Below are 114814 nucleotides of genomic sequence, written 5' to 3'. Positions count from 1 at the left end.
TGCTCGCGAAGAACTGCGTAAGCAAGTTGCTATCCTGGCTGTTGCTGGCGCCGAGAAGATCATCGAACGTTCCGTGGATGAAGCTGCTAACAGCGACATCGTGGACAAACTTGTCGCTGAACTGTAAGGAGGGAGGGGCTGATGTCTGAATTTGTTACTGTAGCTCGCCCCTACGCCAAAGCAGCTTTTGACTTTGCCGTCGAACACAACAGTGTAGAGCGCTGGCAGGACATGCTGGCGTTTACCGCTGAAGTGACGAAAAACGAACAAATGGCAGAGCTTCTGTCTGGCGCGATGGCGCCGGAAACGCTCGCTAAGTCGTTTATCGCCGTCTGTGGTGAGCAACTGGACGAAAACGGTCAGAACCTGATTAAGGTTATGGCTGAGAATGGTCGTCTGCGAGTGCTCCCGGATGTTCTTGAGCAGTTTATTCATTTACGTGCCGCCAGCGAGGCGGTTGCTGAAGTCGAAGTGACTTCCGCGACAGCACTGAGTGAAGAACAGCTTGCGAAAATCAGCGCAGCGATGGAAAAACGTCTGTCACGCAAAGTGAAGCTGAATTGCAATATCGATAAGTCTGTAATGGCAGGCATTATCATCCGCTCGGGTGATATGGTCATTGATGGCAGCGTACGCGGCCGTCTTGAACGCCTTGCAGACGTCTTGCAGTCTTAAGGGGACTGGAGCATGCAACTGAATTCCACCGAAATCAGCGAACTGATCAAGCAGCGCATTGCTCAGTTCAGTGTTGTGAGTGAAGCTCACAACGAAGGTACTATTGTTTCTGTAAGTGACGGTGTTATCCGCATCCACGGCCTGGCCGATTGTATGCAGGGTGAAATGATCTCCCTGCCGGGTAACCGTTACGCTATCGCACTGAACCTGGAGCGCGACTCCGTTGGTGCAGTCGTTATGGGTCCGTATGCTGACCTTGCCGAAGGCATGAAAGTTAAGTGTACGGGTCGTATCCTGGAAGTTCCGGTTGGCCGTGGCCTGCTGGGTCGTGTGGTTAACACCCTGGGTGCGCCAATCGACGGTAAAGGTGCGCTGGATAACGACGGCTTCTCCGCTGTTGAAGCTATCGCGCCGGGCGTTATCGAACGTCAGTCCGTTGATCAGCCAGTACAGACTGGTTATAAGTCCGTTGATGCCATGATCCCAATCGGTCGTGGTCAGCGTGAACTGATCATCGGTGACCGTCAGACCGGTAAAACTGCGCTGGCAATCGATGCCATCATCAACCAGCGTGATTCCGGTATCAAATGTGTCTACGTTGCTATCGGCCAGAAAGCGTCCACTATTTCTAACGTGGTACGTAAACTGGAAGAACACGGCGCGCTGGCTAACACCATCGTTGTTGTGGCAACCGCGTCTGAATCCGCTGCACTGCAATACCTGGCACCGTATGCCGGTTGCGCAATGGGCGAATACTTCCGTGACCGTGGTGAAGATGCACTGATCATTTATGATGACCTGTCTAAACAGGCTGTCGCTTACCGTCAGATCTCCCTGCTGCTCCGTCGTCCGCCAGGACGTGAAGCATTCCCGGGCGACGTATTCTATCTCCACTCCCGTCTGCTGGAGCGTGCTGCGCGTGTTAACGCCGAATACGTTGAAGCCTTCACCAAAGGTGAAGTGAAAGGGAAAACCGGTTCTCTGACCGCGCTGCCGATTATCGAAACTCAGGCAGGTGACGTTTCTGCGTTCGTTCCGACTAACGTAATCTCCATTACCGATGGTCAGATCTTCCTGGAAACCAACCTGTTTAACGCCGGTATTCGTCCTGCGGTTAACCCGGGTATCTCCGTATCCCGTGTAGGTGGTTCAGCGCAGACCAAGATCATGAAAAAACTGTCCGGTGGTATCCGTACCGCACTGGCGCAGTATCGTGAACTGGCGGCGTTCTCCCAGTTTGCATCCGACCTTGACGATGCAACCCGTAAGCAGCTTGACCACGGTCAGAAAGTGACCGAACTGCTGAAACAGAAACAGTATGCGCCGATGTCTGTTGCGCAGCAGTCTCTGGTTCTGTTCGCAGCAGAACGTGGTTACCTGGCAGATGTTGAATTGTCGAAAATCGGTAGCTTCGAAGCCGCTCTGCTGGCTTACGTCGACCGTGATCACGCTCCACTGATGCAAGAGATCAACCAGTCCGGTGGCTATAACGACGAAATCGAAGGCAAGCTGAAAGGCATCCTCGATTCCTTCAAAGCAACCCAATCCTGGTAACGTCTGGTGGCCTGCCTTAAGGCAGGCCGCAAGGCATTGAGGAGAAGCTCATGGCCGGCGCAAAAGAGATACGTAGTAAGATCGCAAGCGTCCAGAACACGCAGAAGATCACTAAAGCGATGGAAATGGTCGCCGCTTCCAAAATGCGTAAATCGCAGGAACGTATGGCGGCCAGCCGTCCTTATGCAGAAACCATGCGCAAAGTGATTGGTCACCTTGCAAACGGTAATCTGGAATATAAGCACCCGTACCTGGAAGAACGCGACGTTAAACGCGTGGGCTACCTGGTGGTGTCGACAGACCGTGGTCTGTGTGGTGGCTTGAACATTAACCTGTTCAAAAAAATTCTGGCGGAAATGAAAGGTTGGTCTGATAAAGGCGTTCAGTGCGATATCGCAATGATCGGCTCTAAAGGCGTCTCTTTCTTCAATTCCGTTGGCGGCAACATCGTCGCGCAGGTCACTGGCATGGGGGATAACCCTTCCCTGTCCGAACTGATCGGCCCGGTAAAAGTGATGTTGCAGGCTTACGATGAAGGCCGTCTGGACAAGCTTTATATTGTAAACAACAAATTTATCAACACCATGTCTCAGGTTCCTACCATCACTCAGCTGCTGCCGCTGCCTGCGTCAGAAGATGAGGATCTGAAGCGTAAATCCTGGGATTACCTGTATGAACCTGATCCGAAAGCGTTGCTGGATACCCTCCTGCGCCGCTACGTAGAGTCTCAGGTTTATCAAGGTGTTGTAGAAAACCTGGCCAGCGAGCAGGCCGCACGTATGGTGGCGATGAAAGCCGCGACCGACAATGGCGGCAGCCTGATTAAAGAGCTGCAGTTGGTATACAACAAAGCTCGTCAGGCCAGCATTACTCAGGAACTCACCGAGATCGTCGGTGGTGCATCCGCGGTATAACCAGGTTAATTCGTAGAGGATTCAAGATGGCTACTGGAAAAATTGTCCAGGTAATCGGCGCCGTAGTTGACGTCGAATTCCCTCAGGATGCCGTACCGCGCGTGTACGAAGCTCTTGAGGTACAGAATGGTAATGAAGTGCTGGTGCTGGAAGTTCAGCAGCAGCTCGGCGGCGGTATCGTGCGTACCATCGCAATGGGTTCTTCTGACGGCCTGCGCCGTGGTCTGGATGTAAAAGACCTCGAGCACCCGATCGAAGTCCCGGTAGGTAAAGCAACACTGGGTCGTATCATGAACGTACTGGGTCAACCGGTCGACATGAAAGGCGACATCGGTGAAGAAGAGCGTTGGGCTATCCACCGCGCAGCACCGTCCTATGAAGAGCTGTCAAACTCTCAGGAACTGCTGGAAACCGGTATCAAAGTAATCGACCTGATGTGTCCGTTCGCGAAGGGCGGTAAAGTCGGTCTGTTCGGTGGTGCGGGTGTAGGTAAAACCGTAAACATGATGGAGCTTATTCGTAACATCGCGATCGAGCACTCCGGTTACTCTGTGTTTGCGGGCGTAGGTGAACGTACTCGTGAGGGTAACGACTTCTACCACGAAATGACCGAATCCAACGTTATCGATAAAGTATCCCTGGTGTATGGCCAGATGAACGAGCCGCCGGGAAACCGTCTGCGCGTTGCTCTGACCGGCCTGACCATGGCTGAGAAATTCCGTGACGAAGGCCGTGACGTACTGCTGTTCGTCGATAACATCTATCGTTATACCCTGGCCGGTACGGAAGTATCCGCACTGCTGGGCCGTATGCCTTCAGCGGTAGGTTATCAGCCGACCCTGGCGGAAGAGATGGGTGTTCTTCAGGAACGTATCACCTCCACCAAAACCGGTTCTATCACCTCCGTACAGGCGGTATACGTACCTGCGGATGACTTGACTGACCCATCCCCAGCCACCACCTTTGCGCACTTAGACGCAACCGTGGTACTGAGCCGTCAGATCGCGTCTCTGGGTATCTACCCGGCCGTTGACCCGCTGGACTCCACCAGCCGTCAGCTGGACCCGCTGGTTGTTGGTCAGGAACACTACGACACTGCGCGTGGCGTTCAGTCCATCCTGCAGCGTTATCAGGAACTGAAAGACATCATCGCCATCCTGGGTATGGATGAACTGTCTGAAGAAGATAAACTGGTGGTAGCACGCGCACGTAAAATTCAGCGTTTCCTGTCCCAGCCGTTCTTCGTAGCGGAAGTATTCACCGGTTCTCCGGGCAAATACGTTTCCCTGAAAGACACCATCCGTGGCTTTAAAGGCATCATGGACGGCGAATACGATCACCTGCCAGAGCAGGCGTTCTACATGGTCGGTTCCATCGACGAAGCCGTGGAAAAAGCCAAAAAACTTTAACGCCTTAATCGGAGGGTGATATGGCAATGACTTACCACCTGGACGTCGTCAGCGCAGAGCAACAAATGTTCTCTGGTCTGGTCGAGAAAATCCAGGTAACGGGTAGCGAAGGTGAACTGGGTATTTACCCGGGTCACGCCCCGCTGCTCACCGCCATTAAGCCTGGTATGATCCGCATCGTGAAACAGCACGGTCATGAGGAGTTTATCTACCTGTCTGGCGGCATTCTTGAAGTGCAGCCTGGTAGCACGACCGTTCTGGCTGATACCGCCATTCGTGGCCAGGATCTCGACGAAGCGCGAGCCCTGGAAGCGAAACGCAAAGCGGAAGAGCACATCAAGAGCTCTCACGGCGACGTGGATTACGCTCAGGCGTCTGCGGAACTGGCCAAAGCGATCGCGCAGCTGCGCGTTATCGAGCTGACCAAGAAAGCGATGTAACACCGGCTTGAAAAGTCAAAAGCCAGTCTGGTTTCCAGGCTGGCTTTTTTTATGGTTGATACTCTTTATATACAAAATATTTATTAATATTCAAAAAGTTATCCAATTACGCTAACGCTAATTGTCTCCCTCTTTACGCAGTGTTATTTTGTTCGGAATGTAACTATTACAGCCGTAACTATATGAGGGATCATTAGCATGTCATTTAAACCGTTATTTGAAGGGCCGCAATCTGCTCGTCAGACTGACCGCGCCACGTTTATCCGTCAAACCTACATTCACCTTGCCGTTTCGGTGCTGGGCTTTATTTTGCTGAGTGCGGTATTTATGAATCAGGGCGTGGGCAAGATGATGCTGGCAAAACTGGCGGCGGGCGGCCGGTATGGCTGGCTGGTGGTACTGGGGGCATTTATGCTGGTGAGCATGCTGGCAACGCGTATGGCCGATAACGTGGAGTCCAATAATACTCAGCAGATTGGCCTTGGGATCTACGTGCTCGCCGAAGCGTTAATCTTCGCGCCGTTGCTCACCATGGCCAGATACATCAATCCGGATATCATCCCATCCGCTGCGATTACCACGTTGCTGCTGGTGTGTGGCCTGACTTTTACCGCGTTCACCACGCGTAAAGACTTCTCTTTTATGCGCTCTTTTTTGAATATGGCGGGCTTTATCGCGTTGGGGGCGATTGTGGCAAGCGTGCTGCTCGGGTTCTCGCTCGGGATTTGGTTTAGCGCCGCGATGGTGCTGCTGTGTGCTGGATTTATTCTGTACGATACCTCTAACATCATTCATCACTATCCAACTAACCGCCCCGCTGGCGCGGCGCTGCATCTGTTCGCGTCGATCGCCACGATGTTCTGGTATGTCCTGCGTCTGTTTATGTCGCGTAACTGAGATTGTGCGGTAAATCTTGCTTAGCAGGTTTTACCGTGCTGTTTCAATTTGACTGAAACTGAAAAGCGGTTTTGATATTTTGTGATGAACATCACAAAAAATGTTGATCGATTAAAAAATGAGGCGTAGACTTCTTTTTGTGAGTTGAGTCACAAAATTATTATCCTACAAAGGTGCCATCATGAAACTGATCAACAAAATCATCGCTCTTTTCAGCTCTATGAATATCTCTTTCGGTACTATCAACCACTAAGGTTGCATGGCTGAAAGCCTCGTTTGCTGTGTTTCGTTTTGCGCTGTACCGCTAACTAAAACCACAACACATGCGGTGTGAACGAGAACCAAACGAAGAAGGTCGCCTGATGGCGACCTTTTTGTTTATGAGCGGCATTAGTTTTTCGTTAGAAAATCCCCGGTCTTAAAGCTGCCATCCGCGTTACGCTCCAGCGGTTGTGGCAGGTCCAGCGAGAGATACTCCTTGCTGTTTATGCTTTTCCCATCAGCAATAAAGATGTTACTGGCATCAATATTCCCCACCACCGCGTCATCATATTTTCCGGGTGTCGTCCGCAGCGACAGGTTATCACTGAAGATACCCTGCGTTGACGCATCGCCGTAAGGGCTCGGGCGGAAAATGTAGTTGAAACGCTGATTGTCGACGGCAACGTTGTTCACCACCACTAGCTTACCCGGGTTAAAGTTATCGGTGAAACCATCAAGGTGGTTGCCAATGGCAATACTGTTGCGGATCTCATGCGCGACGGGCTGTCCTTCTCCACCTAACTTAAAGCCGTTACTGGTGTTGTTACGGGCGATGGAGTTCTCAATGACCACCACCCCATTGGCACCGTCTTCGATTTTGTTGAACAGATCGTAGCCGTCATCAATGTTGTCGTGTGAATAACATCCTTCCAGCCGGTTGCCTTCCCCCACGCGCATCTTCACCGCAAAGCCGTCGGCATTGATCTTGCCGGGATCTTCATTGCTAAACGATTCCGAATTCACGACCCGGTTGTAGCTGGCCCACAGTGGGCGACCCAGTTTATCCGGCGAGGAGATCTGAATCCCGGTATCGTCGTTATGATAGGCCACAACGTTCTCGATAAGATTATGGCTGCCCTGAATACGCAAACTCTTATCAGTAATATCGATACCGTTGAGATGCCAGTAGTTGGCGTCCAGCAACATACCGTGGATCACCGCTTTGCCGTTAGCCGTCAGCGTTTTTGGCTTATCCTTCAGGCCGCTGACGCTGAGGGGAATATCCGTTTTCGGGTAGCTTCCCGCAGCAAGAATAATTGTTCCGCCTGGCGGCAGCAGACTTATGGCCGTATTGAGATCCAACGGCGATGCTTGCGTACCTTTTCCCTCTGCTTTTCCATCAGGAGAAACATGCAACGTGTTGCCCGTGATGGTCGTGACGAGCTGCACGTCCATGCTCTGGGTTACCGGCTTGCCATTTACAGGCGTCCAGCTAATCTGGAAATTATTGTTCTCCTGAAGCTGAGTGGGCAGGGTAAACATCTCGCCGGCCTTCACCGCTTTATCAAGCCCGATCACCACTTCGTTGTGACGCACGGTAAAGTTTCCGTCACCGTTGGCGCGTGCCTGGAGGATGTAATCCTTGCTCAGACTCTTCTCTGCGGAAGCAATCTGCACCACCGGCGGCCAGCTTTTCGCCACAAAAGGCGCGGATGCCACGGTTTGCGCTGGAGACGTGGTGAGTGACGCATCGCGAACGGTGATTTTGGCATTGCGCGAGGCAAAGAATCCGACATAGTAATGTTGCTTATCCTGCACTGAAATAAGATCGGCTCGCGGCAGTTTTTCGCTGACCCACTCTTCGCTGCCCGCAGGCGCCCAGGCAGTAATGAAGCCTTCGTTGGTACGCTCAAGCTTCAGGCGGAAGGTCGGCGTCTTTTGCAGATCAACTTCTTCTTTGTAGCTCACCTTATTTATCGTTGACCCGGCATTACCCCACGGTTGTGTGATGCCTTCTCGCGCGATGGCCTGTAGCTTCACACGGTGAGCATCTTTTTTGTCCTGCGTCATGATGGCATTCATCACCATGTTGGCCGCAGCCGGGAACTCCTCGTAGCCCTCTTTCAGCGGCTCCTGACGCGGAGTGCCAATTACATCGCGTACCAGTAAACCCGCACCCTCCTGTGCCGCCGGTTTGGCGCCGTTTTCCGGGCCAAACTGATCGACGGTCACCGTGGCTTGCAGCATAAAGTTTTCATCTGCAGGGAGTTGGGTGTAGAAGAACGTCAGGCCATCATGCGAGTTAGCAATCTTTCCGCCACGGCTCTCAAGGGTAATCGGTTTGCTCAAATCCGCCGTGCTGTCCGGGCTGAGCGTTTTTCCCTCAATGGTGACGTTATTCACGCCAACCTTTTCCGGCAGGACGTTAGAGGAGAAATTGACATCGGTCGATTGCCCAAAGGCGACCGCTTTCCAGAGTGGTGTGTCTGCGGCCATTGCTGGTAGGGTGATAGCAGCGCTGCACAGAGTTAAAGCCAGAGGTAATTTGTTTTTCATATTATGTTCCTGAATGGTTTTCCGCTGCGATTATCACCAAAATGAAATACTGTTTCTTTTTCGTGTATCACAAAACTGCTCAAATAAAACACTGTTTTATTTCTATGCGATCTTTATTCAGGTGGCAAAAGAAGAGTCTAAGCAGTGGCATAGCGCGTAATTCGGCGTTCTGGCTAAACTTTTACAAGACAAAACGTTTTATGATGGTCGAAAATGGGCTCAGAAAGGCGCGTAACAACAGACGGTTGACCGTTTTAACAGCAGACCATTTCATGATGAAAAATATGTAGAAATTTCAAGGTGAAATGGGGTTTACTTCCTACTTAATTTACAGACAGGATGCATATGTCTAACAGTACAATGAGCGTCGTGATCCTTGCCGCTGGCAAAGGCACCCGCATGTATTCCGAACTTCCAAAAGTGCTGCACACCCTGGCAGGAAAGCCAATGGTGCAACACGTCATTGATGCTGCCAATAAATTAGGCGCAGCACAGGTTCATCTGGTGTATGGCCATGGCGGCGAGCTGCTCAAAAAGACACTCACCGACGGCAATCTGAACTGGGTGCTTCAGGCTGAACAACTGGGTACGGGCCATGCCATGCAGCAGGCCGCGCCGTTCTTTGCCGATGATGAAGACATCATGATGCTGTATGGCGATGTACCGCTGATTTCCATCGAGACGCTGCAACGCCTGCGCGATGCGAAACCGCAGGGCGGCATTGGCCTGCTGACCGTCAAGCTCGACGATCCTACTGGCTATGGCCGCATCACCCGTGAAAATGGCAAGGTGACCGGCATTGTTGAGCATAAAGATGCCAGCGATGAACAGCGTCAGATTCAGGAAATTAACACCGGCATTCTGATTGCCAGCGGCGCGGATATGAAACGCTGGTTGGCGAAGCTGAATAACAACAATGCGCAGGGCGAGTTCTATATCACCGACATCATCGCAATGGCTTATCAGGAAGGGCGTGAAATTGCCGCCGTGCATCCTGATCGCTTGAGCGAAGTTGAAGGCGTCAACAACCGTCTGCAACTCTCTCGCCTCGAACGTGTTTACCAGTCTGAGCAGGCCGAAAAGCTGCTGCTGGCTGGCGTAATGCTGCGCGACCCGGCGCGTTTTGATCTTCGTGGCACCCTGGTTCATGGGCGCGATGTAGAAATTGACGCTAACGTTATTCTGGAAGGCGACGTTACGCTTGGCAACCGCGTGAAAATCGGAGCGGGCTGCGTGATTAAAAACGCGGTGATTGGCGACGATTGCGAAATCAGCCCGTACAGCGTGGTGGAAGATGCGCGTCTTGACGCTGCCTGCACCATCGGCCCGTTCGCTCGTCTGCGTCCTGGCGCGGAACTGCTGGAAGGCGCGCACGTCGGCAACTTCGTTGAAATGAAAAAAGCGCGTCTGGGTAAAGGCTCGAAAGCCGGTCATCTGACCTACCTGGGCGATGCAGAAATTGGCGACAACGTAAATATCGGCGCGGGTACTATCACCTGTAACTACGATGGCGCGAATAAATTCAAAACCATCATCGGCAACGATGTGTTTGTCGGTTCCGACACGCAGCTGGTGGCGCCGGTTACCGTCGGCAATGGCGTTACTATCGCCGCAGGCACTACCGTAACGCGCAATGTTGCTGATAACGAACTGGTTTTAAGCCGTGTGCCGCAGGTCCATAAACAGGGCTGGCAGCGTCCGGTGAAGAAGAAGTAAGTTTCGTGGCGGGCTTGCCCGCCAACAAATTTGTAGGCCTGATAAGGCGAAGCCGCCATCAGGCAGACAGGGGATGAGGAGATAACATAATCTCCCGCCCAAAATGCAGTACTCAAAATAATAACCCCACTCTCTACAAAGGCTCGGGGCGCCCGAAAATACGGGCATACAGGTTGACCGACAACGACTGGCATATCGCCAAAATCGGAATTAAAAAACTATGTGTGGAATTGTAGGCGCAGTCGCGCAACGTGATGTAGCTGAGATCCTTCTCGAAGGTTTACGTCGTCTGGAATACCGTGGTTACGACTCCGCGGGGCTGGCGGTTGTTGATGAAAAGGGCAATATGACCCGTCTGCGTCGTCTGGGTAAAGTCCAGATGCTCTCTCAGGCGGCGGAAGAACACCCGCTTCACGGTGGCACCGGTATTGCTCACACCCGTTGGGCAACGCATGGCGAACCATCAGAAACCAACGCGCATCCGCATGTTTCTGAACACATTGTGGTGGTGCATAACGGCATCATCGAAAACCACGAACCGCTGCGCGAAATGTTGCAGGGCCGTGGCTATACCTTCGTGTCCGAAACGGATACCGAAGTGATCGCGCATCTGGTGCATTGGGAAATGGAGCAGGGCGGCACGCTGCGTGAAGCTGTGCTGCGTGCTATCCCGCAACTGCGTGGCGCATACGGCACCGTGATTATGGATACCCGTAACCCGGAAACCCTGTTGGCCGCGCGTTCGGGTAGCCCGCTGGTTATCGGCCTCGGCATGGGCGAAAACTTTATCGCCTCTGACCAGCTGGCGCTGCTGCCGGTTACTCGTCGTTTTATCTTCCTCGAAGAGGGCGATATTGCGGAAGTGACCCGCCGTTCTGTAACCGTGTTCGACAAATCTGGCGCAGAAGTAAAACGTCAGGATATCGAATCCAATCTTCAGTATGACGCTGGCGATAAAGGTATTTATCGCCACTACATGCAGAAAGAAATTTACGAGCAGCCGAACGCCATCAAAAACACCCTGACCGGCCGCATCAGCCACGGCCAGGTAGATTTAAGCGAACTGGGCCCCAACGCCGACGAATTGCTGTCTAAAGTGGAGCACATCCAGATTATCGCCTGTGGCACCTCCTATAACTCCGGGATGGTTTCTCGCTACTGGTTTGAATCGCTGGCGGGCGTACCGTGCGACGTGGAAATCGCGTCTGAATTCCGCTATCGCAAATCCGCAGTGCGTCGCAACAGCCTGATGATCACCCTGTCGCAGTCTGGTGAAACGGCAGATACCCTCGCGGGCCTGCGTCTGTCGAAAGAGCTGGGTTACCTGGGGTCTCTGGCTATTTGTAACGTGCCGGGCTCTTCGCTGGTACGTGAATCCGACCTGTCGATGATGACCAATGCCGGCACAGAAATCGGGGTAGCATCCACCAAAGCCTTCACCACGCAGTTAACGGTTCTGTTAATGCTGGTGGCGAAACTGGCAAGCCTGAAAGGTCTGGATGCATCCATCGAGCACGATATCGTTCACGGCCTGCAGGCCTTGCCGAGCCGTATCGAGCAGATGCTGTCGCAGGACAAACGTATTGAAGCGCTGGCAGAAGATTTCTCTGACAAGCATCACGCACTGTTCCTCGGCCGTGGCGATCAGTACCCGATCGCCCTGGAAGGCGCGCTGAAGCTGAAAGAGATCTCCTACATTCACGCGGAAGCTTACGCCGCAGGCGAGCTGAAACACGGCCCGCTGGCGCTGATTGACGCGGATATGCCGGTTATCGTCGTTGCGCCGAACAACGAACTGCTGGAAAAACTGAAATCCAACATTGAAGAAGTTCGCGCACGCGGCGGCCAGCTGTATGTCTTCGCCGACCAGGATGCCGCTTTCACCAACAGCGACAACATGCACATCATCGAGATGCCGCACGTTGAAGAGGTGATTGCGCCAATCTTCTACACCGTGCCGCTGCAACTGCTGGCGTACCACGTGGCGCTGATCAAAGGCACTGACGTTGACCAGCCTCGCAACCTGGCAAAATCGGTTACCGTAGAGTAATCACACAGGCTCCACCTCCGGGTGGAGCTTTTTTTGCGCCATTCCCCGCCTGAGATTTATGACAATCTGTCATTTTCAGCTACTGTTTCTGATGTCATAAAAAGAAAATATTGCTGAAATCTGCAATTTGCGAAAATTGATAACTAATTGAATATTATTCTTTTTATATCCTTATTTGCGGTAAGCTCTTCCTTGTCATAAAACTGTCATATTCCATACATATAACTGTCACCTGTTTGTCCTATTTTGCTCATCGTAGCCACTAAACAATGCTTTATGAATCCTTCCAGGAGACATTATGAAAGTTATGCGTACCACCGTCGCAACTGTTGTCGCCGCGACCTTATCGATGAGTGCTTTCTCTGCGTTTGCTGCAGCAAGCCTGACGGGTGCGGGTGCAACCTTCCCTGCGCCGGTGTATGCCAAATGGGCTGACACCTACCAGAAAGAGACCGGTAATAAGGTGAACTATCAGGGTATTGGTTCTTCTGGCGGCGTAAAACAAATTACCGCTAACACCGTGGATTTCGGCGCATCTGATGCCCCGCTGTCTGACGAAAAACTGGCGCAGGAAGGCCTGTTCCAGTTCCCGACCGTCATCGGCGGTGTGGTTCTGGCTGTAAACATTCCGGGTCTGAAATCTGGCGAACTGGTGCTGGATGGTAAAACTCTGGGTGACATCTACCTGGGTAAAATCAAGAAGTGGGATGACGAAGCCATCACCAAACTGAACCCAGGTGTGAAACTGCCTTCGCAGAATATCGCCGTCGTGCGTCGTGCGGATGGCTCTGGTACCTCCTTCGTCTTCACCAGCTACCTGGCGAAAGTGAACGAAGAGTGGAAATCCAAAGTCGGAGCGGGCTCTACCGTAAACTGGCCGACCGGCCTCGGCGGTAAAGGCAACGACGGTATCGCGGCGTTCGTACAGCGTCTGCCGGGTGCGATTGGTTATGTCGAATACGCTTATGCGAAACAGAATAACCTGGCCTACACCAAAATTGTTTCTGCCGACGGTAAGCCGGTAAGCCCGACCGAAGAGAGCTTCTCTAACGCCGCCAAAGGCGTTGACTGGAGCAAATCCTTCGCCCAGGACCTGACCAACCAGAAAGGTGACGATGTGTGGCCGATTACCTCCACCACCTTCATCCTGGTGCACAAAGAGCAGAAAAAACCGGAGCAGGGCGTAGAAGTGCTGAAGTTCTTCGACTGGGCTTACAAAAACGGCGCGAAACAAGCTAACGACCTGGATTACGCGTCACTGCCGGACAGCGTGGTTGAGCAGGTTCGTGCCGCATGGAAGACCAGCGTGAAAGACAGCAGCGGTAAAGCGCTGTACTAACAGGATATTTTGACGAAAATGGCGGGTAGCGCTGCGCTTGCCCGCCCTACGGTTCACACTGTAGGCCCGATAAGCGTTTGCGCCATCGGGCAACTTCGTAAAACGCGTTTAACGGAAAGAGTGATTTATGGCTGCAACCAAGCCTGCTTTTAACCCACCGGGTAAAAAGGGTGACATGATCTTCAGCGCGCTGGTAAAACTGGCTGCGCTGATTGTGCTATTGATGTTGGGCGGCATTATCGTGTCCCTGATCATCTCCTCCTGGCCGAGCATCGAAAAATTCGGCTTCTCATTCCTGTGGACCAAAGAGTGGGATGCGCCGAATGATATTTACGGTGCGCTGGTTCCCATCTACGGCACCCTCGTCACCTCGATTATCGCGCTGCTGATCGCCGTTCCGGTGAGTTTCGGCATCGCGCTGTTCCTGACGGAACTGGCTCCCAACTGGCTGCGTCGCCCGTTGGGTATCGCTATTGAACTGCTGGCGGCGATCCCGAGTATCGTTTACGGCATGTGGGGCCTGTTTATCTTTGCCCCGCTTTTTGCGACCTATTTCCAGGAGCCGGTTGGCAACGTTCTCTCCAACATCCCGTTTGTTGGCGCGCTGTTCTCCGGTCCGGCCTTTGGGATCGGGATTCTGGCGGCTGGCGTGATCCTCGCCATCATGATCATCCCGTACATTGCGGCGGTCATGCGCGATGTGTTTGAACAAACGCCGGTAATGATGAAAGAGTCGGCCTACGGCATCGGCTGCACTACCTGGGAAGTTATCTGGCGCATCGTCCTTCCGTTCACCAAAAACGGCGTCATCGGCGGCATCATGCTGGGGCTGGGTCGTGCGCTCGGTGAAACCATGGCGGTGACCTTTATTATCGGTAACACCTACCAACTCGACAGCGCCTCGCTGTACATGCCGGGCAACAGTATTACCTCGGCGCTGGCGAATGAATTCGCTGAAGCGGAATCTGGCCTGCACGTCGCGGCGCTGATGGAACTGGGCCTGATCCTGTTTGTGATTACCTTTATCGTACTGGCGGCATCTAAATTCATGGTGATGCGCCTGGCGAAAAACGAGGGGGCGCGTTAATGGCTACGCTCGAAATGCAAAACACGGCGGCCCTGGCGGAATCTCGCCGCAAAATGCAGGCGCGTCGCCGTCTGAAGAACCGTATCGCGCTGACGCTTTCGATGGCGACGATGGCGTTCGGTCTGTTCTGGCTGGTGTGGATTTTGATGTCCACCGTAACGCGCGGTATCGACGGGATGTCGCTGGCGCTGTTCACCGAAATGACGCCGCCGCCGAACACGGCGGGCGGTGGTCTGGCGAATGCCCTGGCGGGGAGCGGGTTGTTAATCCTGTGGGCGACCGTTTTTGGTACGCCGCTCGGCATCATGGCGGGCATCTACCTGGCAGAATATGGCCGTAAATCCTGGCTGGCGGAAGTCATTCGTTTTATCAACGATATCCTGCTTTCTGCACCGTCGATTGTGGTCGGTCTGTTTGTTTACACCATCGTGGTGGCGCAGATGCAGCACTTCTCCGGCTGGGCCGGGGTGATCGCGCTGGCGCTGTTACAGGTGCCAATCGTCATTCGTACCACGGAAAATATGCTCAAACTGGTGCCGGACAGCCTGCGTGAAGCGGCTTATGCGCTGGGTACGCCGAAGTGGAAGATGATCTCGGCGATTACGCTGAAGGCGTCCGTGTCGGGGATCATGACCGGTATTCTGCTGGCGATTGCCCGTATCGCGGGTGAGACCGCGCCGCTGCTGTTTACCGCGCTCTCGAACCAGTTCTGGAGCACCGACATGATGCAGCCGATCGCTAACCTGCCGGTCACCATCTTTAAATTTGCGATGAGCCCGTTTGCTGAGTGGCAGCAACTGGCCTGGGCTGGGGTGCTGATTATTACCCTGTGCGTACTGCTACTGAACATTCTGGCGCGCGTAGTTTTCGCGAAGAAGAAACACGGTTAACACTTTGCCGGATGGCGGCGTGAACGCCTTATCCGGCCTACGGTAAGCCTGATAAGCGAAGCGCTATCAGGCACGATGAGGAAGAGATTGAGATGAGTATGGTCAATACTGCCCCGGGTAAAATTCAGGTTCGTGATTTGAACTTCTACTACGGCAAATTCCATGCCCTGAAGAACATCAACCTGGATATCGCGAAAAACCAGGTGACGGCGTTTATCGGGCCGTCCGGCTGCGGGAAATCCACACTGCTGCGTACCTTCAATAAAATGTTCGCGCTCTACCCGGATCAGCGTGCGGAAGGGGAAATTCTGCTCGATGGCGATAACATCCTGACCAACACTCAGGATATCGCCCTGCTGCGTGCGAAAGTGGGTATGGTGTTCCAGAAGCCAACGCCGTTCCCGATGTCGATTTACGACAATATCGCCTTTGGCGTGCGCCTGTTTGAAAAGCTCTCGCGCACTGATATGGACGAGCGCGTGCAGTGGGCGTTGACCAAGGCCGCATTATGGAACGAAACCAAAGATAAACGGCATCAGAGCGGGTACTCTCTTTCTGGTGGTCAGCAGCAGCGTCTGTGCATCGCACGCGGTATCGCTATTCGCCCGGAAGTGCTGTTACTTGATGAACCTTGCTCCGCGCTGGACCCGATCTCCACCGGGCGTATTGAAGAGCTGATCACCGAACTGAAGCAGGATTACACCGTGGTGATTGTAACCCACAACATGCAGCAGGCTGCGCGTTGCTCGGATCACACGGCGTTTATGTACCTGGGCGAGCTGATTGAGTTCAGCGACACGGATGCACTGTTTACCCGCCCGGCGAAGAAACAGACTGAAGATTACATTACTGGCCGCTACGGTTGATTTGGAGTTAACCATGGACAACCTCAATCTTAATAAACACATTTCCGGCCAGTTCAATGCTGAGCTGGAAAGCATCCGCACCCAGGTGATGACCATGGGCGGCATGGTCGAACAGCAGCTCTCCGACGCCATTACCGCGATGCACAACCAGGACAGCGAACTGGCCAAACGCGTGGTGGAAGGTGACAAACAGGTCAACATGATGGAAGTCGCCATCGATGAAGCCTGTGTGCGCATTATCGCCAAACGCCAGCCGACGGCGAGCGACCTGCGTCTGGTGATGGCTATTATCAAAACTATCGCCGAGCTGGAACGTATTGGTGATGTTGCCGATAAAATCTGCCGCACCGCGCTGGAGAAGTTTTCTTCTCAGCACCAGCCGCTGCTGGTGAGCCTGGAATCGCTGGGCCGCCACACGGTGCAGATGCTGCATGACGTGCTGGACGCGTTTGCGCGTATGGATCTCGACGAAGCGGTGCGTATCTACCGCGAAGATAAGAAAGTCGACCAGGAATATGAAGGCATCGTGCGTCAGCTGATGACGTATATGATGGAAGATCCGCGAACTATCCCGAGCGTGTTAACGGCGCTGTTCTGCGCGCGCTCTATCGAGCGTATTGGTGACCGCTGCCAGAATATCTGCGAATACATCTTCTACTTCGTGAAAGGACAGGATTTCCGTCACGTGGGCGGCGATGAGCTTGATAAACTGCTGGCGGGGAAAGATCCGAAAGAGTAACGCTGAGCGTGCGTTGCATTTGACACTTTGCCCGATAATACACCTCTATCGGGCAAAAACGCTTTCACTCAGGATAAATCGGCCCATAGCCTCAATTTACCGCAGTGTAGACAACGGAACAGATAACCCTGGCAATCACCGTCATTGTGCAGGCATTTGGCCAGATCTGCGAAATTCACCCCAAAATTCTCGCAATCTTCTTCAATATTGGCAAATTCATCGAGACGATCTTTTATCTCATCCCAGCCAACGTAGCCGATAAATGCACAGAAATCGCCACAATGGGCTAGCCAGTATTCTTGCTGCCATCCATGATAACCTGGGGTGCGTTCAACCAACTCTTTCAGCATTTCATCAGGATAAGGAATTGTGACGCCTGTAAACTCGCCTTCTTCATCATACTGTGATTCAACACCGTCGATGCTGGCATCATCCTGAAAACAACCTGCAAACTTTTCTGCCGCAGCACCATTGGCAATGCACCAGGGGCAAAGGTATTCCATTTCGGCAGCACAATAAAATGGACCAGAGTAATAAACTGACGTCTCTTGTTTACAGCAATCGCACTCTACGGTTTTGTCCTGCTTAAGTGCGCCAGTTTCCAGCGGTTTTGGATGATATTTGAAGATAGGTAACGGTCTGATAGGTAGGGGCATAGAAACATCCTGTCTGCTATAGAGAGATTAGAAGATAAAGCATCCCGCTTAACTTTAAGAGTCTGTTTTCAGACATTGGCCCTGGCAAACTCCCTTCGCTTAAACAATTTTCACCAAATTATGTAGAGCAGCGAAGGGAGTATGACGTGTTACGCTATATCCCACCCGCGGGCCTTCCAGAGTGCCGGTAGCTGTGCCAAATCGGTAAACGTCGTCACTTTCGGATGGTTAATCGGCTTGTTATGCGGGTCGGCGCAGAAGTAGAACACCTCCATTCCCGCATCTATTCCCGACTGCGCGCCCGCAGAAGAGTCATCCACCAGGATGCAGTTCTCAACGTTGACGTTCATCGCCTTTGCCGCGTGGAACATCAGCGCCGGGTCCGGCTTCCAGCGCTGGATGTCGTAGCCGCTGAACAGTTTTTCCGGGAAATGGTGCAACATCTGAAGCTTGCCCAATGAGTGCTGCATTTTGCTGACCGGGCCGTTAGAGACCACGCACATCGGCACTTTCAAGGCATTCAGCAGCGTATCTGCCCCGGCGATAATCTCAAGTTCCGAGTCGAACAGGCGTGCGACCTCAGCGCGATAAACCGGTTCCAGATCTGCGCGGGCGAGATTCACCCCGTGCTCTGCGTTAATGATGTCGATGATCTCGTAGAGTTTCACGCCTTTGAAGCGTTTAAAGATCTCTTCCAGATCAAGCGTAATGCCAAACTCTTTGAACATTTGGACATACGCGCGAGAACAAATCACTTCGCTGTCGACCAGCGTGCCGTCACAGTCGAAAAATACTGCTTCAATCCCGGACATATCATTCCCTTAATAACAAGTTTAACGTTTTCGTACTGCTGAATTGAGAGACGCAATCGTTGCCGTATAAGCAAAACAGATGAAAAAAAGTATCTCGCAACCGCGCCTATTGTCGCATTTTGGTATAGGATAGCGACGAATTTTCCTTCCTTTCTGCGGAAATAGATGATGAGCCAACAACAAACTACCCAGACCTCCGGTCAGGGTATGCTGGAACGCGTGTTCAAACTGCGCGAACACGGCACAACGGCACGTACTGAAGTGATTGCCGGTTTCACCACTTTCCTGACGATGGTCTACATCGTTTTTGTAAACCCACAAATTCTTGGCGTGGCGGGCATGGACACCAGCGCGGTGTTTGTCACCACCTGCCTGATTGCTGCGCTGGGCAGCATCCTGATGGGCGTTTTCGCGAACCTGCCGGTGGCACTGGCCCCCGCGATGGGTCTGAACGCTTTCTTTGCCTTTGTCGTGGTTCAGGCAATGGGCCTGCCGTGGCAGGTTGGCATGGGCGCAATCTTCTGGGGCGCAATCGGCCTGCTGTTGCTGACTATCTTCCGCGTGCGTTACTGGATGATTGCCAATATCCCGGTTAGTCTGCGCGTGGGCATCACCAGCGGTATCGGCCTGTTCATCGGTATGATGGGCCTGAAAAACGCGGGTGTCATCGTGGCGAACTCCGAAACGTTGGTGGCGATTGGCAACCTGACGTCTCACAGCGTCCTGCTGGGTGTGCTGGGCTTCTTCATCATCGCCATTCTGGCCTCGCGTAACATTCATGCTGCCGTACTGGTCTCCATCGTGGTTACCACGCTGCTGGGCTGGATGCTGGGCGACGTGCATTACAACGGTATCGTTTCTGCGCCGCCAAGCGTCATGACGGTTGTCGGTCATGTTGACCTGGCGGGGTCGTTTAACCTGGGCCTGGCGGGCGTGATTTTCTCCTTCATGCTGGTGAACCTGTTCGACTCCTCCGGTACGCTGATTGGCGTAACTGATAAAGCTGGCCTGACTGACGAAAAAGGTAAATTCCCGCGCATGAAACAAGCGCTGTATGTGGATAGCGTTTCGTCCGTCGCCGGCTCCTTTATAGGTACCTCTTCCGTTACCGCGTACATCGAATCCTCTTCCGGTGTTTCCGTCGGTGGCCGTACCGGCCTGACAGCGGTCGTTGTGGGTCTGTTATTCCTGCTGGTAATCTTCCTTTCTCCGCTGGCCGGAATGGTTCCAGGCTATGCGGCTGCGGGTGCGTTGATTTACGTTGGCGTGCTGATGACCTCAAGCCTCGCGCGCGTGAAATGGGAAGACCTGACCGAATCCGTTCCGGCGTTCATTACCGCCGTGATGATGCCGTTCAGCTTCTCAATTACTGAAGGTATTGCGCTGGGTTTCATCTCTTACTGCGTGATGAAAATCGGTACCGGTCGTTTCCGCGACCTCAGCCCATGCGTGATTATCGTCGCGCTGCTGTTTGTGCTGAAGATCGTATTTATCGACGGGCATTAATGCCTTCACCGTAACCCTCTCCCTGTGGGAGAGGGCCGGGGTGAGGGGAAATTTTTTACGCCTTAACCCGCGAAATATACTCGCCAAACGCGGTCAACTGACCGGTCAAATGATCCAGCGTGCCCTGCTCAATCACTTCACCCAACTGCGGGTCAACCTTGTTCTGAATCACGCCACCCATAAACTCCGGCTTGTTCATCACCATCGCATCCAGGAAGACCAGAATCTGACGCAGGTGATACTGGCAGCGTGCGCCGCCAATCGCGCCCATAGAGCTGGTCTGAATCAGCACCGGCTTACCGGCCAGTGGCTGTTCCGGCAGGCGTGACAGCCAGTCGATGGCGTTTTTCAGGCCACCCGGCACCGAGTAGTTATATTCCGGCGTCACAATCACCACGCCATCTGCCTGACGAATCTGCTCCGCCAGCGCTAATACGCTTTGCGGAAAACCATCTTCCTGCTGAACGTCGGCGTCATACAGCGGGATATCGCCAATCGACGGCAGCGGAGAAACGTCCATTCCCGCCGGCGCAATTTTCGGCAGGGTGCGCGCAACCATACCGTTAAATGAACCTTTGCGCAGGCTTCCCAGTAACGTAACAACTTTCAACGCTTCGGACATGATTACTCCTGTTTATCCACTGGCCAACGACGGCCAGGCTAATTGAGTATAAGAGCCTTATCAGCCGACAGGCTGGTGAATCGCATCAGACGGGCATCTTCGGCATTCGCGCGTGTCTGTGCGTCGGGCAGGCTCTGCCAGCCGTACTTACCGTCATATTGCCAGATTTTGAGCTTCTCGATGGCGGGCGTCGCGGCGAGCGACCAGACCAGCACATCCTCCGCATCGCTCAGCGCTTCCAGCTGCGCCAGACGAGCCGATCGCAAACGCCCCGAGCCCGGTAATAACTGGAGCAGTTCAGGCTTATCTTCATGGATTTCACCGGTGAGTTTCAGAATACTGTGGCGCAGAGTCAGCAACTGAACTTGCGCTTCATTTGCGTCATTTTGATTTTTAATCCATAGCTTCTCGTTGCTGGTGAAGCCGTCACTTTCCGGATTCTGGGCACGGGAAAGTGAATAGGCAGAGCGCTGTAATTCAATATCGAGCCCGCATTGTCCTTCGGTAGTCAAGGCGACGCCGACAATGTTTCCGGCGTAGGCCAGCGAAAAATCGGGAAGGTTGGGGTCACGAAAAACCGGCCGGCCATCAGGTTGATTGATGATTTCTGGCAATTCGCTGATGCCGTAGAGCATGAACACCAGTTCGGCGAGCAGGGCGCGTGACGCCAGAAATCGTGTTCGTCGGTGTGATGGTAACTCGCGGGCCGCATTATGACAGGCTGTTGATAGCCTGACCGAGAGCATATGCCCGTCGTTCAGTATCCCTCTTGCAAAATGTATCGCCATTTTTCGCTCCGTGATTAATGGTCCGTTAATAAATTCCACCCTTATATTATCGGTGAAACGTATACGTTTTAATGCGGAAGCGCAGACATTGAAAGGGTCAGGACAGGACTTTTACAATTCCTTAGCCGTAACAGTTAAAGATCTCGCAAAAATGACATAAATAAGCAGGATCATTTAATATTCCGGTATAACGATTTGATGGTCTCCTTAAGCCAAACGATTTTGGGGTTATGGCTATTACGCTTGTGCCACAGAAGCGTAAAAGGCACCATCAACTTTTCTCGTTGACTCTCATCAAAGGGTAACGGGCGGGCAACCAATGGTAGATGATGCTGCTGATTGTAGTGCTGACAGTAGAGCGGCGCGGTAGCGATCAGCGAATGATCCGGTTGGGCGGCCATAAACAGCGATTGTTCAAACCCCGGCAGGCTCAGGGCAATAGTGCGTTCGCGTCCCAGTTCCTGTAACACGTTATCCAGCGCCCAGGTGTCGCTCTGTTCCCAGCAGATGCTAATGTGTGGATAACGCAGGAAGGTCTCCAGATTCCACTCTTCGCGCAGCGCCGGATGATCCTCGCGCAACCAGACCCAGGGAAGATCGGTAAACAGCACCTCGAAGTCGATAGACAGGGGCAGGGCGCTAAGCAGCTCTCGTGAGCGCGGGTGGGTTTCGCGACCGGTAAATCTGATATCGACCTCGCCACGCGTGATGGCATCCAGCGAGTCATAATCCCAGTTACGCACTTTTATCGATGCCTGCGGGTAACGCTGATAAATCTGCTGTGACAGCGCATTAAATTTCAGCATCATCAGCGGCGACTCCGCTGCCAGCTCAAATTTCAGCCCTTCCGGCGTCTCGTTATGTGGCTTATCAAGGATTTGCTTACCCATCTGCATCCAGTCCGCCAGGTCCTGCTCAATGCTCACCATCAGCGGCGTCGGCGTCAGCCCTAAAGGCGTGTTGATAAACAGCGGGTCGTCAAACCAGGCGCGCAGCTTGGCCAAAGACTTACTGACCGCCGACGGCGTCACACTCATTCGCTTCGCCGCTTTGGTCACGCTACGCTCCTGCGCCAGCAGTTGCAGGCATAACAGCAGGTTAAGATCGAGGCTGGTGATGGATTTCTTCATGGCGATGCGCGGTCCTGTTGGGCGTGACGGCGATAATCAGCAATAGACTCAGTATGCTACAGGCAATCAGAATCCCGATCAGCATATTCAGCGCATTGAGGCCGAGCACCGCCGCTAGCCAAATCCACAGTGACGACCCACAGACCTGAGCAATTCCCAGCACCGAACTGGCGACGCCCGCGCGCAGGGCGAACGGGCCGAGAGCCTGGCTCATCGCCACGCCAAAGCCGACCGAGAACCCTGCGCAAATCAGCGTAATGCCAAACAGCGTAACAGCATGGGTTGGCGCAAGGATGAGCACCACGCCCGCCGCCAGAAACAGGCACTGCGAGGCCATCATCAGCGTGCGCGGCTTGAAGATGCTCAGCGCAAACGGCGTTGAGAACGAGACTGCCATGCTAACGCCCGCCGTTAATGCCATGGTGGTGGCATACTCGCCGCGCGCAAAGCCCATCATCTCCATCAACAGTACCGGTGACGTATTCACAAAGGTGAGGATCACCGAGACGCTGAGCGTGGTGATGACCAGGCGGCTGAGGAAAAATCGGTCGAGCAGGGATTCGGCGGCTGGCGCAGAATGGGTGGTGGCATTTTGTAGTTTATCGGGCCGCGTCTCTTTCAGCACCAGCAGTGAGAGCAGGAACACCACTACGCCCATGGTTAACATGGTCCAGAACAGGCTCTGCCAGGGATAACTGAGCATAATCAGATGTCCCATCACGGGCGCCAGTACGGGCACAATACAGGTGATACCGTTCAGTAGCGACAGTACCTTTGCCCGTCGCTGGTCATCCAGGGTATCGCGCAGAATCGCAAAGGCGACGACGTAGCAGTTCCCGGCACCGAACCCCTGCACGAAACGCCCCAGCAGAAACAGTGAGCTCTCCTGCGCCAGCGCACACAGCGCGGAGGCCAGCACAAACACCACCGCGCCAAACAGCGCGACAGGCCGACGCCCTGAGCGATCGGCGACGCGTCCGGCAAACAGCATCGCGGTTGCCATTCCAGCCAGATAAACCGAGAAGGCAATATGCAGCTGCGCCTCGCTGGCGTTGAGATCGGTGGCAATACGCGGTAAACCCACCAGATACATATCGATACCCGCGGGATAAAGCAAAACAAGGGCGAAACTACACAGGAGATAACGGGCCATAGCGTCCTCACAATAAGCGTGGCGCTCAGGATACGGGGAGGGAGATTAGCTGGCGAGTTGCCATTTGGACAAGTGTGATTTCCTGTGGGGAAAACTCACATGGCGGGCAGTGGTGCTAAACGCCCGGTGGCGCTACGCTTGCCGGGCCTACAGGGGTTGTGGCCGAAAACACGGCACGGCCCCGTAGGCCGGATAAGGCGCAGCCGCCATCCGGCGATGGGCGCGAAAGTCTGACAAAAAGACGATACAGAAGCTGGAAAGTCGTGCTAACTCGTTAATCTATCAGCGATACATTGCCTTGAAAACTTGGCTATGGGCACATTCAAGGACACAAAAGCAGGATACTGCTTTGTTTTATGCGGTGCGTATAAAACAGCAAGAGACGACACCACGTTGGAAACTACTTCGGGTAGTTTTTAAGCACTTCATGTGAATATGAAATTAGTGATGCTGGGGGAAATGTCGTTGATACTTTTAAACTTTAGAGAGGTTACTCACAGAATAATCAAAAAAAAACGACATGTCTGGATCTCAAATTAAGCATGAGTATCATTAAGTTATCTCTGGAGGCTAATCGATAATAGTGAAAAACAAATGACAGTAAATAAAATATCTCTTGAATGGGCTATTGATTTTGTCAACCATCACTCTGATGGTGATCTTTTCCCTAAAAGCATAGAAATAGAGTCTATTGTGAATAACAAAGACGACTTTACGTCAATGATTGCTAACCATAACCTTAATGATTTTTTGCCTGGAAGTTGTAGGCGATTCATTGTGCCAAAAGATGAAGTGTCATATAGACAGGCAACTCAATTAGATCCACAAGATTCAATAATCCTTTCTGCATTAGTTTATGAATATGGAAATGAGATTGAAAAGTTAAGATTGTCAGATGACGTAGTGTTTAGTTATAGGTTTAGCCCTAATATTAATGATGGGTTGTATAGCAATAAAAAAGGATGGAATGATTTTTGGACAAAGGCTGAAGTTCTAGCAAGAAGTTCAACGCATATTTTATATTGCGATATAGCTGATTTCTACAATCAAATCTATCATCACACCGTTGAAAACCAGTTAATCTCTGCTGGGTGGCCAAATCAAGCCATTAAGTGGTTAATATCGCTATTGGAATCGACCACAGCTGGAGTTTCACGAGGTGTTCCTGTAGGCCCACATCCAATTCATCTTATAGCTGAGGCCACATTAATACCAGTTGATAATAGCCTAAATAGTGCAGGTTATAAATTCATTCGATATGCAGATGATATATTGATTTTCTGTAAGTCAGAGAAGAAAGCAAAATTCGCCTTATCAAATTTGGCAACTATTTTAGATCGGCAGCAAAGATTAACATTACAGCGGCACAAGACAAAAATATTAAAACCTGTTGAATTTTTCTCTATCTGTAGAGAGATGATTGAAGATCGCCCTATAAATAATCATGAAGCAAGTTTACTGAGTATAATCAAGAAATACTCTGGTGGTAATCCATATAAGACTATTTCATATGCAGAAATTTCTACAGATGATTGGTCTTTAATATCAAATATTGCTATAGAGGAAATAGTTAATGAATATATTAATTCTACGCCTGTTGATTATATAAGGTTACGCTGGTTTTATCGCCGGATTGCCCAGATTGGGCATCCTGGAGCGATAAATGTGTCTTTAGAAAATTTAGAGAAACTAGAACCATGTTTTGCTAATATATGTTTTTACTTAGGTTCAATACAAACAATAGCGCCAAAAGAATGGAAGAAGATTGGTACGAAACTTCTGAAGCTGTATAAACTACCAGAGGTGCAATCAAATGAATATTTCAGATTGCTAATTCTTAGTGTTTTTAGTAAGAATAGTTATATAAACCACTTCTCAAAATTACGTGAGCTTTATCAGAAATCTGACCCGTTCATTAGGAGAGAGATAATATTGGCAGCTAAGACCAATAGAGCATATGATTGGGTGAGGGAATTGAAAGAGCATTATCCCTCGATGGACCCATGGCAGCAAAGAGCAATGATATATGCTGTTTCAGGACTTGCAAAAGATGAGAAGAAGTACTTTCTCCAGCGAGTTACGGTGAAAAGGCCTTTTGAGATAGCTTTGTCTAAATGGTCAAAAAATATTTGATTCTATATCTCAACAGGCATGGTGTATGGCTGTTGAGATGCTTTTTATAGCTGATTTTATATTATTTTTCTATTCGTATCAGTCCTTTATCCCTTAGGCATTCAAGAACAATTAAACTATGCCTAAGTAATAATGCACTCCTTGCAGGGTCAAACCAAGTTCCATTAAATTTTCCCCCATGAAATAGATTGTTTCTAACACGCCCTATATGGCCAAATAAGGCTTGGACATTAATTTCATTATTATTGACATCTTTCCATACTATAACTCCATTTACAACCACTTGTGCTTTAGGTGGATTTTTTAAAATATAATCAGCAGATGCACTACTTTCGCCTAGTAAATCCATGAAATTTTTCCCTACAACTTTATTTGCATAACTATCCCAATCAACGATAATTTTATTTCTAATGGTTTGGAAAAAATTTTCTTTTTTCAAAAAATATTCATATTGAGCAAATAGTTTGAAGAATTTAAATGCAAAACTATCTAATTCAGCATCAGTGATGTCATTTTCTTTTAATTCTTCCATTATGGTCTCCGGAATCGTATGCGTATAATTTATTATCAGTGATTTTTCTGAGACGATTATATAGAGAATCAACAGTTAATATCTATAGTTTTTCTATTGATATTTCTTTATAGTGCAAGTGTTGCGGTAAAACCGCAACCGGAATTGGCGTTCCGAATTATCACGAGTGTCGGTAGCGATGTTTGCAGTGCTACTGGCGCGGCCTGCGCTCGCCCCTTCAATGGTGGCTCAGGCAGGGGCTTCGAAAGAAGCGCCGGGTCGTGATAACCGGTACGCCAACCCTGTCTGGGTCACCACCAGTGAGCCTGGCGTCTCCGGTGGTGGCGTTAACCTGCTTATCACGAAGCGGAGCGCTGCGTATGTGTCCTGTCCCTGAGTTTCCCATTGCACCAGCCTCCGCCGGAGGTATCTATGAAAATCACCGTAGAACAACCCTCAGCCAGAGAACTAGTCGATCGCTCGCGAGTCCTGGTGCATGTGATGCTCGAGCATCCTGACGATATCGGCCCGAATTATGCGTTGCTTCTCATCCTCGCCGATCAGCTACAACTGTTAAGGGATGCTTTTGAAGAGGATGAGGTCAGACGTCTTAGAGATGAAAAATTTCCAGTATAAACACGGCCCACAACATCCTTGAAGGGTGTTGTGGGACCTTCATCATTTAAGTTGTAATTTATTTATTGTTTCACAAAATATTTGATAAACGTTACTTACAGGACTTCCTGATATACTTGCCATTCTTCCAAGCCAATTTCCTTTAATTTCATCATTTACCTCTGGATGTAATATTTTTATTTCACGAGTATCTTTAAGTATATTAAAGAGTGCTATAATTATATTAGGGGTTTCATCTAAATTACGTTGAAGATTAAATTTATTTAAATTAAATAGTCCAAGTGTGGAACCAATATCGTAACTGCCATTAGCGATATTAATGGCTAAGTTTGTATTAAAGCAAAATATGTAAACAGCAATCAATTTAGCTAGCGCTTTACCATAAAGAATATTTCCAATTTGATTATTATCGATACGTTGTATTATCTTAATGTATCTAATGAATTTTTCAGTGTCACGCAATGATAAACGATTGCATTCGACTAAATAATTCATGTCTCTTATGAAATTTCTAATTATTTCTGTGAGATGGTTGTTCTCAGATGTTAATATTTTCCAATATATATGTGATGCCAGTATGTTTGAATCTTGTTCTGTCTTTGCTCTTTCTGGTAACTGATAGGTAAATTTAATGAATTTATCTAAATATTTTCTTGCATCTACACTTTTGCCATAAATGTGATTTATTGAAGCTACAAGTTGTTGAGTGTTTGTAACGAGTATGAAGTTAACATTAGGTACATCAAATATATGTTTTATACATTCAAGGATAGATACAGCGAAACTTGGTTTGCAGCGATCTAGTTCATCAATAAAAATATTTAAGTTTTCATCACTACTAATTGATATTAGTGCGTCTTTTAGCGTCTATATGTTCTTTTGTGATTCAATGTGATCGGTTAAAATCTTTTCTACAGTATTATCGATCGCTGTATTGCTAATTTCACTAATTGCACCTTGAAAATCCTCTGCAAGTTTATCTGCTTCTTGTTTTAGTACCCATGAAATTCCAGCTTTCATTGTTGTTTTAACTGCAAATTTTATATCCGGGATGGATTGCTTAATAAAATCCTTCCTCCTGTTATTTTCATCTGGAATTAATGATGCTATTGCTGATAGTATTGTTAATAATGGCGCGTCAGCATGATCTTCAGCAAACGCATTAATATAAACCACTTTTTTGTTATTGTGCTGCATTGAGTTTATGATTTTATGACAAAACTCTGTTTTACCCGTCCCCCACATCCCGTCGATAATCATAGGCGATATATCAATGTCTGAATCTAATAGTTTTATTAGATTTTCGGCAATTGGTTTTCGATTGAATTCATCACGATATTCAAAAGTTATTTCAGTGTTTTCCATTTTTAGCTCTCAAAAGCTATTAGTGTATACTTCTGATATCTAAAGACCTAAAAACTTATCTTCAAAAAATTAATAAGTGTGATAACTGAAATATTCATTCATTTGGTGAATTAGTTGTGGTTGATTCCCCCACCTACTTTTTCCTGGCTCCCCCATATTCTCTGAGGTGAATTCCATGAGCACAGCAATGGCGCGGGTTGAAAGGGCATCCCCCATCTTTCGCTGTTAAAGGTGAATAATGTGGGGGGAGTCGAGTACTTGGCAGTGTATCCCCCCACATATTCCGAGTTCTACCATCATTCCCCCGTATCCGGGAGCCGGATCTGTTCTCCATCGAGCACAATCAGTTGCTCGCGCAGCAGCTTCTCCAGCCAGCGCGAAAATTTCTTCTCGACGTTAATTCCCTTAGCCCGTAGATCGTCGCGCAAGAGCGCGCGGGTACAAGGCTTATTCTGGCTGATGCGTTGGTTAATACAGTGCCATAACGCCGTATGGTTGCGTGTGATATGAGGAACGCCGGGTGGTATGCCACTACTCAGTAAGTCATCGTCTGGTTGTCGGGGATCGTCGTTCAGCACCAGCGAGGTCACTGGTTCGCCATCGCTATCGGTATAGATAACGACTTCCTCAAGATCGAGGCGGTGACCTCCGGCATCTCCGCATCTTTCATCTTTGTACAACTCAGGGTGATAGCGTTGCAACGTCCCTCGCGCCTGACGTTAAACTCGGCATCCAGCGCGGCCTGAAAAGCACTTGAACCGCGTGCGCCCCGTTCCTGATCCTTACCCGAGTGATGAACTATCATCATCGCCGCGCGCGTATGATACCGAATGGTGTCGCAACCCTGGATAAATGCGCCCATATCCCGCGCGGTGTTTTCATCTGAGTTACCAAAACAGCGGGCCAGCGTATCGAGGATAATCAGCCGTACCGGCATTCCGGTCATGTTCTGAATGTCCTTTGCCGCCAGGATCACCTGCTCGATGCTTCCCGGAGCGGCTGGAAAGATCGGGCAGTCGACGCGAAACAGGTTATCGAGCGCCATCTCGTCATTAACGCTGAGTTCCCAGGCGCGGATCCGCCGCGATACACCGGTTCCTCCCTCTCCGGCGATAAACAGCACAGCCCCTTGATTGACTCGCCTTCCGCCCCATGACGTACCGCTGGCAATATGGCACGCCAGCGATACCGCCAGAAAGGATTTAAAAGAGCCGCCGGGGCCGTAAATACTGCACAGCGCCCCGGCGGGGATGAGTCCTTTAACCAGATAATCCTGACTGGTGTTAAACCCTTCCGAGCCCCGGCGCAGCGGAAGGGTGGTGGTGAGAGTACGGTCTGATGCTGTCATGGCTTACGACCTGAGATTTGCAGGAAGTTGCTGGTTGAACACAATCCGGGAAATGGATTCACCGTAGTGACGGTAAAATTCATCCCAGTCGCTCAATGTGGTGTCTGCAGGGAGAACCACACAGCCCTTCACTACTTCGGCAGCGGCGGTTGCATTCAGCAACCCGGTATTTTTTTCCTGACTGCAATCATTATCGCCAGCCAGGATAAGGTGGCATTCAGGCCACTGCGCCCGGAAAGCGATGGCCACATTTTTCAGGTTGTGCGCCGACAGGGCAGCAACGACCGGAAAATGATGGAGGCATGAGACTGCAAGCGCGGTTGCATATCCTTCGGTAATGATGATGCCTTCCGGTGGTTTGCTGTCCGGTACCCAGGGTTCCGGTCTACCGTTGCGGCTCGCCTGATGTACCGGGCAAAAACAATCCTTCAGATGGCTACCGGGCAGCAGGTACTTTTTCCCTCCAGGATGAATGAACTGCGCACCTGTCAGCTGCGCGCCTGTATTTCGAATTGGCAATACCAGCGTACCCGCCCCGAAATGCACGCCGCAGATTGTTCGGCTACTACGCTCAGTCAGAAGCCACTGGGCTCGTCGCCAGCCTCGCGTTGTCAGATACGGCGCTTCTCCGGATTCGCAATGACGAAGCAGTGTCTTAATACGCGATTCCATATTCAAAGCCTGTGATTTTTCCCTGGCTGGCGGAACCAGCGGTACAGGATCCATGTCCTGCACCATTCCGGCGGCCGCAACCAGTGCGCAACCGAAGAAGCGGGAAACCAGATCCAGTCCGTCACCTGCGCCGCACTGATTGCAGAACCATGTGCCGCGCCCCTCCAGATCATCCATCCTGAAGCGATCCTTACCCCCACAACAGGGACACGGGCCATGCCGATGATTTGGTGGAATGAAAATGCCAAGTTGTTCAAATATTTTCGGCCAGTTATTGCGTGCACGATCGGAGACGGCAGAAACGTAATAGCTCATGATTGCCTCCCATACACCTGCTGGATGTAGCGCCCTCGACCATCGCCATGACCAAGATCCATCGCAACCATCGCCCAGGCTTCCGTTATACTCAGCCCCAGTCCCTGGTAGTGCGCCATCGCCTCCTGCGCCCATGAATAGCGCAGACTGTGTGGTGCATAGGGGCCAGTCAGCCCTGCGCGAACTGCGCTGCCACGCCAGTAATTCATTGCGGCGCGCAGATCGGGTTTATTGAGCAAACGTCCCCCGCGTTGTGCCATAAGGGGTATTGCCCGCTTCAGGATGTTGCGTAGCCTTTCAGGTTCGAGCACCACCGTCTGACGGGAACGTGATCCTTTAGTGCCAAAAACCACCTGCAATCGGTTTTCTCCACGCTCTAACGCAGCGGCCCAGGTCTTCAGAGACTGGCAACACTGCACCGCTTCCTGTGAACGCAAACCCATTGCTCTGGCAAGCTCCAGCGTCAGAGCCAGCCCTTCATCTTTTTCATGAAAAGCAGACAGCGCCGACAACCAGCGTTCTGAGGTTAATGGCAGATGCGTTCCTGCCCGGCTGGCGTTGCCCAGCCCGAGCGCTTTATTGCTGATGCGCTCCGATTGGGTAAATTTTTGACGTCCAGACTGAACAAGGATGGTGCGCAGGGCGGCCATCTCGTTTTGTAGCGTGCGTGGCGTAATTCCTGCTTCCCTTCGTGCCATCACGTAGCTTTCGATATGTGACGATTTCAGATGCTGGAGATCCTGAATCTGGATATTCAGCTTGTGCAGATGCTGGCTTAAACGCCCGGCGATGCGGAGGCGATCATGGACTGTTTTAAAACTGCCGCCAGCCAGCAGGGCGAGTTTTTCCATGCGTTTTGTAAGTTTCGACATAGCTACTCTCCACTCAATTCTCCGACGCGCGGTTGGACACAGCGTGTTGTGCTGAACGATACCGGTGCGCCGGAGAATGCGCGGATGAGGTATGACGGGGTACGGTGATGCACGAATGCAGCCGCCTGCTTAGGCAGGTATATCCCCACAGGTAAAATAACCTGTCCTCCGGTATCGGTTCGGTAGTGCTGGTTTCTCCTCCTGGTAAGTGAATTTCTGACATCTGTTTGAGTGTCAGCCTGTTTATTGCAGTGAATTTGCAGGCAGTAGCTGGGTTGAAGCTGATCTGCGCGCTGGCGTCACTTTCACTCGCTTACGCTCTTAAAAGTGACGCCGTGTTTTGCAAATTCAGCAGGAAGTACGGACGCAAAGCCTTCGGCAATGCCGTCCGACTTCTCTACAGCGTTCTGTCTGTCGCTACGCTTGCAACAGGGTAGCGATAAAGGGTGTGGTCACCTGTATCGAGACAGGAGGTCAGTTTCAGACCACGCTTCGTTCCCTGGTTGACCGGGGGGCTGACCGCCAAAGGCGCTTCTTACAGGTCGTAGTTCGTCTTAGAACAGGAAGCTTTTAGGGGTACTGCTATGAGTTGGGGATAGGGTAGATCTGGGGGAGAGGGGAAGCCGTGAGAAACTGTTATTGGGATTTGAAAATTTTTTATCAACTAAATCAATAAGTAATGGTTTCGTGACCAAGCGGTATGACTCAAGCTTGAAGAAAATATGTTATCGCTAAGGACTATATTTCATAGGGGGAAATTCGGAGGGAGAGGTACAACCTTATTGTTAAGTATCAGTGATACATTCCGTGGATTTTTGTGCAATACCAATGTTTTTTTTGATGGAAAAGAAACATTCAATAACGGTTTTTTCCTTTGTATGCGAGTCTTGGGTGATGCTATATGAAACTATTAATGTTATTGGGGGATAAGTATTGATTATATTTTGTATATAAACGATATATTGTGATTTGATTTTTGATTAAAGAATTTATATTAATTTTGATGAAATCCTTATGAAAATGGTGTATAATATGAAAACTTTTTATAATGGGTGTGTCGAAATTGTGAGATAAAAAATGGCTAGTGCAAATCAGCTTAAGTTGCTAATAAAAAGTCATATTAATAAAGATGATAGAAAATTTCTGACTACTGTATTACAGATTGCTGCGCACGAAGCTAAAATTGGACATACTAACTTTGCTGATGAATTAAGATCATTAGTTGAGAAAGCAAAGCTTTCTGATATTGATGAAAATAATTATCCTAAAATATTTTCGTCAAGTACAGCTGTAATGACACACACCTCGACGGAACTTTTTACTGTTAGTCATCCGACCGTTTCTCTTAGAGATATAATTCTTTCAGAGTCAATTAGAAATAAAATAATTAGATTTTTAGATGAAAATAAAAATTCAATAAAAATTAGACAGCACGGTTTAATTCCAAGGAGACATGTAATGCTTTTTGGACCTCCGGGAACAGGAAAGACAATGACTGCTTCTGTTATTGCTCATGAGCTATCATTCCCTCTTTTCACTGTAAGAATGGATTCATTAATAACAAAATTTATGGGGGAAACCTCTGCTAAGCTAAGAAGTATATTTGATTATATCTCACAACATAGAGGCGTCTACCTTTTTGATGAGTTTGACACAATCGGATCTAAAAGGAGTATGATCAATGACGTAGGTGAGATAAGACGCGTTCTTAATACTTTTTTACAGCTTTTAGATGAGCATCGAACAGATAGTTTAATTATAACCGCGACGAATCATAAAGAGATTCTTGATAGTGCTCTTTATAGAAGGTTTGATGATGTTATTGAATATCAACTCCCTGTAGAACATAGTTTAGAAGAGCTGATTAGGAGTAAGTTTATTTCCTATGAGTTAAAACTAACCTCACTTAATGAGGTAGTTAAATCAGCGGAAGGTCTTAGCTATGCTGAGATTTCAAAAGCGTGTGATGATTCTATAAAACATGCAATTATTCACAATAAAAAGGTTGTATCTCAGGAATCATTAATGCATATGCTTGTGGAAAGAAAATCATTCCATTAATTATCCTACACATGGTGCCTTATGAAGGAACATATAAAGCTTTCGTTAAAACAGAAACTGTATGATTTTTCTCCTGTATTGCCAGTCCCTCGCAAGAAGATAAAGCCAGTTAATCGGAATGCACATTTTGCAAAAATACGAGAAGAGTTAGGTAATGCGCTAATAAAAGCAAACAATTCTCTATTGAATATACCCCAAATCCCATCATTTGAACCACCTAAAAACATAGTATTAACATTTAAAGAAAATAAAGATATTGATGAACGACTTGTGATCAAAAGTTTGGATTCACATGGTATGACGCTATTATCTGTAAATAAAATAGATGATAGATATATTGCAAATGTCTCTGTGCCTCAGGATAGAATAGAGAAATTACAAGAACTAGTAGAAGATTATGGAAATAAAACCCAAGGGAAATATAATACACCAAAAAATAAATCCCTGATTGAATCAATATCTGAAATTGATTATGGAGATATAAGTTCTTTATGGCTTTCTGAAAAGTCGTTACCTTTAAATAAAGATTTAATTATAAATACTGAGGTTTGGCTAGATATTTCAAGCATAGATGCAGATGTCTTAGAAGAGAAAATTCAAAACATTGCAACAACGTTAAACATAACTATAATGAATGGGCGGATTGTTTTCAGAGATAGATTGGTTAAGATTGTTTGTGCTTCTATAAATCAATTACAACTTCTGCAAACAATGCTCCAACAAATAGCAGAAATTAGACCAGCAAATACAGTTAGTGTTGATTTCCTTGATTTAAAACCGACACAGCAATTTAAATGGACTCAAAATATTACATATACGCTTTCTGATAGCCAGATTCCCGTATGTATTTTAGATACCGGTGTAACTTATACTCATCCCCTTTTACAGCAGTTCACGAATTCTAAATGTGTTATTTCTGCAGAGCCACATTGGAACCCCGATGATCAAAAAGGTCATGGTACGGGTATTGCTGGATTAGTTGTTCTTGGTGATCTAAAAAATACATTACAATCGTCTAATGTAGAAATAACAGCAAAAATCGAATCAGTTAAAATACTACCAGATGTAGGGTATAATGATCCTAAGCTTTATGGTTCTATAACTACAGATGCGGTTTATAGCATTGAGTCAATTGAACCGTCTAGCAATAGAATTTATACGATGGCTGTAACATCAGAATATAGTCTAAGAGGAATACCGAGTAGTTGGTCAGCAAAAATAGATGAGCTTTCTTCTGGTACACCTGACGATGAATCTAGGCGATTATTCGTTATTTCAGCTGGTAATATGGAACCGCAATATATATCTGACTACCCTAATTCAAACATAACATCCTCAATTGAAGATCCTGCCAACTCTTACAATGCACTTACTATTGGATATTGGGCTAGTGAGAATAATATTCGTACTCCTGGATATGTACCTGTTGCCAAACTCACAGATTTAGGGCCCACAACTACAACATCTCTACGATGGTTAAGAAATTCACCAATAAAACCGGATGTAATTTTTGAAGGCGGTAATTATGGTTTTGATACAACCTATAATTTCCCTGCAGACTTAGAGGAACTTAGTCTTACAACAACGTCCAATCAAAGTAATTCTGGAATTTATTTTACAAAATTTGCAGAGACAAGTGCAGCGACAGCATTAGCTTCAGGGTTTATATCTAAAATATGGAGTAAGTACCCTAACTATTGGCCTGAAACAATTCGTGCATTGATTGTTCATAGTGCAGAGTGGCCACAGGAGATTTATAATAGATTTTCGCCTTATAAAAACAAACAAGATGTTGAAAATCTATTAAGAGCTGCAGGCTATGGTTACCCAAATTTGGTAAAAGCTATTTCAAGTGGTAATAAATCTGTTAATATGATTGTTGAGGATCAGCTACAGCCATATACTGAAGATGGGAAACTTAATAAAATGGCACTCTATACATTACCATGGCCAGAAGATGTATTACTTCAGTTGGCTAGTGAGGATGTAAAGTTGAGGGTAACATTGTCATATTTTATTGAGCCAAACCCAGGGGAAAGAGGATGGCAGAATAAATATAAATATAGCTCATATGGATTGAGGTTTGATTTCAATAGTGCTGGTGAGGATTCTCAAGAGTTTGTATATCGGATAAATAAAAAATATAGAGATGAGATAGATGATGTTGATTCAGGAAATAGTGATTCAAACCAATGGTTTTTAGGGCAAAAATTACGGAGTAAAGGTTCAATTCACAGTGATGTTTGGTCTGGGACTGCTGCAGAACTCGCAGATAAAAAATATATTGCAATATTCCCTGTTAGCGGGTGGTGGAAAGAGTTAAAAAAAGAGAAGCGGCAATCTAGTATTGCTAGGTTTTCCTTGTTAATTTCAATTGAGACACCCTCAAATAATATTGAGATACAGAATAGAATTGAGCAACTGATATCAATTGATACAAGTGTAATTAATTCAATAGAAATTTAAATCCCGAAACCAATCCCTTATCAAAGTATAAGGGATTGGTTTTAAAAATATTCATGTGAGCAATTTTCATGATGAGTTTTTTTGTATTCCAATTTATCTATTTATCTATTTATCTATTTATCTATTTATCTATTTATCTATTTATCTCATAAGCCTTCCCAAACTTCCCGATAACCACCTTCCGCCCCTCCTCAATCTGAGCATCAACAAAGTCCGCCCAGGACTGAAGCATCTCACAGCGTTGATTCAGGTACTCCGCACGGTTGTAGACACCGCGAACGCCGCCAATCTTATGCGACAGGCATTTATCTACCCAGTCGGAGTTGTAGCCTTGCTCATGTAGCAATGTGCTGGCAGTACGCCGGAAGCCATGAATAACAAAATCCCTGACGTTCAGATCCAGTGTACGCACCGCACAGTTCGGCGTTGTTTTGGAGATCGGGCGTCGGTGGTCGTTTCGGCTGGGGAAGACGTATGGAGAATCTCCGGCCAGAAATTTTAACTCTTCGAACATCGCCAGCGCCTGCTTTGACAGCGGAACAATATGCGGGTTATCCATCTTCATTCTTTCGCCGGGGATACGCCATTCCAGCGCGTTGAAGTTAACTTCGCTCCATGTCGCTTCAATCATCTCCGATTTACGCACCATGCAGATGATCAGCAGGTGCAGAGCCAGTTTGTGGCGTCGGTTCATATTAGAGGTGTAGATCCCCCGTAACAGGATGCCGATCTCTTCTGCTGTTAGCGCCACGTCACGGCTTGTTGCTTGTGCGATATAACGAGCCTCGATAGCGGCTGCCGGGTTGTTGAATATGATTCCCCTGGAAATCGCATAGGCCAACATGCGTTTAAGCACATTTCGCGTTAGTAGCGCGACGTGATCCGAACCTCGTTGTTTGATGCGGTCGAGCACGACCTGAATGTGGGCAGTTGTGAGTTCTTCGAGTTCCAGCTTCCCGATGATGGGAATGATGTCCTTCTCGATAACGCGAGTGATGTTGCGCGGATCGCGGTTACTTTTTTCAACGATATCGGTCAGCCAGCGTTTGGCGAATGTTTTGACTGTCGTTGGGTCTTTCTGTTTAAGCTTTTCTTCCTGCTTTTTCTGCGCGGGATGGATGCCATGGGCAACCATTGAGCGGCACTTTTCACGCCAAAGCCGCGCTTCTGCAAGTGAGAAAGCAGGGTATTCGCCCAGCGTGATCTTTTGCGATTTGTTGTCAAAGCGGTAGCGGAAACGCCAGATTTTTCGTCCGGTGGGAAGAACTTCAATCACCAACCCGTCATGATCGGCAAGTTGCCAGGGGCGGTTTCTGGGAGCAAGTGTGCGTAGTTTGGTATCTGAAAGTGCCATATCTCACCTCTACAGTGTGTCCATGAGCATCCTTTCTAATAGATTGTTTAATATTGGATTATTAACGCCTTCTTTTTCACTGTGTCCATGAGAAGGCAGATTTGAGCATTTTTTATACCGTTTTTTGTGTCCATTTGATGTGATTTTTAGCTCAAAAAACAAACAATGGCACGCGAGGGATTTAACGATGGGCACAATTCAGGACACAAAAATCGCGGATGAATCCGCACGACTATGGACGAGTACGGAAAGTAAAAAACCGCATTAACAGGTAGTTAATGCGGGTTAGTGAACGTTCACGGACGAGGATGGACTAAAACTTATTTACCAATACAAAAACTCGAGAAAATCCGGCCCAGCAAATCATCGGAGGTGAATTCCCCGGTAATCTCACTCAGAGCTTGCTGGGCGAGGCGCAGCTCTTCAGCCAGCAGTTCACCCGCCCATGCGCCTAATAGCTGCGCCTTGCCCTGCTGGAGATGTTCTGCGGCCTGCTCCAGCGCCTGCAAGTGGCGACGACGCGCCAGGAAGCCGCCTTCCATATTGGTTTCAAAGCCCATACTCTGTTTGAGATGGTTGCGCAGCACTTCCACGCCATCGCCGGTACGCGCGGAGAGGCGAACCAGTGAGTGACCATTCACCTCGCTCAGTCCCTGCGGCTCGCCAGTGATATCCGCTTTGTTACGGACCACCGTTATTGGCAGATTTGCCGGCAGGCGAGCGATAAAGTCAGGCCAGATAGCCGCCGGGTCAACGGCGTCAGTGGTGGTGCCATCAACCATAAACAGCACACGGTCGGCCTGTTCAATCTCCTGCCAGGCGCGCTCAATACCGATGCGTTCCACTTCATCGCTGGCTTCACGCAGGCCCGCCGTATCGATGATATGTAGCGGCATGCCGTCGATGTGAATATGTTCACGCAGCACGTCGCGCGTGGTGCCTGCTATATCGGTAACAATAGCCGCCTCACGCCCTGCCAGCGCATTCAGCAGGCTCGATTTCCCGGCATTAGGGCGTCCGGCAATCACCACTTTCATCCCTTCACGCAGCAGGCTGCCCTGACGCGCTTCGGCACGCACGGCGTCGAGATCGGTCATCACATTGTTGAGCTGCGCTTCGATTTTACCGTCCGAGAGGAAATCAATTTCTTCGTCCGGGAAGTCGATGGCGGCTTCCACGTAGATGCGCAGGTGAGTGAGTGCTTCCACCAGGTGGTTTACGCGTGCAGAAAACGCCCCCTGTAACGAGTTCAGGGCTGAACGCGCCGCTTGCTCTGAACTGGCGTCAATCAGGTCAGCAATCGCTTCTGCCTGCGCTAAATCAAGCTTATCGTTCAGGAATGCACGCTCGGAGAATTCTCCCGGCTTTGCGATACGCACGCCCGGGATCGCCAGAATACGTTTGAGCAGCAGGTCCAGAATCACCGGGCCGCCGTGTCCCTGAAGTTCCAGCACGTCTTCACCGGTAAACGAGTTTGGTCCGGGGAACCACAGGGCGATGCCCTGATCCAGCGCGGTACCATCGACATCTTTGAACGGCAAATAGTCGGCGTAGCGAGGTTTAGGCAGTTTGCCCAGTACGGCTTCTGCTACTTCACGCGCTTTCAGGCCAGAGATGCGCAGAATACCCACCCCACCGCGTCCCGGAGGGGTGGCCTGGGCGATGATCGTGTCGTTATGGCTCATGATATGTCTCGTCCAATACAAATAAAAAAAGGCGGTCATGAGACCGCCCTATCATTATTGTTCCGATTGCCGGGTGGCGCTACGCTTACCCGGCCTACACCGAATCAGGAGCTTTTCTTTTCGCGGCTATGCAGGCCACGTTTCTCCAGACCACGGTAAATCAGCTGCTGCTGAATAATGGTCACCAGGTTGCTGACGATATAGTACAGCACCAGACCTGATGGGAACCACAGGAAGAACACGGTGAAGATGACCGGCATAAAGGTCATGATCTTCTGCTGCATCGGGTCGGTTACAGTGGTCGGCGACATCTTCTGAATGAAGAACATCGTCACGCCCATCAGAATCGGCAGGATGTAGTACGGGTCCTGTGCAGACAAGTCGTGGATCCAGAGTGCGAACGGCGCATGACGCAGTTCAACGGAGCCCATCAGCATGTAGTACAGCGCAAGGAAGATTGGCATCTGGATCAGCAGCGGGAAGCAACCGCCCAGTGGGTTAACTTTCTCTGCTTTGTACAGGGCCATCATTTCCTGGCTCTGACGCTGTTTGTCATCGCCCAGACGCTCACGCATTGCCTGAATCTTCGGCTGCAGCATACGCATCTTCGCCATGGAGGTGTACTGCGCTTTAGTCAGCGGGTACATGATGCCACGAACGATGAAGGTGATAACGATGATGGAGAAGCCCCAGTTACCCAGGAAGCTGTGGATCCATTTCAGCAGTTTGAACAGCGGCTGAGAGATGAACCACAACCAACCGTAATCAACGGTCAGATCCAGGTGCGGCGCAACGGCTGCCATTTTATCCTGAATTTCCGGGCCAACCCACAGGGTGCTGCCCAGGGTACCGGTTTGACCCGGTTGAACCAGAACAGGCTGAGATTTGTAGCCGATTGCTGCAACGCCATTACCGAGGTTAGCGGTATAGAAGTTGTTGGAGCCATCGTTACGCGGAACCCATGCCGTTGCAAAGTACTGTTGCAGCATCGCCACCCAACCGCCTTTAGAGCTGACGTTCAGGTTTTCGTTATCTGCAATGGTATCGAATTTGTATTTTTCATACTTCGCGTCAGGCGTGGAGTATGCAGCGCCTCGGAAGGTGTGCAGCGCAAAGTTGCTGCTGCCCGTATCGCGGTGAGTCGGCAGATTGATGGACTGCTTAAGCTGACCAAAGGTGGACAACTCTAACGGTTTCTCGCTGCTGTTCTGCACGCTATAGCCCACGTTCACCGCATACTCGCCCTTTTTCAGGGTGAAGGTTTTGGTGAAGGTGTTGCCCGCTTTATCGGTATAGGTCATCGGGATAACCAGTTCGTTCTGACCATTGGCCATCACGAAAGTATCGCTGGTGACGTTATACAGCGGACGATCGCCATTTGCCGGGTTATCCGGGCCATCACGACCGGTCAGGCCGCTTTGTGCCTGATAGATAAACTGCGGCGTCGTTTCCAGTAACTGGAACGGCTCAGAAGATTTGAGTTCTTTCGGGTAAGCCAACAGGAGTGCCTGCTCAACATCACCACCACGGGTGTTGATGGTCAGCTCGAGCACATCGGTTTTCACCGTAATCAGTTTCCCCTGGCCACTGGCCGGTACGCCCTGGTCGGCGGCGCTACCCGCTGCGGTGGTCGTAGTCTGCGTGGTCTGCTGCTGAGGTTGAGGATTTTTATCCTGCTCCCAAGCCTGCCAGATCATGAAAGACACGAACAACAAAGCGATGATGAGAAGATTGCGTTGCGAATCCATCGTTAGTGTTCTCTGGTATTAAAAGGTCCGGGGGGGACGGGGTCGTCTCCACCTGGGTGTAAAGGGTGGCATTTTAATACGCGTTTCACTGTCAACCAACTGCCTTTTATCACTCCAAACCTGCGCAATGCCTCAATTCCGTATTGTGAACAGGTAGGAGTGAAACGGCAATGCGGCCCGAGTAGCGGACTAATCAGGCGTTGATAGACCCGAATGAGGGCTATCAGGAGCCGTGAGCCAGGCGACAATGGCGGCGCCATAATTTTTCCAACGCTTCCGAAAGAGCACGGTTATCGAGGTCTGCAACCCCTTTCTTCGCCACCACCACGAAATCCATAGACGGGAGTTCATGTTGACGTAAACGGAAGCTTTCACGCGTCAGACGTTTAATCCGATTGCGTTCATGCGCACGCTTAACATTTTTCTTGGCGACTGTAAGACCGATACGGGGATGCCCCAGCGAATTTTGGCGGCCGAGGATGGTGATTTGCGGCGTGCCAGCCCGTTGTGGCTGCTGGAAGACGAATGTGAAATGAGTGGGAGTTAACAAACGTAACTCCCTGGGAAATGCGAGCTTAACCACTCAGGGGTTAGCTTTATTACTTGGAAACGGTCAGACGAGCGCGGCCTTTAGCACGACGACGTGCCAGAACCTGACGACCATTTTTAGTAGCCATACGAGCACGGAAGCCGTGAGAACGGTTGCGCTTCAGTACAGACGGTTGAAAAGTGCGTTTCATGGCGATTTCTACCTAAACTTGAATAAATTCAATGGCTTTATTGGATATCCGCCCGAAAATCGAACGATGGACACCGAAGCCATGGGTGATTAAAGAGGCCGGATTGTAATAATTGTACACTCCGGAGTCAATTCTCTTTCCTTATTTACCGCGCAATTTACCACGTTTTTTGTAGCGATTAGCACGGAAAATGAGCAACATCTGACGCCTGTAGGCACGTAGCATGCGCTGGGTCGGGGATTATACGGCCTGACCATCAAAGCGCAAGGATCATCCAGGATCTTTATTAGATCATTTAAGCAAAAATTTGTCGGTACTCATTAATTTTTCCAATATGCGGCGTAAATCGTCCCTCCTTCTCTTGCGGATCGTTTACACTTAGCCGGTCTCGATCCTTCCTGTGGATAAATCGGGAAGAATCTGTGAGAAACAGAAGATCTCTGGCTCAGTTTAGGCTATGATCCGCGGTCCTGATCGGATCCACGGATCCTGGTCAGGAAAACACACTGAACGCTTCCGGTGTTTCTGGTTGCGCTACTGCCCACGGGCAGCCGAGGTGTTTTGTGGAAAACCGCAAAGAGCGGTTCGCACGTCACCCTTGTGCATTGGGTCTTTTCGACGTGTGCCAATAATCACGAACTTTTTAATCTTATACACAGCACTATTCAGGCCGCATCTGCGGCTACTGAGTGAGTCCCCGACAGTTTATGTCAGGCCGGTTCATCAACAGCACCCTGACAGGGTCGCCTGAACGATGATGTGTATCGACTTTTTTTCGAGTGGAGTCCGCCGTGTCACTTTCGCTTTGGCAGCAGTGTCTTGCCCGATTGCAGGATGAGTTACCAGCCACAGAATTCAGCATGTGGATCCGCCCGTTGCAGGCGGAACTGAGCGATAACACGCTGGCCCTGTACGCGCCAAATCGTTTTGTGCTTGATTGGGTAAGAGATAAATACCTGAACAATATCAACGGGCTGCTGAATGATTTCTGCGGTTCTGACGCCCCACAACTGCGCTTTGAAGTGGGCACCAAACCGGTCACCCATACCCTCAAAGAGACGGCAAACGTCGCGATCCCAGCACAGGCTGCGCAGGTGCATACGCCACGTGCCGTGCCCGCACCGCGTCAGGGTTGGGATAACGTACCGGCCCCGGCTGAGCCTTCTTACCGCTCCAACGTCAACGTAAAACACACGTTCGATAACTTCGTTGAAGGTAAGTCGAACCAGCTGGCACGCGCGGCGGCGCGTCAGGTGGCGGACAACCCTGGCGGCGCGTATAACCCGCTGTTTTTATACGGCGGTACGGGCCTCGGTAAAACGCACTTATTACATGCGGTCGGTAACGGCATCATCGCGCGTAAACCGAATGCCAAAGTGGTGTACATGCACTCCGAGCGTTTTGTGCAGGACATGGTAAAAGCCCTGCAAAACAACGCCATTGAAGAGTTCAAACGCTACTATCGCTCTGTCGATGCGCTGCTTATCGATGACATCCAGTTCTTTGCCAATAAAGAACGATCCCAGGAAGAGTTTTTCCACACCTTTAACGCCCTGCTGGAAGGTAATCAGCAGATCATCCTGACGTCGGATCGCTATCCAAAAGAGATCAACGGCGTGGAAGATCGTCTGAAATCCCGCTTTGGTTGGGGCCTGACGGTGGCGATTGAGCCGCCGGAACTGGAAACCCGCGTGGCCATTCTGATGAAAAAAGCCGACGAGAACGACATTCGTCTGCCGGGTGAGGTGGCGTTCTTTATTGCCAAGCGTCTACGCTCTAACGTGCGTGAGCTGGAAGGGGCACTGAATCGCGTGATTGCCAACGCCAACTTTACGGGCCGGGCTATCACTATCGACTTCGTTCGCGAAGCGCTGCGCGATTTGCTCGCGCTGCAGGAAAAACTGGTCACTATCGACAATATTCAGAAGACGGTGGCCGAGTACTACAAGATTAAGGTGGCGGATTTGCTCTCCAAACGGCGTTCCCGTTCGGTGGCGCGTCCGCGTCAAATGGCGATGGCGCTGGCTAAAGAGCTGACCAACCACAGTCTGCCAGAAATTGGTGACGCATTTGGTGGTCGTGACCATACTACCGTGCTTCATGCCTGCCGCAAGATTGAGCAGTTGCGTGAAGAGAGCCACGATATCAAAGAAGATTTTTCAAATTTAATCAGAACATTATCGTCGTGACGCTATGAAATTTACCGTAGAACGTGAACATTTATTAAAACCGTTACAACAGGTGAGTGGCCCGTTAGGTGGCCGCCCGACGCTGCCTATTCTCGGAAACCTGTTGTTGCAGGTCGCTGACGGTACGCTGTCATTGACCGGTACCGATTTAGAAATGGAGATGGTCGCTCGCGTGGCGCTGGTACAGGCGCACGAACCCGGCGCGACCACCGTCCCGGCGCGTAAATTCTTCGATATCTGCCGTGGTCTGCCGGAAGGCGCCGAGATCGCCGTGCAGCTGGAAGGCGACCGCATGCTGGTCCGTTCTGGCCGTAGCCGCTTCTCGCTTTCCACATTGCCTGCCGCAGATTTCCCGAATCTGGACGACTGGCAGAGCGAGGTGGAATTCACCTTGCCACAGGCGACCATGAAACGTCTGATTGAAGCGACCCAGTTCTCGATGGCGCATCAGGACGTTCGCTATTACTTAAACGGCATGCTGTTCGAAACCGAAGGTGAAGAGCTGCGCACCGTGGCGACCGATGGTCACCGTCTGGCGGTATGCTCTATGCCGATCGGCGAATCGCTGCCGAACCATTCGGTGATCGTGCCGCGTAAAGGCGTAATTGAACTGATGCGTATGCTCGACGGTGGTGATAACCCACTGCGCGTACAAATTGGCAGTAATAACATCCGTGCGCATGTCGGCGATTTTATCTTCACTTCTAAGCTGGTAGATGGTCGTTTCCCGGATTATCGCCGCGTATTGCCGAAGAACCCGGACAAACATCTGGATGCTGGCTGCGATATTCTCAAGCAGGCGTTCGCACGTGCGGCCATTCTTTCCAACGAAAAATTCCGCGGCGTGCGTCTGTTTGTCAGCGAAAATCAGCTGAAAATCACCGCCAACAACCCGGAACAGGAAGAAGCGGAAGAGATTCTGGACGTCAACTATTCCGGCACCGAGATGGAAATTGGCTTTAACGTCAGTTACGTCCTCGACGTGCTGAATGCGCTGAAATGTGAAAACGTACGTATTTTGCTGACGGACTCTGTGTCCAGCGTTCAGATTGAAGATGCCGCATCACAGTCGGCTGCCTATGTTGTCATGCCAATGAGACTGTAATGTCGCTCACCCGCTTGTTGATCCGCGACTTTCGCAACATCGAAAGCGCGGATCTCGCCTTATCTCCCGGCTTTAACTTCCTGGTTGGCGCAAACGGCAGTGGCAAAACCAGCGTGCTGGAAGCCATCTATACGCTCGGCCATGGCCGGGCGTTTCGCAGTTTGCAGATTGGCCGCGTGATTCGCCATGAACAGGATGCGTTCGTGCTGCACGGACGTTTGCAGGGCGAAGAGCGCGAAACCACCATCGGCCTCACCAAAGATAAGCTGGGCGACAGCAAAGTACGCATCGACGGCACCGACGGTCACAAAGTTGCCGAACTGGCGCTGCTGATGCCGATGCAGCTCATCACGCCCGAGGGGTTTACTTTACTCAACGGCGGCCCCAAATACAGAAGAGCATTCCTCGATTGGGGATGCTTCCACAATGAAGCCGGGTTCTTTACCGCCTGGAGCAACCTCAAGCGCTTGCTGAAACAGCGCAACGCCGCGCTACGCCAGGTCAGCCGCTATGAACAGCTACGCCCCTGGGATAAAGAATTGATTCCCCTGGCGGAACAAATCAGCAGTTGGCGTGCCGAATACAGCACCGGTATCGCCGAGGATATGGCGGATACCTGCAAACAGTTTTTACCGGAGTTCTCCCTCACCTTCTCATTCCAGCGCGGCTGGGAAAAAGAGACGGATTATGCCGAGGTGCTGGAGCGGAACTTCGAGCGTGACAGAATGCTGACCTACACCGCGCACGGCCCGCATAAAGCGGACTTTCGCATACGCGCCGACGGCGCACCGGTGGAAGATACGCTGTCGCGCGGGCAGCTTAAGCTGCTGATGTGCGCACTGCGCCTGGCACAAGGCGAGTTTCTGACCCGCGAAAGCGGTCGGCGCTGCCTGTACCTGATAGATGATTTTGCCTCTGAACTTGATGACGCGCGTCGCGGGCTGCTGGCCAGCCGCTTAAAAGCGACGCAGTCACAGGTTTTTGTCAGCGCGATCAGCGCTGAACACGTTATAGACATGTCGGATGAAAATTCGAAGATGTTTACCGTGGAAAAGGGTAAAATAACGGATTAACCCAAGTTTAAATGAGCGAGAAACGTTGATGTCGAATTCTTATGACTCCTCCAGTATCAAAGTCCTGAAAGGGCTGGATGCGGTGCGTAAGCGCCCGGGTATGTATATCGGCGACACGGATGACGGCACCGGTCTGCACCACATGGTATTCGAGGTTGTGGATAACGCTATCGACGAAGCGCTCGCAGGGTACTGTAAAGACATCGTTGTCACCATCCATAGCGATAACTCCGTATCCGTACAGGATGATGGCCGTGGTATCCCAACCGGCATTCACCCGGAAGAGGGCGTGTCCGCCGCCGAAGTTATCATGACCGTACTGCACGCAGGCGGTAAATTCGATGATAACTCCTATAAAGTTTCCGGCGGTCTGCACGGCGTAGGCGTTTCCGTGGTTAACGCCCTGTCGCAGAAACTGGAACTGGTTATCCAGCGCGATAACAAAGTTCACCGTCAGATTTACGCGCACGGCGTACCAGAAGCACCCCTTGCTGTCACTGGTGAAACCGAAAAAACCGGGACAATGGTTCGCTTCTGGCCGAGCCTTGAAACCTTTACTAACGTCACCGAATTTGAGTATGACATCCTGGCGAAACGCCTGCGCGAATTGTCATTCCTCAACTCCGGCGTGTCTATTCGCCTGAAAGACAAGCGTGACGGCAAAGAAGACCACTTCCACTACGAAGGCGGCATCAAGGCGTTTGTTGAATATCTCAACAAAAATAAAACGCCAATTCACCCGAATATCTTCTATTTCTCCACTGAAAAAGACGGTATCGGCGTCGAAGTTGCGTTGCAGTGGAACGATGGCTTCCAGGAAAACATCTACTGCTTCACCAACAACATTCCGCAGCGCGACGGCGGTACGCACCTGGCTGGCTTCCGTGCGGCGATGACCCGTACCCTGAACGCCTACATGGACAAAGAAGGCTATAGCAAAAAAGCCAAAGTCAGCGCCACCGGTGACGATGCGCGTGAAGGCCTGATTGCGGTAGTCTCCGTGAAAGTGCCGGACCCGAAATTCTCTTCTCAGACCAAAGACAAACTGGTTTCTTCTGAGGTGAAATCGGCGGTGGAACAGCAGATGAACGAACTGCTGAGCGAATACCTGCTGGAAAATCCGTCCGACGCGAAAATCGTGGTTGGCAAAATTATCGATGCCGCGCGCGCGCGTGAAGCCGCACGTCGTGCTCGTGAAATGACCCGCCGTAAAGGCGCGCTCGACTTAGCAGGCCTGCCGGGCAAACTGGCTGACTGCCAGGAACGCGACCCGGCGCACTCCGAACTGTACCTTGTGGAAGGGGACTCTGCGGGCGGCTCTGCAAAACAGGGGCGTAACCGTAAGAACCAGGCGATCCTGCCGCTGAAAGGTAAAATCCTCAACGTTGAGAAGGCGCGCTTCGACAAGATGCTCTCTTCTCAGGAAGTCGCCACGCTGATTACCGCGCTGGGTTGCGGCATTGGTCGTGACGAGTACAACCCGGATAAACTGCGCTATCACAGCATCATCATCATGACCGATGCGGACGTCGATGGTTCGCACATCCGTACCCTGCTGCTGACCTTCTTCTACCGTCAGATGCCGGAAATTGTGGAACGTGGCCACGTCTACATCGCGCAGCCGCCGCTCTACAAAGTGAAGAAAGGCAAGCAGGAACAGTACATCAAAGATGATGAAGCGATGGATCAGTACCAGCTTACCATTGCGCTGGACGGTGCAACGCTGCATACCACTGAAGGCGCGCCAGCTCTGTCGGGTGAAGCGCTGGAAAAACTGGTTTCTGAATACAACGCCACGCAGAAAATGATTGGCCGTATGGAGCGTCGATTCCCGAAATCCATGCTCAAAGAACTGGTTTATCAGCCGACGCTGACCGAAGCTGATCTGTCTGATGAACAGACCGTCACCCGTTGGGTGAATGCGCTGGTTACCGAGCTGAACGAAAACGAACAGCACGGCAGCCTGTGGAAGTTTGATGTTCGCCATAACAGCGAACAGAACCACTTCGAACCGATCATTCGCGTGCGTACACACGGCGTTGATACTGATTATCCGCTGGATCACGAATTCGTGGTTGGGCCGGAATATCGCCGTATCTGCACGCTGGGCGAGAAACTGCGTGGTCTGGTGGAAGAAGATGCGTTTATCGAACGTGGTGAACGCCGTCAGCCGGTTGCCAGCTTCGAGCAGGCGCTGGAGTGGCTGGTGAAAGAATCCCGTCGTGGTCTGGCTATCCAGCGTTATAAAGGTCTGGGCGAGATGAACCCGGAACAGCTGTGGGAAACCACCATGGATCCGGAAAGCCGCCGCATGCTGCGCGTTACCGTGAAAGATGCGATTGCCGCCGACCAGCTGTTCACCACCCTGATGGGGGATGCCGTTGAACCGCGTCGCGCGTTTATCGAAGAGAACGCCCTGAAAGCGGCGAATATCGATATCTAAACCGTTGGCAAATGCCCGGTGGCGCTGCGCTTACCGGGCCTACAATGATCTATTGTAGGCCGGATAAGGCGTTTACGCCGCCATCCGGAAAAACAATACCAGCATGGAACGCCTGAATTTATTCAGGCGTTTTTTTTCGTCTACTGATGCAAGTTCGGAATCACAAACGGCAACGCCAGCAGTTGTAGCGGGGAGGTGACGATATCGACAGCGACGGATAGGGGGTAGAGCGCCTTGCTGTAAGCAGTACCCTTCTCTCTGATCTCCAGATTAAAGGGCTTATTAATACGCTCAATCTGGTCATTCGCATTTTTATCGATAAATACAGTTTTGTCATCACTTCCCTTGTTGAGAGTAGAAAAGTCGAAAGCGTCTTTGTTGTTCCTTACGTTGAAATCTGGATCCAACGCTCCCAGTTTTCTTAATTGCTCATCGTTAAGTGAGTTTGTGTCTAAACGTAAAGTAAATCCGTAATTATATTTATAATAAATAACGACAGGAGAATAGATTGAATTTATGAAGCGCTTATCAAAATCAGGCGTATCCATAAGTTTGGCCAGGCTACTTCGCATAGAAAAAAGATAATTCATTTTTTCCCCAGCCAGCATCCATTTGCCGCTCTTGTCATCTTTAGTAAAGCCGATAATCTTATCGGTTGTAACAACCTGCCCCTCTCTATGGACATCATCAACATGACTCTCAAGCATCATGGTGGTGCATCCGCCGAGCGACATAACTGCGGGTAAAATAAAGATAAAAAGCCGCTTTTTCATCGAACGATCCTTGTTCTTTTAGTTCATCTCTGGTTTAAAAAAACGCCACACCCTGCTTTTTCATCTGCTGGTGGAGCGCCTCAATGGCAATATCCGCCACCGCGCATTTCGCGTCCACTGCCAGTGCTGCGGCGATCCCGGCGGCCTGGCCCAAAGCAAAACAGGTAGGCATCACGCGTGCGGAAGAGAGCGCGACGTGGCTCGCCGACAGGGTACGTCCGGCAACCAGCAAGCTTTTGATGTTTTGTGGTACCAGGCAGCGATAGGGGATGTCGTAGCTATCAATTTTTCGCTCATGACAGACTTTTTCACCCTAGGGGCTATGAATATCAATTTCGTAATTGGTTTGCGCGACAACATCTTCAAAGCGACGCGCGTTGAGCAGATCATCTTCCGTAAGCGTGTACATTCCGCAGATGCGATGGCTTTCGCGAACGCCCGTTTCGGCGGCGATATGCGACAAAATGTAGTTTTCAAAGCCGTTACGCTGCAGATAATTGGTGACGGAGAAAACCTGTTTCAGCGCCTCAACTTCCGCACGGCTGCTATCGGCAATTAGCGCGCCGTTGCCTTTTACGCGAGTCATATTAACGATAAGCGTACCGTCGGGTTTCAGTTCCCATAGCAAACGGCGCCCTTGCGGTAAATCCTCTACATTTTCATAGTGATAACATCCATCAGGTAACGCTGCCTGTACCGGGCTGCCGGTATTCTGCATCTGGAACATCAGCGTCATCGGCTGTGTTAAACCATCTTCATCGCGCCCGGTTTCATAAGGGGCTCCAGCGGCGATGGCGACTTCCGCATTGCCGGTGCAATCAATCACTACGCGACCTTTCAGCGTTTTCACGCCTTCCCGTGTTTTCACGACCACCGCGTTCACCGTACCGTTCTCCACTACCGGTGCGATAAAATCGGTGTGATAAAGCAGCTGAATATTTTCCTGCTCAATCATCCTGTTCAGGTGGTAGCGTAGCAGCAGAGGGTTGAACTGAATTTTGAGTTTCTCTGGCTGCGTGTTTTGCAGCAAAAAATCGGGGCGAATGGCGGTAATAATTTCCCGATAAATCCCGGTCAGATTACCAATCGTCATAAAAATACTGACCGTACCAAGGGTAGCCATTCCCCCCGGTTGCCCGGAACGTTCAACCAGAATGGCACTCGCACCGCTGCGAGCTGCGGAAATTGCCGCGGCGACGCCCGCTGGCCCGGCGCCGACCACGATAACGTCCGCTTCAGCATAAAGAGGGGCTTCCAGCAAAATTTGCGTTGTTCCTGACATCTCTCTTCCTTACGCCGTTTCAACGACGCTATCAAAGGCATCGCGATATTCGCTCACGCGCATGCCAAAAATAATATGAAATTCATCCGGGGCAGGATGTGTCACGCCGAGCGCATCGGTGATGGTTTTCATTCCGTTCATATCGACCTGCTGTGGGGAAATAATTTTGATACGCAGACGGGAAATACAGTTGTTAATTTCCTTTATATTTCCTTTACCACCCAGTTTTTCCAGGATTTCTTTCGCGACATCATCAGTAGAAGCATTTTGTCGCAAGAGTTTTGATGATCGAATTTCCAGCTCTTTTACCGCATCGGTATCTTCTGTACCTTCACGGCCCGGTGTTGGGATATTGAATTTCTCGATATACCATTTAAAGGTGAAAAGGTAGATAAAGAACAGCGCAATACCGAGAAGCACAATCGGTATCCATGTCGATTTATGACCCTGTAATATACCGTTGAAGAGGATTTCAATTAATGTACTGCCGCCAAGATAAGACGTATTTGTTGCGTCGAGAATAGCGAAAGAGATCCCCTGCAGTGTGCAATCAATTAAAAATAACGGTGGGGCAAGGAACATATACATAAAAGTAAATGGCTCGACGACGCCAGCAAACATAGCCGCAACAGCGGCCGAGATAGCTACCGTTTTTACACGCTGGCGATCTTTCGCCGCCAGCCAGATACCGATAAGCGCGCCGGGAATACCAAACACTTTACCGGGTGTATCGCCCTGACCCAGCCATAACCGGGTAATTTGATGGATGTTCTCGCTAAAATCCGGCGTGGCAAGCGCCGCAACGGTAATGGCTTTTGTGCCAACGTACGTCTGTCCGCCAATCTCAAGCGTGCCACCGACCGGCGTGTAATGCACCAGTGAATACCAGACATGCTGTAGCCCGGTCGGCAACAGCAGTTTTTCAATAAACCCAAACATAAACGAACCGAATATTCCGGCCTTCGCCAGCGCTGAAGCTGCATAATATAGCCCGCCGCCAATCCACGGCCAGACGAACGGAATTAGCAAACCAATCACTAATCCGCTAAGACCTGCAAGAATAGGTGGGAGATGTCGACCCTGATAAAAACCGAAGATTAACGGTAGCTTACGCGAGCTGTTGTGATTCGTTATCGCCGCTGACAGCGCGCCAATCATAATACCGCCCAGAACGCCGGTATCCACGGTTTGGATGCCGAGCACGACGTTTTGCATTGCCTGGCGCATCGCCATGGTTTGCGATATCGCCAGTACGTTACTTTGTGCGTTTACGGCAACATCCGGTTTCATTAGCATTCCGGCGGCATTAAGCATTAATCCGGAAAAAACCAGCATGAAGATGTAGCCAATAAGTGCTGAAAGCGCTGCGGTCTCTTTCTTACCTTTTTCCGCCATTCCAATGGCGATAGAGAGGCAAAATATCAGCGGCATATAAGCAATAATCACCATTCCAGTTTGTGTCAGGAGGTTAGCGATAAACGCATTAACCGGTGATTGAAGCCAGGGTAGATCGGCAGCGAAGTGCGGGTTTTTAAGTACCGCACCTATTGATAATAATAATGCAAAGCAGCTCATTACCGCGACGGCAGGAATAAATGAGCGACCGAGCGCAGAGAAATAGTCCTGTAATTTCGCTCTCATGGAATCATCCGTTATTTGAATGGCTGATAATATCTTGATATCTTATAATTAACTTAATTAATATCTTTATTGTGAATGTGTTTTGATTGCTAATATTTATTAGTAAAGAGTATCAGCCGTAATAAAAAGAGTGAAAGGGAACGTTCCCTTATTTCGTTGGCGATCACAAAAATTCCCATAAATGTTTCATGGACAATAACCCAACACGCCTTCCACACTGACCTATACTTCTCTCATCATGTATTCACCACTAAAAGGAGTGGAAGATGGGGCTTTTTGATGAAGTTGTCGGCTCGTTTCTTAACGGCGACGCCGGGAAGTATCAGGCTATCCTGAACTGGGTGAACGAGCAGGGCGGCATTCAGGCATTGCTGCAAAAACTGCAAAACGGTGGGTTGGGTGACATTCTGTCCACGTGGATTAGCAATCAGCACAGCAACCAGCCGGTGAGTGGCGATCAGCTTGAATCGGCATTGGGCACGCCGGCGGTCTCCGATCTCGGCCAAAAACTGGGCATCGATACCGGTTCTGCGTCGAATCTGCTGGCGGAATATCTGCCGAAAGTCATTGATGCGCTTTCGCCGCAGGGCGAAGTTGACCCGCAGGCGCATAACGATTTACTCAGCGCAGGAATGGATCTGCTGAAAAGCGGCAAACTTTTCGGCTAACTTCGCAACAAAAGGGGAGCACGCCAGGCGCGTTGCATCCCCGTTTTAACCCGTCACGGCTGCTGTTTTTTGAGCGGAATCGCGTTAGCATGAGGAAGGACTCATCTAACCTGGGGTATTCATGGCTATCAAACTTATTGCAATCGACATGGACGGAACCTTGCTGTTGCCGGACCATACCATCTCTCCTGCTGTCAAAAAGGCGATCGCCGACGCGCGTGCGCGTGGGGTTTATGTCGTTCTGACTACGGGGCGTCCTTACGCAGGTGTGCATAGCTATCTGAAAGAACTGCACATGGAACAGCCGGGCGATTACTGCATCACCTACAACGGTGCGCTGGTGCAGAAAGCGGGTGATGGCAGCACGGTGGCGCAAACCGCACTGGGCTATGACGACTATCGCTATCTGGAACAGCTCGCGCGCGAAGTGGGCTCGCACTTCCACGCCCTCGATCGCAATACGCTTTATACCGCCAACCGCGACATCAGCTATTACACGGTGCATGAATCCTACGTTGCGACAATCCCGCTGGTCTTCTGCGAAGCCGATAAAATGGACCCGGCGACGCAGTTCCTGAAAGTGATGATGATTGATGAGCCTGCCATCCTGGATAAAGCGATTGCGAAAATTCCGGCGGAAGTGAAAGAGAAGTACACCGTGCTGAAAAGTGCGCCGTACTTCCTCGAAATCCTCGATAAACGCGTCAATAAAGGCACTGGCGTGAAATCACTGGCCGATGCGCTGGGCATTAAAGCGGAAGAGATTATGGCAATCGGCGATCAGGAAAACGACATCGCCATGATTGAATTCGCCGGTGTCGGCGTTGCGATGGATAACGCCATCCCGTCGGTGAAAGAGGCCGCGAACTTCGTCACTAAATCCAACCTTGAAGATGGCGTGGCCTACGCCATTGAAAAGTTTGCGCTGAATTAAGCACACACCCTACCTGATCCAAACCCGCATCCGATGCGGGTTTTTTTTATCTGATTTTCTCCATTCTTAACATTTTTCTTACGGATTGTCTTTTTTGTGATCTAAATTGTAGTACAACGAAGTGTTGTTGTACTACATTGAACGCATGCGATGACAAAAAACACTCGCTTTTGTAGTGCAAATGTGAGGAGAAAGTCAGCGATCGCGGTAAAGTAGAGCGGTACATCCAGAGCATAAGGACTCTCCATGACTCTCAACAAAACCGATCGCATCGTTATCACGCTGGGGAAACAAATCGTCAGCGGTAAGTACGTGCCGGGTTCGGCGCTTCCGGCAGAAGCGGAACTCTGCGAGGAGTTTGAAACCTCGCGCAACATCATTCGTGAAGTCTTCCGCTCGCTGATGGCTAAGCGGTTGATAGAAATGAAACGTTATCGTGGGGCATTCATTGCGCCGCGTAACCAGTGGAACTACCTCGACACCGAGGTGTTGCAGTGGGTGCTGGAAAACGACTACGACCCGCGGCTCATCAGTGCGATGAGTGAAGTGCGAAATCTGGTGGAACCCGCTATCGCGCGTTGGGCGGCTGAACGGGCAACGTCCAGCGATCTGGCGCTGATTGAATCGGCGCTGAACGATATGGTCGCGAATAACCAGGATCGTGATGCATTTAACGAAGCGGATATCCGCTATCACGAAGCGGTGCTGCAATCGGTACACAACCCGGTTTTACAACAGCTTAGCATCGCGATTAGCTCGCTACAGCGGGCAGTATTTGAACGTACCTGGATGGGAGATGAGGCCAACATGCCGCAAACCCTCCAGGAACATAAAGCGCTGTTTGATGCGATACGGCATCAGGACGGCAATGCGGCAGAGCAGGCGGCGCTCACCATGATTGCCAGCTCGACACGAAGGTTGAAGGAAATCACATGACATCTCGCTACATCGCAATTGACTGGGGATCGACCAATCTGCGCGCCTGGCTTTATCAGGGCGAGCAATGTCTGGAAAGCAGGCAATCTGAAGCAGGTGTCACGCGCCTGAACGGGAAATCTCCTGACGCGGTGTTAGCAGAGGTCACACAAAACTGGCGTGAAAGCGGAACGCCAGTGGTTATGGCTGGAATGGTGGGAAGCAATGTGGGCTGGAAGATGGCGCCCTATCTCCCCGTTCCTGCTTTTTTTTCAACAATTGGTGAGACGTTAACGTCCGTTGGCGACAATATCTGGATTATTCCCGGATTATGCGTTTCTCGCGACGATAACAAAAACGTGATGCGCGGAGAGGAGACACAACTACTCGGCGCACGCACGCTTTCGCCTTCCTCTCTTTATGTCATGCCCGGCACGCACTGCAAATGGGTAAAAGCCGATCGTACACAGGTTCACGATTTTCGCACCGTAATGACCGGAGAATTGCACCATTTGCTGTTGAATCACTCCCTGATTGGCGCGGGATTACCCCCGCAGGAGAGCGCTCCCGGCGCTTTTGCCGCCGGTCTTGAGCGTGGCCTTAACGCCCCTGCTGTTTTGCCGCAGCTTTTTGAAGTTCGCGCCTCGCACGTACTGGGAACGCTTCCCCGCGAGCAGGTGAGTGAATTTCTCTCTGGCCTGCTGATTGGCGCGGAAGTCGCCAGTATGCGCGACGACCTCACGTGTCAGCAGGTTATCACCATCGTTGCAGGCACTGCGCTGTCGTCGCGTTATCAGCAGGCATTTCACGCAGTGGGTCAGCAGACAAATGTTGTCAGCGGCGATACCGCATTTCAGGCAGGCATAAGGAGCATCGCTCATGCAGTGGCAAACTAAACTACCGCTTATCGCAATACTGCGCGGCATTACGCCGGATGAAGCACTCGAACACGTTGGTGCGGTGATTGACGCAGGATTTGACGCCGTCGAGATCCCGCTTAATTCCCCTGAATGGGAGAGAAGCATTCCGGCCGTTGTGGATGCGTATGGGCAAAAAGCGCTGATTGGCGCCGGAACGGTACTCAAACCTGAACAGGTTGATGTACTTGCCAGAATGGGTTGCAAGCTTATCGTCACCCCTAACATTCACACCGATGTTATCCGCCGCGCGGTGAGTCATGGCATGACGGTGTGTCCTGGCTGCGCGACAGCGACGGAAGCGTTTAGCGCCCTTGAAGCCGGCGCGCAGGCGCTGAAAGTTTTTCCCTCCTCGGCTTTCGGACCGGAATACATCAAAGCGTTGAAAGCGGTACTTCCGCCTGATGTCCCCGTTTTTGCTGTGGGGGGCGTGACGCCGGAGAATCTGACGCAGTGGATCCACGCGGGGTGTGCTGGCGCGGGGTTAGGAAGCGATCTCTATCGCGCCGGGCAATCCGTTGAGCGTACCGCGCAGCAGGCAGCAGCATTTGTTAAGGCATATCGAGAGGCAGTGAAATGAAAATTACCAAAATCACGACGTACCGTTTACCCCCGCGCTGGATGTTCCTCAAAATCGAAACTGATGAAGGCGTTGTGGGCTGGGGAGAACCGGTCATTGAAGGGCGTGCTCGCACGGTAGAAGCGGCGGTTCATGAACTGAGCGACTATCTGATTGGTCAGGACCCTTCACGCATCAACGACCTGTGGCAGGTGATGTACCGAGCGGGGTTTTATCGCGGCGGCCCGATTCTGATGAGCGCCATTGCCGGGATTGACCAGGCATTATGGGATATCAAAGGCAAGGTGTTGAATGCCCCGGTCTGGCAACTGATGGGTGGGCTGGTGCGGGACAAAATCAAAGCCTACAGTTGGGTGGGCGGCGATCGTCCGGCAGATGTGATCGACGGCATTAAAACCTTGCGCGAGATTGGTTTTGATACCTTCAAACTGAACGGTTGTGAAGAAATGGGGTTGATTGATAACTCCCGCGCAGTGGATGCGGCGGTGAATACGGTGGCACAAATTCGCGAAGCCTTTGGCAATCAGATCGAGTTTGGCCTCGATTTTCACGGTCGCGTGAGCGCGCCGATGGCGAAAGTGCTGATAAAAGAGCTGGAGCCTTATCGCCCGCTGTTTATTGAAGAGCCCGTGCTGGCCGAACAGGCGGAATATTATCCGAAACTGGCGGCGCAAACCCATATTCCCATCGCGGCGGGTGAGCGTATGTTCTCGCGCTTTGAGTTTAAACGTGTGCTGGAAGCGGGCGGTATTGCGATTCTACAGCCGGATCTCTCCCACGCTGGCGGTATCACCGAGTGCTACAAGATTGCCGGTATGGCGGAAGCGTATGATGTGGCACTGGCGCCGCACTGCCCGCTTGGTCCTATTGCGCTGGCGGCTTGTCTGCACATCGACTTTGTTTCTTATAATGCGGTGCTTCAGGAACAGAGTATGGGCATTCACTACAACAAGGGCGCAGAATTACTCGACTTTGTGAAGAACAAGGATGATTTCAACATGGATGGCGGTTTCTTTAAACCGTTGATGAAACCGGGGCTTGGCGTGGATATCGACGAAGCGAAGGTGATTGAATACAGCAAAAATGCGCCAGACTGGCGCAACCCGTTGTGGCGTCATGAGGATGGCAGCGTAGCGGAGTGGTAATTCACATTCCGTAGACCCATCTCCTTTTAAATATAAAAAAATACACACCCTCTGTAAATTACAGGGCATGGTGAGCGGCTTCGCTATGCCCAAAATCTGGAGACAGATTGCGATGGATATTTCAGTTACTGCTGCAAAACCCGGTCGTCGGCGTTATCTGACGCTGGTAATGATCTTTATTACAGTTGTGATTTGTTACGTTGACCGCGCCAACCTGGCGGTGGCTTCAGCGCATATTCAGGAAGAGTTTGGTATTACTAAAGCAGAAATGGGTTATGTTTTTTCGGCTTTCGCCTGGCTTTATACCTTGTGTCAGATACCTGGCGGTTGGTTTCTTGATCGCGTTGGTTCACGCCTGACTTACTTTATTGCAATATTCGGTTGGTCTGTCGCAACATTATTCCAGGGGTTTGCGACCGGGTTAATGTCGTTAATTGGTCTGCGTGCCATTACCGGTATTTTTGAAGCACCTGCGTTCCCGACGAATAACCGTATGGTGACCAGTTGGTTCCCGGAACACGAACGCGCCTCTGCCGTTGGATTTTATACTTCAGGGCAGTTTGTCGGGCTGGCGTTCCTGACGCCGTTGCTTATCTGGATTCAGGAGATGCTGAGCTGGCACTGGGTCTTTATTATCACGGGCGGCATCGGCATTATCTGGTCGCTGATTTGGTTTAAAGTTTATCAGCCGCCGCGCCTGACGAAGGGCCTTGGCAAAGCCGAACTGGACTATATCCGCGACGGCGGTGGTCTGGTCGATGGCGATGCGCCGGTGAAAAAGTCCGATCGCAAACCGCTCACCGGCGCCGACTGGAAGTTAGTGTTTCACCGTAAACTGGTGGGGGTATACCTGGGTCAATTTGCGGTTACTTCGACACTATGGTTTTTCCTGACCTGGTTCCCGAACTATTTAACGCAGGAAAAAGGTATCACGGCGCTGAAAGCGGGTTTCATGACTACCGTACCTTTCCTGGCTGCGTTTGTTGGCGTTCTGCTTTCCGGTTGGCTGGCCGATAGACTGGTGAAAAGAGGTTTCTCACTTGGTGCGGCGCGTAAAACGCCAATTATCTGTGGATTGCTGATCTCTACTTGCATCATGGGTGCTAACTACACCAACGATCCCGTATGGATTATGGCCCTGATGGCGCTCGCGTTCTTCGGAAATGGCTTTGCCTCTATTACCTGGTCACTGGTGTCATCACTGGCACCGATGCGCTTGATTGGCCTCACTGGTGGTGTATTTAACTTTGTTGGCGGTCTGGGAGGTATCACGGTTCCGCTGGTTATTGGCTATCTGGCGCAGGATTATGGCTTCGGTCCTGCGCTGGTCTACATCTCTGTGGTTGCGCTAATTGGTGCGCTCTCTTACATCCTGCTGGTGGGCGATGTAAAACGCGTCGGATAATCCTCTGAGTGATTTTGTGGAATATGCGCGATACCACTTTGCATAATCCACTTTCTCAAAGCCGGTGATGTTAAACACCGGCTTTTGATTATCTTGCTGTAGAGTTTGAACCGTAATTTTCGTGTGGCACACCAGTAGGCGCGATTAGCGTTATTTGGCTCATTTAGCAGCATGTTAGACAGGATTTCTGCACTATCCAGCGCATAACTGATCCCCTCCAGCGAACTGGCGCTAATAAATCCCGCCGCTTCGCCAATCAAAAACGCGTTCTCTTTTCCGCAGACAAAATCTCCCCAGTGCGAGGGAAACAGCACCGTGCATTTCTCGCTCTTAACTGGTTCGCCGAAATGAAATGCAAAATCTGTCATCTTTGCTTTCAACGCCTCAAAGCGTGCCTGACCATCTTTCATCGGATATGCGCCGCCAAAGATAAAATAGCCGTCTTTGCTGATGCTCCATGAGTAGCAATCTGTCACGGCGTTATCGAAAATACAGGAGTAAAACGGCACGGCGTGCGCTTCGGAGAACCACTGTTGAATGGCCACGTATTTGCGGATTTGGTGATCCGGGTACAGATGACGCCTCACCAGGGAGTTAGCGCCGTCGGCGCCGACCAGCCAGCGGGCTGTGATGTGTTGTTCCTCACCGTTAACCTGAAACAGAACGTGCCATAACTCCCCTTCACGCCATACCTTTCGGCACAGCGTCTCGTGATGAACGGTCACCACGTCTGGAATCAATGATTTCATCCATAAATCAAAGGCATGGCGATTAATATTGATATAGCTTCGCTGGTAATTGCGGGCCAGCCCGGCGGCAACATCGACCGTTTTAACGCTGAATATCTGTGGGTTGGCGATAACCTCAATGGGGAGGGTAATTCCGTCGCGAATAAACGCCCGTTGCGCATCTGGCGCTAACAGTCCGCCACAGGGTTTACTGAACCCTTCCGTGCCGCACTGACGTTTTTTATCCAGTGCGATGACACGCATTTTCCCTGCCAGTTTCCGCGCCAGCGCAGAGCCAGCAGGGCCGAGGCCGATAATCGCCACGTCAAAATGTTCCATCTTTTTGCTCGCCAAAGTTGAGATGGCGATACGCTAATGCCTGAAAGTGAACTCTGTGTGAAGTATGATGACGGAAATTGTCTTGCATCAGGACTGCACCATGAAACAGGTCACCTTCGCTTCTTGCCATCATCAGCTCACCAACATCAATACCTGGACGCCAGACAGTCAGTGGCTGGTGTTTGATGTGCGTCCTTCGGGGGCCTCATTTACCGGTGAGACTATCGAACGCGTGAATATTCATACCGGCGAGCTCGATGTTATTTACCGCGCTACCCAGGGTGCGCACGTCGGCGTGGTGACCGTTCATCCTCTGCATGAGAAATATGTGTTTATCCACGGCCCGGAGAATCCGGATGCCGCCTGGCAGTACGATTTTCACCATCGCCGTGGTGTGATTACTGAAAACAGTATGACCACCAATCTGGATGCGATGGATATCACTGCGCCTTACACGCCTGGCGCGCTGCGTGGCGGGAGCCACGTGCATGTGTTTAGCCCTAACGGTGAGAATGTCAGCTTTACCTATAACGACCACGTGATGCACGAATACAACCCGGCGCATGACCTGCGCAATGTTGGCGTTGCCGTCCCGTTTGGCCCGGTGAATGTCTCCGTTCAGCATCCGCGTGAATACAGCGGAAGCCACTGGTGTGTTCTTATCAGTAAAACCACGCCTGCGCCGCAGCCGGGTAGCGATGAGATCAATCGCGCCTATGAAGAGGGCTGGGTAGGGAATGAGAAGCTGGCGTTTATTGGCGACACGCTGTCGGTGAAGGGCGAGAAAGTCCCTGAGTTGTTCATTGTTGATTTGCCGCAAACTGAGCAGGGGTGGAAACAGCCGGGCGAAGCGCCGCTGGCCGGAACGGAAACCACGCTGCCTGCGCCGCCCGCAGGTGTGGTGCAGCGTCGCTTAACCTTCACGCATCAACGGGCGTATCCTGGGCTGGTGAATGTGCCACGTCATTGGGTGCGCAGCAACCCGCAGGGCACGGAAATCGCGGTACTGATGCGCGATGAACGCGGTGTGGTTCAGCTGTGGCTGATATCCCCGGAAGGTGGAGAGCCGCGCCAGCTTACCCATCTTGAGAGTGATATTCAGTCGGCGTTTAACTGGCATCCGTCAGGGAATGCATTGGGCTTTGTGCTGGAAAATAGAATTGCGATAGCCGATGTGGCAAGCGGAAACGTGCGCTTTTTGACAACCGATCACGGTAACCCGCCGTCTGCCGATGCCGTCGTTTTCTCACCCGATGGCAATGACATTGCCTGGATGGAAGAGACGGCGGGCTTCCGTCAGCTGTGGGTAACCGAAACCGGCCTCTGAATTACGGCGAAGGCATCGGCGCTGGCGGAATAACAGAGTTTGTCGCCAGTGTCTCCTGCTCGCTCTTTTCGACACGCGAACGCACGGAGTTATCGGTGCGGAACATGTCCCACGGCAGCAGCAGGGTATCCATCACCGCTGTGAATGGCATATCGAGCGCCACCAGCGATTTGGTGCCCCAGTTACTGTCATCATCGCCGAGCATGGTCGCGCTTGCCCGCGTACCCGGATACGTACCTTCTTTGCCACCCGTATGCGACATTACGCTTGAGCAGCCGCCTACTAACATCATCCCACTGAACAGAGCCAGCTTAAGCAAATTATTTTTTATCATGATTTAATCATCGTATCGGAGCCGGGAGGGCTCATCTGTACGGGTTATAGCCACCCGTAGCGAAAATGGATAGTCCTGGCTTCCCGCTCTGTGGCGGTTGTCGCACTTTAACCAAGAGTGCTCTACCCCAGTCTATGCCTTCAGCACGAAAGTGCAAAAAAAGTAAGACATATGCCCTTGAAAATCGTTCCTCAGAACACATTTTAAGAGTGTAGCCCAATGAGGAGCACGCCTGATGGGTGCTTCGGGTATCACCGCCTGTCCATGATGGAAGGCCGTAAAAATTCTCGCTGATTTCAGGAGCTATTGATTATGCGTAACTTTGATTTATCCCCGCTATACCGTTCTGCTATTGGTTTTGACCGCCTGTTCAATCTGTTAGAAAACAATCAAACCCAGAGTAACGGCGGCTACCCTCCGTACAACGTTGAGCTGGTAGACGAAAACCACTACCGCATTGCGATTGCCGTTGCCGGTTTTGCTGAAAGCGAGCTGGAAATCACCGCTCAGGACAACATGCTGGTGGTGAAAGGCGCTCATGCGGCTGAGCAGAAAGAGCGTACTTATCTCTATCAGGGGATCGCCGAGCGCAACTTTGAACGCAAGTTCCAGTTAGCGGAAAACATCCACGTGCGTGGCGCAAACCTGGTGAATGGCCTGCTCTATATCGAGCTTGAGCGCGTGATTCCTGAAGCGAATAAACCGCGCCGCATCGAAATCAACTAATTCAGTGAGCCGCTACGGCGGCTCAAATTACCCAGGCTTGCCGTCAGGGAGCCTAATGCGAATCGTCATGATTCGCAGGACTTCACTCGCTTCTTAGAAGGAGAATGTATTATGCGTAACTACGATTTATCCCCACTGCTGCGTCAATGGATCGGTTTTGACAAAATGGCGAACGCGTTGCAAAACGTCGGTGAAAGCCAGAGCTTCCCGCCCTATAACATCGAGAAAAGCGACGATAACCACTATCGCATTACCCTCGCGCTGGCTGGTTTCCGTCAGGAAGATCTGGATATTCAACTGGAAGGCACGCGCCTGACCGTGAAAGGCACGCCGCAGCCGCAGGAAAAAGAGACTAAATGGTTACATCAGGGTTTGGTCACCCAGGCGTTCAGCCTGAGCTTCACACTGGCTGAAAATATGGAAGTGTCAGGCGCAACCTTCACGAACGGCTTGTTGCATATCGATTTAACCCGCAACGTGCCGGAAGAGATTGCCCCGCAGCGTATCGCCATCAGCGAGCGTCCGGCGTTGAACAGCTAGCAATGTATTGAATTTGCATGATTTTGTAGGCCGAATAAGGCGTTTACGCCGCATCCGGCAACAACAACGCGCACTTTGTCAGCAATCTAAAGCCTCGTCTTAAGACGGGGCTTTTTTGTGCCTGCTAAAAATCCAAAGTAATTGTGCGCAAATCCCCATACAACCCACCGCATTTCTGCGAGAATCCACACTACAGGTAATGTTATTCACAGGGAAAATAGTATGAGTGATATAGCAATGACCGTCAGTGTGCTTGCTCTGGTAGCCGTCGTCGGCCTCTGGATAGGCAACGTCAAGATCCGCGGCATTGGCCTCGGTATTGGTGGCGTGCTGTTTGGCGGGATAATCGTAGGACACTTTGTCGAGATGGCAGGCGTCGAGCTTAGCGGCCCGATGCTCCATTTTATTCAGGAATTCGGCCTGATTCTCTTCGTCTACACCATCGGGATTCAGGTGGGGCCGGGATTCTTCGCCTCATTACGCGTCTCCGGGCTTCGGCTTAACCTCTTCGCCATTTTGATTGTGCTGCTGGGCGGCGTCGTCACCACGCTGCTGCATAAAATCTTCGATATCCCGCTGCCTGTTGTATTAGGGATATTCTCCGGCGCAGTCACCAACACGCCAGCCCTGGGCGCGGGTCAACAAATTCTGCGCGATCTTGGCGTGCCGTTTGATGTGGTCGATCAAATGGGTATGAGCTACGCGATGGCTTATCCTTTCGGCATCTGCGGTATCCTCCTCACCATGTGGCTGCTGCGCCTGTTCTTTCGCATTAATGTCGAGAAAGAAGCCCGACGTTTTGATAAACAAGCCGGTAACAATCACGAAAATCTGCAAACCATCAACATTTGCGTCGAAAACCCAAACCTGCATAGCATGGCGATTCAGGATGTCCCCATTCTGAACAGCGACAAAATTATCTGCTCGCGCCTGAAACGCGGCGATGTCCTGATGGTGCCATCGCCCGCCACGCTCATTGAGCAGGGTGATTTATTGCATCTGGTGGGGCGTCGATCTGACCTGCACGATGCCCAACTGGTGATCGGGAAAGAGGTTGAAACGTCGCTCTCCACGCGCGGTACCGACATGAAAGTCGAGCGCATCGTGGTCACCAACGAGAAGGTGCTCGGCAAGCGAATCCGCGATTTGCACTACAAACAGCGCTATGACGTGGTTATCTCTCGTCTCAATCGTGCGGGCGTAGAACTGGTCGCCAGCAGCCACGCGACACTGCAATTTGGTGACATCCTCAATCTGGTGGGGCGTCCGGCGGCAATCGATGCCGTGGCGGCTGAACTGGGCAACGCGCAGCAAAAACTGCAACAGGTTCAGATGCTACCGGTCTTTATTGGTATTGGGCTTGGCGTACTGTTGGGTTCTGTGCCGCTGTTTATCCCCGGTTTCCCGGTGGCGTTAAAACTGGGCCTCGCCGGTGGGCCGCTGATTATGGCGCTGATCCTCGGGCGTATCGGTAGCATCGGGAAGCTGTACTGGTTTATGCCGCCGAGCGCCAACCTGGCGCTACGTGAGCTGGGTATTGTGCTGTTTTTATCGGTGGTTGGCCTGAAATCGGGCGGCGATTTTGTTGAGACGCTGGTACACGGCGACGGTCTGAGCTGGATTGGCTACGGCATTTTCATTACCGCGATACCGCTTATTACCGTGGGTATTCTGGCGCGTATCTTTGCGCGCATGAACTACCTGACGTTGTGCGGCATGCTGGCTGGCTCGATGACCGACCCACCCGCGCTGGCCTTCGCCAACAACCTGCACGCCACTAGCGGCGCGGCTGCGCTCTCTTACGCCACCGTGTATCCACTGGTGATGTTCCTGCGCATCATCACTCCGCAGCTACTGGCGGTGCTATTCTGGGGAATGGGTTAACGGGCTATTATCGGTCTGGACGCGCCGCAAATGGTAGTCCACCTGATATTCACTGGCATTACGGAACATCACCGAATAATTGAGAAACTCGCCGCTGTCGCTGTAGGAAAGAGAGGTAATACGCAGCAGCGGCGTCTGTTCCGGCACGTTCATCGACTGCGCCAATTGCCTGTCTGCCAGCACGGGCGTCAGGCTTTCATAATTACCGCTGATGGTAATTCCGCACTCCTTCTCAATGTAATCAAACTTTGACCCTTCCAGATGCCCCAGCGAGAGCGTACGAAACAGTTTCACCGGCATGTAGCTGTCTTCCAGCATCAGCGGTTTACCGTCGACATACCGCACGCGGCGCGAGAAGTAAATCCGCTCATTAATCTGGATACGCAGTTGACTGGCGATGGCAGGCGGTGCAGGCATCACTTCAAACACCAGGACCTTGCTCACCACCTCTTTCCCCTGCTGGCGCAGCACTTCTGCCAGCCCGGTGAGGTTGGTGGTCTCATGATGCACATCTTTGCGCGCCACGTAGGTCCCGCTGCCGTGGCGGCGGATAACCAGCCCCCATGCAATCAGCATATCCACCGCTTTGCGAATGGTCATGCGTGCCACGCCAAATTCCTGGGCGAGAATTTTCTCGGCCGGAAGCGGGCTTCCCACGCTGTAATCGGAGGAGTTGAGCCGTAAACGCAGTTTGTCAGCGATAGATTTGTAGATCACCAGTAGACCTCTGTTTTAGGGTAAGCGGTAAGAATCGAGCCTCTGTTTCTAATTATTAATTCATATATATCATTAAGATAAACTGTGTTCTCTCGGTGAATCATTTCGCGCAAATTCATGTTGTCTATTTTTCTATGAAAAAGTAGACAACATCGGCGCAATTAAAACCATGAAAGGGATCACGAATCGAACCGGCACGGCATGTTGTCTGCCCGGCAAATTCCTATTCTCGAAGCAGGCTGATAGAGAAGATAAATAAAGCCACTCACCCTACAAGTTGTTAAATGAGGATTACCAAATGCTCAGTCAAATACAACGCTTTGGCGGCGCCATGTTTACCCCGGTATTGCTGTTTCCTTTTGCCGGGATCGTGGTGGGTATCGCCATTATGTTGCGTAACCCGATGTTTGTCGGCGAAGCGCTCACGGCTCACGATAATTTATTTGCTCAGATTGTTCATATTATTGAAGAAGGCGGCTGGACCGTATTTCGCAACATGCCGCTTATTTTCGCCGTTGGCTTACCGATTGGCCTGGCAAAGCAGGCGCAGGGCCGAGCCTGTCTGGCAGTGCTGGTGAGTTTCCTCACCTGGAACTACTTTATTAACGCGATGGGAATGACCTGGGGCCACTTTTTTGGCGTCGATTTTTCCGTCGATCCTACCGCCGGTAGTGGCCTGACGATGATCGCCGGAATAAAAACGCTCGACACCAGTATTATTGGCGCGATCGTTATTTCCGGTATCGTTACTGCGCTGCATAACCGCTATTTTGATAAACCTCTGCCGGTATTTCTCGGTATTTTCCAGGGAACATCGTTTGTGGTGATTGTCGCTTTCCTGGCGATGATCCCCTGCGCCTGGTTAACCCTGCTTGGCTGGCCCAAAGTGCAATTAGGCATTGAATCACTGCAGGCATTTTTACGCTCTGCCGGGGCGCTGGGGGTATGGGTTTATATCTTCCTTGAACGTATTTTGATTCCGACCGGTTTACACCACTTCGTCTATGGCCCGTTCATCTTTGGCCCGGCGGTGGTTGAAAGCGGCATTCAGGTTTACTGGGCGCAGCATTTACAGGAATTCAGCCAGAGCACCGAACCGCTGAAAGCACTGTTCCCGGAAGGCGGTTTCGCCCTGCACGGCAACTCGAAGGTCTTTGGCTCCGTTGGCATTGCGCTGGCGCTCTACTTCACCGCCGCGCCGGAAAACCGCGTCAAAGTCGCTGGTTTGCTGATTCCCGCCACGCTGACGGCGATGCTGGTTGGCATCACCGAACCGCTGGAGTTCACTTTCCTGTTTATCTCGCCTCTTCTGTTCGCCGTACACGCCGTGCTGGCCGCGACGATGGCGACGGTGATGTATATGTGCGGTGTCGTCGGCAACTTCGGCGGTGGCCTTTTGGATCAGTTCCTGCCGCAAAACTGGATACCGATGTTCCACAACCATGCGTCGATGATGTTTATCCAGATTAGCGTTGGCGTGTGCTTTACCGCGCTCTACTTCGTCATCTTCCGCACCCTGATTCTGCGCTTCAACCTGAAAACGCCGGGCCGCGAAGAAAGCGAAATCAAGCTCTACAGCAAAGCCGATTACCAGGCCGCACGCGGCAAAACCAGCGCCGCAGGTGCACCGGACACCAAACTGGGCCAGGCCGCCGGATTCCTGCAAGCGTTGGGCGGCGCGGCAAATATCGAAAGTATCAATAACTGCGCCACCCGACTGCGCATTGCCCTGAAAGACATGGCGCATACGCAAAGTGACGAGGTCTTTAAAGCGCTGGGCGCACACGGCGTCGTGCGCCGTGGCAACGGAATTCAGGTGATTGTCGGCCTGCATGTCCCCCAGGTTCGCGACCAGCTTGAAACCCTAATGAAAGAATCTTTCCCGACCGAACAATCCACCATGACGGAGGCAGTATCATGAAAAAATTCTCAGTTGTTATCGCAGGCGGCGGCAGCACATTTACTCCCGGTATCGTCCTGATGTTGCTGGCAAACCAGGATCGTTTCCCTCTGCGTTCACTGAAATTTTACGACAACGACGGGGCCCGTCAGGAAGTGATCGCCGAGGCCTGTAAAATCGTCCTCAAAGAGCAGGCACCGGATATCGAGTTCAGCTACACCACCGATCCGGAAACGGCTTTTACCGATGTCGATTTTGTGATGGCGCACATCCGCGTTGGCAAATATCCGATGCGTGAAAAAGATGAAAAAATCCCGCTTCGCCACGGCGTGCTCGGCCAGGAAACCTGCGGGCCTGGTGGGATTGCCTACGGTATGCGCTCTATCGGCGGTGTGCTGGAGCTGGTGGATTACATGGAAAAATATTCGCCGAACGCCTGGATGCTGAACTATTCCAATCCGGCGGCAATTGTGGCGGAAGCGACCCGTCGTCTGCGTCCTAACGCCAAAATTCTCAATATTTGTGATATGCCGATCGGTATTGAAGGGCGCATGGCGCAAATCGTGGGCCTGCAAGATCGCAAACAGATGCGCGTGCGTTACTACGGCCTGAACCACTTCGGCTGGTGGACCTCCATTGAGGATCTGCAAGGCAACGATTTGATGCCGAAATTACGTGAATATGTGGCAAAACACGGCTATGTTCCGCCCTCTAACGATCCGCATACGGAAGCTAGCTGGAACGATACCTTTGCCAAGGCGAAAGATGTGCAGGCCCTCGACCCGCAAACCCTGCCCAATACTTACCTGAAATATTACCTGTTCCCGGACTACGTGGTGGCCCACTCCAACCCGGAACGCACGCGCGCCAACGAAGTGATGGACCACCGCGAGAAACACGTCTTCAGCGCCTGCCGGGCAATTATTGAAGCGGGTAACTCCTCTGCGGGCGAGCTGGAAATCGATGAACACGCGTCTTACATCGTCGATCTGGCGGCGGCGATTGCCTTCAACACCCAGGAGCGCATGCTGTTAATTGTGCCGAACAATGGCGCTATTTCTAACTTTGACGCTGACGCGATGGTCGAAATTCCGTGCCTGGTGGGCCACAACGGGCCAGAGCCGCTGACCGTTGGCGAAATCCCGCACTTCCAGAAAGGGATGATGGGCCAGCAGGTGATGGTTGAAAAACTGGTCGTGGATGCCTGGGAAGAGCGCTCATACCAGAAATTGTGGCAGGCGATTACGCTGTCGAAAACCGTGCCGAGCGCATCAGTGGCGAAAGCGATTCTCGATGATTTGGTTGAGGCGAATAGGGAGTATTGGCCGGAATTGAATTAAAAGACTGAGCCGGCATCTGAGGGTGCCGGTTTTTCATCTTCGTGTGTTCTTTAATAGTTTTCTCCTTCCGGTCGGTTACACTCGGAACAACGACCTGGAGGATTGTTTATGAAAATTTCCCGCCTCGGAGAAGCCCCGGATTACCGTTTCTCGCTGGCGAATGAACGCACGTTTCTGGCGTGGATCCGTACATCGCTGGGCTTTCTGGCGGCAGGCGTCGGTCTTGATCAACTGGCGCCTGACTTCGCAACGCCGGTCATTCGTGAACTTCTGGCGTTATTACTGTGCCTGTTCGCGGGCGGGCTGGCGATTTACGGTTATCTGCGCTGGCTGCGTAATGAAAAAGCGATGCGGCTGAAGGAGGACCTGCCTTACACTCATAGCTTACTGATTATTAGTGTGATTTTAATGGTTGTTGCCGCCATTGTGATGGGCCTTGTGCTTTATGCCGGCTAACCGTAAAGCGCGCAGGGAGAGTGATCCAGGTCTGCAGCCTGAACGTACCTCGCTCGCCTGGTTTCGTACCCTACTTGGTTACGCAGCGCTGATGCTGCTGGCGATTAAACATAACTGGCATCAGGCCGGGATTTTGTTCTGGATCTCAATTGCGGTACTGGCAATAGCCGCACCGGTGCTTTGGCGATATACTCGAAATCGCATTTTAATGGACGTTACGCAAAATGATTTTGCGCAACCCCGCGTGGTGCGCGATAAGTTTTTTATCGCGCTTGCGGTTCTCTCACTGGCGTTGCTGTTTGCGGTAACGCATCTGCGTCAGGTGGGGTTATTGATAAAGGATTATCTATGACAGGCTGCCAGGTCATGGTCAAACCGGCCAGTTCTCGCTGTAATCTGCGCTGCAGATACTGCTTCTATATTGAAAAACCACAACAGAGCGTAATGGATGACGACACGCTTGAAGCGTTTATTCGTCAACATATTGATGCGCAGCCGGGCGATGAGGTGCTGTTTGCCTGGCAGGGTGGCGAGCCTACGCTCTGCGGGTTGGATTATTTTAAACGTGTTGTTGCGCTTCAGCGGCGCTACGCAAATGGCAAACGCATTGCCAATGCCTTCCAGACCAACGGGATTCTCCTTAACGAGGCATGGTGCCGGTTTTTCCACGAACATAACTGGCTGGTGGGCGTCTCTATCGATGGCCCCGCGCCGTTGCATGATGCATTACGTGTAAGCACTAGCGGCAAGCCTACCCATCATAAAGTTGTTGAAGCTATCCATCTTTTGACCGCCCATCGTGTTGAGTTCAACCTGCTGGTGGTCGTCAACAGTCTCAACAGCCAGCATCCGCAGGCGCTTTATCGTTACTTACGTAAACTCGGTACACCGTTTATCCAGTTCATCCCTCTGGTTGAGCGGGATGAAAACGGTAATTTAACGGCAGAATCGCTGACCGGGCAGCGTTGGGGCGAGTTTCTGACGCGCGTCTTTTCCGTCTGGGTAAGAGAAGATATTGGCCGCGTTTACGTACAACTCTTTGATTCTACGCTGGGCGTCTGGTCTGGCTATCCCGCGCAGATGTGTGCCCAAAGTGAGCGCTGTGGTCACGCCTTTGCGCTGGAGTCTAATGGCGATCTTTATCAGTGCGATCACTACGTTTATCCGGCGTATCGGCTGGGCAATATTCACGAGCAACCGCTTAAGGTGCTTAATGTACAACCGGAGGTCGCGGCTTTTGGCGCAAACAAACAGCGTGCGCTTACGGATGCTTGCCGACAATGCCCTGTGATACGCTTGTGTCAGGGTGATTGCCCAAAACACCGCCTGAATGCAGGCAAAAGCGCGTTATGCGAAGGCTATCGCCAGTTCTTCACCGATACGGCGCCACACATGAAAATTATGCGCGATCTGCTGAAGCACCACCGCTCGCCCGTTGAGCTGATGGTGATGCTTCAGCGAAGCTAGGGTTTAACGGCCTTTCGCCAGATACTGCGCCATCTCTTCTTCCGGCACCATGCCGCCGCCCGTCGCCCACACCAGGTGGGTGGCGTGGTTAAGCTGTTCGGCGCTGAAACCGTGCATCTGCTGATACGCGCTGGACGCGCAAACGCGCTGCGGCCCAGCCATACCCGCCAGCGCTGAAGGCTCAAGGCGGATATTTTCCTCCTGCGCCAGCCAGCCCAACATGTCGTACATCGTCTGATCGTCGAGCGTATAAAGCCCGTCGAGCAGACGTTCCATTGCGCGGCCCACAAAACCGGATGCGCGCCCCACTGCCAGCCCATCCGCCGCTGTCAGGTTATCAATGCCGATGTCCTGAACGGAAAGCGCATCGTGCAGGCCGGTGTACACGCCCAGCAGCATGCACGGCGAGTGAGTTGGCTCTGCAAAGAAGCAGTGAACGTTATCGCCAAAAGCCAGCTTCAGGCCAAAGGCCACGCCGCCAGGGCCGCCGCCCACGCCGCACGGCAGATAAACAAACAGCGGATGATCGGCATCGACCACGCGTCCCTGCTGGGCAAACTGCGCTTTCAGGCGCTGCCCGGCGACGGCATAGCCAAGGAATAAGGTGCGGGAGTTTTCATCGTCGATAAAGAAGCAGTTCGGGTCTGACTCCGCCGCTTTGCGCCCCTGTTCGACCGCCACGCCGTAATCTTCTTCATACTCGACCACCGTCACGCCGTGGCTGCGCAGCTTCGCTTTTTTCCAGGCGCGGGCGTCAGCGGACATATGTACGGTAACCTTAAACCCGATACAAGCGCTCATGATGCCAATCGACAAACCGAGATTGCCTGTGGAGCCCACCGCGATGCTGTACTGGCTGAAAAACTTTTTAAATTCAGGGGAAAGCAGCACGCTGTAGTCATCTTCGGTATTCAGCAGGCCCGCTTTCAGCGCCAGTTTCTCGGCGTGGGTCAGCACTTCATAGATGCCGCCACGGGCTTTAATCGAGCCGGAAATGGGCAGATGATTGTCTTTCTTGAGCAGAATTTCACCGCCCACTTTCTGACTGAACTGTTGTTCCAGGCGCTTTTGCATCGCAGGGATCGCCACCACGTCAGATTCAATTATCCCGCCGGTTGCGGCGGTTTCCGGAAACGCTTTTGCCAGGTACGGTGCGAAACGCGTCAGACGGTCGTGCGCGGCCTTAACGTCTTGTTCCGTCAGGCCAACATAGGGTAAACCTTCCGCAAGAGAAGTGGTGCCGGGGTTAAACCAGGTGGTCTCTTTGAGCGCGACCAGGTCGTCCACTAAAGGATATTGAGCGATGAGTTTTTGAATGTTTTCCATAGTACGTCTCTTTGCGCTTAGATGATAAAGGAAAGCAGGAATGTGCATGCCAGTGCAACGACGGAGGCAATAAATGTCGCCGTTGTATAGTATTTAAACGTCTCGTTCAGGGTTGCGCCGCAATACTGTTTCACCAGCCAGAAGAGGGAGTCGGTGACGATCGTGCAACCAATTGCGCCTGAACCAATAGCAATGGCGATGATCTCCGGGCTCACGTTCGGATAAAGCGGCAGCATTGGGGAGACAATCGCTGTTGCGCCCATCATCGCTACCGTGGCGGAACCGACTGCCGCATGCAGAATCAGCGCCACCAGCCACGCCAGCAGAATCGGGTGCATATGCATGTCGGAGAGGATAAGCGCCAGCGTATCTGCCAGGCCGCTGCCTTTCAGAATTGCGTTGAATGCACCGCCTGCACCGATAATCAGCAGAATGTTGGCGATGGAGCCGAACCCGTTCTCTGTGTGGGTCAGTAGCGTGCTCATGCCAATATGCTGACGCAGACCAAGGATGTAATAGGCCACGAATACGGCGATAAACATGGCGGTAATCGGGTTGCCGATAAATTCCAGCAGCGTATAGACCGTGGTGCCTTTTTCCATGTTCAATTCAGCGACGGTTTTCACCAGCATCAGGCCAATTGGCAGCAGAACGGTAAACAGTGTTGCGCCAAGTGACGGCAGCGTTTTTTCATCGCGTACTTCAAGGTCTGAAAACTCGGCCGGTACGGCCTTAAAGGGCAGACGATTGCCGAGGAATTTCAGGTACAGCGGGCCGCCGATAAGTGAGGCCATCAGCCCAACCAGTAGGCCGTAAACGATAACTGAACCTAAATCTGCCCCCAGTTTATTGGCGACAAACAGCGCAGCCGGGTGCGGTGGTACAACGCAGTGAACGGCCATTAATGCGGTACACAGCGGAATCGCCAGCTTTAACAATGACGTATTGGTTTTTTTTGCGATGGAAAACGCCAGTGGGATCAAGAGCACGACGCCCACTTCCACAAACAGCGTAATTCCACAAATCAGCCCCACCAGCACCATAATGACGTCGGCAGAGAGCCAGCGGCAGCGCTGAAGCGTCAGCCCAATCCGCTCCGCCGCGCCGGAGACTTCCATCATTTTGCCCAGAATGGTGCCAAGGCCAATAACGGCGGCCAGGAAGCCCAGCGTGCCGCCAATTCCGCTTTCCACGGCGTTCACCATTTCCAGCGGGCCCATGCCCATCATCGCGCCCACGAAAAAGCTGGCTAATAACAGCGCCAGAAACGGGTGGAATTTAAACTTCACGATGGTCAAAACGATCAACACGATGCTTATCAACAGCGTGCTTACAACCCATATTTGAGAGTGCATATCTCACCTTGCCCTGTGATTAACCTCCCCCTATTGGACAAAAAACGGGCATAGCCTGACAAACGATGTATTTGTCCTTTCACATGAGCCAGATTGAATCAAAATGGTGATTTACGTCGAATAACGAAGGTAAATTGCGAGATGATTCACTCTAATTCATCCTTGCGCTGATTTTTGCAGCATGTTTTTTTACACTGATAAGTACTATTTGGGTTGATGAGGCGGTTATGGATCCCCTGCGCGACGTGCGAAATCGGCTGCTGAATGGCTGGCAGTTATCGAAGCTCTACACCTTTGAAGTGGCGGCGAGGCATCAGTCCTTTGCGTTGGCGGCGGATGAACTCTCGCTGAGCCCCAGCGCCGTCAGCCATCGCATTAATCAGTTGGAAGAGGAGTTGGGTATCCAGCTGTTTGTCCGATCGCACCGTAAAGTTGAACTGACGCACGAAGGGAAGCGGGTGTTCTGGGCACTGAAATCGTCGCTGGAAGGAAATTCTGGACATCAAAAACCAGGAGCTTTCCGGCACGCTCACGGTTTATTCGCGGCCGTCCATTGCACAGTGCTGGCTGGTACCCGCGTTGGGTGATTTCACCCGTCGCTATCCATCGATTTCACTGACTATGCTAACCGGAAATGACAACGTTAATTTACAGCGGGCGGGCATCGACCTGGCGATTTACTTCGACGATGCGCCATCGGCACAGCTAACACACCATTTTTTGATGGATGAAGAAATTTTGCCGGTGTGCAGCCCCGACTATGCGCGGCGTTATGATCTGAATGGACGGCTGGTAAATCTTCCGCACTGTACATTGCTGCACGACAGGCAGGCGTGGAGCAACGACTCGGGCACCGATGAATGGCACAGTTGGGCGCAACATTTTGCGGTGAATCTGCCGACATCGTCGGGGATTGGTTTCGATCGTTCAGATTTAGCGGTGATTGCCGCGATGAATCATATCGGTGTGGCGATGGGGCGGAAGCGTTTAGTGCAAAAACGCCTCGACAGCGGGGAGCTGGTGGCTCCCTTCGGCGATATGGCGCTGAAATGTCATCAGCACTATTACGTCACCACGCTGCCTGGCCGTCAGTGGCCGAAAATCGAGGCGTTTATTGGCTGGTTGCAGGAGCAGGTGGCTTACACCGGCTGCTGATGATGATGAAAACGCGAAGCCAACGGCAGCCAGCACAGGAAAATCAGCAGGCCCATCAGCGTCATCAGCAGGCCAAGGCTGGCCTGGCCGGTTTGCGGCATCATGGCTGAAAGCCACGCCAGCACGCCGGAACCAATATTTTGCAAGCCGCCGACCAGCGCGCCAGCGGTACCGGCGAGGAACGGGAAGGGTTCCATCGCACCGCTGGTTGCCAACGGAAAGAGCATCCCCGCGCCGAAGAAGAAGAGAGCGGCGGGCACCAGCAGCGTCCAGACGGTCATCACGCCGAACAGGCCCGGTATCCACATCATCAGCCCGGCAACCAGGCAGCTCATCACCGACTGCCACATCAGCGTTGGGAAACGCTTATTCGGACGTCCGGCAAACCAGGCGCCAAAGAATGCCGCCGGGATCGGCAGAATAAACAGAATGCTTACCACCATACTGTTCAGGCCAAGCACCGCGCCCATCAGCACGCCAGAACAGGCTTCAAACACCGCAATGCCTGCCAGCCCACCAATCAGCATCAGCAGATAGCAGTTGAACGCGCTGCTGCCAAAAAGCGTTTTGTAGTTGCTGATAAGCCGCGTTTTCGGCGCTCCGACAGGGCGCGTTTCCGGCATCCAGCGCGCCATGCTGAAGGTGACAATCACGCACAGGGTCAGCAGGAAGCCGTAGCACGCACGCCAGCTCCAGGCGGTATCAAGCAGCCCGCCAATCAGCGGCGCGAGCAGTGGGCTCACCAGAATACCCATATTCAACAGGCTGTTAGCGTGGCGAAGCTGGCTGCCCTCGTACAGGTCACGTGGCAGGGTACGCGCCATTACGCCGCCCACGCCGGTGCCCATTCCCTGTAGCGCGCTGGCGGCAATCAGCACCGTCAGGTCGTGGGTGGACATGGCGATAATCGTCGCCAGCATAAAAATCGACATCCCAACCAGAATCACCGGACGGCGACCTACGCGATCAGAAAGCGGGCCATAGAAAAGTTGCGAAACGCCATAGGTCAGCAGATAGGCTGCCATGACGCTTTGCACCGCGCCCTCGCGAACGTTGAGATCGCGTGCCATATCAGCAATTGCAGGAATATATATGGTTTGCGCCATCTGTCCGACGGCTACCAGCAACACCAGCATCAATAAGATAGTGACGTTTCTTTGGCTTTTCATTTCTCTGATATTTTATAAAAAAGGAAAATATAAGAATAAGCTGCTGCTTATTACCCTAAATGCGGGTGGAATCTACCATATCAAGATGACAATTTAACCATCAGATATGTGAATGATTTGTAGCAACCAGGCAGGATTTATAGACGGTGACGGCAACTAATCTTGCCAGTCTCAGCGTGGCTCTGGAGTGTGATCGCGCAAACATTTTCACGCAGATGAATTTTTTTCCGTTGCCAGCGCCCACAACCTGTGTTTGTATAAATTCAATTGATGAATTGATAAACAGGTCCCTAATGACTCCTTCCATGATGACGTCGACCCTACTAAAAACCGCGCTACCAGCCGCGGTGGTCGTCGTGCGTGTGGTGGTGGTCGTCGGCAATGCGCCGTAGGGTCCGGAACAACACACGATTCCAAAACCCCGCCGGCGCAAACCGGGCGGGGTTTTTCGTTTAAGGACCCTCCCCGGAAAGTCGGCTCAGAATAAAAGGACTGGAGCATGGCAAGTTCGGGCACAACATCACAGACCAGACGCTTTACCGGCGCAGAACTGATTGTCCATTTACTGGAGCGTCAGGGGATTACTATGGTTACCGGCATTCCAGGCGGCACCGTATTGCCCCTGTACGATGCATTAAGCCAAAGCAAAAAAATTCGCCATATCCTGGCGCGTCACGAGCAGGGTGCCGGGTTTATTGCGCAGGGCATGGCGCGTACGGCGGGGAAACCGGCGGTATGCATGGCCTGTAGCGGCCCCGGCGCCACCAACCTGGTGACCGCCATCGCCGATGCGCGTCTCGACTCGATTCCATTAGTTTGCATCACCGGGCAGGTGGCCTCCTCGTTAATCGGCACCGACGCGTTTCAGGAAGTCGACACCTACGGCATCTCTATCCCCATCACCAAACACAACTATTTAGTTCGCAACATCACGGAGTTACCGCAGGTTATTGCGGACGCTTTCCGCATTGCGCAGTCTGGCCGTCCGGGCCCGGTGTGGATAGACATTCCTAAGGATGTGCAGACCGCTGAAATCGAACTGAATGAACTGCCGGAGCCCGGCGACCGTGCGCCAACGCCTGAATTCAGTGCCGAGAGCGTGCGCGAAGCCGCCGCGATGATCAACGCCGCGCAGCGTCCGGTGCTCTATCTGGGGGGCGGCGTCATTAACGCGCCGGAGCGTGTACGCGAGCTGGCTGAGAAAGCGAATTTGCCGACCACCATGACTTTGATGGCATTAGGCATGCTGCCTAAAGCGCATCCGCTGTCGTTAGGTATGCTGGGGATGCACGGCGCGCGCAGCACCAATTTTATTTTACAACAGTCTGATTTACTGGTTGTTTTAGGCGCGCGTTTTGATGACCGGGCGACGGGGAAAGTGGCCGAATTTTGCCCGAATGCGAAGATCATTCACGTCGATATCGACCGCGCCGAGCTGGGAAAAATCAAGCAAGCCCACGTGGCGATTCAGGCCGATGTGGATGATGTCCTGGCGCAACTGTTGCCGCAGATTGACGCGCAGCCGCGTAACGCATGGCGTGAAAAAGTGGCTGAACTGCAACAGGAATTCCCGTGCGCGATCCCGCAGGAAACGGACCCATTAAGTCATTATGGCCTGATCAACGCCGTTGCCGCCTGCGTGAACGACGACGCGATTATCGCCACTGACGTGGGCCAGCACCAGATGTGGACTGCCCAGGCGTATCCGCTCAATCGCCCGCGTCAGTGGCTGACTTCCGGCGGCCTTGGCACAATGGGCTTCGGCTTGCCTGCGGCGGTTGGCGCGGCGCTGGCGAACCCGGATCGCAAAGTTCTGTGCTTCTCGGGTGACGGCAGTTTGATGATGAATATTCAGGAAATGGCGACGGCGGCTGAAAATCAGCTGGATGTGAAAATTATCCTGATGAATAACGAAGCGCTGGGCCTGGTGCATCAACAACAGAGCCTGTTCTACAAACAGGGCGTGTTTGCGGCGACGTATCCGGGCATGATCAACTTTATGCAAATTGCCGCCGGTTTCGGCCTGGCAACCTGCGACTTAAACAGCGAAACGGACCCACAGGGCGCGCTGCAGGCCATTATCAATCGACCGGGCCCGGCGCTGATCCACGTGCGTATCGACCCGCAGGAAAAAGTGTATCCGATGGTACCGCCGGGCGCGGCCAATACTGAAATGGTGGGGGAATAAGCCATGCAAAACACAGCACACGATAACGTCATTCTCGAACTCACCGTTCGCAACCACCCCGGCGTCATGACCCACGTCTGCGGCCTGTTTGCCCGTCGCGCGTTTAACGTCGAAGGCATCCTTTGCCTACCGATTCAGGACAGCGATCAAAGCCATATCTGGCTACTGGTCAACGATGACCAGCGGCTGGAGCAGATGATGAGCCAGATAGACAAGCTGGAAGACGTGGTGAAAGTGCAGCGCAACCAGTCGGACCCGACGATGTTTAATAAGATTGCGGTGTTTTTTCAGTAAGTTATTCGTCTTCCGAATCCGGCGTGATGACTTTTACCGAACCGTTCCGGCAGTGGATAACATAATCTGCCGGTAACGGACGATCGCTTATCAATATATCGAAGGCGGATAAGGGAGAGAGACTGGCAGGCGCAACTTCATCAAAAAGGGCATGGCGAGCCAGTAGAATTTTTCGTTGTCCACGCTCCATCGCTTTACGCTTAGTGGCGAGATCGTCGGGGTTAAACCAACTGACGCCAAAATGCTCATGCACGCCGCTTGCTGAGATAAACACTTTACGCGGATTGAGCGCATCTAAAGGCGAAGGGTTATTCGTATCGTAAAAGGCATCGCTTCGTGCGCGATAGGTACCGCCACAAAGCACCGCCGTGGCGTTGGGTTTGTCATTGAGTGCCACAAACACGCGGTGTGAGTAGCAGATGCCGGTGAAGGAAATATCGTCCGGGATCATGCTGATCACTAACGGAATCTCCGGCCCATTATCAAAGAAGACCAAATCGTTTTCATTCACCATTCCCGCGGCCAATATGGCAACCGGAAGATCGTCACGATGGTGTGCTTTTTTCACCGAAGTAGAAGGGGATGCTGGTGCGGCGGGTTTGTTCACCATCACGATATAGCCGCCCAGAAGTGCCAGAGGGAGAGGTTCATCGTCCTGGCTGAGATCCCGTCGAATGGTCATCACCGAAACTTCCAGCATTCGCGCCGCGTCTTTCAGATGGATTCGGTCGGTCTTCTTCAATAATTCCATCAAACGTCGAATGCGTTCTTTTTGCTTCGTTTCCATTCACTCTCTCCGCAAAGCGTGTTGTACATGTTCCTTACGTAACATTTTGTGTGTTTTGGAACATCAACATAGTTGATTCACTATACGTCTGGTCACGGTTAAATAAAAGAGCGAAATAACGAGATTTTTGCGTTTAACTTGCGCTGTTTCAGCATGTTGTGGCGTTTTTTATGGTTTTTCTCTGACGCTAACCAATCTTGTTAGCACAATAAACAATCAATAACATGATGATGCAATCGCGATCGTAGTCACAAATGATACGTAAGTAACATGATAATGTTATTTTAATATCATTGTTGTGTGATTGTTTCTGAGAGGTAGTAAAATGGATATCGCGGTTATCGGCTCTAACATGGTGGATCTCATCACCTATACCAACCAGATGCCTAAAGAAGGGGAAACACTGGAAGCACCTTCCTTTAAGATTGGTTGTGGCGGTAAAGGGGCAAATCAGGCTGTGGCAGCGGCCAAGCTCAATTCTAAAGTTTTGATGTTAACCAAAGTTGGCGACGATATTTTTGCGGATAACACCATTCGTAACCTTGAGTCCTGGGGCATTAATACGACATATGTAGAAAAAGTACCTTGTACCAGCAGCGGTGTTGCGCCGATTTTTGTGAATGCCAATTCAAGTAATAGCATTCTTATAATTAAAGGGGCGAACAAGTTTCTTTCACCGGAAGATATCGATCGCGCAGCGGAAGATTTGAAAAAATGTCAGCTCATTGTGCTGCAACTGGAAGTACAGCTAGAAACGGTTTATCACGCCATTGAATTCGGTAAAAAACACGGTATTGAAGTGTTATTAAACCCGGCGCCGGCATTACGTGAACTCGATATGTCATATGCCTGTAAATGTGATTTCTTTGTGCCAAATGAAACTGAGCTGGAGATATTAACCGGTCTGCCTGTCGATACGTATGATCATATTCGCATTGCCGCTCGTTCTTTGGTTGATAAAGGGCTGAACAATATTATTGTCACGATGGGCGAAAAGGGCGCGCTGTGGATGACGCGTGACCAGGAAGTTCACGTTCCCGCTTTCAAAGTAAGTGCTGTAGACACCAGTGGCGCGGGCGATGCCTTTATTGGCTGCTTTGCTCACTATTACGTCCAGAGCGGCGATGTTGAAGCCGCCATGAAAAAAGCCGCTCTCTTTGCCGCTTTCAGCGTCACCGGGAAAGGCACCCAATCATCCTACCCAAGCATTGAACAATTTAATGAGTATTTAACCTTAAACGAATAATTACCCTGCACTGTAAAAGGTAGCACTATGAACGATAAAAACATCATTCAGATGCCTGATGGCTATCTGAATAAGACCCCTCTGTTCCAGTTTATTTTGTTATCCTGTTTATTCCCATTGTGGGGATGCGCAGCCGCATTAAATGATATTTTGATTACGCAGTTTAAAAGTGTGTTCTCGCTCAGTAATTTCGCCTCTGCGTTAGTGCAGAGCGCGTTTTACGGTGGTTATTTTTTGATTGCGATTCCGGCATCCCTGGTGATTAAAAACACCAGTTACAAAATGGCGATTTTAATTGGTCTAACGCTCTATATCGTGGGATGTACACTCTTTTTCCCGGCATCTCATATGGCGACTTACACTATGTTCCTCGCGGCGATATTTGCGATCGCGATAGGTCTGAGCTTCCTGGAAACCGCCGCGAACACCTACAGTTCGATGATCGGCCCGAAAGCGTATGCCACCTTGCGCCTGAACATCAGCCAGACGTTTTACCCGATTGGTGCGGCTTCAGGCATTTTGCTGGGCAAATACCTCGTCTTCTCTGAGGGCGATAGCCTGCAAAAACAGATGGCGGGCATGAATGCCGAACAGATCCATAACTTTAAGGTGTTAATGCTCGAGAACACGCTTGAGCCCTATAAGTACATGATTATGGTGCTGGTAGTGGTCATGGTAATGTTCCTGCTCACTCGCTTCCCAACCTGTAAAGTGGCGGAAACAGCCAACCATAAGCGCCCATCCGCGGTCGACACGTTACGTTACCTGGCCGGTAATGCCCGCTTCCGTCGCGGCATCGTGGCGCAGTTCCTGTACGTCGGCATGCAGGTGGCGGTGTGGTCATTTACCATCCGTCTGGCGCTGGAGTTGGGTGATATCAACGAGCGCGATGCTTCTAACTTTATGGTTTACAGCTTTGCCTGCTTCTTTATCGGTAAGTTTGTCGCCAACATTCTGATGACGCGATTTAACCCGGAAAAAGTTCTGATTCTCTACTCCATCATTGGTGCACTGTTCCTTGCATATGTTGCGCTGGCTCCGAGTTTCAGCGCCGTTTATGTCGCCGTCCTGGTTAGTATTCTTTTCGGACCCTGCTGGGCAACGATTTATGCCGGCACGCTGGATACGGTGGATAACGAACATACCGAGATGGCGGGGGCCGTGATCGTCATGGCGATTGTTGGCGCGGCAGTCGTTCCGGCGATTCAGGGCTACGTCGCAGATATGCTCCACTCGCTTCAGCTCTCATTCCTGGTTTCTATGTTCTGCTTTGTTTACGTCGGCATCTACTTCTGGCGTGAAAGCAAAGTGCGCAACAACCTGGCGGAAGCAACCGCTTCCTGAGGAGAACGATGATGACAACGCGTATTACATTATGGCGTGAGCTTTTTGCTGAACAACCGCGCACGCTGCTAAAAAATGACGATTTCACCGTGACCGCTTTTCGTTACGCCAGTGGCGTGGAAGGGCTGAAAATAGAGAATAACCGTGGTTACCTGGTGATTTTGCCCTGGCTGGGGCAGATGATTTGGGATGCGCAGTTCGATGGTCATGACCTGACTATGCGAAATATGTTCAGCCAGCCTAAACCGGCGACGGAAGTGGTGGCAACCTATGGCTGTTTCGCATTCCATTCGGGCCTGCTGGCTAACGGCTGCCCGTCAGCGGAAGATACACATCCACTGCATGGTGAGATGGCCTGCGCCGCAATGGACGAAGCCTGGCTGGAACTCGATGGTGATGCATTGCGTATCTCGGGTTGCTATGAATACGTGATGGGATTTGGCCATCACTACCAGGCTCAGCCAGCCGTGATATTGCGAAAATCCAGCGCTTTGTTTGATATTCAGATGGCAGTAACCAATCTGGCGTCAGTCTTGATGCCGCTACAGTACATGTGCCATATGAACTATGCCTATGTGCCAGATGCCACGTTCAGTCAGAATATCCCGGATGAAGCGCTGAAACTGCGTGAGTCGGTGCCTGCACATGTTAAGCCTACCGAGCAGTGGCTGGCGTTCAATCAACGGATTTTGCAGGGCGAAGCGTCACTGGCGACGCTTAATCAACCGGCGTTTTACGATCCCGAAATCGTGTTCTTTGCGGATAAGCTGGATGCCTATACGGACCGCCCCGAGTTCAGCATGACCGCACCGGATGGCACGACGTATGTGACCCGTTTCTCCAGCGCAGAGTTGAATTACGTAACACGCTGGATTTTGTATAACGGCGATCAGCAGGTCGCGGCGTTTGCGCTACCTGCCACCTGCCGACCAGAAGGTCATCTCGCCGCGCAGCGTAACGGCACGCTTATCCAGGTTGCTCCTCAGGAGACGCGGACTTTCACGGTAACGACAGGGATAGCCTGAAGACACAAAAAACCATCGCCAGCGCTGAAATTCTCTTTATGATGTCGGGGTTGAACGACATTGAGAGGGCGCATGATCTGGATAATGCTGGCGACGCTGGTGGTGGTTTTTGTGGTGGGTTTTCGGGTGATGACATCCGGCCCGCGCCGGGCGATTCGTCGTTTGAGTGAACGCATGGGCATTACACCAATGCCCATAGAATCGATGATCGATCAACTGGGGAGGGAGCCTGGCAACGAGTACCTTCACTATCTTGAACGCCCGAACGAGGCTCATTTGCAAAATGCCGCGCAGATGCTGCTGATTTGGCAGGTGTTTATCGTCGACAGCAGCGAAGAAAGTATGCATCGCTGGCACCGCCTGCTGCAAAAATCGCGTCTTGCGGCACCGATTACCGATGCGCAGGTGCGGCTGGCGCTGGGGTTTATGCGTGAGCTGGAGCCAAACGTCGGGGAGCTTAATTCGTTTCAGCTTCGCTATAACGCCCTGTTCCATGATGAAGATGGGGTGCGTTGGTTGCATTGATGCGAGCGGGCCTTCCCCCTCACCCTAACCCTCTCCCACTGGGAGAGGGGACCGAGAGTGCCAGAGGTTAAGCGGGTGCGGTTTTCTCCCTCTCCCTGTGGGAGAGGGTCGGGGTGAGGGCATCAGCGCGCTCGCTCCCCTCTCTTTCCCCCAAAAAGTTGTCAAAACGTTAAATAGGTCACACCCAGGATGTTACACTGCGCAACTTTCCCGCATGCGAACAAACACCAGGTGGCCTATGACCGAATCGCTCTCTTCTTCACAACCTAAAGATACCGTTACGCGGCCCAACTGGTCAGCCGTTTTTGCGGTCGCTTTCTGCGTCGCCTGCCTGATTACCGTTGAGTTTTTGCCCGTCAGCCTGCTGACGCCGATGGCGCAGGATCTGGGTATCTCTGAAGGCCTGGCGGGGCAGTCAGTCACCATGACCGCGTTTGTGGCGATGTTCTCCAGCCTGTTTATCACTCACATAATTGGCCGCACCGATCGCCGCTACGTGGTGGTGATGTTTGCGGTGTTACTCACGCTCTCCTGCCTGCTGGTATCGTTCGCCAATAGCTTTGCGCTGTTGCTGCTGGGGCGCGCTTGCCTCGGCCTGGCGCTGGGTGGGTTCTGGGCGATGTCGGCGTCGTTGACCATTCGGCTGGTGCCGATGCGCGTGGTGCCCAAAGCGCTGTCGGTGATTTTTGGCGCGGTATCGATAGCCCTGGTGATCGCTGCGCCGCTTGGCAGTTTTCTCGGTGGAATCATTGGCTGGCGCAATGTGTTTAACGGTGCGGCAATCATGGGCGCGCTGTGCATTCTGTGGGTGATTAAAGCGCTACCGTCGCTGCCTGGCGAAGCCGCGCATCAGCAACAGAACATGTTCAGCTTGATGAAGCGTCCCGGCGTGCTGGCGGGAATGAGCGCTATCTTCCTGGTGTTCGTTGGTCAGTTTTCTTTCTTCACCTATATTCGCCCGGTTTATACCACGCTGGCAGGCTTTAGCGTGGATGGCCTGACGCTGGTGCTGTTGAGCTTTGGGATTGCCAGCTTTGTTGGTACCTCGCTTTCATCCGCTATTCTGAAACGCTCGGTAAAAGGCACGCTGGCCTGCGCGCCCTTTGTTCTGACGCTGAGCGCATTGGCGCTGATTTTCTGGGGGAACTCGCCCGTTGTCGCGTCTGCGGTGGCGATTATCTGGGGCTTTGCGTTTGCGATGGTGCCGGTTGGCTGGTCGACGTGGATCACCCGCTCGCTCTCCGATCAGGCAGAGAAAGCGGGATCTATTCAGGTGGCGGTGATCCAGTTCGCCAACACCTGCGGTGCGGCGCTGGGCGGCGTCGCGCTGGACCATTTCGGCGTGCTGTCACCGCTGGCGATTTCCGCCTGCCTGATGCTGCTGACGGCCACGCTGGTGGCGACAAAGGTGAAAGTGAGTTAATGAATATTGCCGGATGACGCTGCGCGTATCCGGCCATCATTTACGGGAAATCACTCCGCTTTCGGACACTGTACCTGTTTCACTGCGGCGCCATAGCGTTCTGCATCATTGCGTTCCAGCGCCAGAGTCGCTTCCCGCACGCGCAGACGATTCTCTTCCGTCGCCAGCACCAGATTCGCAAATTGATCGTCCGACACCGCGCCCGCCGGGGCGCAGTTTTTCTTCACGTCCTCAATCACCTGCCGCTTTTGCTGCTCAAACTTAAGTCCTTCCATCGGCGACTCGGCATACGCCGCGCCGGAGGCAGCCAGACAGGCCGCCAGAGAAAACAGCACCGGAATCATTTTCATGCTCATATCCTTATCGGGAATTCATTCCCCTTAACTATATGTGCAGCTGGCGATTCTGGACAATTTAGTGACGCTCTACCGGCGTACTGCGACGGCGGGAATCCAGCGAAATCAGGATAACCGAGGAGAGGATCAGCAGCGTGCCCAGCCAGTCCGGCAGGGTGAAGGTGATACCGAGCAGCAGCAGTGACAGGAACGCGCTGCTCAGCGGTTCGGCGCAGCTCAAAATGCTGGCGCGTGGGCCGCCAATCATCTGCGCACCTTTCAGATAGAGGCTAAAGGTCAGCGAGGTGCCAATCACCACCAGATAAAAGAACGCCAGCACCACGTTGCCGGAAAGCGTGAAGCTCTCGCCCTGGCCTGCGTAGAACGGCAGCAGCACCGCGCCACCGATGAGCATGCTCCAGCCAACAATCGGCAGGGTGCCATAGCGAGCAATCAACTGTGACGGATACGTGGTGTAGAACGCCGCCGTAAAGGCCGAGACAATCCCCCAGAACAACGCCCCGCCGGAGATAGACAGTGATGTCGGGTTACCGTGAGTAACCAGCAAAAACGTACCGATTAACGATGTACCAATGGCGGCGAAAACAAACGAGCCGGGGCGAGATTTACGCACCAGCGAGAACCACGCCACAATGATCGTCGGGGCCAGAAATTGCAGCACTGTCGCGGTGGCGGCGTTGGATTTCTCAATGGTCATCAGAAACGACAGTTGTACCGTCAGGGCGCCCACCAGAGTGAAGAACAGCAGGCTGAGCGCGTCTTTGCGGTTTTTCATAATGCGGAAGATGCGGTCGCCGTGCACGAAAGAGAGTGTCAGCAGAATCAGCCCCGCGAACAGCAGGCGCGTCATGGTCAAAAACTGCGAGGACATCTGGCTTTGTTCCATGATGTACTGCGCGCATACCCCTGAACTTCCCCATAGCACGGCGGCGATAAGGACGTTCATCATCCCTCTTCTGGTAGAACCCATGTTGTTGTGATCTCTTTTGATTTTTATCAGACAGGAATCATAGCATGCAGGGACAGAAGCCCCCAGCACAGGCCGGGGGCGGGGGGATTAGCTGAGATCGACGTTTTTACTGCCGAACAACCAGGTGAGCAGGAAGCCGCAGAAGTAGGCTACCGCAAGGCCCGCGGCGTAAACCGCCATCCCGGCGTAGATACCGCTGTTGGAGGTCATTAACGGGAGCGCCACCAGACCCGATGGGCCGAATACGGTGTTCAGACCGACAGGCAGGCCCATCCACGCCACCAGGCCGATAAAGAAGCCGCCGCACGCACCGCCAAAACAGGCGGTAATAAACGGTTTCATGCGCGGCAGCGTGACGCCGTAGATCAGTGGTTCGCCGACGCCCAGCAGACCGGGAATGATCGCCCCTTTAATCTGCGTACGCAGCAGCGCGCCATGCTTCGCGCGGAAGTAAAGCGCCAGCGCCGCACCGACCTGGCCCGCGCCCGCCATCGACAAAATGGTGAACAAGGAGTTGAAGCCTTGCGCATCCATCAGCGCAAAATAGACAGGCACAAAACCCTGATGCACGCCAAACATGACCGCCAGCAGGAACAGCCCGGCCAGCACCGCAGAGCCGAACGGGTTGCCATTGAGGTGCAGGAACAACCAGGACATCCCGGTGAACAGGTAACCGCCGAGCGGCATAATCACTACAAAGGTGACCGCACCCATAATCAGCAGCGTAATGGCGGAGGTGAGGATCATATCGAGGTTGGCGGGCATGATGCTGCGTACCCGTCTTTCTACCCATGCGGCGAGAATCGCCGCGATCAGCACGCCGATGATGTTACCGCGCGGGTCGATATCGTGACCGAAGAACTGCGTGATGCCGGAATAAAACCCCACCGTCGCTTCCGGGTTATAGCCCAGCACAAACAGCGAGGCGATAATCGCGCCGTTCACGCCCGAGCCGCCAAACGCTTTTTGCGTGTTGTAGCCAATGAGAATACTCAGGAAGGTGAACATCCCCTTGCTGAAGACCTTCATATAGCCGATCACTTCCACCAGCGTGGCGTTCGGATGAGCGCTTTTTAGCACAAATATCTGTTCTGCCAGCGTGGCAAAGCCCAGCAGCAGGCCTACGGCAATAAAGCCCGGGATTAACGGGGTAAAAATGGTGGCGAACTTCGCCAAAAACTTCTGAATTCCGCTGGTTTGTTTCTCTTTCAGCGCTTTTTTCTTTTCGCTGGCGACGTCAGCCAGTGAAGGTTCAACGGCTGGCGAATCCTCCAGCAGCGTGTTCATCATCTCGGCGGCGGTCTGTGCTTTGCCGGGGCCGAGGATAATCTGGAACTGCTCTTCGCTGACTACCACACCCAGCACGCCTTCGACCTGGCGGATGTTGGCGATATCGGCCTGCTCTTCATTGCGCAAGGTTAAGCGCAGCCGGGTCATACAGTTCCCGGCCTGAACGACGTTTCCGGCTCCCCCCACCAGGGAGAGGAGGCGGGCTATCATCTCTTTATTTATTTTCGCCATTCAATCTGTTCTCCAGGACGGTTTAGCCTTGCTGTAACGCCTTGCGGATGTAGCCGTTGTTATCGGCCAGCAGTGTGGTGGCCTCGTCAGCGCTGAGATTTGCCAGCACCATCACGATGGCGGTTTTACAGTGGCGATGACAGGCGTTTAGCGCATTAATGGCGGTTTCGCGGTCACACTCGGTTGCTTCCATCACGATGGACACCTGGCGCTCAATCAGCTTGGCGTTAGTGGCTTCCACATCGACCATCAGGTTGCTGTAAACCTTGCCGCTGCGAATCATCGCGCCGGTGGTAATCATGTTCAGCACCAGTTTCTGCGCGGTGCCAGCCTTCAGGCGGGTTGAGCCGGTCACCACTTCCGGGCCCACAACCGGGGTAATCGCGATATCGGCCAGTTGCGCCATTTCGCCGTGCGGGTTGCAGGTAATGGTTGCGACTCGCGCACCCACGCTTTTGGCGTAGTTCATCGCGCCAATGACGTACGGCGTGCGGCCGCTGGCGGCGATACCGACCAGCACATCATTTGCCGTGAAATTCAGCGCTTTCAGATCTTCCGCGCCCTGAGCAACGTTATCTTCAGAGTTCTCAACGGCGCTAAGAATTGCTTTATGCCCGCCAGCAATCAGGCCAACGACCTGTTCCGGGCGAGTGCCGAACGTCGGTGGGCACTCGCTGGCATCAAGAATACCGAGGCGACCAGAGGTACCTGCGCCACTGTAAATCAGGCGACCGCCTTTCTGGAATGCTGCCGCGACGGCGTCAACCAGTTGGGCAATCTGCGGCAGATAAGGCGTGATTGCGTGGGCAACCAGCTGATCTTCGCGGTTGATCACCGCCAGCATCTCTTCGGTGGAGAGGGTGTCAATATTGGTACTGTTGGCGTTGCGGCGCTCGGTCAGCAGTTTGCTCAGGTCGATACTCATAGTGGCCTCGTCTTCATCAGTGGCAGTCAGTATAAGGAATTTTTTATTCCTTTCGTGTGAAGGGTATCACGATTAAAGCCAGGTGAATAAGAAGGAATGCAGATGGGTAGTGACTTACTGCGGTAATAAGTTTGGAATATTTTATTACCGCAGTGAATTTTAGCGGGCTTTGCAGAGAGAAAATAAAAGGGGTATGTACACTGATTAACTACTCATGCCGCGTTTTCAACGGCGCTTCCTTCAGCAACCACGACAGCACAAACGCCAGCACCATAATGCACGCTGCCATAATAAAGGCCGCGTGGATGGCCGAGCCAAAGGCATCCAGATAATCCGTACGCACCGCATCGGGTAGATGATGGATGGTGGCGGGATTCATATCCCGCGGCACTTCCGCGCCTTCTGGCAGCAGACGCGTCAGGTTTGACTGCAGTACGGAGGTAAACACTGCACCAAACAGCGCCACGCCAATGGAACCGCCAATTGAACGGAACAGCGTTACACCGGAAGTTGCTACACCGTACAGATTCGGCACGACGGTGTTTTGCACCGCCAGCACCAGAACCTGCATCACCAGCCCTAATCCCATTCCCAGCACGCCGGTAAAGAGATAAAGATGCCAGGTTGGCGAAGTGATTGTGATGCGCGTCAGCAACACCATGCCCACCGTGCCCAGCAGCGTGCCGAGAATCGGGAACAGGCGATATTTCCCGGTGCGGCTGATAATGCGCCCGCTGATGATCGAGGTCAGCAGCAGCCCGCCCATTAGCGGAATTAACTGCAAGCCCGCTTGCGTCGGTGTCGCCTCTTTGACGACCTGCAAATAGAGTGGCAGGAACGTTACCGAACCAAATAGCGACATCCCGATGATAAAACCAATCATGCTGCACAGCAGGAAACTGCGGTTGCGGAAAAGCGAAAGGGGAATGATGGGCTCCCAGGCCAGCCGTTCTTCATAGATAAACCCGGCAATGCCCACCAGGCCAAAGGCGAGAATGCACCATAGCTGTGGGTCGTTCCATGGGCGAACGGTGCCGCCTTCGGTGGTGAACAGAATGATACAGACCAGCGCCATGGTCAGATAAATCGCGCCCAGCCAGTCAATCTCATGCTGGTTGCGTTTAGTGTTGCTGTGGAAGACCGTGCCGATCACCAAAAGGGCGAACAGCCCCAGCGGGATGTTGATGTAGAAAATCCAGCGCCACGACGCATGCTGGACGATAAAACCGCCAATCAATGGGCCAATCACCGTTGCCAGGCCGAACACACCGCCAAACAACCCCTGATAGCGGCCACGTTCAGCAGGAGGAATGACATCTGCGATAGCAGCCATGCTGATCACCATCAGCCCGCCGCCGCCAAGCCCCTGAAGGGCGCGCATGAGTACCAGTTGTGTCATATTCTGCGCTAAACCACACAGTGCGGAACCGACCAAAAACAGCACGATAGCAATCTGCAGAACCCGCTTACGGCCAAACAGATCGCCGAATTTACCGTACAATGGCACAACAATGGTGGAGGTCAGAATATATGCCGTGACCACCCAGGAGAGTTTATCCAACCCGCCAAGCTCCCCAACAATGGTGGGAAGTGCGGTCGAGACGATGGTCTGATCGAGTGCGGAGAGCAGCATCACCAGCAGCAATGCGCTGAACAGCAGGCGGATAGAAGGTGCGCCCGCATGTGATGATGACGTTTTTTGCGTCACGGTATCGGACTCCATAGTGTGCTCATTTGAAATTAATTAACTGTATAATTAATATTTATGGAAGATGCTTCACTGGTCAAGAGAACGCTCCTTTATGACGGCACAAAAAGACAACGGAAAAAACCTAAAAGCACGTAAACCGGGTCGCCCGCGCGGTAGCAAGCCGAGCGGCGATAACCGCGAGCATCTGCTCGATATCGCGCTGCGACTCTTTTCGCAGCAGGGTATTGGCCATACTTCACTGAACGCGATTGCCCGTGAGGCTGGCGTGACGCCCGCCATGCTGCACTACTATTTCAACTCGCGCGAACAACTGCTGGACGTGGTGATTGAAGAGCGTTTTTTACCGCTGAGAAGTGAGATCACAGCGATTTTTGCCGCGCATCCCGATGAACCGGTTACCGCGTTGACCGAGATGGTCAAGATGCTGGCGGAACTGGCTGCGCGCTACGAGTGGTTTGCGCCATTGTGGATGCAGGAGGTAATAGGTGAAATGCCGGTGCTGCGCCAGCATCTTAACGCGCGTTTTGGCGAGGATCGCTATCAACAGACGCTGGCATCGGTCAAACGCTGGCAGCAGGAAGGGAAAATAAACCCGCATTTGACGGCGGAATTACTATTTACCTCTTTACTCAGCCTGGTATTAGTACCCTTTTCCCGAATGCGAAACGATGAAAGGCTTGCCTCGCTGACAACAGAAATAATCATTAGCAATGCGTTAGCATTAATGCGTCAGGGAATAAATAATTAAACTATTATTCTTTAAATCTTATTAATGGTGGTGCTTTTTAGAGAACTAATTAATAGCTATAAATCACCACTTCCCGCACCGGGCGAGAACCATGAAGTGCGATGTCTCTGACCGTGGAGACGACAGGAACTTCGCCCTCTGCGGCGCAGCGCTGGGCCTGCATGCGGTAAATCGCATCGTCGATGCATTTGCTGGTCGAGGATGCGGACTCGCCATAAATCGCACCGGAAAAATGTATGCTGCCACTGGCGTGTGCCGGGGTAATTAAAGTCGAAAAAAGGCAGAGAACTGCAATTAGCATGAAGCCAGAGAGCTTATTCATTTGTGTATTACGCGTTATTTAAAAGAGCGCGAATAATATGCCTATTATTTAAAGTTACAATATTGCTGGTTATTTTATTTAATTACATAACCTGGCAATGTGAATAAAATGCATACAAAACCAACCTTTGCGTCGATGAAAGATAATCCCAGAGGTTTATGAACAAAATCGCAATAGTCTATTGCCGGAATGACCGTTTATCCCGCCTGCTCACCGCCGTATTCTTGTCGCCATCGAGTTGCCGAACGCAACGTTATGCCGAATACAGGATACCCATTATGAAAACCCTCACTCAGATTGCAGCTGCTTCTCTTCTCTCCGTTATGGCCTTTGGTGCATCAGCGCAAAGCGTAACGGCAACCGCCTCTACCCTCGATTCTGCAGAAGCGGCGATTGCGCAGAAAGCGAAAGCGATGAATGCCTCTCAGTACAAAATCACCAGCGCCCACATGGGCAACCGCGTCACCATGAGCGCTGAACTCTACAAATAAGCGCGCGGCAAGACGGTTTTCCAAAAACATGAGAACCGCCTGATTATTACCCTCACCAGGAGATGAAAATGTTATTTGAAAACTATGCCCTGAATGCCGTCGCGCTGAAAAACCGAATTGTTATGCCACCGATGACCCGCTCACGTGCCGGAGCGGGCGATGTCGCCACCGATATGATGGCGGAATATTACGCACAGCGCGCCAGCGCCGGGCTGATCATTAGCGAAGGTACGCAGATCAGCCAGCAGGGCCAGGGTTATGCCTGGACGCCGGGAATGTACACCGAATCGCAGATTGCAGGCTGGAAAAAAGTGACCGATGCCGTCCATCAGGCGGGCGGTAAGATCTTCGCACAGCTGTGGCACGTTGGTCGCGTTTCGCATACCACACTTCAGCCGGGCCACGCTGCACCGGTTTCCTCATCAGCTATTCAGGCCGAAGGCGTGAAGGTGTTTGTGGATGTAAAAGGCTGCGGGCCGGAGAGCGGTGTGGGCGAGATGCTACAACATACGATGCCGCGTGCGCTGACTGCTGAAGAGATCCCCGCTATCGTGAATGACTATGCGCAGGCTGCGCGTAACGCGATTGCCGCAGGTTTTGATGGTATCGAACTGCATGGCGCGAACGGTTATCTCATCAATCAGTTTATTGATTCGCAGGCTAACCTGCGCGATGACCAATACGGCGGCGCATTGCAAAATCGCCTGCGCTTTATGAAAGAGGTGGTTACTGCCGTGTCGAACGCGATTGGCAAAGAACGCGTCGGTATTCGCCTGGCACCATTGACCACCCTGATGGGTTCCCGCGACGATACGCCGGAAGCGACCTATCTGGCGGCCGCCAGCGTGCTGAACGATCTCGGTATTGCCTATATTCATATTGCCGAAGCGGACTGGGAAGATGCGCCGGTGATGCCAGCGGCTTTTAAAGAAGCACTGCGTCTGATATTCCGCGGTACGCTGATTTACTCCGGTAAATACACCAGGGCGCGTGCGGAAGAGGCGTTGCAAAATGGCTGGGCGGATTTGATTGGTTTTGGTCGTCCGTTTATCGCCAACCCGGATTTGCCGTATCGTTTACAGCATGATTTACCGCTCAATCAGCCAGTGAAAGAGCAGTTCTTTGGCGGCGGAAAAGCGGGATATATTGATTATCCGCCAGCGAAATAAAACAGGCTGCCGGGTCTCGCATCGTGCGGGCCCGGCACAGTGCGTTACCAGAACTTAACGGCCAGGCTCAGAATAAAGACAAAGCCGACAATGGCAACCGTCCAGCAAAACGCCAACATATGGGCTTCATGTTTTTGTTGTTTTAATACTGCTTCGTTTTCCATTTTTCTTTTCCTTGCTCACATCGTGTAGGGGCAGAGGCGCCCCATATTACCGTGGGACGTTAATCCCTCCCGGTACTCCGTGCGTCAGAACCACCTGCCAGAGCTGAATATTTCTGGCCCTGAAAGCACCGGCGCAGGCTTTCAGGTAGTAGGTGAACATCCGTTTAAAACGTGCTGAATAGACCTCTTCCAGTTGGCCCCATGAATCCTGGAATCGCTGCTCCCAGGCCATCAGGGTTTTATCGTAGTCAGAGCCAAAATTGTGTAGATCTTCAATCACAAAGAAGGGTTCGCAGGCAGAAGAGAGCTGCGAAACCGACGGCAGGCAGCCGTTCGGGAAGATGTATTTATCGATCCACGCGTCGACGTTCAGGTCGCTTTGATTGGAACCGATAGTGTGCAGCAGGAAGATACCGTCTTCCGCCAGATTTTTATTGGCCACGGTAAAGTAGGTTTTGTAGTTTTTCGGCCCGACGTGTTCAAACATTCCCACCGAGACAATGCGGTCAAATTTGCTGTCGAGGTCCCGATAGTCCTGCAACAGAATTTCCACATCCAGCCCGGCGCAACGCTGTTGAGCAAGCTTTTGCTGTTCGGCGGAGATGGTGACACCGGTGACTTTCACACCGTAGTTTTCTGCCGCATACGCAGCCAGCCCACCCCAACCACAACCGATATCCAGTAGCGTCATGCCTTTTTGCAGATTGAGTTTGCGGCAGATAAGCTCCAGCTTGTTTTGCTGCGCTTCAATCAGGTTGCTTGCTTCCCGCCAGTAGCCACAGGAGTATTGCATGTACGGGTCAAGCATCAGCGTGAAGAGGTCGTTGCCGAGGTCGTAGTGCTCTTTACCCACAATCCATGCACGTTTTTTCGATTGCAGGTTGATTATCCTCGCGCTTACGACGTGCATTAAATCTTTCAGGTTGTGCTTAATCTGCGACTCGATATCGATTTTCAGCAGACGGGAGATAAACTCGTCGAGCTGCTCGCACTCCCACCAGCCATCCATATAGCTCTCGCCCAGGCCAAGAGAGCCCTGCTGAAGAACGCGTTTGTAGAAATGTTTGTTTTTGACCTGAATGTCGAAAGGACGTTTGCCGTTAATTTCGATGTCTGCGCGTTGCAGTAAGTCACGGCAGATGCGATACCACTGATTGCCGCCATCGGGCATGATTAATTTTTTGTTCATCGTTTGTCCGCCTGAGCGAGAATCTATTTGTCATACAAATGTGCTAAGGGCAGGTTATACCTATGATGAATATTCGTAAAGTGAATCTCATCAATGGGAGGGATGCGGAAATGGAATGGGAGGGAGATGCACACTGATGCCCTCACCCCGGCCCTCTCCCACAGGGAGAGGGGGAAAACCGCGGACACTTAACCTTTGGCACCATCGGTCCCCTCTTCCACAGGGAGAGGGGGGAAAACCGCGGACACTTAACCTTTGGCACCATCGGTCCCCTCTCCCTTGAGGGAGAGGGTTAGGGTGAGGGGGGGATGTGCGCACTGATGCCTTCACCCCGGCCCTCTCCCACAGGGAGAGGGGGGAAACCGCGGACACTTAACCTTTGGCACCATCGGTCCCCTCTCCCACAGGGAGAGGGTTAGGGTGAGGGGGGGGAGGTGCGCACTGATGCCTTCACCCCGGCCCTCTCCCTGAGGGAGAGGGGGGAAAACCGCGGACACTTAACCTTTGGCACCATCGGTCCCCTCTCCCTTGAGGGAGAGGGTTAGGGTGAGGGGGGGAGGTGCGCACTGATGCCTTCACCCCGGCCCTCTCCCACAGGGAGAGGGGGAAAAGTCGGTAGGCCGGATAAGCGAAGCGCATCCGGCGTAACCTCAGAAGTCGTACTGCAACGTCAAACGGTTCTGCCAGAAGTCTTTCTCATACAGCGGTGAAGTCTGCACGCCGACAAAATCGCTCAGGCTCAGGCCTTTCAGCGCACCCTGGAAGTTCCAGATAAAGTAAACCAGATACTCGGACTGGCGCAGGCTACCGGTATTCACCGTCGGCGTCAGGTCCATCCACGAATAGCGTGCACCCAGCGTCAGGTTCTCGTTAGCGTTCCAGTTCACGTTAGTGGCATATGCGTCACCGCTGCCCAGATCCTGGGTACTGGTGAAGTACGGCTGCGCGAAATACGGGCCCGATGAACTGTTATGCGCATACGGCGTTACCAGTGAACCATAGCCGTAGCTGTTGCCGCTGGAGGCGATATGGTCATAACCCGCCGCCCAGGAGAGCGCTGGCGTGAAGTTCAGCGACAGTTGCGCGCCGTAAGAGCGGTTATCCACTTCGCCCGCCAGCGCTTTTCCTTCACTGGTGCCGCGAATGTATTGCAGTGCTACATCCGGCGTGAACAGCGCCTGCTGCCACTGGAGGTGACCTTCGGTGTAGAAGATGTTGGAGAAATCGGCGTAACTTTCGTACCACATCTGGCCGGTCAGCTTTTTGTCATCCCACATCATGTGGCGACCCGCGCCAATGGCCCACATGCCATCGGTCTCTTCGGTGACTTCGGTATAGGCGGTGGTGCGTTTCACCTGATCGCTGCCCCAGCCCTTATAGCGCCATATTTTGGTCGCGCGCAGGAAATCGTCGCCGCTGCCGTACTGCATATCCAGTGCCTGATAAAGAATCGGAGTAATACGCCAGTCATAGTCGCCGACAAACGGCAGATCCAAACGCTGGTTCCCGCCGGTGATGCGGAAATCGCCATAGCGCCAGTTGAGATACGCTTCACCAATATTGGTCTGGTTTTCGCCGATGTCGCTGATTACGCGCTCTTCCGGTGGATGGTTAATGCCGCGCAGGAACAGGCCACTCACACCCACGTTGAAGCCGTACATCGGCGCCGTTTCATACTTAAGGAAACCGCCGTAGCTGATGGTGTCCTGGTTAAAACCTTTGGCGAAATAGGCGTTGTGAGTGGTGTAGTAAAGTGAGCGAACGCTGCCGCTGACTTTACCGCAGCTAAATACATCGCTCAGGTTGCTGACGTTGCCGTTGGCGTCGAAACACTCGCTGTCGGACTTAAAGGAGAGAGCCGCTTCTGCGCTGGCGGGAAGCGCCAGAGCTGCAAGCGTGACCAGGGCGGTGAGACCACCGGTTAATCGTGATGGTTTAACTGCACCTGCTGCCCGACACATCTTCATGCTAATACCTTGTAAACAGAGATAAAAAAAGAAAAAGTGTGCGATTGTCGCCCCCGCTATGTCGCCACTCTCGCGGGGGGAGAGACCCCTGATAGACGCACTAAACGTATGGGCGGTTTCGCACAGGGCTGCGATTATCTTCATCGGAAGGGGAGTGATCCAGATCTAAACGCAAACGTTTGCTTTCTTTTACCAGGCATTGATGCTGAATAAGTGATTCAAATTGAATTATTTATAATGCTAATTATCAATGGGCAGATATTTGAACTGCATATTGATTGGATGAATGGAAGATAGTGCTTATTTTGTTGTTTGGCTTAAACCGCACCGATTGGATAGTTTTCAGGCGCTTCCCGCGCGTAAACGCGCGGGAAATCGGTCATCAAAAATAGTAGCCGATATTGACGTTAGTGCGGAAATACCATTTTCCGCTGCCTTCCGACTGCGTGCTGGTCCAGCCCGTGGCGTTAAGCGCGCCGCCCCACGGGTTAACGTTTTTCGCCCAGCTTAAATCGACCCAGAACATCACCGGTAGTGCGAAGACCTGCACTCCGACGGTGTTCATCTGGGAATCGCTCCAGTCGCTTTTATCTTTCCATAACACGCTGTAATCATTATAGAACCGCAGTTTTGATACCGCGCCCCATTTGACGTCCACGTCACGGGCCACGTTGAGCGACGCGGTGGTGGCTTTTGCCGGGATTAAATACGAGGGCGTCAGGCCGTTGCCGCCCATCAGAATCGTATCATCGCTTACGCCCGCCGGATTTTTCGGATCGTACTGGTAACGGATCACCTGTGAGGAGAGCTGCCACGGCCCGTTTTGCACGGTTCCGTGCAGGCCCGCCGCCCAGAAAGTGCCGTCATCATCGGTCTCGCGATTGTGCAATCGCGCCAGCGCCAGCGATCCGCCCAGCTCATTATTCCAGCCCCCGCCGTGGAATTTTCGCGCCAGCCGCACGTTCACCTGATCGCGTTTCTCATTACGCTGCTGATGCTGGCTGGGATAATTGGTATTTTTTAAGCGGTCATAATCCCCGACATCGGGCGCATAGCGCAGGTTTTCAGGCTCCATCCACGGGAAATAAGCCACATCCAGCGACCAGTTATTATCGTGATATTGGTAATTTACCCCGCTACCGGCATTGACGCCGAACCCTAAATAAAAGGGAATGCCATATGACCAGCCAAATTGTGGATACGGCTCCAGGCCAAAAGGCTTGCCGGGAATGCCAAGCTGTACACTATTATTCTGATCAAACCGATATCCCACATAGGCGCGGTCAATCGCATATTTATGGTGATCCTGGAACCAGAATCCGGCATCAAAGAAATAGTTATTATAAAAACCGCTGCTGTCGATACGGAATGTATCAAAACGCAGATGCGGCGGATCGCGATAATTACTGCCTTTCCAGTCTTCATAGCGATAATTTGCCCGCAACGCTCCGCCAATATCTAACCCGGCGCTGCTGTCCACGCTGCGCCAGCCAATATGTGGGAAGGGCTTGCCGCCCTCAGCCAGCACGGGTGCGGCGATGCATGTACACAGCAGCAGCGCGAAAAATTGTTTACGCATAGCTCACCTCTCATTTCATATTCAATAAGCAATAGCTCGCCGCCGCGGATAAAAATCAGCGAGAATGAATTGATGGCGTTTCGCCAGTGAAACTCAGAAATAAATTTATTGGTTTTTTATATTTGTCTCAAATATGAAACTAAGTTTATTATTTGATATATGGAAAATCGCACGCTATTCGCGTGTCGTCAAGGTGTAAAGTTTGAGCTATCGCGCAATGTTATTAAAGACAGGCGTGAGTATTGCTATTTGTGAGGTAAAGAAGGAATTAATCTCATATATGGAACAAAAAATAATATTGTGTAATTTGATATATGGGGGAAGGGAAGCTTATGTTTAACGGTTTATATCATCGAGGCCGTTTCACGCGTGAGAAGGGAGCAAATTGGCGGAGATCACAGGAGTCGCATTTGGTGGTTAATCATGTTGAATTTATTGATTATTTTCATATGCGCTTTACTGACATGCCCCCGATTATGCCCCCACATGTTTTTCCTTAATGATCAGCTGGCTGATTTATGAGCGTTTCAAGCCAAGGTTGAACTGTGCCCGATGAACATCCAAAGATGTTATCCAGTGTTCTTGATCCTGCCAGGAGAAACCCTTCTGGTCAATGCGCACAAGATCGAATCGTTCCACAAGGAAATTAACAGCATCAGTAAGATTCACTCCCGCCTCTATATGTTCCTGAATCGTCGTATCGTTACTGAACGGTGTATCGTTGATCGTGAGGCCGTAATGATGCTCTAAAATATACGTTAATAGTTTTTGCCAAACTTGGACAGGAGACAGGCGTGACGAAACCGTCACCGTTGCCGGTACAGTTGAAATATGCATGTGTTGAGTCCCTGATAAAAGAAGAGGAAGGTGTTATCTGGTTAGAGCTGACTGGGGATATATGGCAATGTAAACGTAGCCATGAGAGCCGAGAGTGTCAGCTTCACAAGTAAGTCCGTTGTGATGCCTTGTGACGCAGTGCTGGCTGCGAGGATCAAGCTCGCCAGTCGTGAGCATCCGCTCAAGCTGTTTCATCATCAGTGGAAATGCCTGGTCCAGACGCAAAGCTTCATCGTCACTGAATGAGCCATCAAACCCAGCCCGATCAGTCAGAAAGTAGAGACGGTTGCCTTCCTGTACCAGGCGAGCGCCGAAGCACGGCTTGATATTACGTTTTAATCCCCACTGAAGGCAGGATGCGTTCTCCGTTGATGAGCCGGATAAGGTGGTCGATTGCATTAACATATTCCTTAATGACTGAGAGAAGTGATTAATTCATCGTCACGCTGCGAAGGATGGCATATGGGCCTGCCCGGTCCTGACGACGCTCAACAAAAACAGCGAGTACACCGCCGATGTCCTGAACTTCACGTCCGTAGTAATGGCAGACACTGCCATGCCACTGGTAATGACCTGTACAGAAGGCAGATAACCGGGATTCGGGATGCTGACGATAAATATGCATCGCCTGGCGCTTACTGATGATTTTCATTCTGCACCTCACAACCAACCACATTCAGCAAAAGACACCACTTCGTTCCCAACAACCAAATGATCCAGCACTCGCACTTCTACCAGTGCTAACGCTTTCATTATTCGCTGGGTGATGTGTTTATCCTGCTGACTGATTTCTGTCGTACCGGACGGATGGTTATGCGCCAGAATTACTGCAGCGGCGTTGTGCTTCAGGGCCGACTTCACAACTTCGCGTGGATGTACTTCGGTATGGCTGAGCGTGCCGGTAAACAGCGTTTCTCGCCCCAAAAGGCAGTGCTGGTTATCGAGATACATCACGATAAATACTTCCCGCTCCTGATGAGCCATCTGTAGCTGAAGCCAGGTCTTGGTGAAGCTGGTGGAGGTAAAAGACTCACTCGGTTGACGCTGATATTTTTCCAGCAGTCGTAACGCCCGACGAATAACGCGCTGCTCATTTGGCAGGAATATTGGGGATAAATTGAGTGCCGACATAATTGCTCCTTAAAACAAAATGCCCCGCTTGCTTAGTGGCAGGGCATGAAGAGATGGATGGTAAAAAGGTTCATGAAGCAAGCTGCAGCATATTCTCGGCCATCACCCAAAGTGCGCGGTTCAGCTTCACATCCCCGTCGATGCCTTTAACGGCACGTGTATGGGAGCGTTGACCTTTGGTCGTTCGCCCCGACAGACCGCCTTTAATCAGGTTTTCCTGAATACGCTGGTAAGTGGTCCAGAGATCATTGCTTTCGTCCTGCCAGCGGCGTGGGGAAAGTATCTGCGATTCTGTCACCGGCTGATGCTCTTCACCAAAGCGATAGGTTAATGCCGCTTTAGCCATTGCCTGCTGAGCGGGAGGCGGCAACAAAAGCGACTGCATGGCATCGCGCTTCTCTTCTACGCGGTCAAATATCCCCAGTACTTCGTATGCTCCTTCGATTACTTTCTCTACTACGTTGCCTTTATGTGGCACACGAACTTCACCAAAACTCTCACCGCAAATCAGCCCATTCTGGCAAACCGATCTGAATAACCCCGGTAACATCTGATATGAGCTAGAGCCGTCGTGGCTGTTTAGTAGAATAATTTCTGGAACCTGTTTGCCAGTAATCTGACCTTCACGACGCAGGCGCAGCATGTGCTTCGTATGCTCTCGTTTGCTCTGGTCTCGAACTCGGGTCTGGCAGGCAAAGAATGGCTGGAAGCCTTCACGTTGTAGGTTATCGAGCAGGGAAATAGTTGGGATATAGGTGTACCTGTCACTTCGGGATTCATGTTTGTCTTCGCTGAAGACACTCGGCACATAGTGCGCCAGTTCGTCACGGGTTAGCGGGCGGTCGCGGCGAACAAGATTGACTGAGCCGAAGCGGCTGGCTAAACGGGTCATAGAAACTCCTGTAGAAAATGGACATAAAAAAGGCCACCCCGAAGGATGGCCCTGTCTGTTATTGATTAGTCTGATTAGGTCGCTGGTGGTAACGTGGGCTCCAGGGCAGGCGGCACCATTTCTGCTGAGCCGTGCCTTTCGGCCCGGTAGAGCTGGAGCTGCGCCAGTAACGGGGCTTTCCGTGACTGGAGATAATCCAGACACCATTCCCTTCTAACAACCAGTCTGACCGGCACAGGCAGAAGCTCATAAGCCTTACTGAACATCGACTCGATAAACACATCGTCACTGAGTTTATCCTCGGCAATGGTCAGCAAACCGCTGATAACGATATTGTCGAGCAATCGCTTATATCGGGTAGTACGGGATTCTGGCCCTTCTGTAATTTGCTCACTGACATTTTCTTCTACCTGCTCATCCTTGTTATCAGTGGGGGAGATATTTCCCCGCAGATTTAATTTCTCTTTCAGTCCCTTGAGTTTTCCTTGGGTATTTTCAGACATATTGCTTTTTTCCTCTGAGCTTGCAGCAAGGGAGATCAGGCAAGTGTGGCGAGTTTTTTGATGATGCGTATCAGACTCATTGTGGTGAGGCTGGCACCCAGTGCTTTAACCGCAACAGAATTGCTGCGCATCAATGTCACACCGGCAACACTCAAAACAAGTTGCCAGGTACAGTCCACGGTTGGTAGCGTTTCCTGATGTAATGTTTTTCCCACTGAACCTCCGTTAGCTGAATAACGGTTAAAAATTTATCTCACTGATAATGTTATTTATAACCATTGGGAATCCACTGGCCTTGCTTACGGATATCAGTAATGATGTCTCCCTGGTCGACCGAAATTGTGCGCCAGCCCGGCTCTTTACTGGAGGCATTACCGTAGGTGTACCCTACTGTCATAGTGAGAGCTTCACCCGTTGTGGTGGTTAAGTCAGCTTCATATGCCGCTTCGGTATTTTGTTTGCGGATGAAACGCACGGTATTAATGGCACGACAACGCAGACTACTTTTGGCATGTTCAAATGAGTTATCCGCCATCTGGCAACCTTCAGATTTAATTTCATCCGTCAGGCTTGTCGAAGCATTAAAGTTTTTAGGAGCAGGTACGAAATTCGCCATATCGCTGCGCATGGTTGGCGGATCTGTCTGAAGCACAAGATAAACAGGACAATCTGATTTTCCGACTTCACAGGCTTTTGCCACATAATCACGTACCAGCCAGCCTTTATTGCCGAAATACTCAGCACCACTCTCGTCTTTACATTGTGACCACGTGGCTTTTTGTCCCATCATCACGCCGTCTACCAGGACGCAGGTGACAGCTTTTACAGGCTTCCCGTCCCAGCGAACAGCGTCAAAGGGTTGAATGCCGGTGTGATTCACATCAAGCGTATAAGCCTGCGGGTTCTTCGCTATCCGGTCATTTGCCTGTTTCAGTTGATTACTGCCTTCCTGAGTCAGAAAGAAGGTATAGCGTCCGGGATGTATGTCGCCGTGAATTGTCATTGCAGACGAGACCAATGGAATAAACAGTGCTGCAGAGCTGAGAGATAAAACAACGAGTTTACGCATAAGGTTTCCTTTCAGTTTATTAGTGATTAATACAGTCCTGCCATGTGGTATCAGCCAGTGCTTCATTCAGCCCTTTGGCGCTGAATTTTTTAGAGATAGCGACATTCATTGAGGTCATTTTTATTACGTCTTTTTCACTTGTCGCTTTTAGCGCAGTAAAGGTCGTTTCATCCAGAGGATGGTTTGTACCATTGATACTGACTCCAGGATCAGAAAGCCCTGTTTGTGACGAGACGCGGTAATCCTCCGCAGGTACGCTGTAAGCAGCAGCCAGCTTTCCGCTTGTGCAGGTCAGTGTGAGCACTTCGCCTGAAGCATTTTGAGTATTGAGTTCAAACTCCATGGCACTGATGTTCCCGTACCAGTCACCCCATTGCTGGTCAGCCTGTACGGCGCTGGCACTGTGGCTAAGCAGCAGTAATCCAGCCAGAGTTGCATAATAGTTTCTGAGCATTTTGGTTTCCTTTCCTGATGATTTAGATACAAAAAAGCCCGCTTCCGTGTTAAGGGGAGCAGGCTGATCGTATTGATAAAATGAGCTAGCAGATAATCGTTAATACAGATCAGTTTCAGAAAATTGATCGTTTGAATCTATCATTAAAACGATCGATACACAATTATCAATAGTCATTGGCTATCATGATTTAAGTATCGATCGGTACAACAGATCAATGTACAGAAGCCACACCAGTAATACATACCGGCGCGGCTTCATGGGGGTAATATAGGTGTGAAAATATGTGGAGTACTTTCAAGGCACTTTTATGGGGTAATTTATCCTGAGTAATAAGATCGCCAATTCCCCACTAGTTAATTTATTAGCTGTAGTTTGTTACTGATTCTTTTTATTTTTTCTTTTACGGGTAAGGTATGTATCCCTGGCACGCTTAAACTGCTGATACAGTTCTGGTTCGATGTAAGTTCCTCCAACATAGAAAATCCAGACTGCATGGATAGCTAAATATGTTTCTTTTGGTGTCGATGGCTGAATGATCTCAAATGCATCATGCCAGCCAATTTTGTTAAAACTGGAAAGTAGACCGCCATCTTCCGGGGAAAGGTCTATGGTTCTGTAACTAACCTTTTTTGTGCCACTTTCATGCCCTGAATTCTTATCACTAGCGGCGTCATTGCCGGTTGATTTATCGTAATCTTCCTGTGAAGTACTTTCTGACATATTCTGATTGCAGATATCATCTTTGTTGTCAGCAGTGCATACTGAGTGGATATTATATTCACCAGATAATGCAACACTCTTCTCCGGGGTGTCTGTGCTTTGGTCGTAAATACGCATTCTCCTGGACGGTTTGTTTTTCATATATTCCCAGGCCCACTGGCATAACTCTGTATTGTCCATGGGAATGCTTAACTTACGTTTTGCTTTAAATTTATTATCCCATTGGGATCTTATGTTTTTTATAAATGATAATTTATCAATGAAGTATGCTGGGACTAAATCCATAAAATACAGAATGGAGTTATAACGTTCTTTATGGGATGTGGGATGTGTATGCAGCGATTTTATTTCTGAAAGAAATGATTCTAACGCAATCGCATACTGAGTATTTGGGTTGAAATTATCAGAAACGGATAGATCAGTCAGGGAATGGACATGACTAAATTTTTGTGGTGCAACCTCCTTTTGGATATTTATCATTTCAGAAGATAGTAGAGGATAATATTTTTTAATGCTTAACCACACAAAATAGCAGGCATGCTCATTTTTCCTGAACCATTCAAACTCTGACTCCGGAAGAAGTGAGTCAAGAAACAACTCTATTTTTCTTTCATAATAAAGTATGGCATCAAGGACACCTGAATAATAATCGCTGACAATTTCAGATAATAGTAAAGGGGCATCCCGTATATTCATTCGATAAATTGAATTTATTCTTTTCATGTTTTTTAGAGGTGAGGAACGGTAATGATCGACCATAGGTTTATTTTCCATTACAAACCAATAAAAAACGGATAGTTCTCTTTTTGTTTTTATTTTTAGCCGGTAATCCTCATTCTTACCTTTGCTTAAACTCATCTTTTACCTCTTCGAATGGCGGACTCAATTTACAGCATATCCATTATTTTTATACTGATAATAGATGTAGTGTATTACGTAGTCAACAAGTGGATTTTTCATAGTTTTTTTGTAGTGTTTTTTTTGATAGAAAGTCCAGTATTACTGACAAATTACACAGAAAGTAGCTTTTTTTAGACAGGTATGTAAGGAGAGTTTCCTTATCGCCATAGTGAAAGGCCATAACCTGTCCCAGCATGCCTTCAGTAATGACTCTTCAACCACGATGGAGACTCTCCTTAGAAATGTAAAACCATACATACATGACCTATCCATTTGAAAGGATGCCGCCCGGCGTCCTCATGATAAATTCTTTTGGAGAAGTCATGAAAGAGATTGATCTTTATAAAGACCGATTCGTTGATATGGTTTTCATTACCGAGCTGACCAGTCTGTCTGATAAGTGGTTTTATAAAATGGCACAGCAAGGAAAGTTTCCAAAACCTGTAAAATTTGGCCGCAGTTCCCGCTGGATAGAGCGTGAAGTAAAAGAGTGGTTGGAAGCTCGTGTTAATGAGCCGAGAACATAAAAGACTGCTAAAGATGGTGATGGTGAGGGTTACTAACTTTACACCATGTTTATATACTCTCACGCCTTATGCCGTGTGAGTTTAATGTGGTTTATAAAGTCGGTTTATTTATTATTGTATTCAATGCATTATCAATTATTCTTTAATGCACTCAATCACAAGTCAATATCACTTCATATAAACACGTTTTATCACACTCATTATAGCGTCATACACTTACACTCTGTTATCACACATACTCTACCTCTGATGTCACTATTCATACTGAATATCAGACAAAGACACTCATCCAATAACCACACAAATACATTGCCAGTCAGTCATTCCTGACTGGCTTCAGAGAAACACATCATGGACTTACCTGAATCATTCCTTTTATCTCATACTGAATATCACATTGAAAATAACACTCCACACCTAATCATATCTGATGACAATGTATTCAGATTCAGATTAGAACAACTGGACAGTTGTCTTAAAACTATCAGTAGAGGACGTAAGTTACCTTTCACTATTCTGTATAACCGTTCAGGATACAAAGAGAGTGCTGAGTCAGCCACCATTCTTGATGCCATCCGTTATCTCAATATGTTGCCACAAGATGCAATGAAAGTACGAATAGCTAATCCACGTATAGCTACCTTCCAGCGTTTATTTACTAGCGCCGATTTATATTCGCGTGTCCATAACGGGAAAATAGCAGGGGCAGACACTGTTACCACAGCAGAAATGCTGAATAAGCTGATACTGGATTACCGGTTTACTGTGAGCCAGGCAGGATTTAAAAAAGCATGCAGAAAGTACCAGAGGGCTTCGGTTAAAAATCTGAAGGGAGTGATGAATTACATCAGACATCTGCAGGAGCGTCATTCGCGGCTGCTGGTCTTGCGGGTTGATTTATCATGGGCAAATGAGCACAAAGCTGATATCACTGCTGATGATGCCCGTAAGCACCGTCAGCAGCTGTTTCGCAATATGCAAAAGAATCCAATGTTTCGCCATGTCCTCGGGACGGTATGGAAACTGGAATATGGCCCACAACGTAAATTTCATTACCACATGCTATTTATCTTAAATGGTAATAAGGCACAACAGGATGGCGTGATTGCTCATGCTTTCGGGAGATACTGGAATGAAACTATTACTAAAGGTAAAGGCATGTTCTACAACTGCAACGCTTACAAAGAGCGTTATGAGGACTGCTGCCTCGGCAAACTGAAACGCGGTGACAGTAGTAAGGACAAGGGGTTACTTAAGGCGCTAAGTTACATCACCAAAATCGATGCCTGCGCACGTCTGGTTCTTCCGGGTAATGCCAGAACCTTTGGTCGCGGAGAAGTACGTTCATTGAAAAAAAGGAAGAGAGCATAAATAGGCCGGTAAACCTAAGCTGTTGTAACAGTCGGTAATGCTTCCTTCCCCCCCTCTATCTACAAAGCCAGCTAACCATGCTGGCTTTTTTCATTTGTTACGGAGTTCATGATGAATTACTTCGTCTTAGCCACTCACGCCGTCACCGTAGATGGTGAATGGGTTACATCAGAATCTGTTCAACAGGTTGATTTTGATTCATTGCTTTGTATTTACTGCAAACTGCAGATCGGTGTTCAGTTTGATCCTCTGACATCTACAAGAACGTTTGTGCACATACCAAGGCATATCAACAATATTGCTCGGCTTAAAACATGTCGATTTAACAAGCTCCAAACAGTACCAGAACAAACCTCGCCAAAAACTATCCCGCCTTCAGAAATGCGCCTTCGACCTACTAACACGACGATACGGCAATGGCGATGCTGCTGGTGCGATACTCACTGGCATGGGGACAAGGTTTGTCCGAAATGTAGCGACTTGATTTATGTGTTAGACGTTTAAGAGACAGTTTCGGTCGGTAGAGTTCGTAGATTAAATCTGAGCGTGCCGACATCGACCATTGTCCCTCTTTTACCAGGAAAGGAAATTAGATATATTTCTACAATTCCGGAAATATAGAAATGAGATGCAAATGGAGCTTTCAAAAGCAGCAGATACCCTGAAAGAGCTGGGTCATCCCACGCGCCTTAGCGTTTACAGAGAGCTGGTTAAAGCCGGGCATGAGGGGTTACCGGTTGGCGAACTGCAGAAGCGGCTCGAAATCCCTGCGTCTACGTTGAGCCATCATCTCTCATCGCTGATATCAGTATCTCTGGTACGCCAGGAGCGCCAGGGTAGAACGCTCTATTGCCATGCTCGATATGAGAACCTTGAGGCTCTGATTGCCTTCCTGACAGAAGAATGCTGCTCAGGAACTGACGATTGCCTCACCATGCCCCAGAAGACGGAGAAGTAAAATGACAGGTGATCTTAAGAATGTTGATTCGGGTTTGTTCGACACCTCAATCACAGAGGCAAGATTCGGTATTCCTGCCGTTCCCCATCCACCACGTATCCTCATGTTGTACGGCTCTGTGCGCGAACGTTCCTACAGCCGACTGGCAACGGAAGAAGCGGCAAGGTTACTGACCGCCATGGGCGCAGAAGTGCGGATCTTCAATCCTTCTGGCTTGCCTCTTCCTGATGATGCGCCTGACTCGCATCCTAAAGTCATGGAATTGCGCGAGCTGGTTCGTTGGTCCGAAGGGATGGTGTGGTGTTCCCCTGAACGCCATGGTGCGATGTGCGGCATCATGAAGGCCCAGATTGATTGGATACCGTTATCAGAGGGTGCAGTTCGCCCTTCACAGGGTAAGACATTGGCCGTTATGCAGGTCTGCGGTGGCTCTCAGTCTTTCAATGCCGTAAACCAGATGCGCATTCTTGGCCGATGGATGCGGATGATCACCATCCCGAATCAGTCCTCTGTGGCAAAAGCCTGGCAGGAGTTTGATGAAGATGGACGTATGAAACCGTCGTCTTATTACGACCGCATCGTGGATGTAATGGAAGAACTGGTGAAATTTACTCTGCTGACCCGAGGTAACTCAGCCTATCTCGTTGATCGCTACAGCGAACGAAAAGAGTCTGCAGAAGAACTTTCCCGGCGGGTTAATCAGAGCAAAATTTGAGGGCTGGTATGAGTGATGTAACAGCATTCAACAACTGCATGAGCGTGTTCTGGCGGCTACATGAAGCCGAACTATCTCGCTTTCTGACATCGAAGACAGGTGATAGCGAAAAAGCAGCAGACCTTCTGCAAGAGCTATTCCTGCGTGCCCGCGCTCATTCAGACAGTTTCTGCGAAATGGAGAATCCGCGAGCCTGGCTGTATCGGGCGGCGAGGAATCTGCTGATTGATGAGTACCGCACCACCAGGGAATTCGTTGAGCTGGAAGATGATGCCCCATTAACTGATGCATCCCCTGATGCAATCTCAACGCTGGATATTTGCCTGCCTGAAACATTGCAGGTATTACCTGAAGATGAGCGGTGGTTGATTGAAGAATCCGACCTTAACCGGCGTCCCCAGCAGTCCCTGGCCGATGAACTGGGAATCACGCTTACGGCGTTTAAATCCCGACTACTTCGGGCCAGAAAACACCTGAAAGAGACGATGACAGAACTTTGTCAGATTGAGGCGGATGACACGTCTTCCGTCTGCTGCCACAAAAAAATGAATTAATCGCGCATCTTTTCCCCACCACCTTCGTTTACCTCAGTGTAAAGCCAAATGACTAAACACTGAGGTAAACAGTCCATGTCAAAAATTGAGATCTTTGAAGCAGCAGGCTGCTGTGCAACCAGCAGCGTTGTAGTCAGTGACGAAGCCGTCAAATGGAACGCCAGCGCCGAATGGGCGAAAAAGAATGGCGTTGATATACAGCGCTACAGCCTTGCGAATAACCCGCAGCAGTTCCTGAATTCGCCGGTCATTAAAGAGTTTCTGAACACATCAGGGATGGAGTCTCTCCCTGTCACCTTGCTCGACGGCAAACTCGTGATGGCAGGCAAACTCCCGACTCGTGAAGATATCGCCCGTTGGGCAGGTATTCCGCTTAGTCAGGACTGGAGTGAAGACAGCACGCAACCACGCTGCTGCAGCATTCCACGTATGCCTTAATTCCAGAGGAGCAATCACTGATGAATATGCCATTTTTAAAAGACATTCCCCCGTTCATCTTTTTCACTGGCAAAGGTGGCGTGGGTAAAACATCCCTGGCCTGTGCTACTGCGGTATGGCTGGCCGATCAGGGTAAGAGAACGCTTCTGGTGAGTACCGATCCGGCTTCCAATGTCGGCCAAGTCTTTAGCCAGACTATCGGCCACCGAATCACAGATATCAGTACCGTAGAAAATCTTGCCGCGATGGAAGTTGATCCGATGGCTGCAGCACAGGCATATCGTGACCGAGTACTCGACCCGGTTCGCGGGCTGATGCCAGCTGATGTGGTCAGCAGCATTGAAGAACAGCTCTCCGGTTCATGCACTACGGAAATCGCGGCATTTGATGAGTTTACTGGTCTTCTTACCAACCATGAGTTGCGGGAAAAGTATGACCATATCGTATTTGATACTGCGCCAACCGGTCATACCATCCGTATGCTTGAGTTGCCGGGGGCCTGGAGCGGTTATCTCGAAGCGAACCCTGATGCCGCCGCTAACCTCGGGCCGCTGGTGGGGCTGGAGAAACAACAGCACCAGTACTCAGACGCGGTTAAGGCGCTGTCTGATGCAGCTCTCACGCGCTTGGTTCTGGTTGCCCGAGCCCAAGCTTCAACACTGAAAGAAGTCTCTCATACGCACGATGAGCTTTCTGCTATCGGTTTGCAGCATCAACACCTTGCCATTAATGGCGTGCTGCCGCCGTTTGCGGGTGAAAATGATCCACTGGCGCAAAGTATTCTGGCTCGAGAAGAAAAAGCATTACAGGCAATGCCAGAGAACCTGGCGAACCTTCCCCGCTCGCAGCTGTATCTGAAGCCATTTAATCTGGTCGGTCTGGAAGCCCTGCGTCTGTTATTTACGGAGAACAAAGCCTCGCTGCCGCTCCCTGCTACCACGCTGAATACTTTGGATTTACCGAAACTTGCCTCTCTGGTAGATGAACTCAGCCAGACAGGCAAAGGGCTGGTCATGACGATGGGTAAAGGCGGTGTGGGCAAAACGACTGTTGCGGCATCGGTGGCGGTATCTCTGGCAAAACGCGGCCATAAAGTCCATCTGACCACGTCCGATCCGGCAGCACATCTGTCTTATACGCTGGATGGCTCGCTGCCAAATCTTCAGGTCAGCCGTATCGACCCGAAAGTTGAGACAGAACGTTATCGCCGTTTTGTACTGGAAAATCAGGGGAAAGGGTTAGATGCGGAAGGGCTGGCGGTGCTGGAGGAAGATCTCCGCTCGCCATGTACTGAAGAGATCGCCGTCTTCCAGGCATTCTCGCGGATCATCAAAGAGGCTGACGACCATTTTGTCATTATGGACACAGCGCCAACGGGCCACACGCTTCTGCTACTTGATGCAACAGGAGCCTATCACCGGGAAATGGTGCGTCAGATGGGGCAAACACATGACCATGTGATGACTCCAATGATGCAATTGCAGGACCCGGAGAAGACAAAGGTGATTATCGTGACGCTTGCCGAAACGACACCAGTACTGGAAGCGGCGAACCTACAGCAGGATTTACGTCGCGCTGGCATCGAGCCATGGGCATGGGTTGTGAATAACAGCCTGGCGGCAGCTGAACCATCTTCACCTTTCCTGAAGACCAGGGCTAGCCGCGAGCTGCCTCTCATCTCTGATGTGGGTGAGCAGTATGCAAAGCGTATTGCATTAACAGCGCTACAGAGCCAAGAGCCGGTTGGTATTAACCTTCTGGAAGAAATGGCGAAGTAACAATGAAGGGGGCAACTGCCCCCTTCATCTTTATTTAAGTCTTTTACCTGCTTCATTAACGACTTTTTCACCATCTTCTTTGGCGAAAGCCCCTTTCTGAGATTCTGGCAGGATATCCAGAACGACTTCAGAAGGACGGCAAAGTTTAGTTCCCAGTGGCGTCACTACAATCGGACGGTTAATCAGGATCGGATGTTGCAACATAAAGTCGATTAGCTGGTCGTCAGTAAATTTATCATCTGCAAGACCCAGTTCCTCATACGGTTCGACGTTCTTACGCAGCAAAGCCCGGACGGAAATGCCCATATCTGCAATTAGTTTGACCAGCTCATCGCGTGAAGGTGGAGTCTCAAGGTAAAGAATAACGGTCGGTTCAGTACCACTATTGCGGATCATCTCCAGCGTATTACGCGACGTGCCGCAGGCTGGGTTGTGATAAATGGTGATGTTGCTCATATCAGTATCTCATTACAAAGTGAAAGAGAGACGTAACGCCAGCGCTGCCAGCGTTACAAACAGCACAGGCAGAGTCATGACGATCCCGGTGCGGAAATAGTATCCCCAGGTGATGGTCATATTCTTCTGTGAAAGGACATGCAGCCAGAGCAGCGTTGCCAGGCTACCAATCGGTGTGATTTTCGGCCCCAGATCGCAGCCAATCACGTTGGCATAGATCATCGCCTCTTTGATAACGCCTGTTGCGGTGCTGCCATCAATAGAGAGAGCGCCAACCAGCACGGTAGGCATGTTGTTCATGATGGAAGACAGGAAAGCCGTCAGGAAGCCGGTACCAAACGTCGCAGCCCAAAGTCCTTTATCTGCCAGCACGTTCAGTACGCCAGAGAGATATTCTGTTAGACCGGCGTTACGCAGGCCATAGACCACCAGATACATCCCCAGAGAGAAGATGACGATCTGCCATGGCGCACCGTGAAGCACTTTGCCAGTGTTAATGGCATGGCCTTGTTTCGCCACCGCAAACAGAATGGAAGCCCCTACAGCCGCAATCGCGCTGACCGGGATACCCAACGGCTCAAGGACGAAAAAGCCAACCAAAAGAAGGATCAACACGATCCAACCGGTTCTGAAGGTTGCCAGATCTTTAATCGCTTTTGCCGGTGCTTTCAGAAGAGCCAGGTCGTAAGTCGGCGGAATATCTTTGCGGAAGAACAGATGCAGCATCACCAGCGTGGCGATAATGGCGGCGATATCCACTGGCACCATAACAGATGCATATTCCGTGAACCCCAGACCGAAGAAATCAGCCGATACGATATTCACCAGGTTCGACACGATAAGCGGCAAGCTGGCCGTATCGGCAATAAACCCGGCGGCCATGACAAATGCCAGTGTCGCGCCTTTGCTGAACCCTAATGCCAGTAGCATGGCGATGACTATCGGCGTCAAAATAAGTGCCGCACCATCGTTGGCAAACAGTGCCGCCACAGCTGCGCCGAGCAGGACGATATAGGTAAAGAGCAAACGGCCACGACCGTTACCCCAGCGTGAAACATGCAATGCAGCCCATTCGAAAAAGCCGGATTCATCAAGCAGCAGGCTGATGATAATCACCGCAATAAAGGTCGCTGTCGCGTTCCAGACAATATTCCACACTACCGGAATATCGCTTACATGCACAACGCCAGAAATCAAAGCCAGTCCTGCGCCTAGCATTGCACTCCAGCCGATCCCTAATCCCTTCGGTTGCCAGATAACCAAAACAATGGTCAGGACAAAAATAGCGCCTGCCAGTAACATACATCCTCCTGACAGGGCGGTTCTACCGCCCTGTATAAACAAAAATTAACTCGCCAACTCTCTGAGTTTTTCAATACCGGCTGGCTCAGAAGCCAGTACCGGAACGAGCGCTATACGGTCAGCGTGCTGATTCTTAACAGCCTCAATCTGAGGTAGTTCCTGCCGGGCGCGCTGGCAAAGCAACGGAGAACGCGTATCCGCAATGGAAAGGCTGTTATTGATAATCCAGCCCCACGGATGAATCCCAGCACGCTCAAGATCGGACTGCAGGTTTGCCGCTTCCAGTACCGGTGTGGTTTCAGGCAGAGTGACCAGCAGGACTTTGGTGCGTTCCGGGTCCTGAAGCTGCATCATCGGAGTGGAAAAATGACCTTTATCCCCCATCTTCCTGGCAATCTCACGGTGATAAGCCCCGGTAGCATCAAGCAGTAATAGCGTATGCCCGGTAGGTGCCGTATCCATGACCACAAACCGTTTGCCTGCTTCACGGATTACGCGTGAGAACGCCTGGAACACCGCAATCTCTTCCGTGCAAGGAGAACGTAAATCCTCTTCGAGCAGCCGTTTCCCTATCTCATCCAGATTCCTGCCTTTCGTCTCAAGAACATGCTGCCGATAGCGTTCAGTTTCATCGTGAGGGTTGATTCGGCTGACCTGCAGATTTTTGAGACTTCCATTGAGCGTTGCACTGAGATGTGCAGCGGGATCTGAGGTGGTGAGATGGACATCAAATCCCATATCCGCCAGCCTGACGGCGATGGCAGCAGCCATCGTGGTTTTACCTACGCCACCTTTGCCCATCAGCATAATCAAACCGTGTTCACTACGGGCGATATCATCAACCATGGCAGACAGCGACACATTCTCTGGCTTGATCTGCATGCTCTCGCTCTGTACAGGAAGCGATGCTGATTCAGCATATTCGTTTAGCAGGCCTTCCAGCGCGGAGACACCAACCATGTTCAGCGGCTGAAGGTATAAGCTGTCTGTCGGCAACTCAGATAACCCGGAAGGAAGATTTGCCAGCGCTTCTTGTTCCCGTTGCCATATCGCAGCGGCCAGGGCGTCATGTTCAGCTTCAGTTGTAGGCAGCACACCATTAATCACTAGGTACTGGTTTTTCAGCCCAATCGCAGCCAGTTCTTCATGGGTGCGGGCGACTTCCTGCAGCGTAGATTTTTGCAGTCGTGCAACCAGAACCAGTCGGGTACGATCAGGATCGGATAACGCCTCTACTGCGTGAGCATACTGCTCACGCTGCTTTTCCAGCCCGGCCATTGGGCCAAGACAGGAAGCACCATCTGGATTGCTTTCAATGAAGCTACTCCAGGCACCGGGAAGCTGGAGAAGGCGAATCGTGTGGCCCGTCGGCGCTGTATCAAAAATGATGTGATCAAAGCGGGTCAGCAGAGAAGCGTCGGTCAGTAAGCCAGTAAACTCATCGAACGCCGCAATCTCAGTCGTACAGGCTCCTGAAAGCTGTTCGCTGATACTGTTAACAACGTCATCAGGCAGAAGACCTTTGATAGGATCAACGATTCTGGCGCGGTATTGCTGGGCGGCTTCCTGCGGGTCAATCTCCAGAGCAGAAAGCCCAGGAACTGCCGTCACAGGGCGAATGGTATTACCGATAGCCTGATCGAATACCTGTCCGACATTCGAGGCAGGATCGGTACTGACCAGCAAAACCCGCTTACCCTGTTCGGCAAGACGGATAGCCGTCGCGCAGGAAATGGAAGTTTTTCCTACACCTCCCTTACCGGTAAAAAACAGGTAAGGCGGGATATTCTGTAAGAATTTCATATGTCCTCCTGACATATTCAGCAACAGGAAGTATTACCACCACAGCAGCTGGTGGGAGCTAGCCCTACCTTCTCCAGCGGAATACCGAACCAGCGAGCCAGCTCAGCACGTTTTGGGTATCGCCCTGCCATCACCGTTTCACCGTCTAACAGCAGTAACGGAAGCCCTTCTGCCCCAGATGCTTCGAGGAATGCTTTCGCTTTCTCATTCTGAACAAAGCTCATGGGCTGCTGCGCCAGGTTGTAACGTTCAACCTGTACGCCACGTCCTTTCAGCCACTGCACATCAGCAGAAAAATCAACCAGAACCTGATCGACATCTGAGCCACATACGCCGGTAGTGCAGCACATTGCCGGGTCAAACACCGTTAACGTTTTCATTCTGAATACCTCACATTCGAAAAATCATATATGTTCAGGCAAATTTTTTAGATACAAACAGCCTTACCGCTACCAGAGCAGTTTGCCGATGCCAGCTTACGGGCGATGACCTGTACGTCGTCCTGTTGGCTTAACCAGGCCTGCTCAATCACCTGAGCGGCCCAGGAAGGAATATGCGGGGATAAGCGGTAGTGAACCCACTTGCCCTGTTTGCGATCCAGCAATAGACCACTTTCCCGGAGCATTGCCAGGTGGCGGGAGATCTTGGGCTGTGACTGTTCTAGTGCAGTGCAAAGGTCGCACACGCACAGCTCTCCCATCTCTCTAAGCAGCAGCACGATGCCCAGACGAGTTTCATCAGAGAGATTTTTGAAGAGTTGTAGGGAAGTGACTAGCATCTGTCCTCCGATAGGTTTAATAACAGGATACTCTGTAGGTCTAAAATCGCAATAATACATTCGAAAAAACATATATAATCATTGTCGTGAAAATTTTTTAACTGATATAAGTGATTTGATTAACTTATTGATATTAATATTTTTTATACAACTTCCTAAAG

Annotated in this window: 110 protein-coding genes, 4 pseudogenes and 1 other annotated feature (1 of these 115 cut by a window edge); of the genes and pseudogenes, 61 read left to right on the top strand and 53 right to left on the bottom strand. The window is 51.2% G+C overall.

Annotated elements, in window-relative coordinates; genetic code table 11:
• From atpF to F0Q32_RS15710, 7 genes are all read left to right on the top strand, one after another.
• Positions 1 to 127, top strand: the end of a protein-coding gene (atpF, locus tag F0Q32_RS15740; protein WP_015966592.1) for a F0F1 ATP synthase subunit B. Its footprint begins 344 nt before the window's first position; only the last 127 of its 471 coding nucleotides appear in the window; its start codon lies off the left edge, out of view; the stop codon is at positions 125 to 127.
• 14 nt (positions 128 to 141) lie between these two features.
• A complete protein-coding gene (atpH, locus tag F0Q32_RS15735) occupies positions 142 to 675 on the top strand; it encodes a F0F1 ATP synthase subunit delta (protein ID WP_015966593.1) in 534 nt (177 codons plus the stop codon).
• 12 nt (positions 676 to 687) lie between these two features.
• A complete protein-coding gene (gene atpA, locus F0Q32_RS15730) occupies positions 688 to 2229 on the top strand; it encodes a F0F1 ATP synthase subunit alpha (RefSeq protein ID WP_149463811.1) in 1542 nt (513 codons plus the stop codon).
• A gap of 50 nt (positions 2230 to 2279) precedes the next feature.
• Positions 2280 to 3143 (top strand): F0F1 ATP synthase subunit gamma, encoded by an 864-nt coding sequence (atpG, locus tag F0Q32_RS15725; RefSeq protein WP_015966595.1) that lies wholly within the window; start codon positions 2280 to 2282, stop codon positions 3141 to 3143.
• A gap of 26 nt (positions 3144 to 3169) precedes the next feature.
• Positions 3170 to 4552, top strand: a complete 1383-nt coding sequence (gene atpD, locus F0Q32_RS15720) for a F0F1 ATP synthase subunit beta (RefSeq protein ID WP_015966596.1) — start codon at positions 3170 to 3172, stop codon at positions 4550 to 4552.
• A 20-nt stretch (positions 4553 to 4572) separates the two neighbouring features.
• The gene (locus tag F0Q32_RS15715; protein ID WP_015966597.1) at positions 4573 to 4992 is read left to right on the top strand and encodes a F0F1 ATP synthase subunit epsilon; all 420 of its coding nucleotides are present in this window, start codon (positions 4573 to 4575) and stop codon (positions 4990 to 4992) included.
• A gap of 198 nt (positions 4993 to 5190) precedes the next feature.
• Positions 5191 to 5889, top strand: a complete 699-nt coding sequence (locus tag F0Q32_RS15710; protein WP_149463810.1) for a Bax inhibitor-1 family protein — start codon at positions 5191 to 5193, stop codon at positions 5887 to 5889.
• 390 nt (positions 5890 to 6279) lie between these two features.
• Here F0Q32_RS15710 and F0Q32_RS15705 read toward each other — a convergent pair whose 3' ends face one another.
• Complete coding sequence (locus F0Q32_RS15705; protein WP_149463809.1) at positions 6280 to 8427, bottom strand: right-handed parallel beta-helix repeat-containing protein; 2148 nt, start codon at positions 8425 to 8427, stop codon at positions 6280 to 6282.
• Positions 8428 to 8772: 345 nt separating this feature from the next.
• Here F0Q32_RS15705 and glmU point away from each other — a divergent pair, with 345 nt between their 5' ends.
• The 7 genes from glmU (at position 8773) to phoU (ending at position 17114) form a co-directional block, all read left to right on the top strand.
• Positions 8773 to 10143 carry a bifunctional UDP-N-acetylglucosamine diphosphorylase/glucosamine-1-phosphate N-acetyltransferase GlmU gene (gene glmU / locus F0Q32_RS15700; RefSeq protein ID WP_149463808.1) on the top strand — a complete coding sequence of 457 codons (1371 nt, stop codon included), beginning with the start codon at positions 8773 to 8775 and terminating at the stop codon, positions 10141 to 10143.
• Positions 10144 to 10363: 220 nt separating this feature from the next.
• On the top strand, positions 10364 to 12193 hold the full coding sequence (gene glmS, locus F0Q32_RS15695) for a glutamine--fructose-6-phosphate transaminase (isomerizing) (RefSeq protein WP_149463807.1): 1830 nt from the start codon (positions 10364 to 10366) through the stop codon (positions 12191 to 12193).
• Positions 12194 to 12491: 298 nt separating this feature from the next.
• The gene (gene pstS / locus F0Q32_RS15690; protein ID WP_015966602.1) at positions 12492 to 13532 is read left to right on the top strand and encodes a phosphate ABC transporter substrate-binding protein PstS; all 1041 of its coding nucleotides are present in this window, start codon (positions 12492 to 12494) and stop codon (positions 13530 to 13532) included.
• Between the two features lie 127 nt (positions 13533 to 13659).
• The gene (gene pstC / locus F0Q32_RS15685; protein ID WP_108476249.1) at positions 13660 to 14619 is read left to right on the top strand and encodes a phosphate ABC transporter permease PstC; all 960 of its coding nucleotides are present in this window, start codon (positions 13660 to 13662) and stop codon (positions 14617 to 14619) included.
• The gene (pstA, locus tag F0Q32_RS15680) at positions 14619 to 15509 is read left to right on the top strand and encodes a phosphate ABC transporter permease PstA (RefSeq protein WP_149463806.1); all 891 of its coding nucleotides are present in this window, start codon (positions 14619 to 14621) and stop codon (positions 15507 to 15509) included. Before pstC ends, pstA begins: the two co-directional genes overlap by 1 nt.
• Before the next feature lie 92 nt (positions 15510 to 15601).
• Entirely contained in the window at positions 15602 to 16375 is a 774-nt protein-coding gene (gene pstB, locus F0Q32_RS15675) for a phosphate ABC transporter ATP-binding protein PstB (protein WP_149463805.1), read from the top strand.
• A 13-nt stretch (positions 16376 to 16388) separates the two neighbouring features.
• A complete protein-coding gene (gene phoU, locus F0Q32_RS15670; RefSeq protein WP_149463804.1) occupies positions 16389 to 17114 on the top strand; it encodes a phosphate signaling complex protein PhoU in 726 nt (241 codons plus the stop codon).
• A 68-nt stretch (positions 17115 to 17182) separates the two neighbouring features.
• On the opposite strand, the gene cbrC is transcribed toward phoU, so the two are convergent.
• Together cbrC and yieH are read right to left on the bottom strand one after the other, a co-directional pair.
• Positions 17183 to 17770, bottom strand: coding sequence for a PF03691 family colicin E2 tolerance protein CbrC (cbrC, locus tag F0Q32_RS15665; protein ID WP_149463803.1), 588 nt, complete (start codon positions 17768 to 17770; stop codon positions 17183 to 17185).
• A 149-nt stretch (positions 17771 to 17919) separates the two neighbouring features.
• Entirely contained in the window at positions 17920 to 18582 is a 663-nt protein-coding gene (gene yieH, locus F0Q32_RS15660) for a 6-phosphogluconate phosphatase (RefSeq protein ID WP_149463802.1), read from the bottom strand.
• Positions 18583 to 18750: 168 nt separating this feature from the next.
• On the opposite strand from yieH, the gene adeP reads away from it, so the two are divergent.
• The gene (gene adeP / locus F0Q32_RS15655) at positions 18751 to 20088 is read left to right on the top strand and encodes an adenine permease AdeP (RefSeq protein WP_149463801.1); all 1338 of its coding nucleotides are present in this window, start codon (positions 18751 to 18753) and stop codon (positions 20086 to 20088) included.
• Between the two features lie 55 nt (positions 20089 to 20143).
• On the opposite strand, the gene F0Q32_RS15650 is transcribed toward adeP, so the two are convergent.
• From F0Q32_RS15650 to F0Q32_RS15635, 4 genes are all read right to left on the bottom strand, one after another.
• Positions 20144 to 20710, bottom strand: coding sequence for an NADPH-dependent FMN reductase (locus F0Q32_RS15650; protein ID WP_149463800.1), 567 nt, complete (start codon positions 20708 to 20710; stop codon positions 20144 to 20146).
• A 38-nt stretch (positions 20711 to 20748) separates the two neighbouring features.
• The gene (locus tag F0Q32_RS15645; RefSeq protein WP_149463799.1) at positions 20749 to 21498 is read right to left on the bottom strand and encodes a 4'-phosphopantetheinyl transferase superfamily protein; all 750 of its coding nucleotides are present in this window, start codon (positions 21496 to 21498) and stop codon (positions 20749 to 20751) included.
• A 170-nt stretch (positions 21499 to 21668) separates the two neighbouring features.
• A complete protein-coding gene (gene yidZ / locus F0Q32_RS15640; RefSeq protein WP_149463798.1) occupies positions 21669 to 22628 on the bottom strand; it encodes an HTH-type transcriptional regulator YidZ in 960 nt (319 codons plus the stop codon).
• Entirely contained in the window at positions 22597 to 23781 is a 1185-nt protein-coding gene (locus F0Q32_RS15635) for an MFS transporter (protein WP_149463797.1), read from the bottom strand. Before F0Q32_RS15635 ends, yidZ begins: the two co-directional genes overlap by 32 nt.
• Before the next feature lie 99 nt (positions 23782 to 23880).
• Between F0Q32_RS15635 and F0Q32_RS26575 the strand changes: the two genes are divergently transcribed.
• On the top strand, positions 23881 to 24015 hold the full coding sequence (locus F0Q32_RS26575) for a hypothetical protein (protein ID WP_255475372.1): 135 nt from the start codon (positions 23881 to 23883) through the stop codon (positions 24013 to 24015).
• Positions 24016 to 24375: 360 nt separating this feature from the next.
• Complete coding sequence (locus F0Q32_RS15630; protein ID WP_079843153.1) at positions 24376 to 25914, top strand: RNA-directed DNA polymerase; 1539 nt, start codon at positions 24376 to 24378, stop codon at positions 25912 to 25914.
• Positions 25915 to 25975: 61 nt separating this feature from the next.
• Here F0Q32_RS15630 and F0Q32_RS26570 read toward each other — a convergent pair whose 3' ends face one another.
• Positions 25976 to 26446 (bottom strand): hypothetical protein, encoded by a 471-nt coding sequence (locus F0Q32_RS26570; RefSeq protein WP_255475371.1) that lies wholly within the window; start codon positions 26444 to 26446, stop codon positions 25976 to 25978.
• Between the two features lie 208 nt (positions 26447 to 26654).
• On the opposite strand from F0Q32_RS26570, the pseudogene F0Q32_RS26820 reads away from it, so the two are divergent.
• Together F0Q32_RS26820 and F0Q32_RS15615 are read left to right on the top strand one after the other, a co-directional pair.
• A pseudogene (locus F0Q32_RS26820) lies at positions 26655 to 26774 on the top strand (ash family protein); the annotation flags it as partial.
• 83 nt (positions 26775 to 26857) lie between these two features.
• Positions 26858 to 27061, top strand: a complete 204-nt coding sequence (locus F0Q32_RS15615) for a hypothetical protein (protein ID WP_149463796.1) — start codon at positions 26858 to 26860, stop codon at positions 27059 to 27061.
• A 42-nt stretch (positions 27062 to 27103) separates the two neighbouring features.
• On the opposite strand, the pseudogene F0Q32_RS26565 reads toward F0Q32_RS15615, so the two are convergent.
• The 5 genes and pseudogenes from F0Q32_RS26565 to F0Q32_RS15590 form a co-directional block, all read right to left on the bottom strand.
• A pseudogene (locus F0Q32_RS26565) lies at positions 27104 to 28426 on the bottom strand (P-loop NTPase fold protein).
• Positions 28427 to 28722: 296 nt separating this feature from the next.
• On the bottom strand, positions 28723 to 29016 hold the full coding sequence (locus F0Q32_RS26560) for a hypothetical protein (protein ID WP_255475370.1): 294 nt from the start codon (positions 29014 to 29016) through the stop codon (positions 28723 to 28725).
• Positions 29013 to 29774: a helicase RepA family protein gene (locus F0Q32_RS15600; protein ID WP_255475369.1), complete on the bottom strand. Its 762-nt coding sequence runs from the start codon at positions 29772 to 29774 to the stop codon at positions 29013 to 29015. The genes F0Q32_RS26560 and F0Q32_RS15600 overlap by 4 nt, the downstream gene beginning before the upstream one ends.
• A 3-nt stretch (positions 29775 to 29777) precedes the next feature.
• Positions 29778 to 30623: a toprim domain-containing protein gene (locus tag F0Q32_RS15595; protein ID WP_255475368.1), complete on the bottom strand. Its 846-nt coding sequence runs from the start codon at positions 30621 to 30623 to the stop codon at positions 29778 to 29780.
• A gap of 134 nt (positions 30624 to 30757) precedes the next feature.
• Positions 30758 to 31633, bottom strand: coding sequence for an integrase domain-containing protein (locus tag F0Q32_RS15590; protein ID WP_149463793.1), 876 nt, complete (start codon positions 31631 to 31633; stop codon positions 30758 to 30760).
• A 1077-nt stretch (positions 31634 to 32710) separates the two neighbouring features.
• Here F0Q32_RS15590 and F0Q32_RS15585 point away from each other — a divergent pair.
• Together F0Q32_RS15585 and F0Q32_RS15580 are read left to right on the top strand one after the other, a co-directional pair.
• Positions 32711 to 33694, top strand: coding sequence for an AAA family ATPase (locus tag F0Q32_RS15585; protein ID WP_149463792.1), 984 nt, complete (start codon positions 32711 to 32713; stop codon positions 33692 to 33694).
• 21 nt (positions 33695 to 33715) lie between these two features.
• Positions 33716 to 36160, top strand: coding sequence for a S8 family peptidase (locus F0Q32_RS15580; protein WP_149463791.1), 2445 nt, complete (start codon positions 33716 to 33718; stop codon positions 36158 to 36160).
• Between the two features lie 133 nt (positions 36161 to 36293).
• On the opposite strand, the gene F0Q32_RS15575 is transcribed toward F0Q32_RS15580, so the two are convergent.
• The 6 genes from F0Q32_RS15575 to rpmH form a co-directional block, all read right to left on the bottom strand.
• Complete coding sequence (locus F0Q32_RS15575; RefSeq protein ID WP_149463790.1) at positions 36294 to 37514, bottom strand: integrase arm-type DNA-binding domain-containing protein; 1221 nt, start codon at positions 37512 to 37514, stop codon at positions 36294 to 36296.
• A gap of 320 nt (positions 37515 to 37834) precedes the next feature.
• A complete protein-coding gene (gene mnmE, locus F0Q32_RS15570; protein WP_149463789.1) occupies positions 37835 to 39199 on the bottom strand; it encodes a tRNA uridine-5-carboxymethylaminomethyl(34) synthesis GTPase MnmE in 1365 nt (454 codons plus the stop codon).
• A gap of 104 nt (positions 39200 to 39303) precedes the next feature.
• Complete coding sequence (gene yidC, locus F0Q32_RS15565; RefSeq protein WP_149463788.1) at positions 39304 to 40947, bottom strand: membrane protein insertase YidC; 1644 nt, start codon at positions 40945 to 40947, stop codon at positions 39304 to 39306.
• A 2-nt stretch (positions 40948 to 40949) separates the two neighbouring features.
• Positions 40950 to 41207 (bottom strand): membrane protein insertion efficiency factor YidD, encoded by a 258-nt coding sequence (gene yidD / locus F0Q32_RS15560; protein ID WP_015966614.1) that lies wholly within the window; start codon positions 41205 to 41207, stop codon positions 40950 to 40952.
• Positions 41171 to 41530, bottom strand: coding sequence for a ribonuclease P protein component (rnpA, locus tag F0Q32_RS15555; protein ID WP_014072458.1), 360 nt, complete (start codon positions 41528 to 41530; stop codon positions 41171 to 41173). The genes yidD and rnpA overlap by 37 nt, the downstream gene beginning before the upstream one ends.
• A 16-nt stretch (positions 41531 to 41546) precedes the next feature.
• Complete coding sequence (gene rpmH / locus F0Q32_RS15550; RefSeq protein WP_000831330.1) at positions 41547 to 41687, bottom strand: 50S ribosomal protein L34; 141 nt, start codon at positions 41685 to 41687, stop codon at positions 41547 to 41549.
• 791 nt (positions 41688 to 42478) lie between these two features.
• On the opposite strand from rpmH, the gene dnaA reads away from it, so the two are divergent.
• Genes dnaA through gyrB form a run of 4 tightly spaced genes read left to right on the top strand, consistent with a single transcriptional unit; the run spans position 42479 to position 48497 of the window.
• Complete coding sequence (dnaA, locus tag F0Q32_RS15545; RefSeq protein ID WP_041686133.1) at positions 42479 to 43876, top strand: chromosomal replication initiator protein DnaA; 1398 nt, start codon at positions 42479 to 42481, stop codon at positions 43874 to 43876.
• A gap of 4 nt (positions 43877 to 43880) precedes the next feature.
• On the top strand, positions 43881 to 44981 hold the full coding sequence (gene dnaN / locus F0Q32_RS15540) for a DNA polymerase III subunit beta (RefSeq protein WP_149463787.1): 1101 nt from the start codon (positions 43881 to 43883) through the stop codon (positions 44979 to 44981).
• Positions 44981 to 46054, top strand: coding sequence for a DNA replication/repair protein RecF (gene recF / locus F0Q32_RS15535; RefSeq protein WP_149463786.1), 1074 nt, complete (start codon positions 44981 to 44983; stop codon positions 46052 to 46054). Before dnaN ends, recF begins: the two co-directional genes overlap by 1 nt.
• Positions 46055 to 46082: 28 nt before the next feature.
• The gene (gene gyrB / locus F0Q32_RS15530; RefSeq protein ID WP_149463785.1) at positions 46083 to 48497 is read left to right on the top strand and encodes a DNA topoisomerase (ATP-hydrolyzing) subunit B; all 2415 of its coding nucleotides are present in this window, start codon (positions 46083 to 46085) and stop codon (positions 48495 to 48497) included.
• A gap of 140 nt (positions 48498 to 48637) precedes the next feature.
• Here the strand turns inward: gyrB and F0Q32_RS15525 are convergent, their stop codons facing one another.
• The 3 genes and pseudogenes from F0Q32_RS15525 to F0Q32_RS15515 all read right to left on the bottom strand — a co-directional run bounded on the left by F0Q32_RS15525 (position 48638) and on the right by F0Q32_RS15515 (position 52193).
• Positions 48638 to 49270, bottom strand: coding sequence for a hypothetical protein (locus F0Q32_RS15525; protein WP_149463784.1), 633 nt, complete (start codon positions 49268 to 49270; stop codon positions 48638 to 48640).
• 34 nt (positions 49271 to 49304) lie between these two features.
• Positions 49305 to 50552 (bottom strand): annotated as a pseudogene (locus F0Q32_RS15520) (FAD-dependent oxidoreductase).
• A gap of 9 nt (positions 50553 to 50561) precedes the next feature.
• Positions 50562 to 52193, bottom strand: coding sequence for a PTS transporter subunit EIIC (locus F0Q32_RS15515; protein WP_149463783.1), 1632 nt, complete (start codon positions 52191 to 52193; stop codon positions 50562 to 50564).
• A 266-nt stretch (positions 52194 to 52459) separates the two neighbouring features.
• Here F0Q32_RS15515 and F0Q32_RS15510 point away from each other — a divergent pair, with 266 nt between their 5' ends.
• From F0Q32_RS15510 to F0Q32_RS15480, 7 genes are all read left to right on the top strand, one after another.
• The gene (locus tag F0Q32_RS15510) at positions 52460 to 52861 is read left to right on the top strand and encodes a YidB family protein (protein ID WP_149463782.1); all 402 of its coding nucleotides are present in this window, start codon (positions 52460 to 52462) and stop codon (positions 52859 to 52861) included.
• Between the two features lie 121 nt (positions 52862 to 52982).
• Entirely contained in the window at positions 52983 to 53795 is an 813-nt protein-coding gene (gene yidA / locus F0Q32_RS15505) for a sugar-phosphatase (protein WP_149463781.1), read from the top strand.
• Between the two features lie 246 nt (positions 53796 to 54041).
• On the top strand, positions 54042 to 54731 hold the full coding sequence (gene dgoR, locus F0Q32_RS15500; RefSeq protein WP_149463780.1) for a D-galactonate utilization transcriptional regulator DgoR: 690 nt from the start codon (positions 54042 to 54044) through the stop codon (positions 54729 to 54731).
• Positions 54728 to 55606, top strand: coding sequence for a 2-dehydro-3-deoxygalactonokinase (locus tag F0Q32_RS15495; RefSeq protein WP_149463779.1), 879 nt, complete (start codon positions 54728 to 54730; stop codon positions 55604 to 55606). Before dgoR ends, F0Q32_RS15495 begins: the two co-directional genes overlap by 4 nt.
• Positions 55590 to 56207, top strand: coding sequence for a 2-dehydro-3-deoxy-6-phosphogalactonate aldolase (locus F0Q32_RS15490; RefSeq protein WP_149463778.1), 618 nt, complete (start codon positions 55590 to 55592; stop codon positions 56205 to 56207). Before F0Q32_RS15495 ends, F0Q32_RS15490 begins: the two co-directional genes overlap by 17 nt.
• On the top strand, positions 56204 to 57352 hold the full coding sequence (gene dgoD / locus F0Q32_RS15485) for a galactonate dehydratase (protein WP_149463777.1): 1149 nt from the start codon (positions 56204 to 56206) through the stop codon (positions 57350 to 57352). The genes F0Q32_RS15490 and dgoD overlap by 4 nt, the downstream gene beginning before the upstream one ends.
• Positions 57353 to 57419: 67 nt before the next feature.
• Positions 57420 to 58757: an MFS transporter gene (locus F0Q32_RS15480; protein ID WP_188016872.1), complete on the top strand. Its 1338-nt coding sequence runs from the start codon at positions 57420 to 57422 to the stop codon at positions 58755 to 58757.
• On the opposite strand, the gene cbrA is transcribed toward F0Q32_RS15480, so the two are convergent.
• A complete protein-coding gene (gene cbrA, locus F0Q32_RS15475; RefSeq protein WP_149463775.1) occupies positions 58718 to 59824 on the bottom strand; it encodes a colicin M resistance lipid reductase CbrA in 1107 nt (368 codons plus the stop codon). The genes F0Q32_RS15480 and cbrA overlap by 40 nt on opposite strands.
• 100 nt (positions 59825 to 59924) lie before the next feature.
• Here cbrA and F0Q32_RS15470 point away from each other — a divergent pair, with 100 nt between their 5' ends.
• The gene (locus F0Q32_RS15470) at positions 59925 to 61151 is read left to right on the top strand and encodes a DUF3748 domain-containing protein (protein ID WP_223145803.1); all 1227 of its coding nucleotides are present in this window, start codon (positions 59925 to 59927) and stop codon (positions 61149 to 61151) included.
• Between the two features lies 1 nt (position 61152).
• Here F0Q32_RS15470 and F0Q32_RS15465 read toward each other — a convergent pair whose 3' ends face one another.
• On the bottom strand, positions 61153 to 61485 hold the full coding sequence (locus tag F0Q32_RS15465) for a YceK/YidQ family lipoprotein (protein WP_149463773.1): 333 nt from the start codon (positions 61483 to 61485) through the stop codon (positions 61153 to 61155).
• Between the two features lie 244 nt (positions 61486 to 61729).
• Positions 61730 to 61804, top strand: a sequence feature (ROSE (Repression Of Heat Shock gene Expression) occurs in the 5'-region of heat shock genes and acts as an RNA thermometer to modulate expression.).
• On the opposite strand from F0Q32_RS15465, the gene ibpA reads away from it, so the two are divergent.
• The 3 genes from ibpA (at position 61798) to F0Q32_RS15450 (ending at position 64635) form a co-directional block, all read left to right on the top strand.
• Complete coding sequence (gene ibpA, locus F0Q32_RS15460; RefSeq protein ID WP_015343937.1) at positions 61798 to 62211, top strand: small heat shock chaperone IbpA; 414 nt, start codon at positions 61798 to 61800, stop codon at positions 62209 to 62211. (Overlaps the previous feature by 7 nt.)
• Before the next feature lie 111 nt (positions 62212 to 62322).
• Positions 62323 to 62751: a small heat shock chaperone IbpB gene (gene ibpB / locus F0Q32_RS15455; RefSeq protein WP_149463772.1), complete on the top strand. Its 429-nt coding sequence runs from the start codon at positions 62323 to 62325 to the stop codon at positions 62749 to 62751.
• 222 nt (positions 62752 to 62973) lie between these two features.
• Positions 62974 to 64635, top strand: coding sequence for a putative transporter (locus tag F0Q32_RS15450; RefSeq protein WP_149463771.1), 1662 nt, complete (start codon positions 62974 to 62976; stop codon positions 64633 to 64635).
• Here the strand turns inward: F0Q32_RS15450 and F0Q32_RS15445 are convergent.
• Complete coding sequence (locus F0Q32_RS15445) at positions 64615 to 65352, bottom strand: GntR family transcriptional regulator (protein ID WP_149463770.1); 738 nt, start codon at positions 65350 to 65352, stop codon at positions 64615 to 64617. The genes F0Q32_RS15450 and F0Q32_RS15445 overlap by 21 nt on opposite strands.
• A 298-nt stretch (positions 65353 to 65650) precedes the next feature.
• Here F0Q32_RS15445 and F0Q32_RS15440 point away from each other — a divergent pair, with 298 nt between their 5' ends.
• The 5 genes from F0Q32_RS15440 (at position 65651) to F0Q32_RS15420 (ending at position 70515) form a co-directional block, all read left to right on the top strand.
• Positions 65651 to 67273, top strand: coding sequence for an alpha-glucoside-specific PTS transporter subunit IIBC (locus F0Q32_RS15440; RefSeq protein ID WP_149463769.1), 1623 nt, complete (start codon positions 65651 to 65653; stop codon positions 67271 to 67273).
• On the top strand, positions 67270 to 68592 hold the full coding sequence (locus F0Q32_RS15435; RefSeq protein ID WP_149463768.1) for a 6-phospho-alpha-glucosidase: 1323 nt from the start codon (positions 67270 to 67272) through the stop codon (positions 68590 to 68592). The genes F0Q32_RS15440 and F0Q32_RS15435 overlap by 4 nt, the downstream gene beginning before the upstream one ends.
• Positions 68593 to 68700: 108 nt before the next feature.
• Complete coding sequence (locus tag F0Q32_RS15430) at positions 68701 to 69048, top strand: YidH family protein (protein ID WP_015343946.1); 348 nt, start codon at positions 68701 to 68703, stop codon at positions 69046 to 69048.
• Complete coding sequence (locus F0Q32_RS15425) at positions 69038 to 69400, top strand: DUF202 domain-containing protein (RefSeq protein ID WP_149463767.1); 363 nt, start codon at positions 69038 to 69040, stop codon at positions 69398 to 69400. The genes F0Q32_RS15430 and F0Q32_RS15425 overlap by 11 nt, the downstream gene beginning before the upstream one ends.
• Positions 69397 to 70515 (top strand): anaerobic sulfatase maturase, encoded by a 1119-nt coding sequence (locus tag F0Q32_RS15420; RefSeq protein ID WP_188016871.1) that lies wholly within the window; start codon positions 69397 to 69399, stop codon positions 70513 to 70515. Before F0Q32_RS15425 ends, F0Q32_RS15420 begins: the two co-directional genes overlap by 4 nt.
• A 3-nt stretch (positions 70516 to 70518) precedes the next feature.
• Here F0Q32_RS15420 and dsdA read toward each other — a convergent pair whose 3' ends face one another.
• Positions 70519 to 71841, bottom strand: coding sequence for a D-serine ammonia-lyase (dsdA, locus tag F0Q32_RS15415; RefSeq protein ID WP_149463766.1), 1323 nt, complete (start codon positions 71839 to 71841; stop codon positions 70519 to 70521).
• A gap of 17 nt (positions 71842 to 71858) precedes the next feature.
• Complete coding sequence (gene dsdX, locus F0Q32_RS15410; protein ID WP_149463765.1) at positions 71859 to 73196, bottom strand: D-serine transporter DsdX; 1338 nt, start codon at positions 73194 to 73196, stop codon at positions 71859 to 71861.
• 227 nt (positions 73197 to 73423) lie between these two features.
• On the opposite strand from dsdX, the pseudogene dsdC reads away from it, so the two are divergent.
• Positions 73424 to 74351: pseudogene (gene dsdC, locus F0Q32_RS15405) on the top strand (DNA-binding transcriptional regulator DsdC).
• Here the strand turns inward: dsdC and emrD are convergent.
• A complete protein-coding gene (gene emrD / locus F0Q32_RS15400) occupies positions 74336 to 75520 on the bottom strand; it encodes a multidrug efflux MFS transporter EmrD (RefSeq protein WP_149463764.1) in 1185 nt (394 codons plus the stop codon). The pseudogene dsdC and the gene emrD sit on opposite strands and share 16 nt — an antisense overlap.
• A 293-nt stretch (positions 75521 to 75813) precedes the next feature.
• Here emrD and ivbL point away from each other — a divergent pair, with 293 nt between their 5' ends.
• The 3 genes from ivbL to ilvN all read left to right on the top strand — a co-directional run bounded on the left by ivbL (position 75814) and on the right by ilvN (position 78002).
• On the top strand, positions 75814 to 75912 hold the full coding sequence (gene ivbL, locus F0Q32_RS15395) for an ilvB operon leader peptide IvbL (RefSeq protein ID WP_072277096.1): 99 nt from the start codon (positions 75814 to 75816) through the stop codon (positions 75910 to 75912).
• Between the two features lie 107 nt (positions 75913 to 76019).
• On the top strand, positions 76020 to 77708 hold the full coding sequence (gene ilvB, locus F0Q32_RS15390; RefSeq protein ID WP_149463763.1) for an acetolactate synthase large subunit: 1689 nt from the start codon (positions 76020 to 76022) through the stop codon (positions 77706 to 77708).
• Positions 77709 to 77711: 3 nt separating this feature from the next.
• Positions 77712 to 78002 carry an acetolactate synthase small subunit gene (ilvN, locus tag F0Q32_RS15385; protein ID WP_015343952.1) on the top strand — a complete coding sequence of 97 codons (291 nt, stop codon included), beginning with the start codon at positions 77712 to 77714 and terminating at the stop codon, positions 78000 to 78002.
• A gap of 1 nt (position 78003) precedes the next feature.
• Here the strand turns inward: ilvN and F0Q32_RS15380 are convergent, their stop codons facing one another.
• On the bottom strand, positions 78004 to 78789 hold the full coding sequence (locus tag F0Q32_RS15380) for a DeoR family transcriptional regulator (RefSeq protein ID WP_149463762.1): 786 nt from the start codon (positions 78787 to 78789) through the stop codon (positions 78004 to 78006).
• Between the two features lie 325 nt (positions 78790 to 79114).
• Here F0Q32_RS15380 and rbsK point away from each other — a divergent pair, with 325 nt between their 5' ends.
• The 5 genes from rbsK to nepI all read left to right on the top strand — a co-directional run bounded on the left by rbsK (position 79115) and on the right by nepI (position 84352).
• Positions 79115 to 80035 (top strand): ribokinase, encoded by a 921-nt coding sequence (rbsK, locus tag F0Q32_RS15375; protein WP_149463761.1) that lies wholly within the window; start codon positions 79115 to 79117, stop codon positions 80033 to 80035.
• A 27-nt stretch (positions 80036 to 80062) separates the two neighbouring features.
• On the top strand, positions 80063 to 81379 hold the full coding sequence (gene fucP / locus F0Q32_RS15370) for an L-fucose:H+ symporter permease (protein ID WP_149463760.1): 1317 nt from the start codon (positions 80063 to 80065) through the stop codon (positions 81377 to 81379).
• Positions 81380 to 81390: 11 nt separating this feature from the next.
• On the top strand, positions 81391 to 82404 hold the full coding sequence (locus tag F0Q32_RS15365; RefSeq protein WP_149463759.1) for an aldose 1-epimerase family protein: 1014 nt from the start codon (positions 81391 to 81393) through the stop codon (positions 82402 to 82404).
• 72 nt (positions 82405 to 82476) lie between these two features.
• On the top strand, positions 82477 to 82929 hold the full coding sequence (locus tag F0Q32_RS15360; protein ID WP_149463758.1) for a DUF1198 family protein: 453 nt from the start codon (positions 82477 to 82479) through the stop codon (positions 82927 to 82929).
• Between the two features lie 238 nt (positions 82930 to 83167).
• Positions 83168 to 84352 (top strand): purine ribonucleoside efflux pump NepI, encoded by a 1185-nt coding sequence (gene nepI, locus F0Q32_RS15355; RefSeq protein ID WP_149463757.1) that lies wholly within the window; start codon positions 83168 to 83170, stop codon positions 84350 to 84352.
• 50 nt (positions 84353 to 84402) lie between these two features.
• Here the strand turns inward: nepI and F0Q32_RS15350 are convergent, their stop codons facing one another.
• The 5 genes from F0Q32_RS15350 to F0Q32_RS15330 all read right to left on the bottom strand — a co-directional run bounded on the left by F0Q32_RS15350 (position 84403) and on the right by F0Q32_RS15330 (position 89847).
• The gene (locus tag F0Q32_RS15350) at positions 84403 to 84702 is read right to left on the bottom strand and encodes a YicS family protein (protein ID WP_149463756.1); all 300 of its coding nucleotides are present in this window, start codon (positions 84700 to 84702) and stop codon (positions 84403 to 84405) included.
• Positions 84703 to 84766: 64 nt separating this feature from the next.
• On the bottom strand, positions 84767 to 85678 hold the full coding sequence (locus tag F0Q32_RS15345; RefSeq protein WP_149463755.1) for a carboxylate/amino acid/amine transporter: 912 nt from the start codon (positions 85676 to 85678) through the stop codon (positions 84767 to 84769).
• An 87-nt stretch (positions 85679 to 85765) separates the two neighbouring features.
• On the bottom strand, positions 85766 to 87199 hold the full coding sequence (gene murP / locus F0Q32_RS15340) for a PTS N-acetylmuramic acid transporter subunit IIBC (protein ID WP_149463754.1): 1434 nt from the start codon (positions 87197 to 87199) through the stop codon (positions 85766 to 85768).
• Positions 87200 to 87221: 22 nt separating this feature from the next.
• Positions 87222 to 88124, bottom strand: a complete 903-nt coding sequence (murQ, locus tag F0Q32_RS15335) for an N-acetylmuramic acid 6-phosphate etherase (protein ID WP_149463753.1) — start codon at positions 88122 to 88124, stop codon at positions 87222 to 87224.
• Between the two features lie 208 nt (positions 88125 to 88332).
• Positions 88333 to 89847, bottom strand: a complete 1515-nt coding sequence (locus tag F0Q32_RS15330) for an MDR family MFS transporter (protein WP_149463752.1) — start codon at positions 89845 to 89847, stop codon at positions 88333 to 88335.
• A 79-nt stretch (positions 89848 to 89926) separates the two neighbouring features.
• Between F0Q32_RS15330 and F0Q32_RS15325 the strand changes: the two genes are divergently transcribed.
• A complete protein-coding gene (locus tag F0Q32_RS15325; protein WP_149463751.1) occupies positions 89927 to 90583 on the top strand; it encodes a TetR/AcrR family transcriptional regulator in 657 nt (218 codons plus the stop codon).
• Positions 90584 to 90632: 49 nt separating this feature from the next.
• Here the strand turns inward: F0Q32_RS15325 and F0Q32_RS15320 are convergent, their stop codons facing one another.
• Positions 90633 to 90905: a hypothetical protein gene (locus F0Q32_RS15320; RefSeq protein ID WP_149463750.1), complete on the bottom strand. Its 273-nt coding sequence runs from the start codon at positions 90903 to 90905 to the stop codon at positions 90633 to 90635.
• A 278-nt stretch (positions 90906 to 91183) separates the two neighbouring features.
• Between F0Q32_RS15320 and F0Q32_RS15315 the strand changes: the two genes are divergently transcribed.
• A complete protein-coding gene (locus F0Q32_RS15315; protein ID WP_149463749.1) occupies positions 91184 to 91396 on the top strand; it encodes a DUF1471 domain-containing protein in 213 nt (70 codons plus the stop codon).
• A gap of 68 nt (positions 91397 to 91464) precedes the next feature.
• On the top strand, positions 91465 to 92565 hold the full coding sequence (locus tag F0Q32_RS15310) for an alkene reductase (RefSeq protein ID WP_149463748.1): 1101 nt from the start codon (positions 91465 to 91467) through the stop codon (positions 92563 to 92565).
• Between the two features lie 210 nt (positions 92566 to 92775).
• On the opposite strand, the gene cfa is transcribed toward F0Q32_RS15310, so the two are convergent.
• The 13 genes from cfa to F0Q32_RS15245 form a co-directional block, all read right to left on the bottom strand.
• A complete protein-coding gene (gene cfa, locus F0Q32_RS15305) occupies positions 92776 to 93918 on the bottom strand; it encodes a cyclopropane fatty acyl phospholipid synthase (RefSeq protein WP_149463747.1) in 1143 nt (380 codons plus the stop codon).
• A gap of 650 nt (positions 93919 to 94568) precedes the next feature.
• Complete coding sequence (locus F0Q32_RS15300) at positions 94569 to 95885, bottom strand: OprD family outer membrane porin (protein WP_149463746.1); 1317 nt, start codon at positions 95883 to 95885, stop codon at positions 94569 to 94571.
• A gap of 382 nt (positions 95886 to 96267) precedes the next feature.
• On the bottom strand, positions 96268 to 97464 hold the full coding sequence (locus F0Q32_RS15295) for a hypothetical protein (protein ID WP_149463745.1): 1197 nt from the start codon (positions 97462 to 97464) through the stop codon (positions 96268 to 96270).
• 516 nt (positions 97465 to 97980) lie between these two features.
• Positions 97981 to 98301, bottom strand: a complete 321-nt coding sequence (locus F0Q32_RS15290; RefSeq protein WP_096080170.1) for a TA system toxin CbtA family protein — start codon at positions 98299 to 98301, stop codon at positions 97981 to 97983.
• 33 nt (positions 98302 to 98334) lie between these two features.
• Positions 98335 to 98700: a type IV toxin-antitoxin system YeeU family antitoxin gene (locus F0Q32_RS15285; protein WP_096080169.1), complete on the bottom strand. Its 366-nt coding sequence runs from the start codon at positions 98698 to 98700 to the stop codon at positions 98335 to 98337.
• A 31-nt stretch (positions 98701 to 98731) separates the two neighbouring features.
• Positions 98732 to 98953 carry a DUF987 domain-containing protein gene (locus F0Q32_RS15280; protein ID WP_096080168.1) on the bottom strand — a complete coding sequence of 74 codons (222 nt, stop codon included), beginning with the start codon at positions 98951 to 98953 and terminating at the stop codon, positions 98732 to 98734.
• 8 nt (positions 98954 to 98961) lie between these two features.
• A complete protein-coding gene (gene radC, locus F0Q32_RS15275; RefSeq protein ID WP_096080167.1) occupies positions 98962 to 99432 on the bottom strand; it encodes a DNA repair protein RadC in 471 nt (156 codons plus the stop codon).
• 70 nt (positions 99433 to 99502) lie between these two features.
• Complete coding sequence (locus tag F0Q32_RS15270) at positions 99503 to 100324, bottom strand: DUF932 domain-containing protein (RefSeq protein ID WP_096080166.1); 822 nt, start codon at positions 100322 to 100324, stop codon at positions 99503 to 99505.
• A gap of 74 nt (positions 100325 to 100398) precedes the next feature.
• Entirely contained in the window at positions 100399 to 100827 is a 429-nt protein-coding gene (locus F0Q32_RS15265) for a hypothetical protein (RefSeq protein WP_096080165.1), read from the bottom strand.
• A 35-nt stretch (positions 100828 to 100862) separates the two neighbouring features.
• Complete coding sequence (locus tag F0Q32_RS15260; protein ID WP_096080164.1) at positions 100863 to 101042, bottom strand: hypothetical protein; 180 nt, start codon at positions 101040 to 101042, stop codon at positions 100863 to 100865.
• Between the two features lie 50 nt (positions 101043 to 101092).
• Positions 101093 to 101896 carry a hypothetical protein gene (locus F0Q32_RS15255; protein ID WP_096080163.1) on the bottom strand — a complete coding sequence of 268 codons (804 nt, stop codon included), beginning with the start codon at positions 101894 to 101896 and terminating at the stop codon, positions 101093 to 101095.
• 19 nt (positions 101897 to 101915) lie between these two features.
• The gene (locus F0Q32_RS15250) at positions 101916 to 102350 is read right to left on the bottom strand and encodes a hypothetical protein (RefSeq protein WP_149463744.1); all 435 of its coding nucleotides are present in this window, start codon (positions 102348 to 102350) and stop codon (positions 101916 to 101918) included.
• Between the two features lie 378 nt (positions 102351 to 102728).
• On the bottom strand, positions 102729 to 103931 hold the full coding sequence (locus F0Q32_RS15245; protein WP_096080161.1) for a hypothetical protein: 1203 nt from the start codon (positions 103929 to 103931) through the stop codon (positions 102729 to 102731).
• A 365-nt stretch (positions 103932 to 104296) separates the two neighbouring features.
• Here F0Q32_RS15245 and F0Q32_RS15240 point away from each other — a divergent pair, with 365 nt between their 5' ends.
• From F0Q32_RS15240 to arsA (F0Q32_RS15205), 8 genes are all read left to right on the top strand, one after another.
• Positions 104297 to 104500: an AlpA family transcriptional regulator gene (locus F0Q32_RS15240; RefSeq protein ID WP_096080160.1), complete on the top strand. Its 204-nt coding sequence runs from the start codon at positions 104297 to 104299 to the stop codon at positions 104498 to 104500.
• A gap of 351 nt (positions 104501 to 104851) precedes the next feature.
• A complete protein-coding gene (locus F0Q32_RS15235; RefSeq protein WP_096080159.1) occupies positions 104852 to 105871 on the top strand; it encodes an inovirus-type Gp2 protein in 1020 nt (339 codons plus the stop codon).
• A gap of 108 nt (positions 105872 to 105979) precedes the next feature.
• Positions 105980 to 106375, top strand: coding sequence for a putative zinc ribbon protein (locus tag F0Q32_RS26815; RefSeq protein WP_149463743.1), 396 nt, complete (start codon positions 105980 to 105982; stop codon positions 106373 to 106375).
• A gap of 130 nt (positions 106376 to 106505) precedes the next feature.
• Positions 106506 to 106829: a helix-turn-helix transcriptional regulator gene (locus tag F0Q32_RS15225; RefSeq protein ID WP_144131950.1), complete on the top strand. Its 324-nt coding sequence runs from the start codon at positions 106506 to 106508 to the stop codon at positions 106827 to 106829.
• Between the two features lies 1 nt (position 106830).
• On the top strand, positions 106831 to 107544 hold the full coding sequence (gene arsH, locus F0Q32_RS15220) for an arsenical resistance protein ArsH (RefSeq protein WP_149463742.1): 714 nt from the start codon (positions 106831 to 106833) through the stop codon (positions 107542 to 107544).
• A gap of 8 nt (positions 107545 to 107552) precedes the next feature.
• On the top strand, positions 107553 to 108098 hold the full coding sequence (locus F0Q32_RS15215; RefSeq protein ID WP_149335531.1) for a sigma-70 family RNA polymerase sigma factor: 546 nt from the start codon (positions 107553 to 107555) through the stop codon (positions 108096 to 108098).
• 75 nt (positions 108099 to 108173) lie between these two features.
• A complete protein-coding gene (locus F0Q32_RS15210) occupies positions 108174 to 108536 on the top strand; it encodes an arsenic metallochaperone ArsD family protein (RefSeq protein ID WP_149335530.1) in 363 nt (120 codons plus the stop codon).
• A 20-nt stretch (positions 108537 to 108556) separates the two neighbouring features.
• Entirely contained in the window at positions 108557 to 110314 is a 1758-nt protein-coding gene (gene arsA / locus F0Q32_RS15205) for an arsenical pump-driving ATPase (RefSeq protein ID WP_149335529.1), read from the top strand.
• Between the two features lie 30 nt (positions 110315 to 110344).
• Here arsA (F0Q32_RS15205) and arsC read toward each other — a convergent pair whose 3' ends face one another.
• Genes arsC through arsR form a run of 5 tightly spaced genes read right to left on the bottom strand, consistent with a single transcriptional unit; the run spans position 110345 to position 114653 of the window.
• Positions 110345 to 110770 (bottom strand): glutaredoxin-dependent arsenate reductase, encoded by a 426-nt coding sequence (arsC, locus tag F0Q32_RS15200; RefSeq protein ID WP_008783807.1) that lies wholly within the window; start codon positions 110768 to 110770, stop codon positions 110345 to 110347.
• Between the two features lie 12 nt (positions 110771 to 110782).
• The gene (gene arsB / locus F0Q32_RS15195; RefSeq protein WP_149335528.1) at positions 110783 to 112072 is read right to left on the bottom strand and encodes an arsenite efflux transporter membrane subunit ArsB; all 1290 of its coding nucleotides are present in this window, start codon (positions 112070 to 112072) and stop codon (positions 110783 to 110785) included.
• Between the two features lie 45 nt (positions 112073 to 112117).
• Positions 112118 to 113875, bottom strand: coding sequence for an arsenite efflux transporter ATPase subunit ArsA (gene arsA / locus F0Q32_RS15190; RefSeq protein ID WP_149335527.1), 1758 nt, complete (start codon positions 113873 to 113875; stop codon positions 112118 to 112120).
• Between the two features lie 17 nt (positions 113876 to 113892).
• Complete coding sequence (gene arsD / locus F0Q32_RS15185) at positions 113893 to 114255, bottom strand: arsenite efflux transporter metallochaperone ArsD (protein WP_149335526.1); 363 nt, start codon at positions 114253 to 114255, stop codon at positions 113893 to 113895.
• Between the two features lie 47 nt (positions 114256 to 114302).
• Positions 114303 to 114653, bottom strand: a complete 351-nt coding sequence (gene arsR / locus F0Q32_RS15180) for an As(III)-sensing metalloregulatory transcriptional repressor ArsR (protein WP_096080154.1) — start codon at positions 114651 to 114653, stop codon at positions 114303 to 114305.
• Positions 114654 to 114814 lie beyond the last annotated feature (161 nt).

Source organism: Pseudocitrobacter sp. 73 (assembly GCF_008369545.1).
Taxonomy (GTDB): domain Bacteria; phylum Pseudomonadota; class Gammaproteobacteria; order Enterobacterales; family Enterobacteriaceae; genus Pseudocitrobacter; species Pseudocitrobacter vendiensis.
Note: the sequence above shows the minus strand (reverse complement) of the source record. Positions and strands in the feature narration are given on the sequence as shown.

Bases quoted from the DNA above. Each gene is read 5' to 3' on its own strand.
- atpH (WP_015966593.1), top strand. From the start codon at position 142: ATGTCTGAATTTGTTACTGTAGCTCGCCCCTACGCCAAAGCAGCTTTT.
- atpA (WP_149463811.1), top strand. From the start codon at position 688: ATGCAACTGAATTCCACCGAAATCAGCGAACTGATCAAGCAGCGCATT.
- atpG (WP_015966595.1), top strand. From the start codon at position 2,280: ATGGCCGGCGCAAAAGAGATACGTAGTAAGATCGCAAGCGTCCAGAAC.
- atpD (WP_015966596.1), top strand. From the start codon at position 3,170: ATGGCTACTGGAAAAATTGTCCAGGTAATCGGCGCCGTAGTTGACGTC.
- F0Q32_RS15715 (WP_015966597.1), top strand. From the start codon at position 4,573: ATGGCAATGACTTACCACCTGGACGTCGTCAGCGCAGAGCAACAAATG.
- F0Q32_RS15710 (WP_149463810.1), top strand. From the start codon at position 5,191: ATGTCATTTAAACCGTTATTTGAAGGGCCGCAATCTGCTCGTCAGACT.
- F0Q32_RS15705 (WP_149463809.1), bottom strand. From the start codon at position 8,427: ATGAAAAACAAATTACCTCTGGCTTTAACTCTGTGCAGCGCTGCTATC.
- glmU (WP_149463808.1), top strand. From the start codon at position 8,773: ATGTCTAACAGTACAATGAGCGTCGTGATCCTTGCCGCTGGCAAAGGC.
- glmS (WP_149463807.1), top strand. From the start codon at position 10,364: ATGTGTGGAATTGTAGGCGCAGTCGCGCAACGTGATGTAGCTGAGATC.
- pstS (WP_015966602.1), top strand. From the start codon at position 12,492: ATGAAAGTTATGCGTACCACCGTCGCAACTGTTGTCGCCGCGACCTTA.
- pstC (WP_108476249.1), top strand. From the start codon at position 13,660: ATGGCTGCAACCAAGCCTGCTTTTAACCCACCGGGTAAAAAGGGTGAC.
- pstA (WP_149463806.1), top strand. From the start codon at position 14,619: ATGGCTACGCTCGAAATGCAAAACACGGCGGCCCTGGCGGAATCTCGC.
- pstB (WP_149463805.1), top strand. From the start codon at position 15,602: ATGAGTATGGTCAATACTGCCCCGGGTAAAATTCAGGTTCGTGATTTG.
- phoU (WP_149463804.1), top strand. From the start codon at position 16,389: ATGGACAACCTCAATCTTAATAAACACATTTCCGGCCAGTTCAATGCT.
- cbrC (WP_149463803.1), bottom strand. From the start codon at position 17,770: ATGCCCCTACCTATCAGACCGTTACCTATCTTCAAATATCATCCAAAA.
- yieH (WP_149463802.1), bottom strand. From the start codon at position 18,582: ATGTCCGGGATTGAAGCAGTATTTTTCGACTGTGACGGCACGCTGGTC.
- adeP (WP_149463801.1), top strand. From the start codon at position 18,751: ATGAGCCAACAACAAACTACCCAGACCTCCGGTCAGGGTATGCTGGAA.
- F0Q32_RS15650 (WP_149463800.1), bottom strand. From the start codon at position 20,710: ATGTCCGAAGCGTTGAAAGTTGTTACGTTACTGGGAAGCCTGCGCAAA.
- F0Q32_RS15645 (WP_149463799.1), bottom strand. From the start codon at position 21,498: ATGGCGATACATTTTGCAAGAGGGATACTGAACGACGGGCATATGCTC.
- yidZ (WP_149463798.1), bottom strand. From the start codon at position 22,628: ATGAAGAAATCCATCACCAGCCTCGATCTTAACCTGCTGTTATGCCTG.
- F0Q32_RS15635 (WP_149463797.1), bottom strand. From the start codon at position 23,781: ATGGCCCGTTATCTCCTGTGTAGTTTCGCCCTTGTTTTGCTTTATCCC.
- F0Q32_RS26575 (WP_255475372.1), top strand. From the start codon at position 23,881: ATGGCGGGCAGTGGTGCTAAACGCCCGGTGGCGCTACGCTTGCCGGGC.
- F0Q32_RS15630 (WP_079843153.1), top strand. From the start codon at position 24,376: ATGACAGTAAATAAAATATCTCTTGAATGGGCTATTGATTTTGTCAAC.
- F0Q32_RS26570 (WP_255475371.1), bottom strand. From the start codon at position 26,446: ATGGAAGAATTAAAAGAAAATGACATCACTGATGCTGAATTAGATAGT.
- F0Q32_RS15615 (WP_149463796.1), top strand. From the start codon at position 26,858: ATGAAAATCACCGTAGAACAACCCTCAGCCAGAGAACTAGTCGATCGC.
- F0Q32_RS15600 (WP_255475369.1), bottom strand. From the start codon at position 29,774: ATGACAGCATCAGACCGTACTCTCACCACCACCCTTCCGCTGCGCCGG.
- F0Q32_RS15595 (WP_255475368.1), bottom strand. From the start codon at position 30,623: ATGGATGATCTGGAGGGGCGCGGCACATGGTTCTGCAATCAGTGCGGC.
- F0Q32_RS15590 (WP_149463793.1), bottom strand. From the start codon at position 31,633: ATGTCGAAACTTACAAAACGCATGGAAAAACTCGCCCTGCTGGCTGGC.
- F0Q32_RS15585 (WP_149463792.1), top strand. From the start codon at position 32,711: ATGGCTAGTGCAAATCAGCTTAAGTTGCTAATAAAAAGTCATATTAAT.
- F0Q32_RS15580 (WP_149463791.1), top strand. From the start codon at position 33,716: ATGAAGGAACATATAAAGCTTTCGTTAAAACAGAAACTGTATGATTTT.
- F0Q32_RS15575 (WP_149463790.1), bottom strand. From the start codon at position 37,514: ATGGCACTTTCAGATACCAAACTACGCACACTTGCTCCCAGAAACCGC.
- mnmE (WP_149463789.1), bottom strand. From the start codon at position 39,199: ATGAGCCATAACGACACGATCATCGCCCAGGCCACCCCTCCGGGACGC.
- yidC (WP_149463788.1), bottom strand. From the start codon at position 40,947: ATGGATTCGCAACGCAATCTTCTCATCATCGCTTTGTTGTTCGTGTCT.
- yidD (WP_015966614.1), bottom strand. From the start codon at position 41,207: ATGGCGCCGCCATTGTCGCCTGGCTCACGGCTCCTGATAGCCCTCATT.
- rpmH (WP_000831330.1), bottom strand. From the start codon at position 41,687: ATGAAACGCACTTTTCAACCGTCTGTACTGAAGCGCAACCGTTCTCAC.
- dnaN (WP_149463787.1), top strand. From the start codon at position 43,881: ATGAAATTTACCGTAGAACGTGAACATTTATTAAAACCGTTACAACAG.
- recF (WP_149463786.1), top strand. From the start codon at position 44,981: ATGTCGCTCACCCGCTTGTTGATCCGCGACTTTCGCAACATCGAAAGC.
- gyrB (WP_149463785.1), top strand. From the start codon at position 46,083: ATGTCGAATTCTTATGACTCCTCCAGTATCAAAGTCCTGAAAGGGCTG.
- F0Q32_RS15525 (WP_149463784.1), bottom strand. From the start codon at position 49,270: ATGAAAAAGCGGCTTTTTATCTTTATTTTACCCGCAGTTATGTCGCTC.
- F0Q32_RS15515 (WP_149463783.1), bottom strand. From the start codon at position 52,193: ATGAGAGCGAAATTACAGGACTATTTCTCTGCGCTCGGTCGCTCATTT.
- F0Q32_RS15510 (WP_149463782.1), top strand. From the start codon at position 52,460: ATGGGGCTTTTTGATGAAGTTGTCGGCTCGTTTCTTAACGGCGACGCC.
- yidA (WP_149463781.1), top strand. From the start codon at position 52,983: ATGGCTATCAAACTTATTGCAATCGACATGGACGGAACCTTGCTGTTG.
- dgoR (WP_149463780.1), top strand. From the start codon at position 54,042: ATGACTCTCAACAAAACCGATCGCATCGTTATCACGCTGGGGAAACAA.
- F0Q32_RS15495 (WP_149463779.1), top strand. From the start codon at position 54,728: ATGACATCTCGCTACATCGCAATTGACTGGGGATCGACCAATCTGCGC.
- F0Q32_RS15490 (WP_149463778.1), top strand. From the start codon at position 55,590: ATGCAGTGGCAAACTAAACTACCGCTTATCGCAATACTGCGCGGCATT.
- dgoD (WP_149463777.1), top strand. From the start codon at position 56,204: ATGAAAATTACCAAAATCACGACGTACCGTTTACCCCCGCGCTGGATG.
- F0Q32_RS15480 (WP_188016872.1), top strand. From the start codon at position 57,420: ATGGTGAGCGGCTTCGCTATGCCCAAAATCTGGAGACAGATTGCGATG.
- cbrA (WP_149463775.1), bottom strand. From the start codon at position 59,824: ATGGAACATTTTGACGTGGCGATTATCGGCCTCGGCCCTGCTGGCTCT.
- F0Q32_RS15470 (WP_223145803.1), top strand. From the start codon at position 59,925: ATGAAACAGGTCACCTTCGCTTCTTGCCATCATCAGCTCACCAACATC.
- F0Q32_RS15465 (WP_149463773.1), bottom strand. From the start codon at position 61,485: ATGATAAAAAATAATTTGCTTAAGCTGGCTCTGTTCAGTGGGATGATG.
- ibpA (WP_015343937.1), top strand. From the start codon at position 61,798: ATGCGTAACTTTGATTTATCCCCGCTATACCGTTCTGCTATTGGTTTT.
- ibpB (WP_149463772.1), top strand. From the start codon at position 62,323: ATGCGTAACTACGATTTATCCCCACTGCTGCGTCAATGGATCGGTTTT.
- F0Q32_RS15450 (WP_149463771.1), top strand. From the start codon at position 62,974: ATGAGTGATATAGCAATGACCGTCAGTGTGCTTGCTCTGGTAGCCGTC.
- F0Q32_RS15440 (WP_149463769.1), top strand. From the start codon at position 65,651: ATGCTCAGTCAAATACAACGCTTTGGCGGCGCCATGTTTACCCCGGTA.
- F0Q32_RS15435 (WP_149463768.1), top strand. From the start codon at position 67,270: ATGAAAAAATTCTCAGTTGTTATCGCAGGCGGCGGCAGCACATTTACT.
- F0Q32_RS15430 (WP_015343946.1), top strand. From the start codon at position 68,701: ATGAAAATTTCCCGCCTCGGAGAAGCCCCGGATTACCGTTTCTCGCTG.
- F0Q32_RS15425 (WP_149463767.1), top strand. From the start codon at position 69,038: ATGCCGGCTAACCGTAAAGCGCGCAGGGAGAGTGATCCAGGTCTGCAG.
- F0Q32_RS15420 (WP_188016871.1), top strand. From the start codon at position 69,397: ATGACAGGCTGCCAGGTCATGGTCAAACCGGCCAGTTCTCGCTGTAAT.
- dsdA (WP_149463766.1), bottom strand. From the start codon at position 71,841: ATGGAAAACATTCAAAAACTCATCGCTCAATATCCTTTAGTGGACGAC.
- dsdX (WP_149463765.1), bottom strand. From the start codon at position 73,196: ATGCACTCTCAAATATGGGTTGTAAGCACGCTGTTGATAAGCATCGTG.
- emrD (WP_149463764.1), bottom strand. From the start codon at position 75,520: ATGAAAAGCCAAAGAAACGTCACTATCTTATTGATGCTGGTGTTGCTG.
- ivbL (WP_072277096.1), top strand. From the start codon at position 75,814: ATGACTCCTTCCATGATGACGTCGACCCTACTAAAAACCGCGCTACCA.
- ilvB (WP_149463763.1), top strand. From the start codon at position 76,020: ATGGCAAGTTCGGGCACAACATCACAGACCAGACGCTTTACCGGCGCA.
- ilvN (WP_015343952.1), top strand. From the start codon at position 77,712: ATGCAAAACACAGCACACGATAACGTCATTCTCGAACTCACCGTTCGC.
- F0Q32_RS15380 (WP_149463762.1), bottom strand. From the start codon at position 78,789: ATGGAAACGAAGCAAAAAGAACGCATTCGACGTTTGATGGAATTATTG.
- rbsK (WP_149463761.1), top strand. From the start codon at position 79,115: ATGGATATCGCGGTTATCGGCTCTAACATGGTGGATCTCATCACCTAT.
- fucP (WP_149463760.1), top strand. From the start codon at position 80,063: ATGAACGATAAAAACATCATTCAGATGCCTGATGGCTATCTGAATAAG.
- F0Q32_RS15365 (WP_149463759.1), top strand. From the start codon at position 81,391: ATGACAACGCGTATTACATTATGGCGTGAGCTTTTTGCTGAACAACCG.
- F0Q32_RS15360 (WP_149463758.1), top strand. From the start codon at position 82,477: ATGATCTGGATAATGCTGGCGACGCTGGTGGTGGTTTTTGTGGTGGGT.
- nepI (WP_149463757.1), top strand. From the start codon at position 83,168: ATGACCGAATCGCTCTCTTCTTCACAACCTAAAGATACCGTTACGCGG.
- F0Q32_RS15350 (WP_149463756.1), bottom strand. From the start codon at position 84,702: ATGAAAATGATTCCGGTGCTGTTTTCTCTGGCGGCCTGTCTGGCTGCC.
- F0Q32_RS15345 (WP_149463755.1), bottom strand. From the start codon at position 85,678: ATGGGTTCTACCAGAAGAGGGATGATGAACGTCCTTATCGCCGCCGTG.
- murP (WP_149463754.1), bottom strand. From the start codon at position 87,199: ATGGCGAAAATAAATAAAGAGATGATAGCCCGCCTCCTCTCCCTGGTG.
- murQ (WP_149463753.1), bottom strand. From the start codon at position 88,124: ATGAGTATCGACCTGAGCAAACTGCTGACCGAGCGCCGCAACGCCAAC.
- F0Q32_RS15330 (WP_149463752.1), bottom strand. From the start codon at position 89,847: ATGGAGTCCGATACCGTGACGCAAAAAACGTCATCATCACATGCGGGC.
- F0Q32_RS15325 (WP_149463751.1), top strand. From the start codon at position 89,927: ATGACGGCACAAAAAGACAACGGAAAAAACCTAAAAGCACGTAAACCG.
- F0Q32_RS15320 (WP_149463750.1), bottom strand. From the start codon at position 90,905: ATGAATAAGCTCTCTGGCTTCATGCTAATTGCAGTTCTCTGCCTTTTT.
- F0Q32_RS15315 (WP_149463749.1), top strand. From the start codon at position 91,184: ATGAAAACCCTCACTCAGATTGCAGCTGCTTCTCTTCTCTCCGTTATG.
- F0Q32_RS15310 (WP_149463748.1), top strand. From the start codon at position 91,465: ATGTTATTTGAAAACTATGCCCTGAATGCCGTCGCGCTGAAAAACCGA.
- cfa (WP_149463747.1), bottom strand. From the start codon at position 93,918: ATGAACAAAAAATTAATCATGCCCGATGGCGGCAATCAGTGGTATCGC.
- F0Q32_RS15300 (WP_149463746.1), bottom strand. From the start codon at position 95,885: ATGAAGATGTGTCGGGCAGCAGGTGCAGTTAAACCATCACGATTAACC.
- F0Q32_RS15295 (WP_149463745.1), bottom strand. From the start codon at position 97,464: ATGCGTAAACAATTTTTCGCGCTGCTGCTGTGTACATGCATCGCCGCA.
- F0Q32_RS15290 (WP_096080170.1), bottom strand. From the start codon at position 98,301: ATGCATATTTCAACTGTACCGGCAACGGTGACGGTTTCGTCACGCCTG.
- F0Q32_RS15285 (WP_096080169.1), bottom strand. From the start codon at position 98,700: ATGCAATCGACCACCTTATCCGGCTCATCAACGGAGAACGCATCCTGC.
- F0Q32_RS15280 (WP_096080168.1), bottom strand. From the start codon at position 98,953: ATGAAAATCATCAGTAAGCGCCAGGCGATGCATATTTATCGTCAGCAT.
- radC (WP_096080167.1), bottom strand. From the start codon at position 99,432: ATGTCGGCACTCAATTTATCCCCAATATTCCTGCCAAATGAGCAGCGC.
- F0Q32_RS15270 (WP_096080166.1), bottom strand. From the start codon at position 100,324: ATGACCCGTTTAGCCAGCCGCTTCGGCTCAGTCAATCTTGTTCGCCGC.
- F0Q32_RS15265 (WP_096080165.1), bottom strand. From the start codon at position 100,827: ATGTCTGAAAATACCCAAGGAAAACTCAAGGGACTGAAAGAGAAATTA.
- F0Q32_RS15255 (WP_096080163.1), bottom strand. From the start codon at position 101,896: ATGCGTAAACTCGTTGTTTTATCTCTCAGCTCTGCAGCACTGTTTATT.
- F0Q32_RS15250 (WP_149463744.1), bottom strand. From the start codon at position 102,350: ATGCTCAGAAACTATTATGCAACTCTGGCTGGATTACTGCTGCTTAGC.
- F0Q32_RS15245 (WP_096080161.1), bottom strand. From the start codon at position 103,931: ATGAGTTTAAGCAAAGGTAAGAATGAGGATTACCGGCTAAAAATAAAA.
- F0Q32_RS15240 (WP_096080160.1), top strand. From the start codon at position 104,297: ATGAAAGAGATTGATCTTTATAAAGACCGATTCGTTGATATGGTTTTC.
- F0Q32_RS15235 (WP_096080159.1), top strand. From the start codon at position 104,852: ATGGACTTACCTGAATCATTCCTTTTATCTCATACTGAATATCACATT.
- F0Q32_RS26815 (WP_149463743.1), top strand. From the start codon at position 105,980: ATGATGAATTACTTCGTCTTAGCCACTCACGCCGTCACCGTAGATGGT.
- F0Q32_RS15225 (WP_144131950.1), top strand. From the start codon at position 106,506: ATGGAGCTTTCAAAAGCAGCAGATACCCTGAAAGAGCTGGGTCATCCC.
- arsH (WP_149463742.1), top strand. From the start codon at position 106,831: ATGACAGGTGATCTTAAGAATGTTGATTCGGGTTTGTTCGACACCTCA.
- F0Q32_RS15215 (WP_149335531.1), top strand. From the start codon at position 107,553: ATGAGTGATGTAACAGCATTCAACAACTGCATGAGCGTGTTCTGGCGG.
- F0Q32_RS15210 (WP_149335530.1), top strand. From the start codon at position 108,174: ATGTCAAAAATTGAGATCTTTGAAGCAGCAGGCTGCTGTGCAACCAGC.
- arsA (WP_149335529.1), top strand. From the start codon at position 108,557: ATGAATATGCCATTTTTAAAAGACATTCCCCCGTTCATCTTTTTCACT.
- arsC (WP_008783807.1), bottom strand. From the start codon at position 110,770: ATGAGCAACATCACCATTTATCACAACCCAGCCTGCGGCACGTCGCGT.
- arsB (WP_149335528.1), bottom strand. From the start codon at position 112,072: ATGTTACTGGCAGGCGCTATTTTTGTCCTGACCATTGTTTTGGTTATC.
- arsA (WP_149335527.1), bottom strand. From the start codon at position 113,875: ATGAAATTCTTACAGAATATCCCGCCTTACCTGTTTTTTACCGGTAAG.
- arsD (WP_149335526.1), bottom strand. From the start codon at position 114,255: ATGAAAACGTTAACGGTGTTTGACCCGGCAATGTGCTGCACTACCGGC.
- arsR (WP_096080154.1), bottom strand. From the start codon at position 114,653: ATGCTAGTCACTTCCCTACAACTCTTCAAAAATCTCTCTGATGAAACT.